The 113,855-nt window shown below is 71.8% G+C and carries 105 protein-coding genes, 1 tRNA gene and 1 pseudogene (1 of these 107 running past the window's edge); 56 read left to right on the top strand and 51 right to left on the bottom strand.

What is annotated here, in order from left to right; translation table 11 throughout:
* A protein-coding gene (locus Vau01_RS04515; protein ID WP_203987494.1) for a hypothetical protein crosses the window boundary here: on the top strand, positions 1–70 show its 3' portion. It extends 797 nt beyond the left edge of the window; 70 of the gene's 867 nt are visible here — the last part of the coding sequence; its start codon lies beyond the left edge, outside the window; it ends in the stop codon at positions 68–70.
* Here Vau01_RS04515 and Vau01_RS04510 read toward each other — a convergent pair.
* The 7 genes from Vau01_RS04510 to Vau01_RS04480 form a co-directional block, all read right to left on the bottom strand.
* Positions 57–2,378, bottom strand: a complete 2,322-nt coding sequence (locus Vau01_RS04510) for an ABC transporter permease family protein (protein ID WP_203987490.1) — start codon at positions 2,376–2,378, stop codon at positions 57–59. The genes Vau01_RS04515 and Vau01_RS04510 overlap by 14 nt on opposite strands.
* A complete protein-coding gene (locus tag Vau01_RS04505; protein ID WP_203987487.1) occupies positions 2,375–3,025 on the bottom strand; it encodes an ABC transporter ATP-binding protein in 651 nt (216 codons plus the stop codon). Before Vau01_RS04505 ends, Vau01_RS04510 begins: the two co-directional genes overlap by 4 nt.
* Positions 3,022–3,555, bottom strand: a complete 534-nt coding sequence (locus tag Vau01_RS04500) for a PadR family transcriptional regulator (RefSeq protein WP_203987485.1) — start codon at positions 3,553–3,555, stop codon at positions 3,022–3,024. The genes Vau01_RS04505 and Vau01_RS04500 overlap by 4 nt, the downstream gene beginning before the upstream one ends.
* A gap of 66 nt (positions 3,556–3,621) precedes the next feature.
* Complete coding sequence (locus Vau01_RS04495) at positions 3,622–4,305, bottom strand: SanA/YdcF family protein (RefSeq protein ID WP_239151297.1); 684 nt, start codon at positions 4,303–4,305, stop codon at positions 3,622–3,624.
* Entirely contained in the window at positions 4,302–5,135 is an 834-nt protein-coding gene (locus Vau01_RS04490; RefSeq protein WP_203987482.1) for an SDR family oxidoreductase, read from the bottom strand. The genes Vau01_RS04495 and Vau01_RS04490 overlap by 4 nt, the downstream gene beginning before the upstream one ends.
* A gap of 17 nt (positions 5,136–5,152) precedes the next feature.
* The gene (locus Vau01_RS04485) at positions 5,153–5,401 is read right to left on the bottom strand and encodes a hypothetical protein (RefSeq protein ID WP_203987480.1); all 249 of its coding nucleotides are present in this window, start codon (positions 5,399–5,401) and stop codon (positions 5,153–5,155) included.
* Positions 5,402–5,500: 99 nt separating this feature from the next.
* On the bottom strand, positions 5,501–5,710 hold the full coding sequence (locus Vau01_RS04480) for a hypothetical protein (RefSeq protein ID WP_203987478.1): 210 nt from the start codon (positions 5,708–5,710) through the stop codon (positions 5,501–5,503).
* A 191-nt stretch (positions 5,711–5,901) separates the two neighbouring features.
* On the opposite strand from Vau01_RS04480, the gene Vau01_RS04475 reads away from it, so the two are divergent.
* The 8 genes from Vau01_RS04475 to Vau01_RS04440 are packed head-to-tail and all read left to right on the top strand — an operon-like array spanning position 5,902 to position 12,684.
* Positions 5,902–6,696 (top strand): CoA transferase subunit A, encoded by a 795-nt coding sequence (locus Vau01_RS04475; RefSeq protein ID WP_203987476.1) that lies wholly within the window; start codon positions 5,902–5,904, stop codon positions 6,694–6,696.
* Positions 6,693–7,436 (top strand): CoA-transferase subunit beta, encoded by a 744-nt coding sequence (locus Vau01_RS04470; protein ID WP_203987474.1) that lies wholly within the window; start codon positions 6,693–6,695, stop codon positions 7,434–7,436. The genes Vau01_RS04475 and Vau01_RS04470 overlap by 4 nt, the downstream gene beginning before the upstream one ends.
* The gene (pcaH, locus tag Vau01_RS04465; RefSeq protein ID WP_203987473.1) at positions 7,436–8,137 is read left to right on the top strand and encodes a protocatechuate 3,4-dioxygenase subunit beta; all 702 of its coding nucleotides are present in this window, start codon (positions 7,436–7,438) and stop codon (positions 8,135–8,137) included. The genes Vau01_RS04470 and pcaH overlap by 1 nt, the downstream gene beginning before the upstream one ends.
* Positions 8,134–8,748 carry a protocatechuate 3,4-dioxygenase subunit alpha gene (pcaG, locus tag Vau01_RS04460; protein WP_203987471.1) on the top strand — a complete coding sequence of 205 codons (615 nt, stop codon included), beginning with the start codon at positions 8,134–8,136 and terminating at the stop codon, positions 8,746–8,748. The genes pcaH and pcaG overlap by 4 nt, the downstream gene beginning before the upstream one ends.
* A gap of 13 nt (positions 8,749–8,761) precedes the next feature.
* The gene (pcaB, locus tag Vau01_RS04455; protein ID WP_203987469.1) at positions 8,762–10,756 is read left to right on the top strand and encodes a 3-carboxy-cis,cis-muconate cycloisomerase; all 1,995 of its coding nucleotides are present in this window, start codon (positions 8,762–8,764) and stop codon (positions 10,754–10,756) included.
* Positions 10,753–11,124 (top strand): 4-carboxymuconolactone decarboxylase, encoded by a 372-nt coding sequence (pcaC, locus tag Vau01_RS04450; protein WP_203987466.1) that lies wholly within the window; start codon positions 10,753–10,755, stop codon positions 11,122–11,124. Before pcaB ends, pcaC begins: the two co-directional genes overlap by 4 nt.
* Positions 11,114–11,884, top strand: coding sequence for an IclR family transcriptional regulator domain-containing protein (locus Vau01_RS04445; protein WP_203987464.1), 771 nt, complete (start codon positions 11,114–11,116; stop codon positions 11,882–11,884). The genes pcaC and Vau01_RS04445 overlap by 11 nt, the downstream gene beginning before the upstream one ends.
* Complete coding sequence (locus tag Vau01_RS04440; protein WP_203987462.1) at positions 11,881–12,684, top strand: sugar phosphate isomerase/epimerase family protein; 804 nt, start codon at positions 11,881–11,883, stop codon at positions 12,682–12,684. Before Vau01_RS04445 ends, Vau01_RS04440 begins: the two co-directional genes overlap by 4 nt.
* Positions 12,685–12,726: 42 nt before the next feature.
* On the opposite strand, the gene Vau01_RS04435 is transcribed toward Vau01_RS04440, so the two are convergent.
* On the bottom strand, positions 12,727–15,291 hold the full coding sequence (locus tag Vau01_RS04435) for a LuxR C-terminal-related transcriptional regulator (protein ID WP_203987459.1): 2,565 nt from the start codon (positions 15,289–15,291) through the stop codon (positions 12,727–12,729).
* A gap of 64 nt (positions 15,292–15,355) precedes the next feature.
* Here Vau01_RS04435 and pcaF point away from each other — a divergent pair, with 64 nt between their 5' ends.
* Positions 15,356–16,555 carry a 3-oxoadipyl-CoA thiolase gene (gene pcaF / locus Vau01_RS04430; protein WP_203987457.1) on the top strand — a complete coding sequence of 400 codons (1,200 nt, stop codon included), beginning with the start codon at positions 15,356–15,358 and terminating at the stop codon, positions 16,553–16,555.
* Between the two features lie 10 nt (positions 16,556–16,565).
* Here the strand turns inward: pcaF and Vau01_RS04425 are convergent, their stop codons facing one another.
* Entirely contained in the window at positions 16,566–17,573 is a 1,008-nt protein-coding gene (locus tag Vau01_RS04425; RefSeq protein WP_203987453.1) for a zinc-dependent alcohol dehydrogenase, read from the bottom strand.
* Between the two features lie 90 nt (positions 17,574–17,663).
* On the opposite strand from Vau01_RS04425, the gene Vau01_RS04420 reads away from it, so the two are divergent.
* Positions 17,664–19,961 carry a serine/threonine-protein kinase gene (locus tag Vau01_RS04420; RefSeq protein WP_203987451.1) on the top strand — a complete coding sequence of 766 codons (2,298 nt, stop codon included), beginning with the start codon at positions 17,664–17,666 and terminating at the stop codon, positions 19,959–19,961.
* On the opposite strand, the gene Vau01_RS04415 is transcribed toward Vau01_RS04420, so the two are convergent.
* From Vau01_RS04415 to Vau01_RS04355, 13 genes are all read right to left on the bottom strand, one after another.
* Complete coding sequence (locus Vau01_RS04415; RefSeq protein WP_203987450.1) at positions 19,962–21,497, bottom strand: ricin-type beta-trefoil lectin domain protein; 1,536 nt, start codon at positions 21,495–21,497, stop codon at positions 19,962–19,964.
* A 67-nt stretch (positions 21,498–21,564) separates the two neighbouring features.
* Positions 21,565–22,176: a PulJ/GspJ family protein gene (locus Vau01_RS04410; protein ID WP_203987448.1), complete on the bottom strand. Its 612-nt coding sequence runs from the start codon at positions 22,174–22,176 to the stop codon at positions 21,565–21,567.
* Positions 22,173–23,582 (bottom strand): putative Ig domain-containing protein, encoded by a 1,410-nt coding sequence (locus tag Vau01_RS04405; RefSeq protein ID WP_239151296.1) that lies wholly within the window; start codon positions 23,580–23,582, stop codon positions 22,173–22,175. Before Vau01_RS04405 ends, Vau01_RS04410 begins: the two co-directional genes overlap by 4 nt.
* A 5-nt stretch (positions 23,583–23,587) precedes the next feature.
* Entirely contained in the window at positions 23,588–24,217 is a 630-nt protein-coding gene (locus Vau01_RS04400; RefSeq protein ID WP_203987443.1) for a GspMb/PilO family protein, read from the bottom strand.
* Positions 24,214–24,948 (bottom strand): PilN domain-containing protein, encoded by a 735-nt coding sequence (locus Vau01_RS04395; protein WP_203987442.1) that lies wholly within the window; start codon positions 24,946–24,948, stop codon positions 24,214–24,216. The genes Vau01_RS04400 and Vau01_RS04395 overlap by 4 nt, the downstream gene beginning before the upstream one ends.
* Positions 24,948–25,964, bottom strand: a complete 1,017-nt coding sequence (gene pilM, locus Vau01_RS04390) for a type IV pilus assembly protein PilM (protein ID WP_203987439.1) — start codon at positions 25,962–25,964, stop codon at positions 24,948–24,950. The genes Vau01_RS04395 and pilM overlap by 1 nt, the downstream gene beginning before the upstream one ends.
* Before the next feature lie 19 nt (positions 25,965–25,983).
* A complete protein-coding gene (locus Vau01_RS04385) occupies positions 25,984–26,769 on the bottom strand; it encodes a prepilin peptidase (protein ID WP_203987436.1) in 786 nt (261 codons plus the stop codon).
* An 87-nt stretch (positions 26,770–26,856) separates the two neighbouring features.
* Positions 26,857–27,342 (bottom strand): type II secretion system protein, encoded by a 486-nt coding sequence (locus Vau01_RS64515; RefSeq protein WP_203987433.1) that lies wholly within the window; start codon positions 27,340–27,342, stop codon positions 26,857–26,859.
* 89 nt (positions 27,343–27,431) lie between these two features.
* Positions 27,432–28,667 carry a type II secretion system F family protein gene (locus Vau01_RS04375; RefSeq protein ID WP_203987431.1) on the bottom strand — a complete coding sequence of 412 codons (1,236 nt, stop codon included), beginning with the start codon at positions 28,665–28,667 and terminating at the stop codon, positions 27,432–27,434.
* Between the two features lie 4 nt (positions 28,668–28,671).
* Complete coding sequence (locus Vau01_RS04370) at positions 28,672–29,784, bottom strand: type IV pilus twitching motility protein PilT (RefSeq protein ID WP_239151295.1); 1,113 nt, start codon at positions 29,782–29,784, stop codon at positions 28,672–28,674.
* A gap of 59 nt (positions 29,785–29,843) precedes the next feature.
* Complete coding sequence (locus Vau01_RS04365; protein WP_203987429.1) at positions 29,844–31,514, bottom strand: GspE/PulE family protein; 1,671 nt, start codon at positions 31,512–31,514, stop codon at positions 29,844–29,846.
* A 26-nt stretch (positions 31,515–31,540) separates the two neighbouring features.
* A complete protein-coding gene (locus Vau01_RS04360; protein ID WP_203987427.1) occupies positions 31,541–32,611 on the bottom strand; it encodes a hypothetical protein in 1,071 nt (356 codons plus the stop codon).
* Positions 32,612–32,723: 112 nt separating this feature from the next.
* A complete protein-coding gene (locus Vau01_RS04355) occupies positions 32,724–33,068 on the bottom strand; it encodes a hypothetical protein (RefSeq protein ID WP_203987425.1) in 345 nt (114 codons plus the stop codon).
* Positions 33,069–33,248: 180 nt separating this feature from the next.
* Here Vau01_RS04355 and Vau01_RS04350 point away from each other — a divergent pair, with 180 nt between their 5' ends.
* The 11 genes from Vau01_RS04350 to Vau01_RS04300 all read left to right on the top strand — a co-directional run bounded on the left by Vau01_RS04350 (position 33,249) and on the right by Vau01_RS04300 (position 44,027).
* A complete protein-coding gene (locus tag Vau01_RS04350) occupies positions 33,249–33,779 on the top strand; it encodes a chemotaxis protein CheW (RefSeq protein ID WP_239151294.1) in 531 nt (176 codons plus the stop codon).
* Positions 33,780–33,786: 7 nt separating this feature from the next.
* Positions 33,787–34,644, top strand: a complete 858-nt coding sequence (locus Vau01_RS04345; RefSeq protein WP_203987423.1) for a CheR family methyltransferase — start codon at positions 33,787–33,789, stop codon at positions 34,642–34,644.
* On the top strand, positions 34,637–35,137 hold the full coding sequence (locus Vau01_RS04340) for a chemotaxis protein CheD (RefSeq protein WP_203987421.1): 501 nt from the start codon (positions 34,637–34,639) through the stop codon (positions 35,135–35,137). Before Vau01_RS04345 ends, Vau01_RS04340 begins: the two co-directional genes overlap by 8 nt.
* Positions 35,134–36,219, top strand: coding sequence for a protein-glutamate methylesterase/protein-glutamine glutaminase (locus tag Vau01_RS04335; RefSeq protein ID WP_203987419.1), 1,086 nt, complete (start codon positions 35,134–35,136; stop codon positions 36,217–36,219). Before Vau01_RS04340 ends, Vau01_RS04335 begins: the two co-directional genes overlap by 4 nt.
* The gene (locus Vau01_RS04330; RefSeq protein WP_203987417.1) at positions 36,212–37,258 is read left to right on the top strand and encodes a methyl-accepting chemotaxis protein; all 1,047 of its coding nucleotides are present in this window, start codon (positions 36,212–36,214) and stop codon (positions 37,256–37,258) included. The genes Vau01_RS04335 and Vau01_RS04330 overlap by 8 nt, the downstream gene beginning before the upstream one ends.
* Before the next feature lie 24 nt (positions 37,259–37,282).
* On the top strand, positions 37,283–37,651 hold the full coding sequence (locus Vau01_RS04325; RefSeq protein ID WP_203987415.1) for a response regulator: 369 nt from the start codon (positions 37,283–37,285) through the stop codon (positions 37,649–37,651).
* Positions 37,648–37,923 carry an STAS domain-containing protein gene (locus Vau01_RS04320; protein WP_203987413.1) on the top strand — a complete coding sequence of 92 codons (276 nt, stop codon included), beginning with the start codon at positions 37,648–37,650 and terminating at the stop codon, positions 37,921–37,923. Before Vau01_RS04325 ends, Vau01_RS04320 begins: the two co-directional genes overlap by 4 nt.
* Complete coding sequence (locus Vau01_RS04315) at positions 37,923–40,100, top strand: chemotaxis protein CheA (RefSeq protein WP_203987411.1); 2,178 nt, start codon at positions 37,923–37,925, stop codon at positions 40,098–40,100. Before Vau01_RS04320 ends, Vau01_RS04315 begins: the two co-directional genes overlap by 1 nt.
* Positions 40,101–40,134: 34 nt before the next feature.
* Positions 40,135–41,868, top strand: coding sequence for a methyl-accepting chemotaxis protein (locus Vau01_RS04310; protein WP_203987409.1), 1,734 nt, complete (start codon positions 40,135–40,137; stop codon positions 41,866–41,868).
* Positions 41,869–42,047: 179 nt separating this feature from the next.
* The gene (locus Vau01_RS04305) at positions 42,048–43,643 is read left to right on the top strand and encodes a mucoidy inhibitor MuiA family protein (protein WP_203987406.1); all 1,596 of its coding nucleotides are present in this window, start codon (positions 42,048–42,050) and stop codon (positions 43,641–43,643) included.
* 156 nt (positions 43,644–43,799) lie between these two features.
* Positions 43,800–44,027 (top strand): hypothetical protein, encoded by a 228-nt coding sequence (locus Vau01_RS04300; protein WP_203987405.1) that lies wholly within the window; start codon positions 43,800–43,802, stop codon positions 44,025–44,027.
* 1 nt (position 44,028) lies between these two features.
* On the opposite strand, the gene Vau01_RS04295 is transcribed toward Vau01_RS04300, so the two are convergent.
* The 4 genes from Vau01_RS04295 to Vau01_RS04280 all read right to left on the bottom strand — a co-directional run bounded on the left by Vau01_RS04295 (position 44,029) and on the right by Vau01_RS04280 (position 49,347).
* A complete protein-coding gene (locus Vau01_RS04295; RefSeq protein ID WP_203987403.1) occupies positions 44,029–44,592 on the bottom strand; it encodes an RNA polymerase sigma factor in 564 nt (187 codons plus the stop codon).
* Positions 44,585–45,583: a maleylpyruvate isomerase family mycothiol-dependent enzyme gene (locus Vau01_RS04290; protein WP_203987401.1), complete on the bottom strand. Its 999-nt coding sequence runs from the start codon at positions 45,581–45,583 to the stop codon at positions 44,585–44,587. Before Vau01_RS04290 ends, Vau01_RS04295 begins: the two co-directional genes overlap by 8 nt.
* Before the next feature lie 102 nt (positions 45,584–45,685).
* Positions 45,686–48,841, bottom strand: a complete 3,156-nt coding sequence (locus Vau01_RS04285; protein ID WP_203987399.1) for an AfsR/SARP family transcriptional regulator — start codon at positions 48,839–48,841, stop codon at positions 45,686–45,688.
* A 122-nt stretch (positions 48,842–48,963) separates the two neighbouring features.
* Positions 48,964–49,347 (bottom strand): DUF3291 domain-containing protein, encoded by a 384-nt coding sequence (locus Vau01_RS04280; RefSeq protein ID WP_203987398.1) that lies wholly within the window; start codon positions 49,345–49,347, stop codon positions 48,964–48,966.
* 82 nt (positions 49,348–49,429) lie between these two features.
* On the opposite strand from Vau01_RS04280, the gene Vau01_RS04275 reads away from it, so the two are divergent.
* The 5 genes and pseudogenes from Vau01_RS04275 to Vau01_RS04255 all read left to right on the top strand — a co-directional run bounded on the left by Vau01_RS04275 (position 49,430) and on the right by Vau01_RS04255 (position 55,454).
* A complete protein-coding gene (locus tag Vau01_RS04275) occupies positions 49,430–49,972 on the top strand; it encodes a TetR/AcrR family transcriptional regulator (protein ID WP_373320166.1) in 543 nt (180 codons plus the stop codon).
* 3 nt (positions 49,973–49,975) lie between these two features.
* Positions 49,976–51,199 carry an MFS transporter gene (locus tag Vau01_RS04270; RefSeq protein ID WP_203987396.1) on the top strand — a complete coding sequence of 408 codons (1,224 nt, stop codon included), beginning with the start codon at positions 49,976–49,978 and terminating at the stop codon, positions 51,197–51,199.
* Between the two features lie 27 nt (positions 51,200–51,226).
* Positions 51,227–52,096, top strand: a pseudogene (locus Vau01_RS04265) (phosphatase PAP2 family protein); the annotation flags it as partial.
* Between the two features lie 270 nt (positions 52,097–52,366).
* Positions 52,367–54,964 (top strand): discoidin domain-containing protein, encoded by a 2,598-nt coding sequence (locus Vau01_RS04260; RefSeq protein WP_373320164.1) that lies wholly within the window; start codon positions 52,367–52,369, stop codon positions 54,962–54,964.
* 10 nt (positions 54,965–54,974) lie between these two features.
* Positions 54,975–55,454, top strand: coding sequence for a GyrI-like domain-containing protein (locus tag Vau01_RS04255; protein WP_203987392.1), 480 nt, complete (start codon positions 54,975–54,977; stop codon positions 55,452–55,454).
* Here Vau01_RS04255 and Vau01_RS04250 read toward each other — a convergent pair.
* Positions 55,438–56,007 carry a TetR/AcrR family transcriptional regulator gene (locus tag Vau01_RS04250; protein ID WP_203987390.1) on the bottom strand — a complete coding sequence of 190 codons (570 nt, stop codon included), beginning with the start codon at positions 56,005–56,007 and terminating at the stop codon, positions 55,438–55,440. The two genes, Vau01_RS04255 and Vau01_RS04250, sit on opposite strands and share 17 nt — an antisense overlap.
* A 45-nt stretch (positions 56,008–56,052) precedes the next feature.
* Here Vau01_RS04250 and Vau01_RS04245 point away from each other — a divergent pair, with 45 nt between their 5' ends.
* Positions 56,053–57,507, top strand: a complete 1,455-nt coding sequence (locus Vau01_RS04245; RefSeq protein ID WP_239151293.1) for a flavin-containing monooxygenase — start codon at positions 56,053–56,055, stop codon at positions 57,505–57,507.
* Positions 57,504–58,367 (top strand): SDR family oxidoreductase, encoded by an 864-nt coding sequence (locus Vau01_RS04240; RefSeq protein ID WP_203987388.1) that lies wholly within the window; start codon positions 57,504–57,506, stop codon positions 58,365–58,367. Before Vau01_RS04245 ends, Vau01_RS04240 begins: the two co-directional genes overlap by 4 nt.
* On the opposite strand, the gene Vau01_RS04235 is transcribed toward Vau01_RS04240, so the two are convergent.
* A complete protein-coding gene (locus Vau01_RS04235; protein WP_203987386.1) occupies positions 58,364–58,762 on the bottom strand; it encodes a type II toxin-antitoxin system VapC family toxin in 399 nt (132 codons plus the stop codon). The two genes, Vau01_RS04240 and Vau01_RS04235, sit on opposite strands and share 4 nt — an antisense overlap.
* 20 nt (positions 58,763–58,782) lie before the next feature.
* Positions 58,783–59,379: a hypothetical protein gene (locus Vau01_RS04230; protein WP_239151292.1), complete on the bottom strand. Its 597-nt coding sequence runs from the start codon at positions 59,377–59,379 to the stop codon at positions 58,783–58,785.
* A 132-nt stretch (positions 59,380–59,511) separates the two neighbouring features.
* Between Vau01_RS04230 and Vau01_RS04225 the strand changes: the two genes are divergently transcribed.
* The 8 genes from Vau01_RS04225 to Vau01_RS04190 all read left to right on the top strand — a co-directional run bounded on the left by Vau01_RS04225 (position 59,512) and on the right by Vau01_RS04190 (position 67,368).
* The gene (locus Vau01_RS04225; RefSeq protein WP_203987383.1) at positions 59,512–60,573 is read left to right on the top strand and encodes an efflux RND transporter periplasmic adaptor subunit; all 1,062 of its coding nucleotides are present in this window, start codon (positions 59,512–59,514) and stop codon (positions 60,571–60,573) included.
* A gap of 13 nt (positions 60,574–60,586) precedes the next feature.
* Positions 60,587–61,300 (top strand): response regulator transcription factor, encoded by a 714-nt coding sequence (locus Vau01_RS04220; RefSeq protein ID WP_203987757.1) that lies wholly within the window; start codon positions 60,587–60,589, stop codon positions 61,298–61,300.
* The gene (locus tag Vau01_RS04215; RefSeq protein WP_203987380.1) at positions 61,297–62,784 is read left to right on the top strand and encodes a sensor histidine kinase; all 1,488 of its coding nucleotides are present in this window, start codon (positions 61,297–61,299) and stop codon (positions 62,782–62,784) included. The genes Vau01_RS04220 and Vau01_RS04215 overlap by 4 nt, the downstream gene beginning before the upstream one ends.
* 71 nt (positions 62,785–62,855) lie before the next feature.
* The gene (locus Vau01_RS04210; protein WP_203987377.1) at positions 62,856–64,052 is read left to right on the top strand and encodes an efflux RND transporter periplasmic adaptor subunit; all 1,197 of its coding nucleotides are present in this window, start codon (positions 62,856–62,858) and stop codon (positions 64,050–64,052) included.
* Positions 64,052–64,765 (top strand): ABC transporter ATP-binding protein, encoded by a 714-nt coding sequence (locus Vau01_RS04205; protein ID WP_203987374.1) that lies wholly within the window; start codon positions 64,052–64,054, stop codon positions 64,763–64,765. Before Vau01_RS04210 ends, Vau01_RS04205 begins: the two co-directional genes overlap by 1 nt.
* Positions 64,762–65,970, top strand: a complete 1,209-nt coding sequence (locus Vau01_RS04200; protein WP_203987372.1) for an ABC transporter permease — start codon at positions 64,762–64,764, stop codon at positions 65,968–65,970. The genes Vau01_RS04205 and Vau01_RS04200 overlap by 4 nt, the downstream gene beginning before the upstream one ends.
* Complete coding sequence (locus Vau01_RS04195) at positions 65,963–66,556, top strand: hypothetical protein (RefSeq protein ID WP_239151291.1); 594 nt, start codon at positions 65,963–65,965, stop codon at positions 66,554–66,556. The genes Vau01_RS04200 and Vau01_RS04195 overlap by 8 nt, the downstream gene beginning before the upstream one ends.
* A 209-nt stretch (positions 66,557–66,765) precedes the next feature.
* Complete coding sequence (locus Vau01_RS04190) at positions 66,766–67,368, top strand: TetR/AcrR family transcriptional regulator (RefSeq protein WP_203987369.1); 603 nt, start codon at positions 66,766–66,768, stop codon at positions 67,366–67,368.
* Here Vau01_RS04190 and Vau01_RS04185 read toward each other — a convergent pair.
* Entirely contained in the window at positions 67,361–68,167 is an 807-nt protein-coding gene (locus Vau01_RS04185; RefSeq protein WP_203987366.1) for an enoyl-CoA hydratase-related protein, read from the bottom strand. The genes Vau01_RS04190 and Vau01_RS04185 overlap by 8 nt on opposite strands.
* 26 nt (positions 68,168–68,193) lie before the next feature.
* Positions 68,194–68,817 (bottom strand): PilZ domain-containing protein, encoded by a 624-nt coding sequence (locus Vau01_RS04180; RefSeq protein ID WP_203987363.1) that lies wholly within the window; start codon positions 68,815–68,817, stop codon positions 68,194–68,196.
* Between the two features lie 103 nt (positions 68,818–68,920).
* Between Vau01_RS04180 and Vau01_RS04175 the strand changes: the two genes are divergently transcribed.
* On the top strand, positions 68,921–69,721 hold the full coding sequence (locus Vau01_RS04175; protein WP_203987360.1) for a helix-turn-helix domain-containing protein: 801 nt from the start codon (positions 68,921–68,923) through the stop codon (positions 69,719–69,721).
* 146 nt (positions 69,722–69,867) lie between these two features.
* Here the strand turns inward: Vau01_RS04175 and Vau01_RS04170 are convergent, their stop codons facing one another.
* Entirely contained in the window at positions 69,868–70,602 is a 735-nt protein-coding gene (locus Vau01_RS04170; RefSeq protein ID WP_203987358.1) for a metallophosphoesterase, read from the bottom strand.
* A gap of 73 nt (positions 70,603–70,675) precedes the next feature.
* Between Vau01_RS04170 and Vau01_RS04165 the strand changes: the two genes are divergently transcribed.
* Together Vau01_RS04165 and fxsT (Vau01_RS04160) are read left to right on the top strand one after the other, a co-directional pair.
* Entirely contained in the window at positions 70,676–71,275 is a 600-nt protein-coding gene (locus Vau01_RS04165; RefSeq protein WP_203987356.1) for a CGNR zinc finger domain-containing protein, read from the top strand.
* Between the two features lie 85 nt (positions 71,276–71,360).
* Complete coding sequence (gene fxsT / locus Vau01_RS04160; RefSeq protein ID WP_203987354.1) at positions 71,361–74,558, top strand: FxSxx-COOH system tetratricopeptide repeat protein; 3,198 nt, start codon at positions 71,361–71,363, stop codon at positions 74,556–74,558.
* A gap of 7 nt (positions 74,559–74,565) precedes the next feature.
* On the opposite strand, the gene Vau01_RS04155 is transcribed toward fxsT (Vau01_RS04160), so the two are convergent.
* The 4 genes from Vau01_RS04155 to fxsT (Vau01_RS04140) form a co-directional block, all read right to left on the bottom strand.
* Positions 74,566–75,858 carry an aKG-HExxH-type peptide beta-hydroxylase gene (locus Vau01_RS04155; RefSeq protein ID WP_203987352.1) on the bottom strand — a complete coding sequence of 431 codons (1,293 nt, stop codon included), beginning with the start codon at positions 75,856–75,858 and terminating at the stop codon, positions 74,566–74,568.
* Positions 75,855–77,099 carry an FxsB family cyclophane-forming radical SAM/SPASM peptide maturase gene (locus Vau01_RS04150; protein WP_239151290.1) on the bottom strand — a complete coding sequence of 415 codons (1,245 nt, stop codon included), beginning with the start codon at positions 77,097–77,099 and terminating at the stop codon, positions 75,855–75,857. Before Vau01_RS04150 ends, Vau01_RS04155 begins: the two co-directional genes overlap by 4 nt.
* Positions 77,096–77,278 carry an FxSxx-COOH cyclophane-containing RiPP peptide gene (gene fxsA, locus Vau01_RS04145; protein ID WP_203987350.1) on the bottom strand — a complete coding sequence of 61 codons (183 nt, stop codon included), beginning with the start codon at positions 77,276–77,278 and terminating at the stop codon, positions 77,096–77,098. The genes Vau01_RS04150 and fxsA overlap by 4 nt, the downstream gene beginning before the upstream one ends.
* Positions 77,279–77,474: 196 nt before the next feature.
* Positions 77,475–80,279 (bottom strand): FxSxx-COOH system tetratricopeptide repeat protein, encoded by a 2,805-nt coding sequence (gene fxsT, locus Vau01_RS04140; protein ID WP_203987349.1) that lies wholly within the window; start codon positions 80,277–80,279, stop codon positions 77,475–77,477.
* Positions 80,280–80,825: 546 nt separating this feature from the next.
* Between fxsT (Vau01_RS04140) and Vau01_RS04135 the strand changes: the two genes are divergently transcribed.
* Together Vau01_RS04135 and Vau01_RS04130 are read left to right on the top strand one after the other, a co-directional pair.
* Complete coding sequence (locus Vau01_RS04135) at positions 80,826–81,416, top strand: dihydrofolate reductase family protein (protein ID WP_203987348.1); 591 nt, start codon at positions 80,826–80,828, stop codon at positions 81,414–81,416.
* Positions 81,413–81,988 (top strand): dihydrofolate reductase family protein, encoded by a 576-nt coding sequence (locus Vau01_RS04130; protein WP_203987347.1) that lies wholly within the window; start codon positions 81,413–81,415, stop codon positions 81,986–81,988. The genes Vau01_RS04135 and Vau01_RS04130 overlap by 4 nt, the downstream gene beginning before the upstream one ends.
* On the opposite strand, the gene Vau01_RS04125 is transcribed toward Vau01_RS04130, so the two are convergent.
* The 3 genes from Vau01_RS04125 to Vau01_RS04115 form a co-directional block, all read right to left on the bottom strand.
* A complete protein-coding gene (locus tag Vau01_RS04125; RefSeq protein WP_203987345.1) occupies positions 81,964–82,839 on the bottom strand; it encodes a helix-turn-helix domain-containing protein in 876 nt (291 codons plus the stop codon). The two genes, Vau01_RS04130 and Vau01_RS04125, sit on opposite strands and share 25 nt — an antisense overlap.
* Positions 82,840–82,900: 61 nt before the next feature.
* Positions 82,901–83,851 (bottom strand): quinone oxidoreductase family protein, encoded by a 951-nt coding sequence (locus Vau01_RS04120; RefSeq protein ID WP_203987344.1) that lies wholly within the window; start codon positions 83,849–83,851, stop codon positions 82,901–82,903.
* Entirely contained in the window at positions 83,851–84,090 is a 240-nt protein-coding gene (locus tag Vau01_RS04115; protein WP_203987343.1) for a hypothetical protein, read from the bottom strand. Before Vau01_RS04115 ends, Vau01_RS04120 begins: the two co-directional genes overlap by 1 nt.
* 71 nt (positions 84,091–84,161) lie before the next feature.
* Here Vau01_RS04115 and Vau01_RS04110 point away from each other — a divergent pair, with 71 nt between their 5' ends.
* The gene (locus tag Vau01_RS04110) at positions 84,162–84,854 is read left to right on the top strand and encodes a TetR/AcrR family transcriptional regulator C-terminal domain-containing protein (protein WP_203987342.1); all 693 of its coding nucleotides are present in this window, start codon (positions 84,162–84,164) and stop codon (positions 84,852–84,854) included.
* 110 nt (positions 84,855–84,964) lie between these two features.
* Here the strand turns inward: Vau01_RS04110 and Vau01_RS04105 are convergent.
* Both Vau01_RS04105 and Vau01_RS04100 read right to left on the bottom strand, forming a co-directional pair.
* Positions 84,965–85,037 (bottom strand) — tRNA-Arg (locus Vau01_RS04105).
* 69 nt (positions 85,038–85,106) lie between these two features.
* Positions 85,107–86,069, bottom strand: coding sequence for an alpha/beta hydrolase (locus Vau01_RS04100; RefSeq protein ID WP_239151289.1), 963 nt, complete (start codon positions 86,067–86,069; stop codon positions 85,107–85,109).
* Positions 86,070–86,288: 219 nt separating this feature from the next.
* Here Vau01_RS04100 and Vau01_RS04095 point away from each other — a divergent pair, with 219 nt between their 5' ends.
* From Vau01_RS04095 to Vau01_RS04080, 4 genes are all read left to right on the top strand, one after another.
* Entirely contained in the window at positions 86,289–87,161 is an 873-nt protein-coding gene (locus Vau01_RS04095; RefSeq protein ID WP_203987341.1) for a single-stranded DNA-binding protein, read from the top strand.
* 99 nt (positions 87,162–87,260) lie between these two features.
* A complete protein-coding gene (locus Vau01_RS04090; protein ID WP_203987340.1) occupies positions 87,261–87,902 on the top strand; it encodes a uridine kinase family protein in 642 nt (213 codons plus the stop codon).
* 50 nt (positions 87,903–87,952) lie between these two features.
* Positions 87,953–89,071, top strand: coding sequence for a M48 family metallopeptidase (locus Vau01_RS04085; protein ID WP_203987338.1), 1,119 nt, complete (start codon positions 87,953–87,955; stop codon positions 89,069–89,071).
* 108 nt (positions 89,072–89,179) lie between these two features.
* Complete coding sequence (locus tag Vau01_RS04080) at positions 89,180–90,532, top strand: dipeptidase (protein ID WP_203987335.1); 1,353 nt, start codon at positions 89,180–89,182, stop codon at positions 90,530–90,532.
* A gap of 21 nt (positions 90,533–90,553) precedes the next feature.
* Here Vau01_RS04080 and Vau01_RS04075 read toward each other — a convergent pair whose 3' ends face one another.
* From Vau01_RS04075 to Vau01_RS04055, 5 genes are all read right to left on the bottom strand, one after another.
* Positions 90,554–91,024: a response regulator gene (locus tag Vau01_RS04075; RefSeq protein ID WP_239151288.1), complete on the bottom strand. Its 471-nt coding sequence runs from the start codon at positions 91,022–91,024 to the stop codon at positions 90,554–90,556.
* Entirely contained in the window at positions 91,021–92,643 is a 1,623-nt protein-coding gene (locus Vau01_RS04070; protein ID WP_239151287.1) for a sensor histidine kinase, read from the bottom strand. The genes Vau01_RS04075 and Vau01_RS04070 overlap by 4 nt, the downstream gene beginning before the upstream one ends.
* Positions 92,640–93,842, bottom strand: a complete 1,203-nt coding sequence (locus Vau01_RS04065) for a PP2C family protein-serine/threonine phosphatase (protein ID WP_239151286.1) — start codon at positions 93,840–93,842, stop codon at positions 92,640–92,642. Before Vau01_RS04065 ends, Vau01_RS04070 begins: the two co-directional genes overlap by 4 nt.
* Positions 93,843–93,984: 142 nt before the next feature.
* The gene (locus Vau01_RS04060; protein ID WP_203987331.1) at positions 93,985–95,010 is read right to left on the bottom strand and encodes a coiled-coil domain-containing protein; all 1,026 of its coding nucleotides are present in this window, start codon (positions 95,008–95,010) and stop codon (positions 93,985–93,987) included.
* A gap of 198 nt (positions 95,011–95,208) precedes the next feature.
* On the bottom strand, positions 95,209–96,537 hold the full coding sequence (locus tag Vau01_RS04055; RefSeq protein WP_203987329.1) for a DUF2252 domain-containing protein: 1,329 nt from the start codon (positions 96,535–96,537) through the stop codon (positions 95,209–95,211).
* Positions 96,538–96,624: 87 nt separating this feature from the next.
* Between Vau01_RS04055 and Vau01_RS04050 the strand changes: the two genes are divergently transcribed.
* Positions 96,625–96,828, top strand: coding sequence for a hypothetical protein (locus Vau01_RS04050; protein ID WP_203987327.1), 204 nt, complete (start codon positions 96,625–96,627; stop codon positions 96,826–96,828).
* Position 96,829: 1 nt separating this feature from the next.
* Here Vau01_RS04050 and Vau01_RS04045 read toward each other — a convergent pair whose 3' ends face one another.
* The 3 genes from Vau01_RS04045 to Vau01_RS04035 form a co-directional block, all read right to left on the bottom strand.
* On the bottom strand, positions 96,830–97,915 hold the full coding sequence (locus tag Vau01_RS04045; protein WP_203987325.1) for a carboxylate-amine ligase: 1,086 nt from the start codon (positions 97,913–97,915) through the stop codon (positions 96,830–96,832).
* Between the two features lie 328 nt (positions 97,916–98,243).
* Complete coding sequence (locus tag Vau01_RS04040; protein ID WP_203987323.1) at positions 98,244–99,077, bottom strand: hypothetical protein; 834 nt, start codon at positions 99,075–99,077, stop codon at positions 98,244–98,246.
* 341 nt (positions 99,078–99,418) lie between these two features.
* Positions 99,419–101,815, bottom strand: a complete 2,397-nt coding sequence (locus Vau01_RS04035) for an ATP-binding SpoIIE family protein phosphatase (RefSeq protein ID WP_203987321.1) — start codon at positions 101,813–101,815, stop codon at positions 99,419–99,421.
* A 163-nt stretch (positions 101,816–101,978) separates the two neighbouring features.
* On the opposite strand from Vau01_RS04035, the gene Vau01_RS04030 reads away from it, so the two are divergent.
* From Vau01_RS04030 to Vau01_RS04010, 5 genes are all read left to right on the top strand, one after another.
* Positions 101,979–102,365: an ATP-binding protein gene (locus tag Vau01_RS04030; protein WP_239151285.1), complete on the top strand. Its 387-nt coding sequence runs from the start codon at positions 101,979–101,981 to the stop codon at positions 102,363–102,365.
* A 47-nt stretch (positions 102,366–102,412) separates the two neighbouring features.
* Positions 102,413–102,700, top strand: coding sequence for a YiaA/YiaB family inner membrane protein (locus Vau01_RS04025; RefSeq protein ID WP_203987317.1), 288 nt, complete (start codon positions 102,413–102,415; stop codon positions 102,698–102,700).
* Positions 102,701–102,821: 121 nt separating this feature from the next.
* Positions 102,822–103,847, top strand: a complete 1,026-nt coding sequence (locus Vau01_RS04020; RefSeq protein ID WP_203987315.1) for a LacI family DNA-binding transcriptional regulator — start codon at positions 102,822–102,824, stop codon at positions 103,845–103,847.
* 77 nt (positions 103,848–103,924) lie between these two features.
* Positions 103,925–104,752 (top strand): ricin-type beta-trefoil lectin domain protein, encoded by an 828-nt coding sequence (locus Vau01_RS04015; RefSeq protein WP_203987312.1) that lies wholly within the window; start codon positions 103,925–103,927, stop codon positions 104,750–104,752.
* Between the two features lie 31 nt (positions 104,753–104,783).
* Entirely contained in the window at positions 104,784–106,232 is a 1,449-nt protein-coding gene (locus tag Vau01_RS04010) for a S10 family peptidase (RefSeq protein ID WP_239151284.1), read from the top strand.
* Between the two features lie 11 nt (positions 106,233–106,243).
* On the opposite strand, the gene Vau01_RS04005 is transcribed toward Vau01_RS04010, so the two are convergent.
* Both Vau01_RS04005 and Vau01_RS04000 read right to left on the bottom strand, forming a co-directional pair.
* The gene (locus tag Vau01_RS04005) at positions 106,244–106,702 is read right to left on the bottom strand and encodes a hypothetical protein (RefSeq protein WP_203987310.1); all 459 of its coding nucleotides are present in this window, start codon (positions 106,700–106,702) and stop codon (positions 106,244–106,246) included.
* A gap of 76 nt (positions 106,703–106,778) precedes the next feature.
* The gene (locus Vau01_RS04000) at positions 106,779–109,772 is read right to left on the bottom strand and encodes a S8 family serine peptidase (protein ID WP_239151283.1); all 2,994 of its coding nucleotides are present in this window, start codon (positions 109,770–109,772) and stop codon (positions 106,779–106,781) included.
* Between the two features lie 234 nt (positions 109,773–110,006).
* Between Vau01_RS04000 and Vau01_RS03995 the strand changes: the two genes are divergently transcribed.
* The 3 genes from Vau01_RS03995 to Vau01_RS03985 all read left to right on the top strand — a co-directional run.
* The gene (locus Vau01_RS03995) at positions 110,007–110,741 is read left to right on the top strand and encodes a response regulator transcription factor (protein WP_275423911.1); all 735 of its coding nucleotides are present in this window, start codon (positions 110,007–110,009) and stop codon (positions 110,739–110,741) included.
* Positions 110,719–112,266: a sensor histidine kinase gene (locus tag Vau01_RS03990; RefSeq protein WP_203987308.1), complete on the top strand. Its 1,548-nt coding sequence runs from the start codon at positions 110,719–110,721 to the stop codon at positions 112,264–112,266. Before Vau01_RS03995 ends, Vau01_RS03990 begins: the two co-directional genes overlap by 23 nt.
* A partial coding sequence (locus Vau01_RS03985; RefSeq protein ID WP_203987305.1) for a glycosyltransferase family 39 protein occupies positions 112,263–113,855 on the top strand: 1,593 nt, incomplete at its 3' end. The genes Vau01_RS03990 and Vau01_RS03985, both read left to right, overlap by 4 nt.

Raw genomic sequence — 113,855 nt, 5'->3', positions numbered from 1 at the left:
GGCCGGTGCGGTGACCCGTGCCCCGGAGGGCGGGCGGCTGTCCGGCGACGTGGTCATCACGGCCGTCTGAGGCTCTCGGCGGTGATTCGCTGGGTGACGTACGCGGGCACGGCGATCAGCACGAGACCGGTCAGCAGGGCGGCGCCGGCGAGCCAGAGCACGGGCGCGAGCCGGTCGAAGACGAACCCGATCCGGACGTTCAGGATCCCGGCGAGGCTGGCCGCGATCACCATCGTCGCCGCCGACGCCGTCACCAGCCCGAGCGCCAGCGGCAGCGCGCCGGATCCGGCCTCGCCGGCGGCCACGAGGGCCGGCCGGGTGCCCACCACGATCAGCGTCGCGTTGTCGCGCCGGCGTTCCATGGTGCGGTCGATCGCCGCGGCGGCGAACGAGCCGACGCCGAGCACGAACGTCACCGTCAGCCCGCACACCAGGATCAGGACCAGCAGGTTCGAGTCGATGCCGCGATAGCCGCCGAGGTCGCCCTGCAGGTACGTGGCCGGCGCCGTGGCGGAGACGACCCGCGCCGCCCGCTCGACGGCCCGCGCGTCGGCGGCCACCAGGTCGAAGCTCTTCCACTCCGGCTCGAACCCGGCCAGCACCGGCGCCTGCCGGGTGATCAGCACCGGCGCGGTCTGCGCGACGTTGAACCGCGGCGACGCGGTGAGCGTCACGGTGGGTGTCGGCACGACCGTGCCGTCGGTCAGCTTGATCTCGCCGGAGAACGACGGCTTCTCCGGTGCGCCCGGCCCGTAGACCGTCACGTCGAGCCAGTAGACCTGGCCGTCGACGCAGGACTGGCCCGCTCCGAGCCGGTACATGGCCACCACCTCGGCGCAGTCACCCATGAGGGCGTTCTTCTCGACGCCGCCGATCGTCACCGGAACCGGCGGCAGCGCGGCGACGGTGAGGCCGGGCGTCGCCCGCAGGTCGGCGGCGAGCCCCGGCGGCGGCGAGCTGATCTGCAACAGCGTGGCCGAGGACGGCGTCGCCTCGCGGACCAGGTCGCGGTCGGTCGCGACCAGCGCGATGCTGAGCGAGCCGAGACCGGCGACGTAGATCGCGACGGTGAGCGACGCGACCAGCCGCGGCGCGACGCCCGGGCTGTGCCGCACCCGGGCGGCGGCCAGTTCCAGCCACACCGGCGCGGCCGGCAGCCGCCGGACCAGCCCGGCGGCCGCGTAGCTGAACACCGGCAACGCGATCGACATGCCGAGGCCGGTGAACAGCACCGCGCCCAGCAGCCACAGGGCCCGCTGGTCGACCGGTATGCGCTCGTACAGGCCGGCCACGGCCGCGGCGGCGAGCCCGAGGACCAGCGGCACCAGCCGCCACGGCGTCGGCCGCGCCGCGGGTGCCCCGCGCCGCACCCCCAGCGGGTCGAGCCGGGCCGGCCGGCCGGCGAGGACGCCCACCGCGATCGCGAACGCGACGGTGCCGGCGACCACGACGATCAGCCATCCGACCCCGACGGACACGTCGGACGCGTACCACTGCAGCCGGCCGACCGGCCAGCCCGTGCTCAGCGGGGCCAGGACGCCGTACAGCACGGCGCCCAGCACCGCACCACCGCCGGCGACCACCCCGGTCTCCGCCGCGTTGACCACCGCCGCCTGCCGGGCCGACACGCCGAGCAGCCGCAGGCCGGCGATCCGCCGGTCGCGCGTGGTGGCCGACAGCCGCGCGCACGTCGCCAGGAAGACGCCGAACGGCACCAGCACGAACAGGGCGAACGCGATGGCCGCGTAGCGGGCCGGGCTGAACACGTCGGGATCGGACATCTCGTCGCCCCGGCCGAACCGCAGCGGCCCGCCGAACCCGGCCAGCGCCCGCTGTTCGTCGAGGCCGGGATCGTCGACCGCGACGCCCACGTACGCGCGCAGCTCGTTCGGGGCGATCAGCCCCTTCCTGCCGATGGTGCCGATGATCCGTTGCGGGAACCGCTCCCGCGCGCGGGCGTCGGTGCGGATCAGCTCGGCCAGCGCCGGCGAGACCACGATCTCGCCCGGTGCCGGCAGCCGGGCCAGGCCGGGCGGTACCTCGGTGTCGGCGGTGGCGCCGCCGATCGCGATGCGACGCAGCGGCGTGTGGCCGATCGCGTCGTCGATCTCGATCAGCCGGGTCGCGCCGGCGACGACGGGCCTGTCGGTGTACCGGGACCCGCCGTCGGTGTCGGAGCTGTAGTCGCCCTCGGTGGCGTAGACCGGCGAGCGGCCCCGGGCCCGCTCGTCCTGCGCCTTCGCCACCGCGCCCGACGCCAGCGCGGCGAGCACGATCAGCACGCCGAGCGCGGCGCCCGACGACATGAGGGCGGTGCGCAGCATCCCGCCCCGCCCGGACCCGATGGACATCCGCAGCCCGAGCAGGATCAGCCTCATGCGAGCTTCCCGTCGCGGAGGTACATCGTGCGGTCGGCGTACGCGGCGACGCGGGCCTCGTGGGTCACCAGGAGGACCGTGGTGGCGCGGCGCCGGGCCAGCTCGGTGAACGAATCGAGCACGGTCTCGCCGGACGCGCTGTCGAGGGCGCCGGTGGGCTCGTCGGCGAAGATGACCGACGGCTGGTGCACCAGCGACCGTGCGACGGCGGCCCGCTGGGCCTGACCGCCGGACACCTGGCCGGGTCGCCGGTCGGCGACGTCGTCGATCTCGAGCTCGGTGAGCAGGCCGCGTGCCTTCTCGCGCGCCTCGGCCCGCGACACCTTCAGCAGCCGCAGCGGCAGCTCCACGTTCTCCCGCAGGGACAGCTCCGGCACCAGGTCGCCGAACTGGAGCACGAACCCGAACGCCTTCAGCCGCATCCGGCTGCGCGCCGCGTCGGGCAGGTTGTCGATGCGCTGGTGGCCGACGTGGATCTCGCCCTGGTCGGGCCGCAGGATGCCGGCGAGCACGTGCAGCAGCGTCGACTTGCCCGACCCGGACGGCCCCATGACCGCGACCACCTCGCCGGGCGCGAGGCCGATGCTGGTGCCGGCGAGCGCGAGCGTCTGCCCGAACCGGACGACGAGGTTCCGCGCGATGATCATGGCGCCTCCTTGATGTACGCGGCGAGCCGGTCGAGCCGGGCCTCGGCGCCGTCGATCCACTTCAGGTCTGCGTCGAGGTGGTACATCTCGAAGTCGGCGTCGAGCTGGACCATCAGGTCGCCGCGCTGGCGGGCCTGCCGCATCTCGCGCATCCGGGCGTGGTGCGCCTGGCGCTGCGCGTCGAGCAGTTCCCGGGCCGACCGGCCGGAGTGCAGCGCGAGGACGACCTTGGCGAAGAGGACCCGGCGGGTGGCCGACACCTCGGGCACCTCGGGCTCCTGCAGCCACCGGTTCAGCTCGTAGACGCCCGCCTCGGTGATCGCGTAGAGCCGCCGGTCGGGCCCCTCTCCGGCGGCGACCCCGGCGAGGTCGGCGAGTCCGTCGCGCTGGAGGCGCTGCAGCGTGGAGTAGACCTGCGCCGACTTCAACGGACGGGTGGCGCCGAACCAGAAGTCGTACCGCTGGCGCAGCGTGTAGCCGTGCTGCGCGCCGGGTTCGAGCAACCCGAGCAGCGTTCGGGAAACGGACATGGCGGGGACGCTAGCAACCGAGTTGCTACGGTGGCAACCCGGTTGCTAGTTCGAACCTGCCGGGATCTACGCGCTGATGGCGTCGTCGACGGTTGTCTCGTGCCTGCCGAGGAAGACCGGGTCGCGTCCGCTGACGAGGTCGACCACGGCCTTGACGCACGCGCCGTGCTCGCGCGTCGAGCTGATCAGCCACGGCTTGCGGAACTGCTGGACGGACGCGTCGCCGACGCCGTACGCATCGAGGCCGATGCGGCGGCACAGGGTGACGGCACGGGGAAGGTGGTACGTCTGGGTGACGACGATCGCCCGGCGCACGCCGAACACCTTCACCGCCCGCACGCACGAGTCGTACGTGTCGAACCCGGCGTGGTCCATCGCGATCTTGGTGCGGGGCACGCCGCGGTCGCTGAGCCAGCGCAGCATGGCGCCAGGCTCGTCGTAGCGCCACGCGCGGTGGTCGCCCGAGACCAGGATCGCCCGCACCTTGCCGGTCTCCAGCAGCCGCTGCGCGATCGCGAGCCGGGCCTGGAGGAACGGCGAGGGCTCGCCGGTGCTGTACACCTGCGCGCCGAGCACCAGGGCGACCGGCGCCTCGGGAACGTCGCGCTCACCGAAGATGAAATCGCCGCTGCCGGCCCGCATCCAGGCCACGCTCGCGCCGGTGAGCGCGATGACGGCGAGGGCGCCGGCGATCGACAGGCGCACTCCACGGAGGAGCAGGGCCCGCCAGTTCCGGCGCAGGTACTTCACCCGCTCAGGATGGCAGCGAGCGTCAAGGCGGGCCGGCCGGTGAGCCGGGGCACGGCGTCGCTCACGGTCGCCAGTTCACCGGCGGCGATCGCCGTGTAGGTGCTGACCCACGCGTCGACCTGCCACGGCGGCGCGCCGTAGACCGCCCGGGACGCGTACGCCTCCTCGACCGTCTCCGGCACGTAGCGCGCCGGCCCGGGACCGGCGGCGGTGATGATCTCGGCGACCTCGTGCAGGGTCAGCGCGACCGGGCCGGTGAGGTCGTACGTGGCGCCAACGTGGGCCGCCGGGTCGGTGAGCACCGCCGCCGCCACCGCGGCCACGTCGTCGGTCGCCACCGCCGCGACCCGGCCGTCGCCGGCCGGGCCACGGATGACACCGTGCTCGTCGGCCATCAGCGGGAAGAAGTCGGCGTACAGGTTGTCGCGCAGGAACGTGTACGCGAGGCCGCTGGCCTTGATGTGTTCCTCGGTGGCGAAGTGGTCGCGGGCCAGCGTGAAGGTGGAGGTCGGCGACGCGCCGTAGAACGAGGTGTACACGAGGTGCGAGACGCCGGCGGCGGCCGCGGCGTCGACGAACGTGCGGTGCTGCGTCACCCGGTCGGGATGCTCGGCGCCCGACACCATGAACACGGTGGTGGCACCGGCGAGCGCGGCCCGGACGGCCGGGCCGTCGTCGTAGGTCGCCACCGCGACCGTGCATCCGGGCAGGTCGGGTGCCCGGGTGGCGTCGCGGACGACCAACCGCTGCGGTATTCCGAGCAGCCGGGCGACCCGGCCGCCCAACCGGCCGGTCGACCCGGTAACAGCCAAGGTCGGCGCATGACTCATGCGCCGACCTTAACGACCTAGGGGTTGCGCTGGCGGTACGTCTCGGCGGCCGCGTCGAGCCGCATCCGGGTACGGGTGCCGGGGCCGACGGCCCGCTTGGCCTTCTGGTAGAGGTACGCCCCGCCGGCCGCGACCGCGATGCCGACGAGCAGATAGACAAGGACGCCCATCAGAGCCTGGAACAGCCAGATGGCCAGCGCTCCGAGCGCGACCAGGCCGGCGATCGGCAGCACCAGCCATGCGATGAGCTTTACGGCGTTCCCCATGGGGATCCCCCTTCACTGCGCGGGTGCCCTCCTGGCCACCCGCGAGTTCCAGAGTCGCGCGCCTGCGCAACCTCTGCCATCGGGGGATCCCCCCAGATCTCACTGGGAGGGCTCGGGCACCTCGCAGTCGACCTTCGGGTTGGCGCCGACGTAGTTGAGCGGCCCGGCCACGATCGTGACCAGTACAGTGCCGACCTCGGCGCAACTGGTCGTCTCGTCGTCGGAGAAGTACCCGCGCTGTCCGGCGGCGATGGCGCCGATGATCAGCCAGATCAGAATGATCACTCCGCCTATCGATCCCGCACGCATTGCAACTCCTGTCATCAGGTAGATCCGGGGGTGCTGAGGCGGCAGGTTGATACCCCCGGGGCGGCGGAAGTTAAACGGTGCCATCACGAGGGCCCATCACGTTGACAGCCGCGACGCAGTCGCCGTAGGTTCGCCTTGCGTACTACCGTTCGGATTACGCACAACCGGCACGCGGAGGCAGACGGACCGCGATGGGTGAGGTCACCACGCTCGAACACGCCGTCGCGGCGCTCGTCACCGACGGGGCGACCGTCGCGCTGGAGGGGTTCACCCACCTGATCCCGGTGGCGGCCGGTCACGAGATCATCCGGCAGGGCCGGCGCGACCTCACGCTGGTCCGGATGACCCCCGACATCGTCTACGACCAGCTGATCGGCGCGGGCTGCGCGCGCAAACTCGTGTTCTCCTGGGCCGGCAACCCGGGCGTCGGCTCGCTCCACCGGTTCCGCGACGCCGTGCAGCGCGGCTGGCCGGTGCCGCTGGAGACCGAGGAGCACAGCCACGCCGGCATGGCCAACCGGTTCGCCGCCGGTGCGGCCGGCCTGCCGTTCGCGGTGCTGCGCGGCTACAAGGGCACCGACCTGGCGAAGTACACCGCCACCATCAAGCCGCTCACCTGCCCGTTCACCGGTGAGGAGCTCACCGCCGTGCCGGCGATCAACCCCGACGTCGGGATCATCCACGCCCAGCGCGCCGACCGGTCTGGCAATGTGCAGATGTGGGGCATCACGGGCGTCCAGAAGGAAGTCGTTCTCGCGTCGCGGGCCTCCCTGGTGACGGTCGAGGAGATCGTGGACGAACTGACGCCGCTGCCCGGCGCGGTGGTGCTGCCGTCGTGGATCACCACGTACGTGGCCGCGGTACCGGGCGGCGCGCGCCCGAGCTACGCGCTCGGCTACTACGAGCGCGACAACACCTATTACCAGGAGTGGGACGCGATCAGCCGCGACCGCGACACGTTCACGAAGTGGCTCGAAGCGCTATGAGCTGGACCGACGCCGAGATGATGACCGTGGAGGCCGCGCGGGCACTGCGGAACGGCACCCGGTGCTTCGTCGGCATCGGACGCCCGAGCGCCGCCGCCAACCTGGCCCGGCGCACCTCCGCACCCGACCTGGTGCTGATCTACGAGTCGGGCACGATCGGCGCCAAGCCCGACCGGCTGCCGCTCTCGATCGGCGACGGCATCCTCGCCGAGACCGCCGACTCGGTGGTGTCGGTGCCGGAGATCTTCAACTACTGGCTGCAGCCCGGGCGCATCGACGTCGGGTTCCTCGGCGCGGCGCAGATCGACCGCTTCGGCAACATCAACACCACCGTGATCGGCGACTACGCCGACCCGGCGGTGCGCCTACCCGGGGCCGGCGGCGCCCCGGAGATCGCGGCCTCGTGCCGCGAGGTGATCGTGGTGGTGCAGCAGTCGTTGCGGACGTTCGTGGAGCGGCTCGACTTCATCACCTCCGTGGGGTACGGCGACGGACCGGGCAGCCGGGAACGGCTGGGCCTGAAGGGACGCGGACCGGTGCGGGTGATCACCGATCTCGGTGTGCTGGAACCGGACCCATCCTCGTGCGAGCTGACGCTCACGCGCATCCACCCAGGGGTGGATCTCGATGTCGCTCTCAAGAGGTCTGGTTGGGAGCTTCGCGTCGCCACAGACCTGGGCACCACCGAACCGCCCACCGACACCGAACTCGCCGTTCTCCGGGAACTGGAGGAGAGCTAATGCAGGGATACCGGCGCGACGACGGAACAGTGCACCCGCCGCTGCTGTGGCCGGGGTACAAGTCCACGGTGCTGCGCGCGCCGGCCCAGCCGCTGGTGCTGCTGCCGCACTCGCTCACCGAGATCACCGGCCCGGTGCTGGGGGAGGGCCGCGTCACGGAGGCCGACGCCGACCTCACCCGGGGCGTCGGGGGCGAGGCACAGGGCCAGCGGATCATCGTCCACGGTCGGGTCGTCGACGAGGACGGGCGCGCGGTGCCGCACACGCTCGTCGAGGTGTGGCAGGCGAACGCGGCCGGCCGGTACCTGCACAAGGCCGACCAGCACGACGCGCCGCTCGATCCGTTCTTCACCGGTGCCGGGCGGGTGCTCACCGATGCCGAGGGCCGGTACCGCTTCCTCACGATCCGGCCGGGCGCGTACCCGTGGGGCAACCACACCAACGCCTGGCGGCCGGCGCACATCCACTTCTCGCTGTTCGGGCGGGCGTTCACGCAACGCCTGGTCACCCAGATGTACTTCCCGGACGACCCGTTGTTCCCGCATGATCCGATCATGCACTCGGTCCGGGACGCCAAGGCGCGCACGCGGATGACGGCCCGCTTCGACCTCGACGCGACCGAGGAGTCGTACGCGCTCGGTTTCGAGTGGGACATCGTGCTCCGCGGTCGCGACGCAACCCCGATGGAGAACCGGCCATGAGTCACGGGTTGACGCCGTCGCAGACCGTCGGGCCGTTCCTGTCGATCGGGCTGCCCTGGCCCGACGGGCCGTACGTGGTCGACGAGAACGACGCCGACGCCATCGTCATCGAGGGCGTGGTCACCGACGGGAACGGCGCACCCGTGCCCGACGCGCTCGTCGAGACGTGGCAGGCCGACCCCGACGGCTACTTCAACCACCCCGACGACCCGCGCGAGAAGGCGACCGTGCTGCCAAGGCCGTTTGACCGCGGGCTCCGCTCCGCTGCACCCGCTGACGGCCCCCCATTCCGCGGCTTCGGCCGCTGCCCCACCGAACCCGACGGCTCGTACCGCATCGTCACCCGCAAGCCCGGCCCGGTGCCGGCCGCCGACGGAACGCCGCAGGCGCCGCACATCGACGTGTCGGTGTTCGCCCGTGGCCTGCTCAACCGGGTGGTCACCCGCATCTACTTCGGCGACGAGGAGGCGGCGAACGCGCTGGACCCGGTGCTGTCGTCGGTGCCGGCCGGGCGCCGGGGAACGCTGGTGGCCGGGCCGGTGGGCGACCGCCGGTACCGGTTCGACGTACGGCTGCAGGGCGCTGATGAAACCGTCTTCTTCGCCATCTGACCCGTTCGCGGCGGTGCTCGCTGCGGGCCCCGTCGCCGACGCCGTCGCCGGGCCGGCGTGGCTGCGGGCGATGCTCACCGTCGAGGCCGCACTGTCCACAGTGGAGGCACGGCTCGGGCTGATTCCCGCGCCGGCCGCCGAGGCGATCCGCGCCGCGTGCGCGGCCGGCGTCGACCCCGAGGCCGTCGCCGCGGGCGCCGCCGCGACCGGCAACCCGGCCGAGCCGTTGGTGCGCGCGCTGCGGGCGGCGCTGCCCGACGACATCGCGCCGTACGTCCACAAGGGAGCGACGAGCCAGGACATCGTCGACACGGCCGCGATGCTCGTGGTGCGCGAGGCCACGGGGCTGTTGCGGGCCGACCTCGCGGCCACCGCCGGGCGCGCGGCGGACCTCGCGGCCGCGCACCGTCATTCGATTCTGAGTGGACGCACGCTGCTGCAGCCGGCGTTGCCCACCACCTTCGGTCTGGTGGCGGCGGGGTGGGCGACGGCGTTGCACGAGGCGTCCGCCGTTCTCTCGCGGGTAGCCGCGGAGCGCCTCGCCGTGCAGTTCGGTGGTGCCGCGGGCACGCTGGCCGCGTTCGACGACTTCGGCGTCGGCGTGATGGAGGCGCTCGCCGAGGAGCTTGGTCTGGCCGTGCCGGTGGCGCCGTGGCACACCGACCGCGTGCGGATCGCCGAGATCGCCGGCGCGCTGGGCACGGTGGCGGGCGCGGTCGGGAAGATCGCGCGCGACGTCACCCTGTACGCCTCGTTCGGCGAGCTGAGCGACGGCCTCGACCGGGGCGGGTCGTCGACGATGCCGCACAAGCGCAACCCCGTCGCGGCCGTGGCGGCGGCGGCCGGTGCGGCGCAGGCACCCGGGCTCGTCGCCACGCTGCTGGCCGCGATGCCGCACGAGTTCCAGCGGGCGGCGGGGTCGTGGCACGCGGAGTGGCGTCCGTTGCGGTCGCTGCTGGAGACCGTCGGGTCCGCCGTCTCGTGGCTGCGCGACTGCCTCGACAACCTGGTGGTCGACGCCGACCGGATGAGGTCCACCGTCGACGATCAGGTCGACGCGCTGATGGCGGAGTGGGCCGGGCACGTGCTCGCCTCGCGGGTCGGGGGCGACGAGGCGCGGCGGCTGATCCGCGCCAACACCGGGCCGCTCGGCGACCTGGTCGAGCGGCACGCACCCGGTGTCCACCTGGATCCCCGCGCCTACCTCGGCAGCACCCAGGAACTGATCACCCGGCAGTTGCGAGCGCTGCTGCCGGCTCCGGTTCCGTTGAATCACGACGTGGTCGGCGCCGGGCCGCCGCTGCTGCTGCTCAACTCGCTCGGCAGCGATATGTCCATGTGGGATGGTCTGCTCCCAGCGCTGGCGGCGCGGTTCACGGTGATCCGGTGCGACACGCGGGGGCACGGCGGGTCGCCGGTGCCGCCCGGCCCGTACAGCCTGGCCGGCCTGGGCGCCGACGTGCTGGCGCTGCTCGACGCGCTGGAGATCGAGTCGGCGCACGTGGCCGGCGTGTCGCTGGGCGGGGTGCAGGCGATGTGGCTCGCGGCGTACGCGCCGGAGCGGGTGCGGCGGCTCGCGCTGGTCTGCACGGCGGCGCGGTTCGCACCGCCGTCGACCTGGGTGGAGCGGGCCGCCCTGGTGCGCGCGTCCGGCACCGCGGCCGTCGCCGACGCGGTGGTGGCGCGCTGGTTCACGGCCGACGCCCCGCCGTACACGGTGGCCGCGGCGCGCGCGATGGTCGCGGCGACGCCCGCCGAGGGGTACGCCGGGTGCTGCGGGGTGCTGGAGCACGCTGATGTGCGTCCACTATTGGGTTCTGTCACGGCGCCCACGCTCGTCCTCTCGGGGGCCGCCGACCCGGCGAGCCCGCCGGAGCGCGGCCGCGAGATCGCGGCGGCGATCTCCGGAGCGCGGTTCTCGGTGCTGCCCGACGCGGCACACCTGGCCTGTCTCGAACGACCCGACGCGGTGACGGCGCTGCTCGTGCCGTTCCTGGAGGAGACATGAGCGAGACTTATGATCGCGGCATGGCCGTGCGGCGGGAGGTGCTCGGTGACGAGCACGTCGACGCGGCGCTGGCCGGCACGACGCCGTTCACCGCGCCGTTCCAGGAGTTCATCACGAAGATGGCGTGGGGCGAGGTGTGGGCCCGCGACGGCCTCGACCGGCGGTCGCGCAGCATGATCACGCTCGCGCTGCTGGCCGGGCTGGGCCGGCACGAGGAGTTGGCGATGCACGTGCGGGCGGCCCGGCGCAACGGGCTGACCGAGGCCGAGATCGGCGAGGTGCTGCTCCACACGGCCGTGTACGCGGGGGTACCGGCGGCGAACTCGGCATTCGCGATCGCGCGCCGGGTGCTCGCTGATGGTGAATGAGCGCGAGGCGCACTTCGTCCAGTCGCTGGAGCGCGGGCTGGCGGTGATCCGCGCGTTCGACGCCCAACGCCCCGAGTTGACGCTGAGCGAGGTCGCCCGGCACTGCGACCTGACGCGGGCCGCCGCCCGCCGGTTCCTGCTGACCCTGGCCGACCTCGGGTACGTCCGCACCGACGGGCGGCTGTTCCGGCTGACGCCGCGGGTGCTCGAACTCGGGTACGCGTACCTGAGCAGCCTGTCGCTGCCCGAGGTGGCGGCGCCCCACCTGGAGCGGCTGGTCGCCGAGGTGCACGAGTCGTCGTCGATGTCGGTGCTCGACGGCGACGACATCATCTACGTCGCGCGGGTGCCGACCGCCCGGATCATGACGGTGGCGATCAACGTGGGAACGCGCTTCCCCGCGTACGCGACCTCCATGGGCCGGGTGCTGCTGGCGGCCCTGCCCGGGCCCGAGCTGGCGGCCTACCTGGCCCGCGTGCGGCTGGAACGGCTGGCGCCGCGCACGATCATCTCGGCGGAGGCGCTCCGCTCGGAGTTGGAGCGGGTGGCGGCCCAGGGCTGGGCGATCGTCGACCAGGAGCTCGAGGCCGGGCTCCGCTCGGTGGCCGCGCCCGTGCGGGACCGCGCCGGCAGCACGGTGGCGGCGATCAACGTGTCCGTACACGCCAGCCGCACCACGCTCGACGGCATCCGCCGCAAACTCGTTCCCCCGCTGCGCGCCGCCGCCGCGGCCATCGAGCGCGACCTCGCCGTCGCATGAAGATCTCCTGCCAGGAGCAACTGCTGCCGGGGGCGACCCTGCCCGAGAAGTGGGAGTTCGCCGCGGGCGCCGGGTACGACGCGATCGAGCTGCGCGGCAGGGGCGGCTTCGCGTTCCGCGAGCGCCTGCCGGAGCTGCGTGCGGCGGCCGCCGCCGGGGTGCCGATGCCGACCGTGTGCGTCGAGATGCCGCACTTCATCGGCGCGTTCGACCCCGACCTGCGGCGCGACGCGGTCGCTCAACTGCGGTCGCAGCTGAGCGTGATCGCCGAGATCGGCGGCCGGGGCGCGATGACGCCGGCGTCGTGGGGGATGTTCTCCCGCCGCCTGCCGCCGTTCGAGCCGCCCCGCAGCGCGGCCGACGACCGCGAGGTGCTGCTGGAAGCGCTCTCCGAGCTGGGGGCGCATGCTCTTGCCGAGGGCGTCGAGCTGTACCTCGAACCGCTGAACCGGTACGAGGACCACATGGTGAACCGCCTCGACCAGGCGGTCGAGTTGGTGCGGGCGGTGGGCAACGGGCATGTGAAGGTCGTCGCCGACACGTTCCACATGAACATCGAGGAGGACGATCCGGCCGCGGCGCTGCGGGCGGCCGCCCCGTACCTGGGACACGTGCAGGTCAGCGACTCGAACCGGCTGCAGCCGGGTGCCGGTCACCTGAACTGGGCCGCGGTGCTGGCGGCGCTGGAGGACTACGACGGCTACCTCGCGGTCGAGTGCCGCCTCCGCGGCGAGGACGCGGTCCGCTCGATTCCCGCGTTCCTCCGAACCCACACGCCTGGTCAGCGCGGTAGTCCATAAACCCGGCCGATCATCGGAACGATCCGGGTGAGCGTGGCCGGCTCACGAGACGAGCCTGACCAACTCCACCCGCGATCGCACGCCCAGCCGGAGATAGATGTTCCGCAGGTGATATTCGACGGTGCGGCGGCTCAGGAACAGGCGGGCCGCCACCTCCTGGTTCGTCGCGCCGTCGGCCACCATGCGGGCGATCTGCAACTGTTGCGCGGTCAGGTCGCCGGAGGCCGCCGGCAGCGCCGAGGCGTCGATGCTCCGCAGCGCGGCCGCGGCCCGGTCGCGCCACGGCCCGGCGTCGTAGGCCTCGAACAGTTCCAGGGCCGACCGCAGGTGCTGCCGCGCGTCGACGCCCGCGCCGCGCAGCCGCTCGCCGAACAGCAACTCGGTGCGGGCCCGCTCGAAGCCGGCCGCGTGAAAGCCGAGGGCGGCCTCGAAGTGTTCGTTCGCCTCGCCCAGGTCGGGGGCGGCCAGGGCCCGGCTCCGGGCGGCCAGCGCCAGCCACCCGCCGCTGCCCGTGCTGGCGGCCCACGGGTCGAACTCCTCGACCGCCCGCCGCGCCGCCGCCCGGTCACCGGTACGGACGGCCGCCTCCACGTAGTGCGGCGCCGCCGCCACGCGGAGCACCAGGTCGCCGCCGGGGCGCACCACCGACCGTAGCCGGCGCAGCGCCGGCGCCGTCGGTCCGTCGAACAGGTCGATGGCCGCGAGCGCCCACTCGACCAGCGCGGTGGGCCGCACACCGACGAACGGCTGGGACCGGACCTCGCGCACCCGCAACAGGCAGGTGGGCCGGTCGCCGGTGATCGCGGCGAGCACCGCGAGCGTGCCGAGGTTCGTGCTGATCAGGCGCTCCTGCCCGGTCTCCCGGGCGACCCGCAGCCCTTCGAGCAGCATCGCGGTCGCGGCCGGGTAGCGGCCCAGCGCGAACTCGGCCACCGCCGCGTACTCCAGCGCCTGCGGCAGCACCGCCCGGTCGCCGGTGGCGCGGGCCACCTCGGCGGCGCGGGTCGCCAACCGGCCGGCGCGCACGTCGTCGCCGAGCAGGATCGCCGCGCCGCTCGCCGACGTGAGCGCGCGGGCGTCGTCGAGGCTGGTCGCGAGCGAGAACACCCGCTTCAGCGGGCCGACGGCCGCCGCGAGCCGGCCCTGGAACAGCGCGGCCTGCCCGGCGAACTGCTCGAACACCAGCTCCAGCGCGGGCGGTTCGTTCGGCTGGCGCAGCGCACCGGCCCGCCCCGCGATCGCGGGGTAGCGCGCGTAGTCGCCGGCCAGGCACGCCGCCTCGCCGGCCCGGAGCAGCGCGGCCAGGGCCCGGTGCCGGTCCCGCTCGGTCAACCGGGCGGCGGCCCGCAGCAGCGTCCTCTCCGCGGGCCGGGCCGCGCCGGCCGTCAGCTCGATCTCGCCGATCAGCTGATCGGCCGCGCCGGTCCGCAGGTCCTCCGGCACGCGACCCAGCAGCAGCTTCGTGCGGTGCGGTTCGCCGCCGAGCCAGGCCCGCTCGGCCGCGGCGACCAGCCGTCGCGCCGCCGCGCCGGGCTCGACGGTCAGCTCGGCCGCCCGCTCCAGCGCGATCGACGCCGGGCCGTGCGCGGCCGTCGCCGCCGCGTCCTCCAACGCCTTCGCGAGGCCGGCGTCCACGCCGGTCGAGGCCGCGGCCAGGTGCAGGTTTCGGCGCAAGATCATATTTGACGCCGTGAGCGTGGCCGCCAGTGAACTGTGCACCGCGCGGCGGGCTGCCGCGTCGGCCTCGTGGTACACGACGGTGCGCACGAGCGGCTGGGAGAACTCGATGCGGCCGGCCGCGGTGATCAGCCCGGCGCGCTCCGCCGGTTCCAGCCCGGTGACGTCGAGCCCGCTCTCCGTGGCGGCGCGGGTGAGTTCGGTGGCGTCGAGGTCCGGGTCGGCCGCGGCGAGCAGCAGCAGCCGCCGGGTGGGCTCGGGCAGGGTCGCCAGCCTGGCCCGGTAAAGGCGGCGGAGCCGGCTGGTCGGCGGCAGCGTCGCCGGCACGGTGCCGGTCAGCCGCACGTGCTGGACGAGTTCGGCGAGCGCCAGCGGGTTGCCCTCGGCGATGGCCGCCAGTTGCGGGCCGAGGTCGTCATCTCTGCTGGCCATCAGGTCCTCGACGACCTGGCGGCTGGCGTCGCGGTCGAGCGGTTCGAGGCGGTGGTGCGGGATCCCGGCCAGCACCGGCTCGCCACCCTCGCACGTGATGATCACGGCCACCCGTTCGCCGTCGAGCCGGCGGGCCAGGAAGCCGAGGACGCCGCGGGTCTCCCGGTCGAGGTCGTGGGCATCGTCGACGCAGATGAGCAGGGGCTGCCGCCGGGCGACGGCGCGGACCGCGTCGAGCGCGGCGACCGCCCGGGCGAACGGGTCCCCGACCGGCTCGGACGGGCTCGACAGGGCGGCGCTCACGGCGTCACCGGAAAAAAGCTCGACCACGGCGAAGTCGACGGCCTCCGACGCGGCGAAGCGCAACAGCGCGCTGCGGCCGATGCCCGGGTCACCATGGAACAGGCGGGCGCCACCGCGGCCGGCGGCGGCACCGGCCAGGAGCGCGGAAATCTCGTCCTTGGCGGTGGCCCGGCCGCGGAGCATGATTTTCTGCACTGACGATGCATTAATCATGGTTGACAGTGTTACGTGGAAGTAACGAGATCGGAAGGGGACCGGCATGACCGAGGCGTTCCTTGTGCACGGCGTGCGGACACCGATCGGCCGGTACGGCGGCGCGCTCGCGCCCGTGCGTCCCGACGACCTCGCCGCGCACGTGATCCGATCGCTGGTGGCGGCGCTGCCGGCGGTCGACTGGGCCGCGGTCGACGACGTGATCCTGGGCTGCGCGAACCAGGCCGGCGAGGACAACCGCAACGTGGCCCGGATGGCGGCGCTGCTCGGCGGGCTGCCCGAGCACGTGTCCGGAAGCACGGTGAACCGGCTGTGCGGCTCCGGCCTCGACGCGGTCGCGACGGCCGCCCGCATGATCCGCGCCGGCGAGGCCGACCTGGTGGTCGCCGGCGGCGTGGAGAGCATGAGCCGGGCCCCGTACGTGCTGCCGAAGCCCACCGCCGCCTTCGCGCGCGCACCGGAGGTCTTCGACACGACCCTGGGCTGGCGGCTGGTCAACCCGCTGATGCGGGCCGGCTGGGGCACCGACTCGATGGGCGAGACGGCCGAGAACGTCGCTGGTGAGTTCGGGGTGTCCCGCCCCGATCAGGACGAGTTCGCCCTCCGGTCGCAGCAACGCGCCGCCAAGGCCCAGGCCGACGGCCGCTTCGACGCCGAGATCGCCCCGGTCTCCGTTCCGGTGAAACGCGGCGAACCGGTGGTCGTGTCGCGGGACGAGCATCCCCGCGAAACCACGCTGGCGAAACTCGCGGCGCTGCCGACCCCGTTCCGCGACGGCGGTTCGGTGACGGCCGGCAACTCCTCCGGCGTGAACGACGGCGCCGCCGCGATCCTGGTGGCGAGCTCGTCGGCGGTCGAGCGCTACGGCCTGTCGCCGCTGGCCCGTATCGCGGGTGCCGCCACCGCCGGGGTGGCCCCGCGCATCATGGGCATGGGCCCCGCCCCGGCGACCAACAAGCTGCTCGACCGCGCGGGGCTGCCGATCGCCGCCGTCGACGTGGTCGAGCTGAACGAGGCGTTCGCCGCCCAGGCCCTGGCCGTCCTGCGCGCCCTCGGCCTCCCCGACGACGCCGACCACGTCAACCCGAACGGCGGCGCGATCGCCCTGGGCCACCCGTTGGGAATGAGCGGCGCGCGGCTGGCCCTGACCGCCGCGGTCGAGCTGTCCAAGCGCGAAGCGGAAACGGCGGTGTGCACGATGTGCATCGGCGTGGGCCAGGGCATCAGCCTCCTCCTCCGCCGCTGAGATCGCGGCGTCAGGTGGTGAAGTCCAGGATTACCTGGAGGGCTTCTTCGGGACGCTCGTCGAGCAGTTCGTAGGCCGACGCCGCCTCCGTGGCGGGGACGAGGTGGCTGACCAGGCCGCGGGCGTCGACCGCGCCGGCGGCGACCTGGGCCAGGAACGCCTCCTGCAGGCGGGCCGGGCTCCAGCGCGGCGCCAGCTCCGGCGGCACCCCGCCGATCTGCGAGCACACCAGCTGCACCCGGTTGTGGTGGAACTCCTCGCCGAGCCGCAGGCCCACGCCGTCACCCTGATAGAAGCCCGACGCGACGACGCGGGCGCCGGGCGCGACGGCCCGGACCGCCTCGTGCAGTGCCGCATAGGCGCCGCTGATCTCGATCGCGACGTCGGCGCCGCGCCCGGCCGTGCGGCGGCGGATCTCCGCGGCGGCATTGTGGGGGACGAGCGCAGCGGCGGCGCCGTACCGCAGCGCGGCCTCCCGTCGCTTCGCGATGGTGTCGACGGCGACCACCGAGCCGCCGCTGAGCGTCGCCAAGCGGGTGACCAGCAGCCCGAGCACGCCCTGCCCGAACACCGCGACGGTCTCGCCGAGCCGGATGCCGGCCGACAGGATCGCGTTGAACGCGATCGCGCCGACCCGGGCGAAGGAGGCGCTGAGCGGGTCGACGGTCGCCGGTAACCGCGTGACCGCGTCCGGCACGACCGCCTCGCTGCGATGGCCCCAGATGCCGCAGACCAGGTCGCCCGTTCCCGGACCCTCGATGATCTCGCCGACCTCCGAGTAGCCCCAGCCGGCGATGGGGTACGTGATCCCGCCCTCGCCGTCGTGGAACAGCCTCGCGTCGGGGTCCCACACGCGGGTCAGATAGGGGTTTGTTCCGCGGTAGGCGGTCAACTCGGTGCCGGCGGAGATTCCCGAGTAGTGCGTCCGGACCCGCACGTACCCGGCGGGCAGCGGTTCGCGCTCGTACGTGATCACCCGGACCTGCTTCGGCCCGGCGAACTCGACCATGATCGGCATCGTTCCATGGTGCCCCCGCCACGGGGGACACTACTGATCACTCACGTGATGGATACGATCTGCTGTGATGGACGCTCTGTGGGGTGGCCGGTGAGGCCGCTGAGCGACTCCGATCCCACGACGATCGGGTCGTACCGGCTGCTCGGGGTTCTGGGCAATGGCGGCATGGGCCGGGTCTACATGGGCCAGTCGCGGTCCGGCCGGCCGGTGGCGATCAAGGTGATCCGGCCCGACCTGGTCGACGATCCGGTGTTCCGGCGCCGGTTCGCCCGCGAGGTGGCGGCCGTGCGCGAGGTCAACCCGCTGTTCACGGCGGCGGTGGTCGACTCCGATCTGACCGCCGAAGCGCCGTGGCTGGCCACCACCTACATCGAGGGTCCGAGCCTGGAACGCTGGGTCGAGGGGCACGGCGCGCTGTCGCCCGGCGCGGTGCTGACGCTCGCCGCCGGGCTGGCCGAGGCGCTCGCGTCGATCCACGCGGCCGGCCTGGTGCACCGCGACCTCAAGCCCAGCAACGTGCTGCTCGGCGACGTGGGCCCGTACATCATCGACTTCGGCGTGGTGCTCTCGCCGAAGGCCACCCGGATGACCAGCAGCCTCGTGGTGGGCACCCCGTCGTACATGGCGCCGGAGCGCATCCACGGCGGCGAGGCGACACCGGCGACCGACATCTTCTCGCTGGGCGCCACGATGTACTACGCCGCCACCGGGCGCACCCTCGTCGACGACAGCGACACCGTCTACGCCCAGATGATGCACATCATCAAGGGTCGCTTCGACCTCGACCGGGTGCCGAGCGAGCTGCGTCCCATGATCATGCGTTGCCTGAGCGCCGACCAGCGTGACCGCCCGACGGCGGCCGAACTGTCGCAGATGCTCACGGCCGCCGGGGTGTCGGCGCCCGAGCCGGGCTGGCACCAGGCGATCTCCGACGTGCCGTTCTCCGCGGTGCTGACCCCGCGCCGGGTGCCCCGGGCGTCGCGGCGGCGCGCCCTGCTGGCCGGCGGCCTGGTGGGGCTGGCCACGGTCGGCGGCGTCGCGGCCGGGCTGATCGGGCGGTCGATGGTCCGGGACGACGGCGATTCCGCGGACGATTCGACCGGCGCTTCCGCCGGCGGCAGGGTGCTCTGGCAGGGGCGGTCGGGGGCGGAGCCGGTGCCGGTCGGCTACGGGGCACCCCCGTCGACGCCCGCCACACCGGGGGGCTCCGGCGGCGGACGGGCGAACAGCGGACGGCCCGAGCCGGTCGCGGTCTGGCTGGTTCCGCTCGGCGGCCGGGCGATGGCGGCGGGCACGCGCACCGAGGTGCGGGCGGGCGGCCCCGGCGCGAGCCGCTGGAACCGTCCGGTGTCGAACGGGCTGACGGCGCTGCACCGCTGGGGCGATTCCGTGCTGGTCGCCGACGGTGCCACCGTGGCACGGCTGAACCCGGCCACCGGCGCGCAGGAGTTCCGGATCGAGACGGGTCCGGTCCGGCGGGTCGTGGTCACCGCGTCGGCGGCGTACGTCGGTGCCGGCGGCGCGGCCCGGCTCGACCCGCCGGGCACGGCCGACAGCACGGCCGGCACCGGCAGCACGGCCGCTCCGGCGAGCGGCGCCTATCTGGCGGCGGTGCGTCCCGACGGCGGCACGGTGTGGCGGCGGTCCGGCGGCGGCACCCCGCTCCACGCCGACGACACGTGGGTCCTCACCCACGACAAGGTCGGCGACCGGGTGCGGGTCGCCCTGCACGACGCCGCGACCGGAAACCCGCGGTGGAACGTCGAGTTCCCGGCGCCCGCGGTGGTCGACGAGAGTTCGGTGCCGGCGGGTCCGCCGCCGGACGGGCAGAAGCCGGAGGGACCGGGTAACGCGCCCGGCGGCCCGGAAGGCTCGAACCGGCAGCCGCCGGACGGCCGGCCCCGACCCGTGTACGCCCATTCGTGGAACTACACGCAGGCCGTGATCGTCGGCGACCACGTGGTGCTCCGGGACTCCTCCGAGATCCGTGCCCTGCGCCTGGCCACCGGCGAGGTGGCGTGGACCGACACGGCTCCGACCCCGGTCACCGACCTGAGCCGGTCCGGCGACCTGGTGCTCGTGGCCTCCGACCGGGTGAACGCCCGCCGCGCCGACACCGGCGACCGCGTGTGGGCCAGCGAGCCCCCGGGCGCGCGGGTGGCGGTGGCCGAGGGCCGGGCCGTGGTGATCGCCGGCCCCGACGGCCGCGTCCGCGGCCTGAGCCCGGCCGGCGAACGCCGGTGGCAGACCGACCTGCCGCCGGAGGCGAAGTCGGGCGTCCCCGACCGTCTCCTGATCGACGGCGACCAGGTCATCGTCACGATGGCCCCGCAGGCAGGAAGCGCGCCGCAGCCCAACGCGGTCGACGTGGTCGCGCTGGCGCTGTAACTACTTCTCGTGGATGTCCTTCAGCGGGAACTGCAGTTCGACGTTGGGCGGCGCGTTCCACTTCTGTGACGCGGAGCCGTCGCACGGCTGCACGACGATCTTGCTGACGTTCTCGCCGCTGGGGTACTTGTCGACCTTCGGGTCGGTCGGCGCCATGCAGTTGCCCTGGTAGTCGACCAGGATGTAGCTGGTCGAGTACGAGGTGTTGTGGCCGTAGAACGTCCACTTGACCTCGGCGGCGTCGTTCGCCGGACAAACGACGACGGTGACGTAGCGGCCCGGTGCGGTCGAGCCCGGGCTCTTCAGGCAGTACGTCACCTTGGGCGTGGCGGCCGGGTTGAACGTGGTGACCCGGCCCTCGCCCACGTCGGTGAGCGGATCGATCGACGGCATCGTGAACTTCTGGTTCCACAGCACCTTGTTGGGGTCCGGCGCCTGCTTGCACGGCCACACGATGAGGAACCCCTTGTTGACGTTGACCTCGGTGATGTCCATGCAGCGGCCGAACTGGCTGAAGTTCACGATCTGGTTGGTGATGCTGCCCGCGGCACCGGCACCGACGGTCGCCTCCAACGACCAGGTGTGGACGTTGTTGTACGGGCCGCCGCAGCCACCCGCGACGACCGGGCTGCCGTCCTTGTTCGCGGTCTTCACGGTGAGGCAGGTCCCGTTGAGGTTGACGCCGTCGGTGGTGCCCTGGAGGTTGGCGCTGTCGTTGATGCTCCACTGCTGCTGCGGCTTGGTCACGTCGGAGCAGTAGTCGATCGTGGCGGCGTTGCCCGCGGTCTGCGGGGCCGCCATGTCGACGCACATACCGAGCTGCTTCGCCTGGGTGCGCGTCGCCGACAGGGTGATCGTCAGGAACTGGTTGTAGATCCAGATCTGGGCCGGATCGGTCTTGTCGCAGTACTTGACCTTCAGGGCGGACTTCGGTGTCGGCGTTCCGGACTCGGCCGCCAGGCACAGGTCGTCGGTCGTCGCGTCCTTGTAGACGTGGATCAGGCCACCGGGGATGTTGGCGTTGGTGATGTTGAAGATGTAGGTGGCCGAGATCGTCCGGTACGTCGGTGTTCCGCCGGCGCCGGCGCCGGGCTCGGTGCCGCGCGACGTGATCACCGCGTATTTCGGGGTCGCGTCCGGATAGCCGCTGGTGCAGGCGATCCGGCCGCCTGTGACCTTGGCGGGGTCCTTGTCGTAGTAGTCGATCGCCGTCACCTCGTACCGGGCCGTGCCCCCGCCGACCCGTCCGGCGAAGATCGGCGGCGGATCGGTGTCGGCCGGGTCGTTGCACGAGGGCAGCTTGTTCAGGATGCCTTCGTGCGCGGCGTCCTGAGCGGCGCGGATGTGCGCCATCGCCACGTCGATGCCGGCCTGCGCCGCGTGCAGCGCGTGCACGCGGCGGACGTCGGCCCGGGTCGCGCTCAACTGCGTGAGCAGCAGCGGCGTCATCAGCGCGCTGAGCGACACCGACACCATGATCAGCAGCATGGCCAGGGGCATGGAGCCCCGGTCGTCGCTCAGGTGGCGGCCGCTCATGCTGTGCCGCCTTTGAGTGCAAAGGAAAAGGCCCCCCGGCATGAACGCCTCCACTTCGCTGCGGCGCTCATGCCGGGTTCCAAAAGTAGGTGCACACGGTCGGGGTATCGCTCGTGAGCGACGTGTTCAGCGCGGTGAACTCCACTTGGGTGGAGGCCCTCGTCCGACTGCGCTTGTCCATACCGACCGTTGCGTCGAGGTTCAGTTTGAGGCGGTCGAAGTTGTAGTCGTGGTCGGCCTCGACGAACTCGAACGGATCGCCGCTGGTGGGCGGGACGACGTCGTTGGCGATCGTGGTCCACGGTGCCTCGGCCGGTCGCGCGTTCTCGTACCAGTCGGCGATCTGGAGCCGCTTGACGGGTTCGCCGGTCAACTGGAGCGCGTAGCACCGTTGCTTGTTACCGGGTTCGGCGACGAGCATGCCGATGTAGAACCGGTTGCCGTGCTTCTGCATGTTGCTGATCCCGGCGGCGTAGCGCACGATCCGGTCGAGCCGCAGGAAGACGTTGTTCAGCTCGGCCTGCGCGTTCGACATCGACTCGGTCTTGTTGGCTGCCTGGTACATCTGCACCACGGCGGTCGTGAACACCGACATCATCACCGCCATGATCGTCATCGAGACGACCAGCTCGATCAGCGTGACGCCGGACTCGTCGTCGCGTACCGCCGCGGGCCTCATGTGATGTTCCACTTGAACGTGGTCGACCGGGTCTGGCCGCGGGCGTCCTTGGCGGTGACGGTGACGTTGTTGTTGTTGGACTTCACCGTCGGGATACCGGTGATGCGGCCGGTGTCGGCGGCGATCGTCAGGCCGGTCGGCAGACCGGTGGCCGACCAGGTGAGCGGGGCCAGCCCGCCGGTGGCGGGAACCGTCGTGTCGACCGCCACGTTCTGCTTCGTCGCCTTGGTGGTGATCGTCGGCACCAGCCAGTCGTTGACCGTCCAGTTGAAGGTCACCGAGTGGGTCTGCTTGACCCGGTCGGTGATCGTGACGGTGACCGGGACGGTCGACGCCGGGCTCTGCGTCGTCGGCGTCGGCGTCACCGGCGAGCCGGAGAACAGGCCGGTGGCCGGGTCGAGCGTGATTCCGGCGGGCGTGCCGGTGGCCGTGAAGGTGAACGGTGCCTCGCCGCCGCCACCGTTGACGAGCTGGAGGCTCACGGCCGCGCCGGAGCGGGTCGTCTGGGCGCTGACGGCGTTCAGCTTCGGCGCGGTGTAGATGGTCCAGTTGAACGACGCGGAGCCGACCAGCCCGCGGATGTCGGTGACCCGCATGGTGACGGCGTACGTGCCGGGCAGTGTCGGCTTGCCGGTGATCTGTCCGGCGGAACTCACCACGATGCCCTTCGGGGGATTCTCGGCGCTGACCGTCAGCGGCTTCGCGTCGCCGGAGACGACGAACCCGGTGACCACCGTGACGCCGTCGACCTTGCGGGTCTCCCCGGTGCTCGTGTTCCCCTGGAGATCGCCGTGGTTCTCGATGACCGGGGGCGGTGCGACCTCGTTCTCGTTGAAGACGGGCTCCTCGGCCGCGCTGCTCACGAGCGTCGAACTGAGGAACAGGCAGCTGTTCTGGTTGCAGTTCCGGTCCGGCCACCGGACGGCCACGACCACGCGGAACAACGTCACCTTGCCGGTTGTCGACGGCGCGCAGTTGTCGACGGCCGCGTCGACCGGCGCATCGTCGGGCAGGGCGCACGCACCGACGTACCAGTAGAGCTGGTAGGTGGTTCCCGCCACCTCGGGGGTTTCCGGAACCACCGGCAGCGTCGGCGTTCCGGTGGCCTGCTTGGCGTTCTTCGGGGTGGCGTTGGCGAGCAACTTGTCGACGGCGTCCAGCTTCGGCATGTCGCCGTCGCCGTCGTCCCGTCCGTCGTCGATCGCCGATCCCTTCAGCGCGCGGACCTTTTCCATGGCCGAGTCGGCCAGGTGGCTTGCGACCTGCTTGCCGCGCTGCTGGCCGGTTGCGCTGATCGAACGCACGAAGAACGACGCCACCGCGGTCATCACGATGGTCACGATGGTGATGGCGACGAGCGTCTCGAGCAGCGACACCCCGTCGTCGTCACGGAGGCGGAAGCGCATCATTGTCAGTCGGCGCCCGCGGCGGTGCTGGCGGAGGCGGACGCGGACGCGCTGGGCGTCGCCGCCTGCTGCATCGCGACGAAAACCTGGGCGCTCAGCGTCAACTGGGCGCTGGCGCCGGTGATCGCGTCGCCGCTCTCGTTCGGACTGAAACTGACGTTGAACACCAGCATCGCCCGGGGCTGGATCCGCTGCACCTGGTCGAGGAACGCCTGCAGCTTCTCGAGTTTGCCGGCCGCCACCACCGTGATCATCACCGAGGCCACACCGGCCGCGCCCTTGAGTTCGGTCGGGCTGCCGGCCGACAGGCTGGAGACGGCGACGCCGGCACCGTCGCCGGCGCTCTGCAGTTCGCGCAGCAGGTCGCCGGTGGCGGCCACCGTCGGCAGTGCCTTCCGGTTCGCGGCCAGTTCGGCGGCGTACTTGTCGCGTTCGGCGTACTCGGCGGTGAGCTTGGCCAGCTTGCGCTGCTCGACGATCACCTGCCCGTCGGCCTGCGCGGTCTGGTCCTCGACGTCGGTGGTTTCGGTGCGCTGCGGGCCGATCAGCAGGAACCATGCCAGTGCCGACAGGGCGACGGCGCCGGCCAGCGCGCCGAACATCCACAGCCGATCCGGCCGCAGCAGCCAACTCACTGGCCCGCTCCCGCGCTCGCGCTCGCCGATGCCTTGTAGCGGTTGTCGAGCGCGGCCGAGGTGATGTCGACGCGCACCGCGAACTCGAAGCCCTTGTCACCCTGCGTCGCGCTGGTGAGGAACGCGTTCGCCAGCCCGGGGACGGTGTCGAGCGCGTCGACGTAGAGGGCGATGACCTCCTTGTCGTCCCCGATGCCGTTGACCGTCAAGGAGCCGATGATCTTCACGGTCGGCGGGCCGATGAGGGTCTTCGTCACCGCAGTGTCGACGCCCGCCGCCGGCACCGCCGCGGAGATGGCGCCGATCTCGACGTCGTCGGGAACCACCGACACCATCGAGCGGGTCAGCTTCGCCCACAGCATGTCGTTTGACATGAGCGCGACGAGTTGCGCGTTGATGGCCTTCGCTGTGGCCTGCGTCTTGACCAGTTCGTCGTACCGGGTCTGCTGCCGCTTGAGGCCCTGCACGGTGTCGAGCGTCTCGTCGCGGTCGGTCTCGGCGGCGGTGGTGCGCAGGATCTCCATTCCGTACCACAGCGCCAGCAGCACGGTGACCATGACGAGCGCGAAGCCCGCGTAGCGGCCGATCCGGCGGGTGCGCCGGGAGACGAACACCTCCGTCGGCAGCAGGTCCGCGGAGATGGTCGGCGTGCGCAGGGGATTGAGCAGCGTCGCGGTGTGCTGGCTGGCCTGGTCCGGTTTCTGATCGGGTTGGGACATCACCGCGGTCATCAGGAAGCTCCCATCGTGAGACCGATACAGACGGCAGCGGCGACCCGGCTCGGCGTCAACGCCTCCGGCACGGAGCGCCGGCCGATGTTGAAGCGGATGAGCGGATCGGCGAACGTGACGTCGAGGTTCAGGTGCGCCGCCAGCTTCGCGGGGAGCCCGGCGAGCAACGCGCCGCCGCCGGCGAGCAGCACGCGGGCGACCCGCATGTGCCGTTCACCGGTGTTGAGGTAGGCGAACGAACTGCGGATCTCGTTGATGAGCGGCCGCACGGCCTCGTCGACCACCGCGGTCACCGCGGTGTCCGGCCCGATCAGGCCGTTCTGGCGCTTGCGGTTCTCGGCCTCGGCCAGGTCGATGTTCATCCGGGACGCGATGCTCTCGGTGATCTCGGCACCGCCGCGCGGGACGGTGCGCACGATCAGCGGTACGCCGTCGACGTGCGCGATGACCGTGGTCATCTGGGCGCCGATCTCGACGATCGCCTCGACGTTGGCGTCGAGGAACGCCGCGGCGCGCAGCAGCGCGAACGACCCGAGGTCGACCTTCGCCACCGTGAGGCCAGCCTTCTGGATGGCCCGGATCGACGTCATCACCGCCTCTTTCGGCGACGCGATGAGCATGCCCTCCACGGTCTCGCCGTCGCTGTGGGCGAGCGGGTAGAAGTCCAGCAGCGACCGCTCGACCGGTAACGGCAACGAGTCGCGCACCTGGAACGGCAGCGACCGGCGCAGTTCCGCGCGGGGCAGGTTCGCGAGGTCCATTTTCCGGACCACGATCTGCGGGTTGGAGACGCCGAGCGCCACCTTGCGGCTGCGCAACCGGGCCGTCGACCACAGGTGTTTCAGCGCGGCGGTCACCGCCGCCTCGTCCTGCACCACACCGGCCTGCACGGCACCGTGCGGCAGGGGCACGGCACCGAACGCGGTGACGACCAGCCCGTCACGCCGTCTGCCGGTCTCGGCGGCCCGGATCGACGCCGAGCCGATGTCGAGGCCGACGAGCGGTTGGCCGGGCATAGGCGCTCCTTCGTGAAGGTCAGGCCGCGGACAGGAAGGTGGTCGTGTACCAGGAGGCGATGGGGTCGGCGAGGAAGACGGCGAGCAGCGCCCCGGCGAGCATGAACGGACCGAACGGCACCGGTGTGCGCCGCGACGCCCGGCGGGCCACCATGAGCGCGATGCCGACCAGCCCGCCGAGGAGGAACCCGCCGAACGCGCCGACGACGACGGAACTCCAGCCGAGCCACCCGAGGTAGAGCCCGAGCACGCCGGCGAGTTTGACGTCACCGAGGCCCATGCCGCCGCGGTAGAGGTAGGCGATCGCGAAGAACACGAGGAACAGCACCGCCATCGCGAGCAGCGCGCGGCCGGCGGCATTCCAATCGGGGCCGACCGCGGCCGGCAGCGCGAGCAGCGCCGCACCGACCACATAGGACGGTAGGACGATCGAGTTCGGCAGCCGCCGCACGTCGAGGTCGATGAGGGCCAGCGCGAGCGACACGGCGCCGAGGTACAGATACGCCGGAAGCTCCGGGCTCAGACCGAACCGGAGCGTGATGGCGACGAACAGGGCGGCGGTGGCCGCCTCGACGAGGGGGTAGCGGACGCTGATGCGTCCCGCGCAGCCGGCGCACTTCCCACGGAGGGCCAGCCAGCTCAGCACCGGCACGTTCTCCCACGGCCGCACCGCGCGTTGGCAGCGCGGGCAGTGCGAGGCCGGCCGCAGCAACGATTCTCCCCGCGGAACGCGGTGGATCACCACGTTCAGGAACGAACCGACCGCGAGCCCGAGCACGCCGGCCAGTACGAGGAGGGGAGCCATGTCTTCCTTCCAGCTTCCAGGGAAAGAGGTTGACCGGCGGTGGCGACGCTTTGTTCAGCAGTCGCCACCGCCGGCGCGTTACCGGGATCAGGCCGCGAGGCAGGCTTCCACGTCATCGGCGTTGGACTTCTGAACCGAGCCGCCCGTCGCGCTGTTGTAGACGTACACCTGTCCGCCGTCCTTGTTCTGGGCGCAGATCCGGTAGGCGGCCGCGCTGCCGTCGGTGAGCGCCTTGTACCCCAGCACGTTGCCGGGCGAGACGGTGATGATCTGATCGGTGGTGCCCGTGGTGGTGTCAACCGCCGTGAGGGTGAGGTTCTCGCCCTCGTCCGAGGTTTCACCGGTCGGGTACTTGTTGCCGTTCTCGGTGTAGTACTGCTCGATGGCGGTGATCGCGCCGCGGACGTCGGAGGCGGCCGATTTGTTGGCCGCGCCCTTGCGGTAGTTCAGGTACACCGGTACCGCGATCGCGACGAGGATGCCGATGATGACAACCACCACGAGCAGTTCGATCATGGTGAAACCGCGGTCTTCGCTGCCGCGCTTGCGCATCCCGTTGAGGGTCTGACGCATGTGAGCCTCCTGCGACTCTGAGGGGGTGGAACGTTTCGGTGGGCGGTTTGTCGGCCGGCTGGCTGCCGGTCGGGTGGGTACGCGGAGACTCACTCCACGCCTTGGATGTTCTGGTAGACCGAGAACATCGGCAGGTAAAGGCAGACGACCATGCCACCGATCAGGGCGCCCATGAAAAGCACCATGATGGGTTCAAGTGCCGCGGTCAGTGCTTCGGCCGCGTCATCTACCTCCCGGTCGTAGAAGTCGGCAATCTTGCCGAGCATCTGACTGATTTGGCCGCTCTCTTCGCCAACTTCCATCATCTGGGCGACCATGCGCGGGAAGACCGGGTGCTTCGACAGCGGCGCCGACATCGTGCGTCCCTCGCGCACCGAGAGCTGCATGTCTTCGGCCACACCGGCCACGACCGCGTTTCCGGTGGTCGCACCCACCACGCTCAACGCCTGCATCACCGGGATACCGACGCTCAACAGCGTGCCGAGGTTGCGCGAGAACCGGCTGATCGCGATCTTCGTGAACAGCGGGCCGAAGACCGGTAGCTTGAGCTTCACCTTGTCGACGAACAGCCGGAACTTCGGCCGCCTGCGCAGCTGGCTCTTGAAGATCGTGACGAGCACGATCACGACCGCCGCCGTGAGCGGGCCGGACCACGCGATGGTGCTGCTGGCCGACACGATGATCTGGGTGGGGAGCGGAAGCTTGCCGCCGAGGTCGCGGAACATCTTCTCGAAGATGGGCACGATGAAGATGAGCACCGCGGCGATCATCACCACGCTGAACGCCAGCACCATCACCGGATACGTCAGCGCGCTCTTGATTTTGCCGCGCAGCGCCGCGTCCTTCTCGAAGCTGCCCGCGATGCGTTCCAGCGCGTCGTCGAGGAAACCACCGGTCTCGCCCGACTTCACCATCGCCACCATGAGCGTCGGGAAGACCCGGTCGTGGCGGGCCATCGCGGCCGACAGCGGCATGCCGCCCTCGACGTCGAGCCGCACATCGCCGATCGCCTTCTTGAGCGACGCCTTCTCGGTCTGGTCCTCCATGACGGCGAGCGTGCGCAGCAGCGACATGCCGGCGGCACTCATCGTCGCGAACTGCCGGGAGAACACCGACAGGTCCTTCAGGGTGGTGCGACCCGAGAACCCCGGGATCTTCAGTTCCTTCTGCAGAACCGAGGTGTTCGCGGAGATGGACAGCGGCACCAGACCCTGCGCCCGCAACTGCACGGCGGCGGCCGTCTCGTTCGTCGCCTCGATCTTGCCCTTTTCCCGCTTGCCGCCGGCGCCGACGGTTTCGTAGGTGAACTCCTTGGTCAACGGCACCCGGTCACATCCTTCCGGTGAGGCGCTGGTAGTCCTCCTGGGAATGGCACAGGCTGAGCCCCTGCTCGAACGTGATCAGCCGCTGCTGCACGCGTTCGGCGAGGTGCTGGTCGAACGAGAGCATCCCCTCGCGCCCGCCGGACTGCATGAACGACGGGATCTGGTGGTTCTTGCCCTCGCGGATGAGGTTCCGGATCGCCGACGTGGCAACCATGATCTCGGTGATGATGGTGCGGCCCTGCCCGTCGGCGCGCGGCGCGAGCGCCTGCGTCACCACGCCCTGCAGCGCCGCGGCGAGCTGGGCCCGGATCTGGTGCTGCTGGTGCGGCGGGAAGATGTCGATGACCCGGTCGACGGTCTGCGCCGCGCTCTGCGTGTGCAGCGTGGCGAGCACGAGGTGCCCGGTCTCCGCGGCGGTCAACGCCGTCGACGTGGTCTCCAGGTCGCGCAGCTCGCCGACGAGGATGATGTCCGGGTCCTGCCGCAGCGCGTGCTTGAGCGCGGTGGCGAACGAGTCGGTGTCCGCACCCACCTCGCGCTGGTTCACCAGGCACTGCTTGTGGTGGTGGAGGAACTCGATGGGGTCCTCGATGGTGATGATGTGCGCGGAACGGGTGCGGTTGGCGAGGTCGAGCAGCGCCGCGAGCGTCGTCGTCTTTCCGGACCCGGTCGGACCGGTGACGAGCACCAGCCCGCGGTGCAGGTTCGCGAAGCGCGCCACCGACGTCGGCACACCGAGCTCTTCGAGCGGCTTGATGGTGTGCGGGATGCCCCGGAACGCCGCGCCGCACGAGCCGCGCTGGATGTAGAGGTTGACGCGGAACCGCGACAGGCCGTCGACGCTGTACGCGAAGTCGAGCTCGTGATTCTCCTCGAAGAAGGCCCACTGCTCGTCGGTGAGCGCGGCCCGCACGAGCATCGCGGTGTCGTGCGGCTCCAGCTTCGGGTAGTCCGGCAGGTACGTCATCTGGCCGTTGACCCGGACGGTCGGCGGCGCCCCGACGGTGAGGTGCAGGTCGGAGCCGCCCGCGTTGATCATCGCGAACAGCATCGTGTCGAGCGCCGCCCGTTCGTCGCCCCGGGGTGGCGGCGGCGAGAGCGTCTGAAGTCCGTCCACGCTCTCCTGTCGGCCGGTTCGCTCCGTGGTTTAGCCTGCGCTGCACCCGTTCGGGAAACTCAGATGGCGACGCGCAGAACTTCCGTGACCGAGGTCTGTCCCTCCATCGCCTTGAAGAGCCCGTCGACGCGCAGGTCGTGCATGCCCTCGGCGATCGCGATGGCGTGGATCTCCTTGGCCGACGCGCGTTTCACGGCCAGCCGCTCGATCTCCTCGGTCACCGGCATCACCTCGTGCAACGCCAGGCGCCCCCGGTAGCCGGTGTTGGAGCAGCTCTTGCAGCCGACCGCCTTGAACAGCGTCCGCGGCACGCCGAGCGCGTCCTCCGGCCACCGCGCCGCGACCAGTTCGTCCTCGGTGGGCTGGTACGTCTCCTTGCACCACTCGCAGAGGCGGCGGGCGAGTCGTTGCGCCAGCACGGCGTCGAGCGAGGAACCGACGAGGAACGGTTCGATGCCCATCTCGATGAGCCGGGTGACGGCGCTGGGCGCGTCGTTGGTGTGCAACGTGGACAGCACGAGGTGACCGGTGAGCGACGCCTCCACGGCGAGCTGCGCGGTGACGCGGTCGCGGATCTCACCGATGAGCACCACGTCGGGGTCCGACCGCAGGATCGCCGGGAGCACGGCCGCGAACGTCATGCCCGCCTTGGCGTCCACCTGAACCTGGTTGATGCCCGGCAGCCGGTACTCGACCGGGTCCTCGACGGTGATGATGTTGATGGTGGGTTTGCTGATCTCGGTGAGCGTCGCGTACAGCGTGGTGCTTTTGCCGGAACCGGTGGGTCCGGTCACCAGCACCATTCCGTGCGGCTTGTTGAACGACTTCGAGAACCGCTCGTGGTTCCGTTCGGTGAAGCCGAGCTTGCGCAGTTGCAGGTCGATGCCGCCGGTGTCGAGCACCCGGAGGACGACCTTCTCGCCCCACACCGTCGGCAGCGTCGCCAACCGGAGGTCGACCTTGCGCTGGCGCAGTTCCACCGTGATGCGGCCGTTCTGCGGCACGCGGCGCTCGGTGATGTCCACATTGGACATGATCTTGAGACGCGACACGAGAGCGGCCTGCACGTCGCGCGGCACGCGGTCGATCTCGTGCAGCACGCCGTCGATGCGGTAGCGCACGCGCAGGTCGTGCTCGGTCGGTTCGAGGTGCAGGTCCGACGCGCGGTTCTGGATCGCCTGCTCCAGCAGGGAGTTGATGTACCGCACGATCGGCGCGTCGTCGTCGTCGGAGAGCAGGTTGGAGACGGCGGACGTCTCCTCGGAGCGCAGGCTCGACGCGAGGTCGCCGAGGTCGTTCTCCTCGCGGCGCAGCCGCTCGATGACCTTCCGCATCTCGGTCCGGGCCACCACGACCGGGCGCACCAGGAGACCGGTGGCCGCGCGCACGTCGTCGAGCGCGACGATGTCGTCGGGGTCGGTGATGCCGACGACGATCTCGTGGTCGTCGATGGTCAGGCCGACCACCCGGTGCCGGAGCACCATCGGCAACGGGATCGCGTTCGTCGCGGCCGGGTCGATGCGGAACCCGGCCAGGTCGACGAACGTGAACCCGTTGGCCTCGGCCGACGCGGCGGTGAGCTCGTCCTCGGTGACGATGTTGTCGTTGATGAGTACGGCTCGGATCGACCGTCCGGTGGCTTCCGCCTCACCGGCGGCGCGTTCGAGCGCTACCGGGTCGGCGCCGCGCTGCTTGAGCGCGTCGAGCAACGGATGGACGGTCTCGTACATGGGCCTACCATCGGCAGACCCGTGCGCTACCTGAGCGACAAGACCGGCGTTGTGACGCGGATGTGGCGGGAGGCACTGGCCGGCTCCGGACCCGGCGCCACGTTCAGGGCGGCGGCCGCCGCCTCCCGGTCGAGACTGCGCTTGGCGGCCTGGGCCTGCTCGGCCGCGCGCCAGGCGGCACGCTCCCGCTCGCCCGCGTCCTTGAACGCCTGCAGCATCCGGTCGCGCCCGAGCCGGCGCAGCAGCGCGTCCTGCTCGAACGGGTGCAGCCGCGGGTCGAAGCCGTTCCGGTGCGACAGCGCGTCGATGAGCTGGTCGGTGGAGAGTTCCCCGCGGGCCTGCGCCGCCTGGGCGGCCCGGTGCAGGTAACGCTCGCGGTCGGCGAACTCGGCCGGTGTGAGCGGCGTCCCGGGCACCGGGAAGGCCGCCGCGCGGATCGCCCGCGTGGCCACCGCCTCCGCCTCCTCGTAGGCCTGCCACGCCGCGTCGACCGCCCGCTGCGCCGACTCCCACTCGGCCTGCCGCTTGTCGGCGGTGACACCGGCCCGCGTGGCCGCGGTGGCCAGCTCCTCGGCGAACCGCTGCTCGTCGGACGCGGACATCCCGGCCGCCTCGACGGCCGGCTTGGTTTCCGTGGTGGTGGCCCTCGCGGCCGCGAGGGCACGCCGCATCGCCGCGCTGCGGAAGGCGATCCCGGCGGCCACGGGATCGGCGCCCGGCCCGGTGGCCGGTTCGGTGGACGGCCCGGCGGCCGGGTGGGTGGCCGGCCCGATGGGCAGCCCGGCGGCCGGGCGGATGGCTGAGCCGGCGCCCGGCCCAGCGGCAGCGTGGAATGCCGGTTCGGCGGCCGGTTCAGCGGCCGGGCCGGTGGCCGGCCCGATGGACAGCCCGAGGGCCGGGCGGATGGCCGGCCCAGTTGCGAGCCCGGCCGCCGGCGCGGTGGACGACCTGGCGACGGCGGGCTCCGGGCGGCGGCGGCCGCGGCCGGCGATGGCGGCGAGCAACGCGAACGCCAGCACGCTCACACCGATCAGTCCCAGCCAGATCCCGACCGCGGCGGGGATTCCGGACATCATGCTCGAGTACGTGGTGTTCATGGTCGTGTCTCCCTGATAAGCAGGGTTTCGATCGGGGCCGGCGCGGCCGAGGGGTCCGCCGGTGCGGTCGTGCGTCGGAGTGCGAAGGGTGTAGCCGACGTTCGCGCGGGCGTCAGGCGCGGGGCGGCGCGCGCGGGCCGGTGGCCGCGAGCGGGGCCGCCGGCGCGAGGGCGACCGGTGTGGCGGCGACGGAGCCCGCGGCCGGGGCGGAACCGGAGCTGATCGCCGGGGTCTCGGCTTCCACCGGGGCCGCGGGGGCGGGCTCGTCGGCGATCGCGTTCTCCGCCGCGGCGACCCGGGCCTCGGCCACCTGGAGCCGGGGCGCCGGTACCGGCTTCACAGCCGGCCCGGCGAGCCACAGACCGGCGGCCATCACCAGCAGTGTCAGCGTGGTGAACAGGTGCACCCGACGACGCGCAGGCCGGCGGACCGGCCGGGGACGCGAATCGAATGCCACGCATGCCAACCTACCCGAACCGGACTCACACCTCATCCGCTGGTGACCCAACGCACCCTCGGCGCGGTGGCGCTGGTGGCACCCGGTTTGTCGTCCGAAAGGCTTCATCTCGCGACCGACAGGCCGATGCGACCAGTGGACGGTTGTGGCGGAAGGCAGGGACCAGTGAGCGGTGTCGGCGTGGACCGGAGTGCGGCGCCCGTGGCGGAGGCGGCCCTCTACCTGACCTTCACGTTGCAGGGCGACGCCTACGCCCTGGACATATTCCACGTCACCGAGATCCTCGAACAACGCCCGCTCACCATTGTTCCGATGACGCCCGATTTCATCCGCGGCGTCATCAACCTGCGCGGTCGCGCGGTTCCGGTCATCGACCTGTCGCTGCGGTTCGGCCACGCGGAAACGGTGATCGGCAAGCGCACCAGCATCGTCATCGTCACCATCAACGAGGCCGTCGGCGCCGACGAGCCGGTCAGCCAGCAGATCGGTGTGCTGGTGGACGCCGTCAACAAGGTCGTGACGTTCGCGCCCGACGACATCGAGCCCGCGCCCGCGTTCGGGGCCGGCATCCGGGCCGACTACATCAGCGGCATGGCCAAGCGCGACCACGGTTTCGTCGTCGTGCTCGACATCGGCAAAGTGCTGTCGATCCGCGACATCGCCGCCATCAACGCCGCGATGGCCGAGGCGACCGGCCCGGGCGAGGCATGACGGCGTCATGAACCGGTCCCGAGCCCGGAAGGTAACCATCGACCCGGTCGTCCCCCGCCAGATCACCCGCGACGAGTTCGCCCGCATCAGCGACCTGCTGCACCGGCGCACCGGAATCCTGCTCGCGCCGGGCAAGGAGACGCTCGTGATGGGCCGGCTGGACAAGCGGCTGCGCCAGCTCGGGGTCGGCACGTACGGCGAGTACCTGCGGCTGCTGCACACCACCGGTGACGAGCTGGGCGTCGCGATCGACGCGCTCACCACGAACGAGACCTACTTCTTCCGCGAGCCGCAGCACTTCGACTTCCTCCGCGCCGTGGTCGCGCCGGAGGCCCGGGGGAGCCGGCCGTTGCGCGTCTGGAGCGCCGCCGGCTCGACCGGCGAGGAGGCGTACACGGTCGCGATGGTGCTCGCCGACGCGATGCCGGGCCGGCCGTGGGAGGTCGTCGCCACCGACATCTCGACGGGGGTGCTGCGCACCGCGAAGCAGGGCGTCTACCCGCTCACGGCGGCCGCGCGCATCCCGGACGCGTTGCTGCGCAAGTACTGCCGGCGGGGACGCGACGAGTACGACGGCCTCATGGCCGTCTCCCGCGACCTGCGCAACCGGGTGCGGTTCATGCGCGCGAACCTGCTCGACGACCTGACCGGCCTGGGCCGCTTCGACGTCATCATGCTGCGCAACGTGATGATCTACTTCGACACCGACACGAAGATCACGCTCGTGCGGCGGCTGGCCGACATGCTGGTGCCCGGCGGTCACCTCGTCGTCAGCCACTCCGAGAGCCTGCACGGCATCGCGCCGCAGACCGTGCGGATGACGCAGCCGTCGATCTACCAACGCGTCCGGACCGACGATGAGTGACGTCGTGCTGCAGCCGGGCGACCTGTACTTCGCCGGGATCGGCACCGCGGCGCATCATCGCGCCGTGCGGACCCTGCTCGGGTCGTGCGTGGCGATCACGTTGTGGCACCCGAACGTGCGGCTGGGCGGGATGTGCCACTACGTGGTGCCGAGCCGCGGGCGCACCGACCCGTCGACCCACCTTGACGGTTGGTACGCCGACGAGGCCGTGCACCTGTTCGTCGACGCGGTCGACCGGAACGGCACGCGTCCGGGGGAGTACGAGGTCGGCATGTTCGGCGGCGGGTCGCAGTTCCCGTCGCAGCGGCGCGGCGCGTTCGACGTGCCGCGGCAGAACATCCGGGCCGGGCGGGAACTGCTGGAGCGGGCGGGGTTCCGGGTCGGCGCGGAGCACGTCGGCGGCACCGGCCCGCGGGTGGTGGAGCTCGACCTCGACACCGGCACCATCCGGCTGCGGCACAGCGACCTGTGCGCGGGGACGGGCCCGTCGTGACCCGGCGGCCGATCAGCGTTCTCATCGTCGACGACTCCGCGGTCGTCCGGCAGTTGCTGTCGGCCCGGCTCGGCGGCTGCGCCGACATCGACGAGGTGCGCACGGCCGCCGATCCCATCTTCGCGATGAGCGCGATGAACCGGTCCTGGCCCGACGTGGTGGTGCTGGACATCGAGATGCCGCGGATGGACGGGCTGACGTTCCTCAAGCGCATCATGGAGGTCCGCCCCACCCCGGTCGTCATCTGCTCGACGCTGACCCAGCAGGGCGTCAAGACCACGATGGACGCGCTCGCCGCCGGAGCGGTGAGCATCGTGCCGAAACCGTCGATCGGGTTGAAGAAGTTCATCGAGGACGACAGCGGCGACATCGTCGCGGCCGTCAAGGCCGCCGCGGCCGCCGCCGCCGGCAAGGTGCGCCAGCCGGTACCCGCGGCGCGGGTCGCACCGGTCCCGGTCGGTGCCCGACCGGCAGTGGCGGACCTGGGTACGGATCGCGTGGTCGCGATCGGCACCTCCACGGGCGGCACCAACGCGTTGGAGACGGTGCTCACGGGGTTGCCGACCAACTGCACCGGGATCGTCGTCGTGCAGCACATGCCGGAGAAGTTCACCGCGGCCTTCGCCGACCGGCTGAACGCCATGTGCGCGATCGAGGTGCGGGAGGCGGTCGACGGTGACCGCGTGCTGCCCGGGCGGGCGCTGATCGCGCCGGGCGGGCGGCACCTGGAGGTGAACCGGAACGGTGCCCCGTCGCCTCTCTCGGCGACAAGCCAGCAGCAGTACCGGGTCCGGGTACTGGACGGGCCACCGGTCAACCGGCACCGGCCGTCGGTCGACGTGCTGTTCCGGTCGGTGGCGAAGGCGGCCGGCCCGAACGCGCTCGGCGTCATCATGACCGGGATGGGCGACGACGGCGCCCGCGGTCTCCTGGAGATGCGTCGCGCGGGTGCGGCCACGGTGGCCCAGGACGAGGCGACCTGTGTCGTCTACGGAATGCCCAAGGAAGCGGTGCAGCTCGGCGCGGTCGAGCGGCAGGCACCACTGGGCTCGATCGCCGAGGTGATTCGCCGCAATGGTTGAGACGGTTCTGATCCTGATCGCGCTGGCGGTCGGCGGTGCGGGCGGTTTCGCGTTCGGCCGGCGCCGGGCCGTACCGTCCATAGTGGATACACCGGCGTCACCGGTGCGCACCTACGCCCGCAGCGTCGCCGACTTCGCCGCCGGGGTCGCTCCCGTGTGGACGGCGCAGCTCGAGTCGTGCCGCAGCCAGATGGAGACGGCGGTCGGCGACGTCACCAACCAGTTCGGCGGGATCGTCGACGACCTCGACTCGGTGCTGGCCTCGTCGACCGCCGCGGTCGGCGGAGATCAGGGGCACGCGTTCGACCGGGGCCGCGACCGGCTCACCGGCGTGGTGTCCACATTGGACACCACCATCGCGCTGCGGCACGAGGCGCTCAACGAGCTGCGGTCGCTGATGCAGCTCAACGACGAGCTCAAGCAGATGGCCACCGAGGTCGGCGAGATCGCCGGGCAGACCAACCTGCTCGCCCTGAACGCGTCGATCGAGGCGGCCCGGGTCGGCGCGGCCGGCGCCGCGTTCGGCGTGGTCGCGATGGAGGTGCGCCAGCTGGCCGACCGGTCGCGCGAGGCCAGCGAGCGGATGGCCACCAAGGTGGCGAACGTCGGCGGCGCGATCACGTCGGTGCTCAGCAACGCCGAGTCCAGCGCCGAGAACGAGCGGACGGCGGTCGCGTCCGCGAACGACGACGTGCAGGCCGTCCTCGACGATCTGCAGTCGGTCATGGAACAGGCGCGCGAATCGTCGAGCCGGCTGGAGACCGCCGCGATCGGCATCCGGTCGGAGATCGCGAACTCCTTGACGAGCCTGCAGTTCCAGGACCGCGTGAGCCAGGTGCTGGAGCACCTGCGCGACAACATCGACCGGTTCCCCGTGCTGGTGCACGACACGGCGGCGGCCGGTGAGCCGAAGCCGCTCGACGCCCGCGCCCTCCTCGACGAACTGTCGCGCGACTACACGATGGAGGAGGAGCGCCGGGCGCACGGAACCGGTGCCGCCGCGGCGAAGGTGGCCGACTCGGAGATCACGTTCTTCTAGACCGTCCGGAGCAGAGGAGGGGACATGGCGAAGACCATCCTGATCGTCGACGACTCGGCATCGGTGCGTCAGGTCGTGAGCATCGCGTTGAAGGGCGCCGGATACGACGTGATACAGGGCGTCGACGGCAAGGACGCCCTGACGAAGCTCACCGGCCAGCGGGTGCACCTCATCATCTCCGACGTGAACATGCCCAACATGGACGGCATCACGTTCGTCTCCGAGGTGAAGAAGCTGCCGGCGTACAAGTTCACTCCGATCATCATGCTCACCACGGAGTCGCAGGAGGACAAGAAGAAGCAGGCGCAGGCGGCCGGCGCGAAGGCCTGGGTGACCAAGCCGTTCCAGCCGCCGCAGATGCTCGCCGCCGTCGAGAAGCTGATCCTGCCGTGAAGACATTGCAGTCCACAGTGGACGGTGAGCTGACGATCATCTCCGCGGTCGAGCAGAACCAGCGGCTGCAGGCGCTGCTGACCGGCGACACCGCCGTGGAGGTGGACCTCTCCGGCGTCACCGAGGTCGACACCTCGGGGCTGCAGGTGCTCCTGCTCGCCAAGCGCGAGGCCGAGCGGCTCGGCGTGCCCCTGGTCTTCCAGTCCCCGGGCGAACAGTTGCGGTCGATGCTCGAGCTCACCGGACTCATGGAAGAGGTGTGCGCCGCCTGATGTTCAGCGACGACGACGTGCAGGGCGCCTTCGACATCTTCATCACCGAGGCGCGGGAACTGCTCCAGCAGATCGAGGACGGCCTGCTCGACCTGGAGAACGACCCGACCAACGCGGAGACGATCAACGCGATCTTCCGCGGCGCCCACACGTTGAAGGGATCCTCGGGCCTGTTCGCGCTCGACCACCTGGTGCGCTTCACCCACGTCGTGGAGACGGTGCTCGACTCGGTGCGGGCCGGCCAGTTGGACGTCACCCCGGGCCTGGTGAGCGCGCTGCTGCCGTGCGCCGACCACCTCGCCGGGCAGGTGGAGGCGATCGCCGCGGGCCGCCTGGAACCCGATCCGGGCGAGGAGGCGCAGGCCACCGGGCTGCTCACCGCGCTCGAGCCGTTCCTCGGCGGCGCTCACGCGCGTCCCGAAGAACCGGCCGCGCCCGATGGCGCGGAAGCCGCGGAACCACACGGGGAGGTCGCCACCTGGCGGCTCAGCCTGCGTTTCGGACCCGACTGCCTGCGCAACGGCATGGACCCGCTGTCGTTCGTGCGGTACCTCGGCAACCTCGGCACGGTCGAGCGCGTCACCACGCTCTCCGACGCGCTGCCCGACGCCGCGGCGATGGACCCGGAGACGTGCTACCTCGCGTTCGAGGTCGACCTGTCGACCACCGCGGGCAAGGCCGAGATCGAGGCGGTGTTCGAGTTCGTCCGCGACGACAGCGAGATCGCGATCACCCCGGCCGACGCGGACGTCGACCGGTTCATCGCCCGCATCCGGGCCATGCCGCCGTCCGACCGCCTCGGCGACATCCTGATGCGCAGCGGTGCGGTCACCCAGCAGGAACTCGACCGGGCGTTGCAGATCCAGCGCGGCCGGCCGGGCGGCGCCAACGCCTCGCTCAGCCTCGTCGGCGACATCCTCGTCGACGAGGGCATCGTCCCCCGGCCGGTGGTCGACGCCGCGGTACGCAAGCAGACCAAGGGCAGCGAGACGCGGTCGCCGGACGCGCAGACCATCCGGGTCGACGCCGGGCGGCTGGACAAGCTCATCGACATGGTCGGGGAACTGGTGATCGCGCAGGCGGCCGCGTCGGCGTCGGCGGCCGCGGCGACGGCCGCCGGCTTCGTCGGGCTGACCGATACCAGCAGCGAGGTCATGCGTCTCGTCGAGCAGGTCCGGCACAGCGCGCTGTCGCTGCGGATGGTGCCGATCGGCTCGACGCTGCGCCGGTTCGAGCGGGTGGTCCGCGACATCAGCGGCAGCCTCGGCAAGGAGGTCAAGCTCGTCATCACCGGCGGCGACGCCGAGATGGACAAGGCCCTCGTCGAGCGGATCAGCGACCCGCTGATGCACCTGGTGCGCAACAGCCTCGACCACGGCGTCGAGCTGCCGGCCGAGCGCCTGCGGCGGGGCAAGCCCGCGCACGGCACCCTGCACCTCAACGCGTTCCACGACGCGGGTTCCATCGTGCTGGAGGTCTCCGACGACGGCGGCGGCCTCGACCGCGAACGCATCCTGGCGAAGGCCGTCGAGCGCGGCCTGGTCGAGCCCGGAACGGTGCTGACCGACCACGAGGTGTTCGACCTCATCTTCGAGCCGGGCTTCTCCACCGCGGCCACGGTGTCGGACCTGTCCGGCCGCGGCGTGGGAATGGACGTCGTGAAGCGCAACGTGCAGGCGCTGCGCGGCAGCGTGGAGGTGGAGTCGGCGGTCGGTACCGGCACCACGTTGCGGATCCGGCTACCCCTCACGCTCGCCATCATCGACGGGTTCCTGGTCGGCGTCGGCGCCTCGTCGTTCGTGGTGCCGTTGGACCGGGTGACCGAGTGCGTCGAGCTGGAGTACGAGGCCTCCCACCGGGACTGCATCAACCTGCGGGGCGAGGTGCTGCCCCTGATCCGCCTGCGGCCCCTGTTCGGCATCGACGACGACCCCCCGCGCCGGCAGAGCGTGGTGGTGGTCGAGGAGTCCGGCCAGCGGGCCGGCCTCGTGGTCGACGCGCTGCTGGGCCAGTTCCAGACCGTCATCAAGCCGCTCGGCCCGCTCTTCACGGGGCTCAGCTGGATCAGCGGCGCCACCATGCTCGGCGATGGCGGCATCGCGCTCATCCTCGACGTCGGCCCGCTGGTGGCCGGGCACGTCGAACGCACACCGGTGGCGGCACGCGCCGGCGTCTGATCCGATTCTTTGTCGCTCACAAGGGAGTCTTCGAATGGCCGAGACGATGGAAGCACCGCGCGGCGGGATCGGCGCGACGTTCCGCAACCTGCCGATCGCCTGGAAGCTTCGCGGGCTGGCCGCCGTGGTGTCCGTCCTGCTCCTCGGGGTGGGGCTGTACGGCATCTTCCTGGTCGGCCAGACACAGGACCGGTTGGAGGCGCTGTACCACGAGAACCTGCGCTCGATCCAGGTTCTCGACAGCGTGGCGCTCAACTACAAGACGGTCCGGTTCGAGATGCGGGGTCTGGCGATCGCGACGACACCGGAGGAGACCAGCGCCGCCACCAAGAAGCTCCAGGACGCCATCACGAACCTGGACAAGACCTGGACGGGCTTCCAGGAGACCGGGATCGACGCCGAACTCGCCGCCGAGCGTGACTCGTTCAACGAGGCCTGGGACGGATACAAGGCGCTCGCCACCGAACAGTTGATCCCGCTCATCACGGCCCGGAACCTCGAAGAGTTCAACAAGGTGGTCGCCGCGCGGGTGACGCCGCTGTCCACCGCCATCGACACGGCGCTCGACGGACTCGTCGCCCACGAGGAGTCGTCCGCGGTCAAGTCCCTCGACACGTCCGCGTCGGCGTACAAGACGAGCCGGATCGTGCTGTTCACCGTGATCGGCGCGGCGCTGCTGCTGATGCTGCTCGTGGTGCAGATGATCACGCAGTCGGTGAGCCGCCCGCTGGGGCAGACGGTCTCCGTGCTCACCGGTCTCGCCGAGGGCCGCCTGAACCAGCGCCTGCGGGTGACCAGCCGCGACGAGGTCGGTCAGATGGGCACCGCGTTGAACAGTGCGCTCGACCGCCTCTCCGACACCGTCAGCACCGTCATCGAGTCGGCCGCCCAGCTCTCGAACGCCTCCGACCAGATCAGCGGCGCCTCGCAGGGCCTGTCGCAGGCCGCCACCGAGCAGGCCGCGAGCGTCGAGGAGACCTCGGCCAGCATCGAGGAGATGACCGCCGGTATCACGCAGAACAGCGAGAACGCCACGGCCACCGAGGGCATCGCCACCAACGCCGCGAACGAGGCGACCGAGGGCGGCGCCGCCGTGCAGGAGACGGTCGAGGCGATGAAGGAGATCACCAGCAAGATCGGGATCATCGACGACATCGCGTTCCAGACGAACATGCTCGCGCTGAACGCCACCATCGAGGCGGCCCGCGCCGGCGAGCACGGCAAGGGCTTCGCCGTGGTCGCGACCGAGGTCGGCAAGCTGGCCGAGCGCAGCCAGATCGCCGCGCAGGAGATCAGCGAACTGGCCGCCGGCAGCGTCCGGACCGCCGAGCGGGCGGGCGAACTGCTGAAGAAGATCATCCCCGGCATCACCCGGACCTCGGACCTGGTGCAGGAGATCGCCGCGGCGAGCGGCGAGCAGTCGTCGGGCGTGCGGCAGATCAACACCGCGATGAACCAGATCGCCAAGGTGACCCAGCAGACCGCCTCGTCCAGCGAGGAGCTGGCGGCGACGGCCGAGGAGATGTCGGCGCAGACCAGCCAGTTGCAGTCGGTGATGAGCTACTTCACGGTCGACGACGGCGTCCGGCGTCCGGCGCCGGTGCGGCCGGCGTCCACCGCGACGGCCGGCGCGGCCCGCCCGTCGGGTCGGGGCCGGAGCACCGACGGCCGCTCCGGTGGCACCGGGCAGGTCGCGGTGATGTCCCGCCCGTTCGTCGAGGTCGACGATCAGAACGCGTTCGACGAGACCAAGTTCGAGCGCTTCTGAACCAGCGCCTGTTCGGAGAGGGCTGGCCGGCCTGCGGCGGGCCCAGACGACGACCGGCGGCGTTGCGGCTCCGCCCCGATACAACACCGGTATCGGGACGAACCCGCGCCTTGCCGGATCGTCGCCTGGGCCTCGCCTCGGCTCGGCCCCCCTCTCCGAACAGGCGCTAGTGTCGGCGGGTGCATCCTTCGCAGACGGACACCGTGGTCGACGCTCCGATCGTCTCCGTGACGGTCTATCCCGACCAGGCACGGATCACCCGGCGCGGCTCGGTCGACCTGGAACCGGGGCGGCAGAAGGTCTTCATCGAGCCGCTGCCGCTGCAGATCTCCGCCGACTCGGTGCGGGTCGGTGGGCAGGGGCACGCCACCGTGCTCGGCGTCGACGTGGTGCGGCGCAGCCACAGCCGGCCCACCGACCCGGCCGTGGCGGACCTCACCGAGCGCCGCCGCGCGCTCGCGGCCGACATCGCGGAGCTTGCCGACGCCGACGCGGTGCACCAGGAACAGCTCGCGTTCCTGTCGGCGCTGGGCACGCGGGCGAGCGTCTCGTTCGCGCGGGCGCTCGCCGGCGGCGAGACCGACGCGGCGCGGGTCGCGGAGACGGCGGCGGCGCTGGCCGATCGGTCGATCGCGCTGCGCGCGGAACGGCGCGGGATCGCGCGCCGCCGGGAGGAGATCGCAGACGAACTGTCCGCCCTCGAACGGCGGATCAGCGCACCGGCGCATCCCGCGCTGCCCGACCGCATGGCGGCGGCCGTCGACGTCGAGGTGGCCGAGGCCGGCACCGTCCACCTGGAACTGTCCTATCTGGTCGGTGGGGCCGGCTGGACCTCCGTGTACGACGTCCGGGTCGACGGGCAGCAGCTGGCGCTGACCTGGTTCGGCCTGGTGACCCAGCGCACCGGCGAAGACTGGCCGGAGGGCGAGCTGCTGCTGTCGACGGCGCGCCCGTCCGGCACCGCGAGCGTCCCCGAACTGAAGCCCTGGTACCTCGACCGGTACCAGCCGGCGCCGCCGCCGATGCCCTACCCGGTGGCGGCGGCGCCGATGGCGCCCGGCGGTGCCCCGCCCGCCTCCGGCGCGGCCCCGCGGGCCCGGTCCGTCGCGGCGCCGCCACCACCGGTGCAGGAGGCCGTGGCGACGGTGGAGCACGGCGTGTCGGCGTCCACCTACCGCACCACCCGCCCGGTGGCCGTGCCCGCCGACGGCACCGCCCACCGCGCGACGGTGGCCGTCGTCGACCTCGACGCCGCCCTCGACTACGTCACGGCGCCGGTGCGCGCCGCCGAGGCGCACCTGCGCGCGACGGTCGTCAACCGGTCGCCGCACACGCTGCTGCCCGGCCCGGCGTCGGTGTTCTCCGGCGGCGTTTTCGTGGGCAAGGCCGCGCTGGAGATGTGGGCACCCGGCGAGGAGATCGAGTTGGCGCTCGGGGTCGACGACCGGATCCGCGTCGAGCGGACCCTGGTCGGCCGGCGGGCCACCAAGGCGACGCTGGGGTCGTCTCGGCGGCGGGAGGTGGAGTACCGGGTGCTCGTCACGAACCACACGCCGGCGCCGGCCCGCGTCACCGTGCTCGACCAGCTTCCGGTCTCGCGCGACGAGAACATCGCGGTCCGCGAATTGCACCTGCACCCGGCGCCGAGCGACCGCACCGAGATGGGTGTGCTCACGTGGCGGTTCGAGGTGCCGCCCGGAGGTGCCGCCGAGGTGCTGCTCGGGTTGCGGATCGACCTCACGCGCGGGGTCGAGATGGTCGGTTGGCGCGAGTAACCAGCCGATCGCCCGACAGCACGGTTGCCGCTCGGGTTGCAGAGTGTTTCCAGCAACGGGATTGCGTTGATCCGCCGGGCGACAGCTGGTCGCCCTTGGCCCGGCGGGGAGCGAGTGGCGAAACCGAGCCCGGTCCGCCGACGCTTGGAGAACGCTGTGACGACCCGACCCCCGCTGGGCAAGATCAAGGGCATCCGCACGCAGGCCGACATGGAAGCGGCCGCGCGTCACCTCCGCTCCGCCAACCCCGACGCGAACCTGTCGCCGGCGCTGATCCGCGCGATCCGCGCCACCCGCGCCGTCCGCGCCGCCGACGCCTCCCGGGCCGCATCCGCCTGGGAGGCATCCGCCCGGGACGCGTCCGCAACGGGGGACGAGACCTGAGCTACTCGGCGCGCACCGAGCTCATCGAGTCGCCGATCCGGCGCAGCCCGGTGCGTAGGCGGTACTTGGCCGTGCCCTCCGGGATGCCCAGTTGCACCGCCACCTCGCGGTACGTCAGCCCGTAGAAATACGCCAGCGCGATCGCCTCGCGGTACAGCGGCGGCAGGTCGTGCACGGCCGCCCGCACCAGTTTCGCCATCGTGCTGGCCTCGACGTCCTCCTCCACGTTGGGCGCCGGCAGGGCCTGCCCGGCCAGCAGCAACGTGTAGCGGTCGCGGGTCACCTGGCGGCGCCGCCAGTCGATGGCCCGGCGCCGCGCGATCATGCACAACCAGCCGCGCAGCGGGGCCTGCCCGGGGTCGTACCGCTCCGGGCGCTGCCACAGCTCGACGAACACCTCCTGGGTGACGTCCTCGGCCGCGCCGTGGTCGTTCGTGATCCGCACGGCGATCCCGTACACGGCGGCCGCGTACAGGTCGTAGGCGTCGGCGAGCGCGCCCGACTGCCCGGCGGTCAATGCTTCCCGCATCGTGGCGTCGTCGCGGACGGAAACCACCTCAGTCACACCCCAGGGTCGCGGCAACAGTGATGAGATCGGCGGCGATCCGTTCGTCGCCGCAGACGCGCACACCGAGTTCGGCCGGGGAGGCCCGGCCGGCCATCAATCGGCAGAACCCCGCGGCGGAGAGGTCGATCCCGGCCGCGGGCAGGTCGGTGGTCGCTGTTGTTACAGAGCTCAGGGAGACGGCGTGAGCGCCGCCGCCCGCGCCGGTGAGCTGGAGCCGTACCCAACCGGGTTGGCCGCGCCCGGCGGCGTCCATCGCACCGGGCAGCAGCGCCAGCCCGAACCGCACGATGCGGTCGATGTGCGCCGGCGGCGGCGTCTCGGCGGGCAGCCGCAGCGTGCCGCGGAGGTCCTCGGCGTGGATCCACGTCTCGAACGCCCGCTGCGTGATCGCCTGCATCAGCGGCCGCCGCACACCGGGCGCGCCGGCCAGCGGCACCGGCTGTTCCAGCAGTCGCGGACCGGCGCCGGCGATCGTGCGGATCATCCGGTCGGTCTGGTGCTGCCAGCGCCGGGTGGCGATCTGGGTGGGCCGCACCCGCCGTCCGGTGGCGGCCACCGGCGCGACGCCGATGTCGGCGGCCACCAGTTCGTCGCTGTCGGCCAGGTGCGACACCAGGTCGTGCACGGTGCGGTACGGGCCGCTGGGCAGGTACCACTCCTCGTCGGTGAGCGTCGACAGCAGCCCGCCGAACGCCGCGACCTGGATCGTGAACGCGTCGAGCAGGGCACCGGTGGCGGTCGGCGCCGCCGGCCGGGCGGCCTCGGCCGCGGCGAGCACCCGGCCGCGCAGCGCGGCCGGCGGCGGGGCGGCATGGAGGACGCCGATGCCGTGCAGCACCGTGGCGAACCGATCGAGCTCCGAGGTGCACGACGGGCAGCCGACGGTGTGTGCGGCCACCGTCGCCGACTCCGCCGGTGAACACGCGTCGAGCGCGAACGCCCCGAGTAGCTCCTCGGGATGCGGACGACGGACAGCTGTGCTGCGCATAGGCTGGATCACTTTCTCCAGGGGGTTCGCCGAACCTATCCACCCCTGGTGAGCGGGCGTGTGAGCCCGCCGTGAGCGCCGCAGGTAGCGACCGGTGCGCGATCAGGGTGCGAGGATCGCGGCCGTCAACGCCGCCGCCTTCCCCTGGTGTTCGGCGCGTTCAGCCGGAGTCGGTGCGGTCTGCGCTGCCAGCTCGTGGGCCCGCGCCTCGCCCGACCGGTGGCCGGTCTCGGCGTGCACCGCGAGCGCCTCGCCGGCGAGGGCGAACGCCGCTTCCGCGTTCTGTTCGGCGGCGGCGAGCGCGTTCAACGCGTTCCCGGCGAGCATCCGGTAGCCGCGGTCGCGGGCGAGCGTCAACGCTTCCCGCGCGTGCGCGCCGCGCTCCGGGACGGGCGCCGCCTCGGCCAGCCCGATCAGGCCGACGGTCTCCATGTACCGGTTGCCGATCTCGCGGGCGAGCGCCACCCCCTCCCGGTACCCGGCGTACGCGGCACCGGTCTCGCCGAGTGCCTTCTGCACGCCGGCCAGCGCCAGTACCGCCTCCGCCCGGTCGTACGGGCGCCAGCCGGCCGCCCCGGTGCGGGCCATCGCACCGCGCGCCGCGTCGAGGGCCTCGGTGAGCCGGCCGGCGTCGCGGTGCACGGCGGCGAGGACGCACATCGTGCTGCTCTCCGTGCGGCGGTCGCCGAGTTCGCGGTGCACCGCGAGCGCCTCGGTGACCGCCGCGGTCGCTTCGGACAGCCGGCCCAGCCGGAGGTAGGCGTCGCCGAGGTTGGCCAGGTTGCGGCCCTCGCTGACCCGCGACCCGAGCCTGCGGTGCAGGTCGAGCGCGGCGACCAGGTTCTCCGCCGAGGCGCGGAGTTCGCCCCGGACGCCCTGCACCAGCGCGAGGTTCGCGAGCTGCCCGGCCTCGCCGGCGATCACACCGGTGCGGCGGTGCATCTCCAGCGATTCCGCGTACGTCTCGGCGGCCTCGTCGAGCCGGTCGAGTTCGAGGTGGACGTTGCCGAGGTTGCCCAGCGCGGCCGCCTCGCCGGACGGCCATCCGGCGTCGCGGCAGGCCGCCCGGGCGGCGGTGTAACCGGCGACCGCGTCGTCGTAGCGGCCGGTCATGACGTACAGCAGGCCGAGGCTCAGGCGGGCGGCGGCCTGCCCGGCGAGCGCACCCTCGGCCTCGGCGGCCCGCAACGCGGCGCAGCCGACCACTTCCCAGTCGGCGACGTGCATCCGCAGGTACAGGAAGCCGCGCAGCGAGTCGGCGAGCCGCCACGCCGCCCGCCGGGGACCGTGGTCGGCGGCGTGCCGCACGGCGGCCACGAGGTTCCCGCGCTCGGCGTCGAGCCAGGCCGACGCCTCCAGATCCGTCGCGAACGGCGCCGGTTCCGCGTCGGCCGGGTCCGGGGGCAGCCGCAGGATCATCGGGTACAGCAGGTCGGCCGCCGCGTCGGCGCCGCGCACGTAGTGCTCCATCAGCCGGTCGAGCGCGCCGTCCTCGGTGTCGGTCGCGAGTTGAGCGGCGAACCGGCGCATCAGGTCGTGTGCCCCGTAGCGTCCGCCGGGTGCCGCGTCGAGGAGCCCGGCCGCCGCGAGCCGGGCCAGCGACCGTGCGGCGTCGGCCACCGGCACCCGCGCCATGGCGGCCATCGCCGGCGCGCTCACGTCGGGCCCGGGCACCAGCCCGAACAGCCGGAACGCGGCCTGCGGTGCCGGCGGCAGCAACGCGTACGAGTGCTCGAACGCGGCCCGCACGCCCGCCTCCGGATCACCGTCGGGTTCCAGTGCCGACAGCGGGTCGCCGGCCGCCAACTGGGCGACGTAGGCGCCGATCGAACCGGCCCGCTCCATGTTCGCCGCCGCGATCCGCAACGCGAGGGGCAGGTGGCCGCACACCTCGGCCAGCCGCGCCGCCGCGGCCGGTTCGGCGCCGATCCGGTCGCGGCCGAGCAGCGCTTCGAGCAGGTCCCGCGCCTCGCCGGGGGTGAGCACGTCGAGGGCGAGCCGGGTGGCGCCGTCGCGGGCGACCAGGCTTCCCATCGAGTCGCGGCTGGTGATCAGCACGAAGCAGCCGGCGCCGCCGGGCAGCAGCGGCCGCACCTGGTCGGGGTGCCGTGCGTTGTCGAGCACCACCAGCATCCGGCGGTCGGCGAGCAGGGTCCGGTAGAGCGCCGAGGCCGCCTCCAGCGTCGGCGGCACGGCGTCGGGCGCCACGCCGAGCGCGGGCAGGAACGACGACAGAACATCAATGGGACGCAGCGGAGCACCCGATTCGTACCCGTGCAGGTTGACGTACAGCTGCCCGTCCGGGAACCGGTCGCGGACCTGATGGGCCCAGTGCACCGCCAACGCGGTCTTGCCGATGCCCGCCGTGCCGGTGATCGTCGAGAGGACCAGCACCGGCGTCTTGTCCGATCCGTCGGGCAGGAGCGCGTTGAGCTGCTTGAGGGGCAGGTCGCGGCCGGTGAAGCCGGCCACGGCGGCCGGCAGTTGCGCCGGTACGACCTTCCGCGCCACCGGCGGCGTGACCGGCCCGGTGGCCGGCCCGGTCGTCTGTTCGGCGAGGATCCGCCGCTGCAGGTCGCGCAATGCGGCGCCGGGCTCCAGCCCCAGCTCGTCGACGAGCGCACGCCGGGCCTGCTGGTACGCGGCGAGCGCGTCGGCCCGCCGGCCACCGGCCCGCAGGGCCAGCATGAGCAGCTCCCACAGGCGCTCGCGGAGCGGGTGTTCGAGCACGAGGCGACCCAGTTCGTCGGCCACCTCACCGGGGCGGTCGAGCGCGAGCAGGGCGGCCGCCCGCTCCTCGATCGCGGAGATCCGGCTCTGCGTGAGGCGCGACGCCCACAGCGTCACCGTGGGGCTTGCCGGCACGTCGGCGAGCGCCGCGCCGCGCCAGAGCGCCAGCCCCGCGTCCAGATGATCGAGCGCGACCGACGGTGAGCCCTCCGCCAGCGCGCGGTGCCCGGCCACGACGGACCGTTCGAACACCACGGCGTCGAGATCGTCGTCGGCGACCACCAGTTCGTAGCCCTGGCCGCGGGTGATCAGCCGGCTGGCGTTGGTGCCGCCGAGCGCCCGGCGCAGCCGCATGATGTAGCCGCGCAGCGTGCTCTGCGCCTCCTTCGGCGCGGCGTCGCCCCAGAGCTCGGTGCCGAGCCGCTCGGTGCTGACCACGGCACCGGCCTCGGCGAGCAGCACGGCCAGCACCAACCGCTGCTGGGCGGCGGAGATCGACACCCACGTGGTGCCCTCACGGATCCGCATGGGGCCGAGCAACCGGAATCGCACGGGACCTTTCCCCGACATAGACAGACGGAACGATCCTCAACACGGTACGGCGTTCACGTTCCCGGTTGCCGCCCCGACCGCGCCGGTCAAAAATCCGACTATTCGGGTCCGGCCAGCCGCCGCTTGGCCTCCGACCAGGTCGGCGGCTCGGCGGCCGGCGCGGTCCAGAAGCGGAACGTCGCCTCCCTGGTCGCCGCGCGGTATTTGCGCATCACCGACCGGTGCGGCTCGGCCCGCACCAGGGCCTTCACCGCCGCGTCGTCGCGCCAGGAGCTGAGCGTGAGGAACTCGCGCTTCAACGGATGGGCCTCCAGCGAGACGCCGTACGCGCCGTCGGCGCGGCGCACCTGACGGTGGATCCGCATCGCGTCGAGGAAGAACGGCAGCACGTGCCGCCAGGTGCTCAGCGTGAAACGGGACGCCATGACCACGGCGTCGGAGTCTCCGGGCGGGTCGACTTTCGTCCAGGGCAGCGTCGGCATCGGTCTCCTCCATCTTGACAGTGACAACATTGCCTCGCGACGGCCTATCTTGTCAATGTCTAGATTCGGTAGGCTGATCGTCGTGACCCGCCCGTACCATCACGGCGACCTTCGCCGCGCCCTGCTCGACGCGGCGTTGGCGCAGGTCGCCGAGCACGGGCCGGCCGCGCTCAGCCTGCGCGGGGTGGCCCGCCAGGCGGGCGTCTCGCACGCCGCGCCGGCCCACCACTTCGGCAACAAGGCGGGGCTGCTCACCGCGATCGCCACCGAGGGCTACCGGATCCTGGCGTCCGCGCTGGCCGAGGCGGGCGACTTCCAGGAGCAGGGGGTGGCCTACGTCGTGTTCGCCACCGAGCGTCCGGCGCACTTCGCCGTGATGCGGGCCCCCGACCTGCTGCACGTCGACGACCCTGACCTGACCGCCGCCCGCGACGACGCCGGCCGGCAGCTGAGCGGCAGCGTCGCCGCCCGGATGAGTCCCGTCGACGAGGCCGCCCCGATCGCCGCCTGGTCTCTCGTACACGGCCTGGCCAGCCTGCTGCTGGAGGGCAACGTCCGGCCCGGTCCGGGCGAGGACGTCGCGTCGCTGGCCCGCGCCGTCACCGGTCACCTGCGGGCGGAGTAGCTCTTGCCCGGGTCACTGTGGCGCAACCGCGACTTCATGCTGCTCTGGAGCGGGCAGGTCATCTCCACCCTGGGTACGCGCATCAGCAGCCTCGCCTATCCGCTGCTCGTGCTCACCCTCACCGGGTCGCCGGCACAGGCCGGCCTGGTCGGGTTCGCCCAGGCGCTGCCGTACATCGTCTGGTTCCTGCCGGCGGGCGCGCTGGTCGACCGGTGGCCGCGGAAGCGGATCATGCTGACGGCCGACCTCGGCCGGGCGATCGCGCTGGGAACGGTGGCGGCGGCGTTGCTCCTCGACCGGATCACCGTCGCGCACCTGCTGGTGGTCGCGTTCGTCGAGGGGACGCTGTACGTCTTCTTCCTGCTCGCCGAGGGCGCCGCGCTGCCGCACGTGGTGCCGCGGGCCCAGTTGCCGACGGCCGTGGCCCAGAACCAGGCCCGGGACCAGGGCGCCGACCTCGCCGGGCAGCCGCTCGGCGGGTTCCTGTTCGGGCTCGGGCACGTGGTGCCGTTCCTCGTCGACGCGGTGTCGTACCTGGTCGCGTTCGTCGCGATGCTGCCGGTCCGGTCGTCGCTGGAGGAGCCGCGCCAGGTGGAGCGGCGGCACCTGGTGGCCGAGATCGGCGAGGGCGTGCGCTGGCTGTGGGGGCAGCACCTGATCCGGACGCTCGTCGCGTTCGTCGCCGTCGGCAACCTGATCTACAACGCGCTGATCCTGATCATCATCGTGCGGGCGCGCAACCTCGGCGCGTCGCCGGCCGCGATCGGGCTGCTGCTCGCCATGTTCGGCGTCGGCGCGCTGGTCGGAGCGCTGGCCGCGCCGGTGATCCAGCGCCGGATCCGGCCGAACGCGGTCATGCTCGCCTGGCTGTGGATCACGGCCGTGCAGCTGACCCTGTTCGCGATGGCGCCGAACCTCGTGGCGCTCGGCGCGGTGGCGCTGGTGGGTACCGCGATCGGGCCAGTGTTCAACGTGGTCCTGGCCGCCTACCGGTACGCGCTCACGCCGGACCGGTTGCAGGGCCGGGCCACGAGCGTCATCCGGCTGATCGCCTGGGGCACGATCCCGATCGGTGCGCTCGTCGGCGGCTTCTCGGTCGAGCGGTTCGGTGCGGTGCCGACGTTCGTCGGGCTCGCCGCCGTCGGGGTGGCGATGGCGTTGGCCGGCACGACGACGACGCACGTCCGCCGGGCGCCCCGGGTGGAGACGCTCGAGCGGGTCTCCTGACGAGCGGTCGTCGCCTACCTTCGTTACATGCGTGACAAAGGAACGGTGCTGGTCGTGGGCGCGTTGCTGGCGCTCGGCGCGGCCTGCGTGGCGGCGTTCCTGACGCTGGTGCGGTTCTTCGTGCGTACCGAGCACGGCCAGAAGATCGACACGATCGCGCTCACCGGCACCTCGATCGGGCAGGCGCGGATCGACGAGCTGGTCAACACCGTCCTCGACGCGATGTCGGTGGTCTCGCTCGCGTTCGCGGCGGCGGCGATCGCGTTCATCGCGCTGGCCCGCCGGCGGCGCGGGCTGGCGCTCGCGGTGCTGCTCCTGATCGCCGGTGCGAACGTCACCACGCAGGTGGCCAAGCACGCGATCACCCGCCCGTACCTCGGTGTCGACATCGAGCGGGCGGCCGCCGGAAACAGCCTGCCCAGCGGCCACACGACGGTGGCGGCGTCGGTGGCGATCGCGCTGATCCTGGTGCTGCCGCCCCGGGTACGGGGGGTCGGCGCGGTCATCGCGGCCGCTTACGCGGCGCTGGCCGGGGTGGCCACGATGTCGGCCGGCTGGCACCGCCCGAGCGACGCGATGGCCGCACTGCTGGTGGTGGGCGGCTGGGCGGCCGCGGTGTGCGTCCTGCTGCTGCTGGTCCAGCGCCGCGACGACCGGGCCGACCGCCGCGAGGCCCACCCGACCGCGGCGCTCCTGCTCATCATGGTCGGCACGATGCTGCTGCTCGTCGCGGCGGTGGCCATGGAGCTGACCGAGCAGGTCCGCGACATCGACCCGGAGGAGCTGGGCCAGCGCCGGCTGTTCGCCGCCTACGCGGGTGGCGCGGCCGGCATCAGCGGAACGGCCGGCCTGGTCATCGGGTTGGTGCTGCTGACCGTCCACCGCGTCGTCCCCCAACGCATCGCCGCGGGGCTGCGCTGGCGGGGCACCGCACCCCCGCTGGAGCCCGAGCCGGAAGAGCCGCCGACCGTCCCCCTCCGCGACCCCGCCGCCGAGGCCCCGACCGTCCGCATCGGCCACGCCGACGACCCGACGATCCGCAACCCGCGGCCCCCGGGTAGGCCTCCAGGCCGGGATCGTATTGACGGGTGACGAAATACGGCACACACTCAGGTCTTCGGAGAGCGCTCTCACACCCCCCGCCCGGCTCCTCCGACAGGTAGGACCATGACAGCTGAATACCTTGCCCCGCAACGGATGCGACCCGCATTCCTCGTTGTGCTGCTCACGCTCGTCCCGCTTCTCTTCGCCGCCCCCGCCCGGGCGGCCGATCCGCTGATCTCACAGGGCCGGCCGGCCACCGCGTCGAGCGCGGAGAGCGCCGCCATGGGCGCGGCGGCCGCCGCCGTCGACGGGAACACCGGCACCCGGTGGTCCAGCGCGTTCAGCGATCCGCAGTGGATCCAGGTGGACCTCGGTGCCACCGCGACGATCACCCAGGTGACCCTGCAGTGGGAGGCCGCGTACGCGCAGTCCTTCCAGCTCCAGGTCTCGGCCGACGCGAGCGCCTGGACCACCGTCTACTCGACGACCACCGGCACCGGCGGCACCCAGACGCTCGCCGTCACCGGGTCCGGCCGCTACGTACGACTCACCGGCACCGTCCGGGCGACCGCCTACGGCTACTCGCTGTTCGAGTTCCAGGTGTTCGGCACCGTCGGCGGCGGCACGACGTGCGGCACCACCAACGCCGCGCTCAACCGCACGGCCACGGCGTCGAGCGCCGAGAATGCCGCGACGGGCGCAAGCGCCGCGGTCGACGGCAACGCCGGCACGCGGTGGTCGAGCGCGTTCAGCGATCCGCAGTGGATCCAGGTCGACCTCGGCAGTTCGCAGACCGTGTGCCGCGTGATCCTGCAGTGGGAGGCGGCGTACGCGACGGCGTTCCAGGTCCAGCTGTCCGGCAACGGAACCACCTGGACCACCGTCCACTCGACCACCACCGGCACCGGCGGCACGCAGACGCTCACCGTCACCGGCACCGGCCGGTACGTCAGGGTCAACGGCACCGCCCGGGCCACCGCGTACGGCTACTCGCTGTGGGAGTTCGGCGTGAACACCACCGGCGGCGGCACCGACCCGGGTCCCGTGGAACCGACGGACCCGTTCAACCCGAACTTCGGGCCGAACGTCAACGTCTTCGACCCGTCGACGTCCACCGCGACCATCCAGAACCGGCTCAACACGCTCTTCACCCAGCAGGAGACCAACCAGTTCGGCCCGCAGCGGTACGCCGTGCTGTTCAAGCCCGGCACCTACACCGCCGACGTCAACCTCGGGTTCTTCACGCAGGTCGCCGGCCTCGGCATGTCGCCCGACGACGTGAACCTCAACGGGCACGTGCGGGCCGAGGCGTTCTGGATGGGCGGCAACGCCACCCAGAACTTCTGGCGGTCGGCCGAGAACCTGTCGGTGACGCTGCCGGCGGGCGTGCAGGTGGAGCGGTGGGCGGTGTCGCAGGCGGCGCCGTACCGGCGGATGCACCTGCGCGGCGGCGGCAACCAGATCCAGTTGTGGAACGGCGGCGACGGCTGGTCGAGCGGCGGCTTCATGGCCGACACGAAGATCGACGGCCAGGTCGTCTCCGGGTCGCAGCAGCAGTGGTACTCCCGCAACAGCGAGTTCGGCAGCTGGGCCGGATCGGTGTGGAACATGGTGTTCCAGGGCGTGGCCGGTGCCCCGCCGAATCACTTCCCGAACCCGTCCCACACGGTCATCGCGACCACGCCGACGGTCCGCGAGAAGCCGTTCCTGTACGTCACGGGCAGCGGTGAGTACCGGGTGTTCGTGCCGGCGCTGAGAGCCAACTCGACCGGGACCACCTGGTTCGGGAAGACCCCGGCCGGGTCCTCGATCTCGTTGAGCGACTTCTTCGTCGTGCGGCCGGGCGCCACCGCCGCGCAGATCAACACGGCGCTCGCCGCCGGGAAGAACCTTCTGGTGACGCCCGGAACGCACCGCATCAACGAGACGATCCGGGTCACGCGTCCGGACACCGTGGTGCTCGGCCTGGGCCTCGCGACCTTCCTTCCGGAGAACGGGATCGTCGCGATGACCGTCGCCGACGTGGCCGGCGTGAAGGTGGCCGGCATCATGTTCGACGCCGGGCCGGTGAACTCGCCGGTGCTCATGGAGGTCGGCCCGGCCGGGTCGAGCGCGAACAACGCGGCCAACCCGATCTCGCTGCACGACGTCTTCTTCCGCATCGGTGGGGCGGGCGTCGCGAAGGCCACGAACACGCTGACGGTCAACAGCGACTACGTGATCGGCGACCACATGTGGTTGTGGCGGGCCGACCACGGCGACGGCGTCGGGTGGACCGTGAACACCGCTGACACCGGCCTGACCGTCAACGGCGACAACGTCACCATGTACGGCCTCTTCGTCGAGCACTACCAGAAGTACCAGACGGTCTGGAACGGCAACGGCGGCCGGACGTACTTCTACCAGAACGAGATGCCGTACGACCCGCCCAACCAGGGCGCCTGGATGAACGGGTCGACGCGTGGCTACGCCGCCTACAAGGTCGCCGATTCGGTGACCACGCACGAGGCCTACGGGTTGGGCAGTTACTGCGTGTTCTTCGGTGACCCGAGCGTGGTGGGTGAGCGGGCGTTCGAGGTGCCCAACCGGGCCGGGGTGCGGTTCACCAACATGGTGATCGTGTCGCTGGGCGGGGTGGGGACCATCAACCGCGTCATCAACAACGTCGGCGGACCCGCGAACTCCACCACGCAGATCGTCTACCTGACCGGTTACCCCTAGGCTCCGAAACATGAGGATCGTCGAACGGGCTGCGCAGCCGTACCGAGGAATCACCCGGCACATCACCATGACCACGTTCCACGAGATCGCCGACCGGTTTCCGGACATCTTCGGCTGGCTCGCGGAGCGCGGCGTGGAGTGGGTCGACGCGCCGTTCTTCCGCTACCACGTCGTCGACATGGACGGGCAGCTGGAGGTCGAAGCGGGTGTTCCGGTACCGCCCAACTCGGCGATCCCGGCCTCCGACGAAGACGTGACGGCCGGCGTGCTCCCCGCCGGCCGCTACGTCGTCACCACGCACGTCGGCCATCCGCAGGAGCTCGTCGCCGTCACCCAACGGCTTCTCGACTGGGCCGAGGAACACGGCGAATCGTTCGACCAGGACGGCGACCACTGGGCGGCGCGGCTGGAGTTCTACCGCACCGACCCGGCCGTCGAGCCCGACATGAACAAGTGGGAGGTCGAACTCGCGTTCAAGCTGGCGGACTGATCGACACCACGGCCACCACCAGGTCGGTCACCGGGTCGAGCAGTTCGGTGAACGGCCGGGCCTCGGCCGCGTGCAGCGTCAATTCGTTGATGCCGCCGACGATCGCGAGCGCCAGCACCGGCGAGAGCGACCGTCCGCTCGCGGCGACCAGTTCGCACAGCAGGCTGGCGAAGCGCTGCTGGGTGCCGGCCCGCAACCGGTACGCCTCGGCGCCCGCCGCCTGCACCTCGATCAGCAACGACCGGTTGACCGCCGGCAGCTCCTCCAGCGCGCCCAGGTACGCCGCCGTGACGTGCCGGACCTGTTCCTGCCATGGCCGGTCGGACGGGACCGAAACTTCCCGCAGCACGTCCATCAGCCGACCGGAGATGTGCTCGTAGCCGGCGAGGAGGCAGGCCTCCTTGTCGGCGAAGTGCTCGTAGAACGTCCGCTTCGACACGCGGGCGTGGCGGACGATGTCGGCGATCGTCGTCGCGGCGTATCCCTTCTCGGCCGCCGCCGAGGCCAGCGCGCCGACGAGCCGTAGCCGCGGCGGCTGGATCACCTGCGTCATTTCCGCCCCTCCCGAAGTGGTGGTACCCGATGGTACCGTCATCTGGTGGCCGAGCATCTGCGCGTCGCGATTATCGGTGCCGGATTCGGCGGACTGGGCGCCGCCATCCGGCTCAAGAGAGATGGTGTCACCGATGTCGCGGTGCTCGAACGCGCCGACGACCTGGGCGGAACCTGGCGCGACAACTCGTACCCGGGCTGCGCGTGCGACGTCCCCTCGCATCTGTACTCGTACTCGTTCGCGCTCAACCCGAACTGGTCGCGCAGCTACTCGCCGCAGGCCGAGATCTGGGCGTACCTGCGCCGGGTCGCCGAGGCCGAAGGCGTCGCAGACCGGATCCGGTACGGCGTCGACGTCACCGCCGCCGCCTGGAACGAAAGCACCAGACGGTGGGACATCGCCACGAGCACCGGCCCGCTCCACGCCGACGTGCTCGTGTCGGCCACCGGTCCGCTGTGCGAGCCGGCGATACCGAAGCTGCCCGGCCTGGAGTCTTTCGCCGGCACCGCATTCCACTCCGCCCGCTGGCGGCACGACCACGACCTCACCGGCCGGCGGGTCGCCGTGATCGGCACCGGCGCGTCGGCGGCGCAGTTCGTCCCCGAGATCGTGAAGCGCGTCGAGAGCCTCGACCTGTACCAGCGGACGCCGCCGTGGATCCTGCCGCGCGGTGACCGCGCGCTCGGCGAGCGGGCCCGCCGCCTGTACGGTTCGGTGCCCGGCCTCCAACGGGCCGCCCGCACCGGCATCTACGCGATGCGCGAGGCGTTCTTCTACAACTTCCGCGCCGCGAAGCGCGGCCGCCTCGCCGAGAAGGTGGCGCTGCGCTTCCTCCGCAGCCAGGTGCGCGATCCGGAGTTGCGGGCCAAGCTCACCCCCGACTACGCGGTGGGCTGCAAGCGCATCATCGTCAGCGACGACTACCTGCGGTCGTTGACCAACCCGGCCGTTTCCGTTGTGACGCAAGGAATCCAGGAGATCCGGCCGGATTCGGTGGTCGCGGCCGACGGCACGGTCCGTGCCGTCGACACGATCATTCTGGGGACGGGCTTCCGCGTCACCGACATGCCGATCGCCGAAAAGCTGGTGGGACGCGACGGGCGCAGCCTGGCCGAGGTGTGGCAGGGCAGTCCACAGGCCCACCTGGGCACCACGGTCAGCGGGTTCCCCAACCTGTTCCTCATCCTGGGCCCGAACACCGGGCTCGGCCACAACTCCGTCGTCATCATGATCGAGGCGCAGCTCGGGTACCTGTCGCGGGCGCTCGCGCACATGCGGCGCACGGGAGCGTCGGCGATCGAGCCGCTGCCGTCGGCACAGCGGGCCTGGCTCGACGAGGTCGACCGCAAGATGGCCGGCAGCGTCTGGACGGCCGGCGGCTGCCAGAGCTGGTACCTCGACCCGACCGGCCGCAACTCCACGTTGTGGCCCGGCACCACGCTGGCGTTCCGCCGGCGCCTGTCCCGGTTCCGTCCGAGCGAGTACGAGGCGCTGATATGAGTCCTCTCAAGAACCGAACGGTGCTGATCACCGGTGCGGCGCGCGGGATCGGTGCGGCGTTGGCCCGCCGGGTGGCGGCGACCGGTGCGCGGTTGTCGCTGGTCGGCCTGGAACCGGACCTGTTGAAGACCCTGGTGGACGAGCTCGGCGCCGACCGGCACGCCTGGTTCGAGTGCGACGTCACCGATCAGGCCGCGGTCGACGCCGCGGTCGCCGGCACCGTCGACCGGTTCGGACGCATCGACGCGGTGGTGGCCAACGCCGGGGTGGCGAACCGCGGCACGGTCGCGACCAACCCGCCCGACGACGTCGCCCGCACCATCGAGGTGAACCTGGTCGGCGCCGTTCGTACGGTCGGCGCCGCGCTGCCGCACCTGGTGGAGACCCGCGGCTACTGCCTGCTGGTGGCGTCGGCGGCGGCGTTCGCGTCGATGCCCGGGATGGCCGCGTACGGCGCGTCGAAGGCCGGGCTCGAACGGTTCGGCGACACGCTGCGGCTCGAGGTGGCGCACAAGGGCGTCGCGGTGGGCGTCGCGTACATGACCTGGATCGACACCGACCTGGTCCGCGACACCCGGGAAGACCTGGCATCGTTCGAGACCAACCTCAAGCGGATGCGCGGCCCGCTGGGCACGGTGGTACCGGTCGAGGACTGCGCGGAGGCGTTCCTGCACGGCCTCGAACACCGCAGCCGCGAGATCTACGTGCCCGGTTCGGTCCGCTGGCTCCGGCGCGCCCGCGGCCTGATGACCGGCCCGATGGGCTTCCGCCTGATGCGCGGCGACGCCGCCCGCAGCGTGCCCGCGCTGGAGGAGAACGTGCGGCGGCTGGGCCGCAGCTTCGGCCGCAACAGCGTCTAGCCGAGCAGTTCCTCGACGGACGCGACCGTCACGAACCCCTTCGCGGCGGCGGCCAGCCGCTCGTCGAGCGTGACCAGCGCGTCGGCCTGAAGCTCGGTGACCGCGATGTACTCGGCGTCGTAGGTGTCGTCCCACCCGAGCTTGTCGGCGATCCGCCACGCGGTGCTCAGCGAGACCCGGTCGCCGAGCAGCCTGATCTTGAGTGCGCGCAGGTAGTTCAGCCGGCGGTCGGCGTCTTTGCGGGTCAACTCCCCGCGTCGCACGGCCCGGTAGAGCAGCGCCAGCACGTGCGACTTCAACAGCGTGGGCGCCACCAGCTTGTGCTCGGCGGGAATCTCGGCGTTGTCGGCGGCGAGCCGCAACGCCACATCGGGGCCGATCACGTACCGCGTCATGCCCCGAGCATGCCATCCTCCTACGACGAGGGCGTCGGGGTGGCCGACGGCCCGCCCGACGGGCGGAGCGGGGCGCACGTGGCCACCGCCGCGGCGACCTTGGGATCGGACGTGTCCAGGTTGTTGACGCCGCCCGTCACCGTGACGCCGTGCTCGGTCAGGCAGTTGCGGTACGCCGCCTGCGCGCCGTTGTCACCGCCGCGGTTGCCGCCGCCGGGGACACCGCTGCCCGGGGCGCCGCTGCCCCTAAGGCCCTCGCACGCCTTCTGGGCCTTCTCCCACGTGGCCTGGTCCACGCCGTTCGGCGCCTGGGTGCCGAAACCGCCGCCGCCGGGGCCACCGAACCCGCCGCCGGGCCGGCCGGATGGGCCGCCACTCGGCCGGCCCGACGGGGGCGCGCCGTCCGATCCGCCGTTCTGGCCGGACGGACGGCCGCTCGGGAAGCCACCCGCGCGTCCGGACGGGAGGGTCACCCCGTTGGCCCGCAGGCACGAGGCGTAGTCGGTGGCCGCGGGGGTGGCGCCGTCCGGGCCGTCGTCACCCCCGCCGCAGGCCGCGAGGGCGGCCGCAGTGGCAAGACCGACGAACCCGACCATGACGCGCATCGACAATCGCACCCGCTCATGCAAGCGGCGCGACCTCGACGCCAAGTCGGACGGACCTCGTAGTTCCCTCAAAGCGCACGCTTTGAGGTGGCTCCCAGGTTGGCCCGAGCGAATAAGGAGGCTGGGCCGCGAGACTCTGCCCTCATGCGGAGGAGGCTGTGGTGGGTCGGCGGCGCGGTGGTCGTTGTGGTCGCGTCGGTCGCGGTCTTCGCGCTGACCCGACCGGACGGACGCGCAACCGCCGGCACCGGAACCGCGAAAGTGCAACGGGGGACCGTGACCAGCACGGTCTCGGCGGCCGGCACGGTTGCCGCCCTGCAGTCCCGCAGCCTGGGTTTCGCGACGTCCGGGACGCTCACCGAGGTCAACGTGCGGGTGGGTGACACGGTGCAGGCCGGCGCGGTGCTGGCGAAGATCGACCCCGCCTCGGCGCAGAGCGCGGTGGACTCCGCGCAGGAGAGCGTCGACTCGGCCGAGGACGACGTCGACAACGCCGAGACCGAAGCGGCCGCCGCGACGAAGGCAGCTACCCCGAGCGCCTCCGCCAGCCGTGCCGGCGGAGCTGGCGGAACGACCGGTGGCACGAGCACCACCCAGCGCACCCAGGGCACCGACGCCCTCATGTCGGCCCAGCAACGCCTGAACAACGCGAAACTCGCGCTCCGCCAGGCCCAGGCGAAGCTCGCCGGAACCGTCATCACGGCGCCGGTCGCCGGGCGGGTGCTGTCGATCAGCGGCGCCGTCGGCAGCCAGGCCCAGTCGGGGGTGGTGACGCTCGCGGGGACGGCCGACGTGGCCGTCAAGGCGCAGTTCACCGAGGCGGAGGTGGCCGCCCTCGCGGCCGGCCAGACCGCGACGATCACCCTGCCCGACCGCGACGATGCAGAGTTGGCCGGCAAGGTCACCCAGATCGACCCGGCCGGCACGGTGTCGAACCGGCTGGTGCGGTACGCGGCGGTGATCACCTTTGACCAGGCTCCGGACGCGTTGCTCTACGGGCAGAGCGCCAACGTCGTGGTCACCACGGAATCGGCCGACGGCGTGCTGTACGTGCCGTCGATCGCGGTTGTGGACGGCACGGTGACCGTGAAGGTCAACGGGCGGACCGAGAAGCGGACGGTCGAGGTGGGCCTGCGTGGCGACGTCTCGACCGAGATCCGTTCCGGTCTCAACGAGGGTGACGAGGTTCTGGTCAGCGGCGGGTGATTCCATGGAGAGTATGCAGGTGAGCGACAATCCGGCACGGGTGCTCGTCGTCGACGACGAGGCGAGCATCCGGGCGCTGTTGTCGGCGACGTTGCGGCTGACCGGCTTCGAGGTGCGGGTGGCCAGTGGTGGGCAGGAGGCGCTGTCGGCGGCGGCCGAGTTCGCGCCCGACCTCGTGGTGCTCGACGTGATGATGCCCGACCTCGACGGGTTCGCGGTCGCGCAGGGGCTGCGCGCGTCGGGGCAGCCGGTGCCGGTGTTGTTCCTGACCGCGCGCGACTCGGTGGAGGACCGCATCTCCGGCCTCACCGTGGGCGCCGACGACTACGTGGCCAAGCCGTTCAGCCTCGAAGAGGTGGTGCTGCGCATCCGCGCGATCCTGCGGCGCAGCCGGGGCGAGACCCAGCCGGCCGACAGCGCGGTGCTGCGCTACGCCGACCTGGAGATGGACGAGGACGCGCACGAGGTGCGCCGCGGCGGCCGCCGGATCGACCTGTCGCCCACCGAGTTCAACCTGCTCCGGTACCTGCTCACCAACGCGGGCAAGGTGGTCAGCAAGGCGCAGATCCTCGACCGCGTGTGGAACTACGACTTCGGCGGCGACGGTCGCATCGTCGAGTCGTACGTGTACTACCTGCGTCGCAAGATTGACACCGTGGAACCGCCGCTGATCCACACGATCCGCGGGGTCGGGTACGCGCTGCGGGCGCCCCGCGAAGCCGGATGAGGGTCCGGCCGTGGCGCCAGTGGACGGTCCGCTCGCGGATCGCCGTGTCGGTGGCGCTGCTGGCGGCCGTCGCGCTGATCGCGGTCGACGTGGGTGGTGTGCTGCTGCTGCGGTCGTACTCGGTGCAGCGGATCGACGAGCTGCTCGAACGGCCGTCCCGGGGCCCGGGCCCGGGGCCGTCGCGGTACGAGGAGTCCAGCAAGCCGCCGGTCTTCGTGCCCGACTTCCGGGTGTACCGGTACGACGAGGCGGGCGTCCTGCAGAGCCCCACCGGCGAGACGCCCGACCCCGACCCGGGCGGGCTCGCCGAACTGGAGCGCCGGGCCGACAGCGGCAAGCCGTACTACCTGGAGAGTTCCACCGGCACGTGGCGGGTCCGCGTCGACCGGATCCCCAACGGGCGCGGGTTCGCGGTCAACGCGGTGTCGCTGTCCGAGCTGGAGAAGACGCAGGACACGCTGGTCATCATCAACATCGTCGTGGCGATGCTGGCCCTGCTGTTCCTCGCGGTCGCGTCGGCCACCGTGGTCCGCGTCGGGCTGCGCCCCTTGACGCGCATGGAAGAGACGGCGGCCCGCATCGCCGGTGGCGACCTGTCCCAACGCGTCGCCGACGCCGATCCGCACACCGAGTCGGGCCGGTTGGGGTTGGCGCTCAACGCGATGCTGCATCGTATCGAGGAGGCCGCCGGCGCCCGGGCCGACTCCGAACGGCGGCTGCGCCAGTTCCTCGCCGACGCGGCACACGAGTTGCGGACGCCGCTCACGTCGATCCAGGGCTTCGCCGAGTTGTACCGGCGCGGCGGCGCGCCACCGGGTCCGGCCCTGGACGAGGCGATGGAGACCATCGAGAACGAGGTCGGCCGGATGCGGCTGCTCGTCAACGACCTCTTCACGCTGGCCCGCCTCGACGAGGAGCGGCCGCTGGCCGACGGCCGCGTCGACCTGCTCGCCGTCGCGGCGGAGGCGGTGCGGGACGCGCACGTGCGGGTGCCCGAGCGGTTCGTGCGGCTGGCCGCGCTCGACGACGGGCAGGACACGTTCGAGCCGGTGACGGTGCCGGGTGACGAGGCACGCATCCGCCAGGTGGTGGCGAACCTGCTGAGCAACGCGCTCCAGCACACGTCGGACGACGTGCGGGTGGTGGTGCGCGTCGGGCGTCCCCCCGCGCTGGAGAAGGGGCGACCACCGACCACCGTGATCGGCGACGCGTTGCCCTTCAACAGCCCCATCGCCGCGGTCGAGGTGTGCGACGCCGGCCCGGGGATGGCCGAGGCGGACGCGGCGCGCGTGTTCGAGCGGCTGTACCGGGCCGATGCCAGCCGGTCGCGGCGGCACGGCGGTGCCGGGTTGGGGCTGGCGATCGTGGCCGCGATCGTGCAGGCGCACCACGGGCGGATCGAGCTGTGGACGTCGCCGGGAAAGGGCGCGCGGTTCCGCGTCCAATTGCCCGCGGAACCCCCGGAACCCCCGGACGGGCAGTAACCCGCGTATTCCGAGGTTTCTCCGAGGAAGCGCCGGGGTTGTTTCGAGGCCCGGCCGCGACGATCCTCACCATGCGTGTGTGGCTGGATAGCCTGCGGCGGCCGACCGTGCTCGTCAACGTGGTGCTGGCCCTGGTGGCGGTGGGTGGGGCCCTCTGGGCCGTGCAGACCGTGCGGGGGCCGGCGACGGCCGAGGCCGGCACCGGGAGTGCGCAGCAGCGGGTGATTCCGGTGACGCAGGGCGACGTGACCGCGTCGGTGTCGGCGAGCGGGAACGTGCAGAGCGCGTCGACCGCAACGGCCAACTTCGTCACCAGCGGCACGGTCACCGAGATCGCGGTGAAGGTCGGCGACGTCGTGACGAAGGGCCAGGTGCTGGCGAAGGTCGACACGACGCTCGTGCAGGCGCAGCTCGACACCGCCCGGGCCAACCGCACGGCGGCCGGCGCGAACTACACGCGGGTCAAGAACGCCGGTGGCGACGCTGCCTCGCTGGCGTCGGCGTCGGCGTCGGTGAGCAGCGCCGACGCGGCGGTGGTGAGCGCGCAGGCGGCGGTCGACGGGACCGTGCTGACGGCACCGATCGCGGGGACGGTGACCGCGGTCAACGGCGCGATCGGCTCTTCTTCCGGAGGCTCTTCTTCCGGTTCCGGCTCGGGTTCCGGATCCGGCACCGGCGCCACCGGTAGTACCACCAGTTCCGGCTTCATCACGTTGGCCGACCTCAACAGCCTGCAGGTGTCGGCGAACTTCGCCGAGGCCGACGCCACCCGGCTGAAGGTCGGCCAGGCGGCCACGATCACGTGGAGCGCGCTGAGCGGCACCCGGGCCACCGGCACCGTGGCGACCGTCGCGCCGACCGCCACGACGCAGAACAACGTCAACTCGTACGCGGTGGTGGTGTCGATCGCCACGCCGCCGGCGGGGGTGCGGCTGGGCCAGAGCACCAGCGTGCAGGTGACGGTCGCGTCGGCGTCGAACGCGATCCGGGTGTCGACGCTCGCCCTGCGCGGAACCGGAACCCAGCGCACGGTCGACGTGATGGTCAACGGTGCCGTCGAGACCCGCACGGTGGAGATCGGCGTGGAGGGCAACCAGTTCGCCGAGGTGAAGTCCGGGCTCGCCGTCGGTGATCAGGTCGTGGTGACGATGCAGTCGGGCAGCACCACCACGAACCAGCAGAACGGCCTCTTCGGTGGCGGCGGCGGCCTTCCGGCCGGCGGCGGGGCCGGTCCGGCCGGCGGCGGCGGCGGACGGGGCGGCAACTGATGATCGTGCTCGACAAGCCGGTGACGCACCGGGCGGTGCTCGACGTCGGCGACGTCCGGAAGACGTACGGCGCCGGCGAGACGGCGGTGCACGCGCTGCGCGGCGTCTCGTTGACCGTCGGCCGCGGCGACTACGTCGCCATCATGGGTTCGTCGGGATCCGGCAAGTCGACGCTGATGAACATCCTCGGCTGCCTCGACGTCCCGTCGTCCGGCACGTACCGGCTCGACGGCGTCGACGTGAGCCGGCTCAGCGACCGTCAGCTGGCCCTGGTCCGCAACCGGCGGATCGGGTTCGTGTTCCAGTCGTTCAACCTGATACCGCGGATGACCGCACTGTCCAATGTGGAGCTTCCGCTCGCCTACGCCGGTGTTCGCCCGGCCGAACGGCGCCGGCGGGCCCGGGCGGCGCTGGCGATGGTGGGCCTCGACGACCGGGGCGGCCACGAGCCGAACCAGCTCTCCGGCGGCCAGCAGCAACGGGTCGCGGTGGCCCGGGCGCTGGTGACGGCGCCGGCGCTGGTGCTGGCCGACGAGCCCACCGGCAACCTCGACACGCAGTCCACCTCGGACGTTCTCGGCGTGCTCGACCGGCTCAACCGGTCGGGCCGCACCATCGTGCTGATCACCCATGAGATCGACGTCGCCCAGCACGCCCGCCGGCTGATCCGGTTGGTCGACGGCCAGATCGTCGAGGACGTGAGGACCCGGTGACGCTCGTCGAAACGGTCCGCTTCGCATTGCGCGGCATCACCGCGAACAAGCTGCGCTCCGGGCTGACCGTGCTCGGCATCCTCATCGGCGTGGCGGCGGTCATCTTGCTGGTGGCGGTCGGAAACGGCTCGGCGAAACAGATCCAGGACTCGATCGAGCGGTTGGGCACGAACACGCTCACGGTCACCGGCGGCGCCGGCGGCGGCCTGCGCGGCGGCGGCGCGTCCACCACGAGCACCGCCCTGACGATGGACCTGGTGCCCGCCCTCCAGGACAGGACGCTGGCGCCACACGTGAAGACCGTCTCCCCGGTGGTGACCGGCTCGCAGAGCGCCACCTACGACGGCACCGACCACACCGTGCCCCAGTTCATCGGCACGTACCCGACGTACGTGTCGGCGTCGAACTACACGGTGGCGCGCGGCGCGGTGTTCGCTGCCGGTGACACCCGCAAGGTGGTGCTCATCGGGACCACCGTCGCCACGGAGCTGTTCGGGCGGGTCGACCCGCTGGGCAAGCAGATCACGGTGAGCGGCAAGCTGTTCACGGTGATCGGCGTGCTCGCCGAGAAGGGCGGGTCCGGCTTCAACGACCCGAACGACATCGCGATCGCGCCGGTGAACGCGGTGCAGGAGTCGCTGACCGGCTACGGCACGATCAACCAGTTGCTGGTGCAGGCCACCGGCCCCGACGACGTCAACGCGGCGCAGGCCGAGATCACCACGATCCTCAACCAGCAGTTGAAGGTGACCGGAACGTCGTCGACGGCCTACCGCATCCTGAACCAGGCCCAGTTGCTGTCGACCCGCACCGACACCGCGAACACGTTCACGATGCTGCTCGGTGCCGTGGCCGGCATCAGCCTGCTGGTCGGTGGCATCGGAATCACGAACATCATGATGGTGACGGTCACCGAACGGACGCGGGAAATCGGTATCCGCAAGGCGTTGGGCGCGCCGAAGCGCACGGTGCTGACCCAGTTCCTCGTGGAGGCAACGGTTCTCAGCCTCATCGGCGGGCTGCTGGGCGTGCTGGTCGCGGTGATCGGCGCGCAGTTCACGATCGTCAGCATCAAACCGGTGATCGTTCCGAGTTCGGTGGCGCTGGCGCTGGGTGTGTCCGTCGCCATCGGGCTGTTCTTCGGCAGCTACCCGGCCAGCCGGGCGGCGTCCCTTCGACCGATCGAGGCATTGCGATATGAGTGACCCGAAAGCCGACGACACGATCGCGTTCGCGGAGCCGGTCGCCGCGTTGTCCGCGGAGCCGGGCGCCGAACCGTTCGACGAACCCATCGACGACGACCTCGACGAGCGCCTGGCCGCCGCCGCCCCCCGCCGCCTGGCGAACCGCGCGACCTACGCGCTGCTCGCGCTGGTGATCGCGGTCGCCGGCTTCGTCGGCGGCGCGCAGGTACAAAAGCAATACGGGACGCCCGCAGCGGCGTCGACCGGCTCGCCCGCCGGAGCCAACGCCGCCGGCGGCCAGTATCCCGGCGCCGGTCAGTTCCCCGGCGGCGGCGCCGCCCGCGCCAGCGGCGCCCCGGGCGGAGGCACCGGCCAGCAGGGCGGCGGCCGGGCTGGAGCGATCACCGGCACGGTAAAACTCGTCGACGGCAACACGGTGTACATCGAAACCCCCGACGGCCAGACAATCACCGTCAAGACCAGCGACCAGACCACGGTGCTCGCCCCCGGCAAACTCTCCGACCTCACGGCCGGCGCCACCGTGTCGGTCCAGGGCCAGACCACCGACGGCACAGTAACCGCCACCACCGTCACCCGCACCAAGTAACCCGTCGATCTTGCAGTTGTGCTCGCCCATTCGCGGTGCTTTGCCCCGTTCTGGGCCGTGCACAACTGCAAGATCAACTCGTGGGGTGGGCGTAGTGGGAGTGGACGGCGGGTTGGCCGGTGTCCGGCGGCCTGCACCTACCGGTGTCAGCGGTTCATCGGGCAGCAACCGCACTCGATCACCTGAGGACTGGATTACGATCGGCAACCATGCCCCGGGAGAAACAACGGACACCCGAGTTGCGCGACCGGGTGCTGCACGCCGCCGTCGCCATGCTTGCTGACGAGGGCTTTGCGGGCTTCACCACGCGCAAGGTGGCGCACGGCGCGTCCACCTCGATTCCCGCCGTCTACGAGTTGTTCGGTGACAAGGCCGGCCTGGTCCGCGAGATCCTGTTCGAGGGGTTCCGGCGGCTGCACGCGCAGCTCAGCGGCCTCGCCGAGACCGACGACCCGCGGGCCGACCTGGGCCGCCTCATCGACGGGTTCCGGGCGTTCGTGCGGGCCAACCCGGTGCTCGCCCACGTGATGTTCGGGCGACCCTTCGCCGACTTCGACCCCGACGAGCGCGACGCCGCCGCGCAGGCGTCGCTGAACTCGCAGTTTGTCCGCAGCGTGCGCCGGTGCGTCGACGCGGGCGTGATCGCCGGCGACCCGATCGACATCGCCCACATTCTGCTCGCGTTCGCGCAGGGCCTGCTGGCCCAGGAGACGGCCGGCTGGCTGGGCAGCACCGAGGAGTCGAAGGACCGCCGGTGGACGCTCGCGTTCGACGCCGTCCTCGCCGGGTTGCAACCGGTGCGGGTCAGCTGAACTTCGGCAGGCGCTTCTCGGCGAACGCCGCCGCGGCCTCGTGGTGGTCGGCCGTGTCGCGGCAGCGGATCTGGCCGATCGCCTCGATGTCGAGGTAGTCGGGCAGGCTGTGGGTGAGCGCGCGGTTGAGATTGGCCTTCATGTATCCGAACGCGGCGCTCGGCCCGCCGGCCAGTTCGGCCGCGATCTTCATCGCGGCCGGTTCGAGCTCGGACGCGGGGAAGACGCCGGTCAGCAGGCCCAACTCCAACGCCTGCGCCGCCTCGACGCGGGGGGAGAGGTAGAACAGCTCGCGGGCCCGGGCGGTGCCGACGATCTGGGTGAGCAGCCACGACCCGCCGAAGTCGCCGGACAGGCCGACCCGCGCGAACGCCGTGGTGAGCACCGCCGTGTCGACGGCGTACCGCAGATCGCAGGCCAGCGCGAACGACAACCCGGCACCGGCCGCCGGCCCGGGCAGCACGGCCACGGTCGGCTTGGCCATCTCGTACAGCGCCAACGCGACGTGCCGGTGCATGTACTGCTGCTCGCGGACGCGGTCGTCGAACGTCCCCTCGAGCCCCGCACCGGACGCGAACGCCTTCACGTCGCCGCCGGCGCAGAACGCCCCACCGGCACCGGTGAGCACCACGCACCGCACGCCGGGGTCGGCCGCGGCGGCCGGGATCACCCGGCTCATCGCGGTGAGCATCTCGACGCTGAGCGCGTTCCGGCGCTCCGGCCTGGACATCGTGAGGATCGCGATCCGGTCGTCGATACGGGCGGTGAAGTCGGCGGTGCCGGTGTCGAGTTCGCGCATGCCTCACGTTAGCGCCGCGCCATGATTCACCGCAGCCGGCGACGCTGCTCCACCATGCGGCGGTAGATGTAGCTGCGGATCGTCCGGCGGTCGGCCTCGGTGGGTTCGTACGTGACGATCACGTCGAAATGTTCCGTTTCAAACACATACCGCACGTCGAGCACCTGTCCGGGCATGCACACAACGTGCTCGCTGAGCGTGATCGTCATCATGACCTGCTGGCTGCGACGGTAGTCGCACTCCAGCAATCGGACCCGGACACTCACCTCGCCGATGTCCATTACGTAGCCGTTCACCGGCGGCCCGGGCTCGTCGGTGCGCTGGAGGCAGATCCGCTCGCCGCCGCCGCCGCGCACGAACCCGCGCCGGGTGTTCCGCTGCACGTCACCGACGATCTTCACGCCCCAGTAGCGCGGCCGGTCGGGGGTGCGCTCGGTGAGCCGGGCCGGTGCGGCGACCCGCGCGTCGTCGTGGAGCCACGCGAGCTCCAGCGCGTCACCCTCGCTCGCGGCGAGCGTCCCGCGGCGTCCCATCGGCGCCACGACCAGCAGGAGGTCACCTTCGACGTCTTCAACACGCGACGGATAGGTCACGCCGTTGAGCAGCACGTCGACCCGGGTGTTGATGGCCGGCAGGCTGGAGCGGTCCACGCCATGCATTCGGCGAAGCCGTCGCCGACCTGAGGGATCTACCGGATCGACAATTCCCGGGAGGGAATCGCCGGGATGCCGCGTCAACGGTTAGACAGAAGCGGTGACGGACTTCGCCGGTGAGCTCCGGGAGTGGCGGCAGCGCCGCCGGGTCAGCCAACTCGAACTGGCCGTGCGCGCCGGTACCACCCAGCGGCACGTCAGCTTCATCGAGAGCGGCCGGTCGGCGCCGGGTCGCTCGATGATCATTCGGCTGGCCGAGTCGTTGGGCGTGCCGATCCGGGAGCGGAACACCCTGCTGCTGGCGGCCGGGTTCGCGCCGGCGTACCCGGAGAGCCGGCTCGACGATCCGCAGCTCGAACCGGTCCGCACGGCCCTGCAACGCATCCTGGACGGCCACCACCCGTACCCCGCGGTGGTGGTCGACCGCCACGGCGTCCTCGTGTCGGCCAACGCCGGCTTCCACGCCGTCACCGAGGGCGTCGCGCCGAGGCTTCTGCGGCCGCCGGTGAGCGTCCCCCGGCTGTTGCTCGACCCCGACGGCCTGGCGCCCCGCATCGTGAACCTCGACGAGTGGGCCTGGCACATCATCGACAACATCCGGGCCGAGAACGCCCGCAACCCGAGTGCCGAACTCCGTGCGCTCGCGGCCGAACTCGTCGACCTGGTGCCGCCCCGGCCCACCGCCAACCACCTCGGTTTCGCCGTGCCGCTGCGGCTCCGGATGGGCGCCGACGAACTCCGCCTCATCACGACGCTCACCCACTTCGGCACCGCTGTCGACGTGACGATCGCGGAGCTGAGACTCGAAGCGTTCCTCCCGGCCGACGAGGCCACCGCCACCGCGCTGGCCGGGATCGTGCCCAGGCAGTTGCGGCCCGGAGACCCAGAAGCACGAGCGTGACGGCGGAGACCCGCCGCAGCACGCGTGCGTACCGGCGGATCCGGCCGATCGCGAGGCTCCACCCGCCCAGCCACACCGCGACGAGCGCCGACTGCGCGGTAGCGGCAGCACGGCCAGAGTGAACCCGGCCACCAGGTGCGGTGCCATCAGGTGACGGCGCGGAAGTGCGTCACCAGCGTGCGATCGGTGACGACGTGGAACGCGATCCCGGGCGGCTGCTGGCGATCCGCGACCTCGGAACCCTCCCACGGCATCCGCAGCGTCCACGTCACCGCCGGTCCGACGATCACCGGGCGCCCGGCGAAGACCGTGGCCGCGGCGGTGTGTGCGTGCCCGGTGATCAGCGCGACCACCTGCGGATGCCGCCCGAGCAGTGCGGCCAGGTCGGACGCGCCACCGAGACGCGACGCGTCGGGCAGCGGGTGGTGCAGCACGGTCGGCGGGTGGTGGAAAGCGAGCAGCGCGGGGCGGTCGCGCCGGTCGGCCAGCGTCGTGTCGATCCAGGACAGCGTGACGGCGTCGAGGCGGCCGTCGTCACGGCCGGGAATGGTCGAGTCGCACATCAGGACGGAGACGTCGCCGACGTCGTGCACCCGGTTGATGGGTTCGTCGGAGGGTGGTTCGCCGAGCAGTGCCGCGCGGTAGGCGGGCCGCCGGTCGTGGTTGCCGGGCGCGGGCAGCACCGGTACCGGCAGGTCGAGCAGGCGGGCGGCCTCCGTGTACTCGGATCGGGCGGCGGTGTCGGCGATGTCTCCGGTGACGAGCACCGCGTCGGGCAGTTGCCGCAGGCCGCGCAGGTACCCGACGGTGCGGGCGGCGCGGTCGCTGGCGCGCGCGGTGCCGTCAAGGTGCAGGTCGCTGATCTGGGCCAGCAACACCATGATGATCTCCCTCGGTCGTCTAACGGAAAAATACAGTTTTGCCGTTAGGAAGTCGAGTCGTATTCTCGGGCCTGTGACCGAGGACCTGGCACTGGAGTTGGCGGGCACCATCCGCCACGACGGGCACGGCGGCGTCGCCGACGACCTGACCGTCGCCGACGGGCTCACCGGGTGGGTGCGCGACCGCGCCGACCGCCTCGGGTCGTGGGCCGCCGATTTCACCGCCGACGAGGAGACGCACACCCGCGTGCTCGCCCTGCGCGCCGCGGTTCGGGCGCTCTTCGCCCGGGCGGTGCTCCCCGGTCCGCCCAGTCCCGCCGACGCACACCGCCTCCTGCCGTTCGACGAGGCGCTGCGACGCGTGAACGCCGCCGCTGCGAGCGTCACGGTGACCCTCGAACTGGAGTGGCGGCCGGACGGCGCCGGGCCGACGGCCCGGACCACGCCGGCGCCGGTGCCGGCGCACGACGGACTGCCGGCCGCGCTGGCGCGTGCCACCGTCGACTTCCTCGCCGGGCCGCACCGGGCGAACCTGCGGGCGTGCACGGCGCCGCGGTGCGTGCGGTACTTCGTGCAGGGGCACGGGCGGCAGCAGTTCTGCAAGACCTCGTGCGGCAACCGGGCCCGCGCCGCCCGCCACTACGAGCGTCACCAGAACGAGCGTCCGCGGTAGGCCCGGACATTCGGGCGTTCTCGCTCAGTGGTCGATCCGATACGCTGACTCTTCGGGATTGCACCTACGTGGGAGACGAGCGCCCGTGTCGGAGTCACCTGTCGGTCGTGGTCGTCTCGAAAGCCTGGCCGAGGCGTTGGCGCGTGCGCCCGGCATTGCCGATCAGGGCTCGCGCGACGCGTTGGTCGTGGAGGTGCGTACCGCGCTGCGGCGCCCGTTCGACCCGGCCCGGTCGCCCGACGTGCGCATCGATCTGGTGAACATCGTCGATGCGAGCGCGCGGGCCTCGGGTGGACTGCGCACGCTCGCCCGCATCCTCCGGCAGCGTCACCCCGGCTCGGCCAGTGCGCGGTTCTCCGAGTACGCCGTCGACGTCGTCGGGCCGGCGCACCTGTCGCCGCCCGACCGGGAGGCCCTGCGGGCGGCGATCGCCACCCTGCCGATCGAGTTGCTTTTCGAAGCGGCCACCGGCCTGCCCGGCGCGCGGGAACTCGACTCCGTGTCGGTGTGGCTCGACCGGGCCGCCGCCATCCGGCAGATGGAACGGCTGGCACTGCCCGAAGACGGCGTGCCGCAGGTGGTGTCGTTCGCGAACCGGCTCGCCGCGCGGGTCGACGACGACACGGCCGAGCGGCTGCGCGGGTGGATCTCGACGGTGGCCGGCGGCCTGGGGGTCGACCCGGCCACGCTCGCGACCGTCCGGACGGCGGCCGCGCCGGCGGAACCGCCACCCGGTGCGGCGCCGGCTGTGGAGGCGCCGGATCTCATCTGGAGCGGCGTGCCGATCCGCAACCGCAACTTCACCGGCCGGGAGGAACTGCTCGATCGGCTGGCCGTCGCGCTGCGCAGCGACGAGCCGGCCGCGGTGCTCCCGCAGGCGCTGCACGGGCTGGGCGGCGTCGGCAAGACCCAGCTCGTCACCGAGTACGTCTACCAGAACGTCGACAAGTACGACGTGGTGTGGTGGATCGCCGCCGAGGAGACGTCGGCGGTTCTCACGTCGCTCAACGAGCTCGCCGGGCGGCTGCACCTCCCGGTCTCCGACAACCGGCAGAAGACGGCCGGGCTCGTCTTCGCGGAGCTTGCCCGCACCGACCTGGCGTGGCTGCTGGTCTACGACAACGCGGTCGCACCCGAGGAGCTGCGCGGCCTGCTTCCGCCGCAGCGGGGCCACGTCGTCATCACCACCCGCGACCGGCGGTGGGAGACGGTCGGCAAGCCGATCGAGGTCGACGTGTTCAAGCGCGACGAGAGCGTGCGCCTGTTGCGCAACCGCGCCCGCGACGGAAACCTGCGGATCGAACCCGGCGAGGCGGAGGAGCTCGCGGAGAAGCTCGGCGACCTGCCGCTCGCCCTGGAACAGGCGGCGGCCTGGTGCCTGGCCACCGCGATGCCGATCCGCGAATACATCGACCTCCTCGACGAGCACGTCGAGGACCTGATGAACGAGGGAAAGCCCAGCGAGTACCCGCGCACGGTGGTGGCGTTCGTGTCGTTCGCGCTCGAACGGTTGCGCACCTCGCCCGACGACAACGACAAGGCGGCGGCCCAGCTGCTCGGATTGTTCGCGTTCCTCGGCGGTGAGCCGGTCCAGCAGTCCCTGCTGCGCAAGGGCCGCAACGCCGACCTCCCCGATCCGTTGCGCCGCAAGCTCGGTCAGTCGATCGCGATCGACCAGATCGTCGGCAAGCTCAGCGACCTGGGCCTGGCGAAGGTCGACCCGAGCCGGCGGGTCCAGGTGCACCGGCTCGTGCAGCTGGTGATCCGCGACGCGTACCCGGAGGCCGAGCGCGCGGAGATCCAGCGGCAGGTGCAGGACCTCCTGGCGACGGCGAACCCGGGCGACCCCGACGAGGTCTCCGAGCACGACCTGCAGCGCGAACTCGGCGCCCATCTCAAGCCGGCCGACATGATCAATGCCGGCGACGTCGACGCCCGGGGGGTCGTGCTCGACCACGCCCGGTACCTGTGGATCGCCGGCGACTACGAGGGCAGCCGCAAGCTGGCCGTGCGGGCCGCGTCGGCGTGGACGGGTGACACGTCCGATCCGCGCTTCGGGCCCGACGGCGAGATGACGCTGCTGGCCCGCGCGCAGGTGGCCAACGCGCTACGCACGCTGGGCCGCAGCCGGGAGGCCAGCGCCGAGACCCGCGACATCTACGACCGCTTCCAGAACAGCCCACTGCTCGGCCCGCGGAACCCGTTGACGCTGGTCACCGGCAACCAGATCGGCGCCGACCTCCGGATCGCCGGCCGCTACCGCGACGCCTACGACTTCGACCTGCGCTCCGTCGACCTGCACCGCAGCATCTTCCGGCCCGGGAACACGTACACGCTGCGGGCCGAGGCGAACCTCGCGGTCGACCACCGCATGCTGGGCCAGTTCGCCAGCGCGCTGGAACTCGACGAGTCGATCGCGCACACCTGGGAGGACGCGGGCGGCGGCGACGACGAGCGCAAGCTCTCGGCGTACATGAACATGGCCCGCGACTACTACGGCATGGGCTCCTACCAGGCCGGCCTGGGGCTGATCACGCGGTGGCGCACCCGGCTGCAGCAACTGGTCGGGCCGGACCATCCCCGGGTGCTGCTGGCCGGGCGCACGTACGCGATCACGCTGCGGAAGGCCGGCCACCTGGTCGAGGCGGCCGACGTGATGCGCGAGAACCACCAGCGGGTGCACCTGAAGTTCGGGCCCGTGCACGAGTTCTCGGTCGCGGCGACGATGAGCTACGCCAACGTGCTCCGGGAGGCGGGCGAACTCGACGAGGCGCTGGCCCGCATCGAGGACGCCGTCCGCATCTACCGGGAGTACTTCGACGCCGACGGCCCCCATCCGTTGACGCTGGTCGCGCAGGTCAACGAGGCCATCATCCGGCGGGCGCGCGGCGAGTTCGAGGTGGCACACGACCTCGGCCGGCGCAACCACCGCGGGCTCGTCGACGTGCTGGGCGAGAACCACCCCTACACCATCTGCGCCGGTACGTCGCTCGCCAGCGACCTGGCGTTGGCGGGAGATCCGGCCGCGGCGCTGGACCTGTCACGGCAGATGTACGAGCTGAGCCAGGACGCGTACGGCAGCGGCGACCACCCGTACGTGCTGATGCGGGCGGCCAACCTGTCGTACGACCTGGCGGCGATGGGATTCGACGAGGAGGCGACGCCGTACTACGAGCGGTCGGTGGAGGGTTTGCGACGCGCTCTCGGCGTCGACCATCCGGAGTTCGAGGCGGTGCTGGCGAAGCGGCGGATGGAAGGCGACATCGAGCCGCCACCCACCTGAGCCCCTCCTACGACGGCGTGCCGTTGCGGGCGATCCACGCGGTGCGGAGGTCGTCGAGCGCCTTCCGGGCGGCGCGGTCGATCGGCTCCGGCACGGGTTCGGCCAGCAGGCGGTCGGCGGTCTGCCGCAGGTGGTCGAGGAACGCGCGGCCGGTGGGGGTCACGGCGCCCGGCCGTTCGACACCCGACCGTTCGATCGCGGCGAGTCCGTGGTCGGCCTGCAGGCGCGCCTCGGCGAACCGGGCCGTCGCGGTGGGGTCGTCCGGGATCAGCGCGCGCCAGGTGTCGGCGACGCCGATGAACGCGTAGACCCCTTGCAGCAGACCGGCCAGCGGGCGGGCGTCGGTTCGCCACGGCGCGAAGTAGCGGCCGTCGTCGTCGGGGTCGGTCAGCGGCACGACGTCCAGCAGGGCGCTGAGCTTCGAGTGCTGGAACTCGTGCACCAGCGTCACCGCGAAGTCCGGCGCCGACGTCGGCCGGGTCAGGCCGAACGCGCCGAACACGTGCCGGATCGTCGCGCTGCGGGCCGCCCGCGAGTCGGTGTGCAGCGGAATGAGGACCCGCAGCCCGGCCGCCAGTTCCTCGGCCCGCTCCGGGATCCGGCGGGTCAGCAGCGTCCACGTCGCGGCGAAGACGCGCTGCCATTCGGCCACCTCGGCCGGCGCGAGGCGGGGGGCCGGCGGCGCGTGATGGCCGTGGCGGTAGGGGTCGAGGTCGTCGAGCGCGAGGCGGATGCCGGGGCCGTTTTCGGAGCCAGTCAGGTACCGGACGGCCTGCCAGCCAGGACCATCCACAGTGGACGCTTCGATGGTGGACGCGGTGCCGCGCACGGTCAGCCGGTGACCCGCGGCGGCGACGGTGGCCGTCGGGCCGTCGACGGTGGCGGTGCCGACGCCGGGCAGCGAGACGGCGCCGTCCCGGGTGGCCACCTCCGCCGACGCGTCCACCCCGCACCGGGCGCACGCGACCATCGCGAGCGTCGCGAACTGCTCGAAGTCGGCCGGATCCGCGCGGTCGCGATCCACCGCCCGGCCGAGGATGGCGGCCCACGCGGCGACGGCCGGAGCGCCGACCACCTGCCGGAACCGGTCCGGGTCGGCGGCGCGGGCGCGGTCCAGCGCCGTGACGAGGTCGACCCGCCGTCGCGCGTCGCCCGGCCACCGGTCCAGCAGGTGCCGGATCAGCAGCAGGTTCCGGCTGACCTGGATCTGTTGCAACAGTTGGACCGCGGTGGCGCCACCGCCCCCGGCGGCGAGCCGCTCGAGGACGGGGGGTGGCAGGTGCAGGGTCGGTGTGGTCACGCCCGGCTCATCCGGCGGAGTTCGCCTTCCACGCGGTCCCGGGCGGCCTCGATCAGCACCTGGAGGTCGGCGCAGTAGACCGAGCGGTTCCGGAAGCCGCTGCCCGGGCTGAAGCGGTGCGCGTAGTGCCCGCCACCGCAGATGCGGTGCAGTTCGCAGTCCAGGCACTCCCGCGCCAGCGCGTCGAGGCCGATCTGGCGGGCCACCACACCCGGGTCGCGCAACGCGTCGTCGAGGTCGTGCGTCCGGACGTCCAGACCCGTGGCACAGGCACCCTCGTAGGCGGACTTCAGGGCGTCGACCTGTTCGATCGCGCCGTCGGACTCGACGACCAGCACCGCCGACGGGCTCAGGCCCAGTTGCTCCGACCGGCTGCGGCCGCCGAGCAGCAGGCTGAGCAGGTCTTCGAAGAGGCGGATCCGCATCGGGTCGGCGTCGGTGTACCAGCGGTCGAAGACGGCGCAGAGCCAGTCGCCGTAGGGCGTCTTCGAGCCGGTGAAGTGCCCCCGGTCCGGGTGTCGCGGCGGCGACTGCCAGTTGGCGTGCGGCAGCAGCAGGTCCACCGCGGGTGGCGCGAGCGCCCGTAGCTGGTCGTAGGTGGCGTCCGGATCGGCGCCCGGATCGGCGACGCACAGCACGCCCGCGTAGCTGTGCCGGTTCTCCGGCAACCGCAGCAGCTCGAGTGCCCGGGCGGCGGCGGCGAAACTGCCCCGCCCGCGCTTCGTGGGCCGGTGCAGGTCGTGGTCGGCCGCGCTGCCGTCGACGCTCACGCCGACGGCGATCCCGCTGTCCGCGAGGACCGCGAGAGCGCGGGCGTCGAGCAGGACGCCGTTCGTCTGCACGCCGATCTCGACCGCGCACGACGCCGGCAGCGCGGCCCGCACCTCGTCGGCCAGCGCCGCCAGCCGCTCCGCGCGGTACAGCAACGGCTCGCCGCCGTGCAGCACGATCCGCACCGCGGTGAGGCCGTGCCGGCGGACGTGCCGGGCCAGCGCCGCCACCGCGGCCGCCCGGACGTCCGGTGGCATGGCGGCCGGACGCCGGCGCCAGCTCTGATCGGGCGAGGTGTAGACGTAGCAGTAGTCGCAGGCGAGATTGCACCGCTGGTGGACCTTGAGGACGACGTCGCGCACCGGCGTCGGCCGCCAGCCGGCGGCGATCCGGGCCGGAACGTCGAGTTCGCGGTAGGGCCACGGCGCGGCCCGGTCGTGAACGGCGCGGGCCCGCGCGACGGAGGTCACGTCTCGACGAACGACTCGAACGCGGAGATGACGCCGTTCGGATCGTCCAGGCTGCGCAGCACCTGTTGAACGGCCCGCGCGATGACGTCGTCGCCGCGGTTGGTCAGCTCGGTGAGCGACACTCCCGAGACGTCGATCAGCGGGCGCCACACGGCTTCCGGATCGGAAACGGCACTCATCATCGACCTCCGGCCAAGTTCCCCCACGGGGGAGCCTAGTCAGATCGCACCCGACGGCGGTCAGACGACAAGCCGGAATGCGTCAAACCTTGCCAAGGGCGCGGGCGCTGTCAAAATCCGTCAAGGTCATTTGTCGGGGTTTGGCGCCGTCAAGGCCTGTCTGTTGCTGTCTGTCGTTGTCTGAATCCGGTTTGTGTCAGGTCGACGGCGGCTCGATGTCGCAGACGACGCGCTCGCCCTGCGCCACCCGGCGCACCATCGGGTGCTTGGGTCCCAGCGCCCAGCGCAGCCCGACGAGCGTCTGGTCGCGGAGGTCCGACACCTCGCGCTGTCCGGCGGCGGCCCGGTCGAGCGCGAGGTTCGCCGCGGCCGCGAGCGCGTCGGGGTGCCGGGGTCCGCACACCTCCAGGGCGACGGCGTACGCCTGCTCCGACATCGCGTGCGCCCCGGCCGTGTCGCCGTTCAGCGCCAGGTCGGTGGCCAGGTTGATCATGGCGACCACCGTGAACGGGTGGCGCTCGCCCACGGCGTCCCGCAGCCTCTGCAGCGCGACGTCGTTGGCGTGCCACGCCGCCTGGAGCTTGCCCTGGCCGCGCAGGATGGCCGCGAAGTTCACCTCCGCCGCGAGCGTCAACGGATTCCGCGCGCCGAGCACCTTCTGGTACAGCGGGACGGTCTCCAGCGCCTGCGGATAGGCCTGCCCGGTCTGGCCGCGCTCGCGCAGCGCGTTGGCGAGGCTCATGGCGGTGGCCATCGGGTGCTCGTGCTTGGCGCCGAACACGGTCACGCAGGCCTCGTACGCGGGCAGCAGGAGCTCGACGGCCGCCCGCGCGTTGCCGAGCCGGCGCTGGAGCACCGCGACCATCCGGGTGGCGGCGAGCACCACGCCGTCGGTCTCGTCGAGCGTGCGCCGGGCGAGGTCCAGCGCCGGACGCTGCAACGCGAGCGCCTGCTCGTACTGGCCGAGCCCGTACAGGTCCGCGGCGAGGGCGTGGACGGACTGCAGCGTCACCCGGTGGGCGTCGCCCCGGGTGCGGTGCACGGCCAGTTCCGCCTCGTCGATCGCGGCCGCCTCGTCGAACCGGCCGAGCAGCCGCAGGTCGATGGCGACGTTCTGGTGGTACCGGGCGGTCCGTTCGGCGTTGGCGCCGTGGAACTGCGTCAGCCGGGCGTGGGTGTCCTCGTCGCGGCTCAGCGCCTCCGGGTAGGCGCCGGCGATGCGCAGGTCGGCCGCGTAGCTCGCGGCCATCGCCAGCGTGTCGACGTGGCCGGGGCCGTACCGCGGATCGGACCGGAGCTGGGTGTAGGTCGTCTCGGCGAGGTTTCTCGACTGCTCGTAGCGGCCCAGCGCCCGCAACGCGTTGGCCAGTTCCCGCGTCGCCAGCATGACGAGGTGGTGGTCGGGCCCGAGCAGGTCCGGCTGCTGCCACGCCGCGACGGCCGCCTCGCCCAGGTCGCGGGCGTGGGCGAACCGGTTGTCGAGGTAGTGGTACCGGATCTGGTCGTAGACGGCCTGCTGTGCCCTGGGAAGGTCGGACCCGACCAGCCCGGCCGGCAGCAGGTGCGGCGCCATCGCCCGGTGCATCTCGAGGATCGCGAGCGTGTCGGGCGGGCCGGGGTTGGCGTCGGCGAGGATCGCGTGGACGCCGCGCATCGCCCGGTCGCTGGCCTGCGGGCTGAGCGTGGCCCGCAACGCCAGCCGCACCAGCGGCTGCATCTCCATCCGCTCGCCCTCGGTGAACAGCCGAACCAGGCCGGTGGCGACGATCGTCGCGACCGTGCGGCGGAGGTGGATCGGGTTGCCCAGGATGGCCGCCAGGCCCGATGGCAGGTCGTCGCTGCGGCCCTGCCGCAGCAGCGGTACCGGCACCGGCGCCGGTCCGAACCAGGCGAACAGTTCGAGCACCGTGGCGGCGTCCGGATGGGTGGTGGCGAGTCTGTCCATCGTGGACCTGACCAACGCCTCCACCGTCTGCGGGTAGTGCATCGGCGTCGTGGCCGGCCAGGGGTCGGGCCCGTCGAACCGGGCGAGCAGATCGTCCTCTGTATCTTCTTCCAGCCGCACCGCGACGGCCTGTTCCACCGCGAGCGGCAGCGGACCCACGGCCCGGGCGAGGTCGGTGGCGGCGGCGGGGGTCAGCCGCGCGTCGCGGTCGCGCAGGTACCGGACGGCCTCGGTCAGGTCGAAGTCGGGCACCCCGATGTGGTGGTACGACCCGTCGTTCGCCCAGGCCGGGTCCCGCGTGGTGACGATGACGTGGCCACCGATGCGGGGCAGCAGCTGGCGGATCGCGGTGCCCTCGACGCCGTCGAAGATCACCAGGTAACTGTCGAGCCGGCTCAGCGCCGCGTCGATCGTCTGCTCGTCGTCGGGCCGCGCCGGCCCGAGCCGCTCGGCCAGGGCGACCATCGACGCCCGCGCCGCCTGGTAGTCGCCGCCGGCCACCCACCACGACTCCAGGTAGGCGTCGCCGAACCGGCGGGCGTACTCGCGGGCGAGCTGGGTCTTTCCGGCACCGCTCGGCCCGAACAGCACCAGCGGCGTGCCCGGGTGCTCCAGGTGGTGCTGGTGCACCGCTTCGAGCAGGGCCTCGCGGCCGGTGAACAGCGGGTTCGAGGGTGGCGCGGTCCCGATGAGCCGGTCGACGACCGGCTCGTCCGGCGTCGGCGTCTTGACCGGCTCCGGCGTCGATTTGACAACCGTGGTCTCCGCGACCGGCGCGGTGCCGGCCTCGATCGCCGCGGCCCACAGCGCATTGAACCGGGTGATGACGGCTTCGGGATCGCCGCGCGGCGTCGAAAGGTCGTTGAGGACGACGACCACCGCTTTGAGACGCCCGAAGCCCGCCGGCACGCTACGCCCCCGGAGAAAGCCGATGGCGGTCTCGTGCGAAACGCGCTCGACTCCCGGCGTCTTGAACGCCGTCCGACTGATGATGCGCCCCGACGGCCGGCCGGCGGCGACGTACAGCTGATGCAGGGCAACGATAAGGTCGCGCACCGCGCCTGGTGGAAGCCGATCCTCGCCAGGAAGCGAAATCGCCACTCGACGCTCCGGAATCTCCTGCGTTCTGTCAAGTTGTGTCGGGCATCCAGCGTCGCATGCCCGGGGTCGGCCGAACAATTACCTGTCTGGCCGGGAATCCGTACGGAGTCTTGTCAAGAGTCTTCACATCGAGTCAGGCCAGTGGATATTCACGTTTTCGCAGGTAACGCTCGATTTACCGATTCCGAGACGTGAATTCCGAGACGTGAATGAGGCCCCGATGCTGGAACCGCTGATCGCATTCGCCCTACTCGCCCCCCGCATCGCCGAAGCCGTGATCCTCATCGTAGCCGCGTCGGTGAGTATCTGGTCGCGGAGAGCCGCCCGGAGAGCCAACGGCCGCCGCCTCGTGCGCCTGCTCCGCCGCGGAGACCCGGGCCCCTCATAGCGAGTCTGCACCAGGTCTCGCCCGGGATCGGGGGATGACGGATTCGTTCAAGTCCGCGAGGTACCCGGGTGCCTAGCCTCGAACGGTGATCAAGACGAACACCTGGAGGAGTCGTGGCACGCGTCATCCTGTACATGGCAATGTCCCTGGACGGTTTCATCACCGGGCCCGGTGACGACAAGGACAACCCGGCCGGCGTCGGCGGCATGCGGCTGATGGAATGGCTCGGCCCCGGGCCGACGCTCGCCGACTTCCGGCCGGCCAGCAGCGAGAGCCGGCTCGTGTTCGACGAGTCGATGGCGACCGGCGCCATCATCACCGGGCGGCGAACCGGCGACTTCGCCGGCTACTGGGGCGGCGACCATCACGACGGCGTGCCGATCTTCGTGCCGACCCACAAGGCTCCGGCCGACAACCCGTACCCGCGCGTGCATTACGTCACCGAGGGCATCGCGGCGTGCGTCGAGCAGGCGAAGGCGGCGGCGGGCGGTCGGGACGTCATGATGCACGGCGCCTACACGGCACAGGAGTGCCTGAAGGCCGGGCTGCTCGACGTGATCGAGATTCAGCTCATGCCGGTCCTCCTCGGGCAGGGCCGGCTCCTGTTCGAGAATCTGCCACCCGAACACGTCGAACTGGACCTGGTTCGAACGTTGCAGGCGCCGAAGACGCTCCACCTGCGTTTCGAGGTGAACCGGGGATGACCGGTCCGATCCGGCTCTACATGTCCATGTCCCTCGACGGCTTCATCACCGGGCCGGACGACCGCAAGGGCCAGGGCCTCGGCCACAACGGCGGCCGGCTGTTCAACTGGCTCGACGACCGCATGTCCACCGGACCCAGTGGACGCATCTACCGCGAGGCCCTGGCGACCGGGGCGGTGATCGCGGGACGGCGTACGTTCGAGCTCGCCGACCGCTGGCACGGTGACCACCACGACGGCGTCCCGATCCTGATCCTCACCCATCACGGCGACGACGGCGAGGCGCTGTCGAGCAACACGAAGTTCTTCTCCGACGTCGCCGCCTGCGCCGCGGAGGCCCGCGCCGCGGCCGGTGACCGTGCTGTGCTGGTGCACGGTGCGGGCGCGGCACAGGCTCTGCTCCGGGCCGGCGAACTCGACGAGTTGGAGATCCACCTCGTTCCGGTTCTCCTGGGCGCCGGCCGCCGGCTGTTCGGCGGCGCCGAGGACGGACACATCGAACTGGACCTCGTCCGACGGTTGGCGGACCGCGATGTGACGCACCTGCGCTACAAGGTGCTGAGGTCCGCGTAACCGTTGAGGGCCCGCGCCCGCAGCAGCGGCTGGTAGGTAGGGGCGTGGATGTGGTTCTCGCCGCAGTTGCGCTCGATGCCCGCCAGCAGTTCGCTCGGGGCCACACCGGTGATGGCGACCGACTCGCGGGCCAGATGGGCCTGGTCGGCGTACCCGGCGCTGCCGGCCAGCGCGGCCAGTGACCGGCGGCGCCGCGGCCCCGACTGGGCGAGCGCGAGGAATCCCCAGAACCGCAGGGTGCGGTGCAGCACCTTGGGCGGGCAACCCACCGCGGTCATGAAACGGCGGCGCAACTGACTGTCGGAGATGTGCAGCTCGGTGGTGAGGGTGCGCACGGCGTTGGCCGGGTCGAGCACCAGCATCCCGACCGCCGAGCGCACCACCGGATCCAGCTCGGTGGCGGCGCGGACCCGGCGGAGCACCTCGGCCTCCAGCAGGCTGGCCGCCTCCTGCGGCGACCCAGCGGCCGCGAGCAGTTCGCCCACCGGCAGGGCCGAGCCGCGCCACAGGTCGTCGCACGCAACGGTGAGGTCGACCAGCTCGCCCGCCGACGTCCGCAGGACCGGGGCCGCGGCGCCGGGCCGGAACCGGACACCGACCATCACCGTGCCGGGCGCCAGCAGCTCCCGCGTCAATCCGGACTGGATACCGACGACGTGGGGCAGCCCCCCCAGTACGCAGACGACCTCGACGCAGCCGTTCGGCACGGACTGGAACGCGAACGGTGGGGAGTCCGGCGCCACCTCCTGGACCCACACACAACTCACGTACGGCGCCAGTTCGGGCCGGGGCAACCGTTCCCGGTAGCTCTGCGGCCACCGGAACCATGTACTCCTGTCGGCCTCCGGCACGCCGGCAGTATCGCAGACGGACCGGGGCCCGATGGTCAAGAGCGATGGCGCTGGCGGCCCGTCACGGCATCACGACCAGCCGGCTGCCCCGGAGATCGGTGCGTTGCCAGGCGGTCTCGATGTCGCTCAGCGGGACCTTCACCACGTCGAACGTCAGCTCGCCGGACTGTGCCCACGTCACGACCTGGCTGTACGCCTCCTGCATGGTCTGCGGGCCGAGCCCCTTGGCCGCGCCGCAGATCTCGACCCCGGAGGTGCGCAGGCTCTCCGCGGCGAGGACGAGCCCGGCGCCGGCGGACTCGCCGATCTGGACCAGCCGGGTCGGCTTCGGGAACGCGAACGTCTCCGGGACCAGCGAACGCAGCAGGATCTCGGTGGGCCGACCCCAGAGGTAGTCCAGCACGACGTCGTAGCCGTCGCCCTTGGCGTCGAGGTACGCCTGCGTCAGGGCCTCGTCCGGCACGGCGGTGTTGATGACCGTGTCGGCGCCGAGCGTCCGCAGTTGGTCGTCGTCGCGGCCGGTCGCGACGATCCGACCGGCGCCGAGCAGCCGGACCACCTTCACCGCGAGCCGTCCCGCGACCCCGGTGGCGCCCTGCACGAGCACGGTCTCACCGGGCCCGAGGCCGGCGGCGGTCCTGCTGGACATGGCGGTGATCGCCGTGCCCAGCACGGTCGCGATCGCCGGATCGATGCCCTCCGGAATCGGCACGTACGAGCCCTTGGGCACCACGGTCTTCTCGGCGAGCGCGCCGTAGGGCCGGCGGGGGTTGCCGAATCCGACGAGGGTGCCGTCCGGCAGCGCGCCGATGCCGTCGAAGGCGGGAATCGCCGGCAACTGTGCGGTGTACTGCCGGCTCGCGTAGTGCGTGCCGGCCGCGATGCGCTTGTCGACGGTCTCGACCGCGACGGCCGTCACGTCGATGACCACCTCGTCGTCGCCGGCCACGGGATCCGGGAAGTCCTCGTAGCGCGGGATGCCACCGATCTCGTGCAACACCGCCGCCTTCATCACGTCTCCCGGCCGAAGAACGCCGCGATCCGACGCTGCCAGGCCGGCAGGAACCGGGGCGGCCGGGCGGGTGAGTGGTTCGGCGACCGGTGGGCCGTGACGCCGCCGGGGTGACGGCTTTCGCCGCGGCCGTGGGCCGCCGCGCCCTGGTGTCCGGACGGCAGCGGCTCGGCATGCGCGGGGACCCCGGGAATGCGATGGGTCGCCCGGTGCAGCAGGCCGCGGAACGAGTGCGTCATCGTCGTCTCCGTCTCTCTATCACTGATAGAGAGACTCTAGCACTGATAGAGTGCCGCCGGGAGGTACCGAATTGGCGTTGGACCGTCAGCGGATCGTCGCCGAAGCCGTCGCCCTGCTGGACGCCGAGGGTCTCGACGGCGTGACGACACGCAAGCTCGCCGCGCGGCTCGGTGTGCAATCGCCGACCCTCTACTGGCACCTGCCCAACAAGGCGGCCCTGGTCACCGCGATCGCCGACGCGATCCTCGACCAGGAGTTCGGCGACCTGTCACCGCCCGAGCCGGATCAGCAGTGGCAGGACTGGTTGACCGGCCTGGCCGAGCGGCTGCGCCGAGCGCTGCTCGCCCATCCGGACGGCGCCCGGGTGGTCTCCGCGTCCCAGCTCTCCCGCACCATGGCGGCGATCTCCGAGCTGGCGATGAGTGCCCTGGTGGCGCGCGGCATCCCGCTGCGGCAGGCCCGCGTGATCGTCCTGACCGTCGAGCGCTTCACGGTCGGCCACGTCCTCGAGGAACAGGCCCCCCGCCCGGACGCCGACGCGCTGAAAGACTTCGACATGGCCACGTTCGCCGAGCAGCACCCGACCGTGGTCGCCGCCATCGCCGAATACTTCCAACCCGGCCGCACCGTCGACGACCTCTTCCACGACTGCCTGGAGGTCGTCATCACAGGCGCCGCAACGACCGCCGCAACGGCCGCCTCCTCGCCGGGACGCGACGGTTTTCGCGGGGGGTTCGGGGGGCTCGGCCCCCCGGCGGAATGACGAGATGGCGGCGCCGTGCGTTCGTGGGGGGTTCGGGGGGCTCGGCCCCCCGGCGGAATGACGAGATGGCCAGGCCTGCGCACCCCGCAGGCAGACTCCACCCCATCTCGTGCGCCCGGCAGGATTCGAACCTGCGACCTACCGGTTAGAAGCCGGTGGCTCTATCCGCTGAGCTACGGGCGCGCTGCGTAGATAGCGCCGATAGAGGTTACCTCCCCTCGGGCCCGAGCGCCTCGCCATAACCCCCGGCGTCTAGGCGGGCGGAAAGTACGCCGACATCCAGCGCAGCACGCCCGCGAAGAGCTGCTCGCGGACCGGTTCGGGGGACAGGGTCAGGTCGTGCATGCCGCCCTCGATGCGGATCAGGGTGGTGGTGCGGCCGAGCGCGGGCGTCCAGCGGGCGATCTGGTCGACGTCGAGCACGGAGTCGGCCGCGCGGGCGGCCTCGCCCCAGCGGGCCCGCTTGTAGGACGCCATCGAGCAGGCGACGAGCACCGGGACGTCGATGTCGAGTCCATTGTGGACACGGGCGTGCCCGGCGCGGATCGCCCGGAACCAGCCGGCCCGCACCGGGAACGGCTGCAGCGGCTTCCAGCCGAGGTCGTACTCCCACTCGCCGTCGTGGTCGCGGTGGATCGAGCGGCCGTACACCTGGTTGAGGCCCAGCCGCAGGTCGGCGCGGGGCCGGCGGCGGCCGAGCCGGACGGCGGCAGGCGCCACCACCTTGCGCACCATGGCCGGCGCGTTCAGGTCGAGGAACGGGCTGTTGAGGAACATCGCGTCGACCTTGCCTTCGCCGCGGCGGTCGTGTGCCCACAGCGACGCGACGAGCCCGCCGGTCGAGTGGCCGTTGATCAGCAGCCGGTCGTGGCCGTCCTCCTCCCGGATGATCCGGATCGCCTCGTCGATCTCCTCGTAGTACTCGGCCAGGTCGACGCAGAAGTTCGGCGTCTGGTGCGGCTGGATGCTGCGGCCGTACTTGCGCAGGTCGAGGGCGTAGAAGTTCAGGCCCGCGCCGAGGAAGAACTCGGCCAGGTGGGTCTGGAAGAAATAGTCGACGAAGCCGTGCACGTACAGCACGGCGGCGTTGGTGGGCCGGTCCGACCGGCACGCGACGAGCGAGGCCGTGACCACGCCCTCGTCGTCGTCGCGGAGCGGAATGGTGCGGCACGTGTACGGCTCGCCGAGGACATCGGTGACCACATCGACACTCACGCCGAGACGGTACGTCACGGTACCGCTGTGGTCCAGAGAAAGGTCCATAGCAGGGGACGCGCGTGAGCGCGACCCCGTCCACAACCGCCCTCGCCGTCCACAGGCAGCGGCTTGCCGGCGCGCGTGCCGAGGCGCGACCGGCCACCGTGTAGCGCGGGTCGACTCCCCAACCGGCCCGCGGCACCGGGCCGCGGCCAGGAGAGCAGAGAAGAGTGATTCATGTTCGACACGAACGTCACCATCGTCGGCAACGCGCTCACCCGCCCGGAGTGGCGGCGGTTCGAGCGCACCAACGCGCTGGTCGCGAACTTCAAGGTCGCGTCGACGGCGCGCCGGTTCGACAAGCAGAACCAGCGCTGGATCGACGGCGACAACCTGCGGGTGCGGGTCAACTGCTGGCGGCGGCTCGCGGAGGGGGTGGTGGCCTCGGTCCGGGTCGGTGACCCGGTCATCGTCACCGGCCGGATGTACACCCGTGACTGGACCACCGAGTCGGGCGAGCGCCGCAGCGCCTACGAGTTGGAGGCGAACGCCGTCGGGCACGACCTTTCGCGGGGCATCGCCGCGTTCAAGCGCGGGCGCATCAACGTCAGCACGTCCGTGGTGGAGGACGCCGAGTCCGACAAGCACGTGAAGGGCGAGCCCACCGAGGCGGCGCCGGAGGAGGACGCCCGCTCGGAGGCGATCGCCCTCGGCCTCACCGACGAATTCCGCACCGCCGACAGCACCGCCGACAGCACCGCGAACGGCTCCGCCAACGGCCCCACCAACGGCACGGTCACCGACCCGGCCAACGGCACTGAGTTCCCGGGCCTCGGCTACGACGGGCCGATCAACACCGAGCGGATCCCGCTCGACGACCTCAACAACGCGGTGTCCCCGGAGCTGGAGGCCGAGGTCGATCTCGTGATCGCCCGCGCCGAGGAGACGCTCGGCTCGGGTCCGCGGATCGAGGAGCCGGAGGTCGCGGAGGCGGCGCCCGGCGGCGAACCGGGCGACGGCACCGTCGATGAGGCGGCGGGCCTCACGGTGAGCGTCCCCGAGCCGCCGCGGAACCGCCGGGGCCGCTCACGCGTCGGCGCGAACGCCTGAGGCGCGAACGCCTGACGGGGGACACCCGGGGCGGGCGGGGGTCCATGGCCCGCCCCGGGCAGTCCAGACGACGCCGGCCCCGGGCCGGATGATGTTCGGGTGGACGTGGAGGTGCTCCGGTACGCCGACCTTGCCGCGGCGGTGCTCGGCCGGCCGGCGCGGCTCGGGCCGGTGCGGCTGGTGGCGGTCGACGGGCCGTCCGGCGGCGGCAAGACCACGTTCGCCGGCAGGCTCGCGGGGGCGGTGCGGTCGGCGGGGGCGTCGGCGGTGGTGGTCAACACCGACGACCTGCTCGACGGGTGGAACGACATGCTCACGTTCTGGCCGCGCCTGGAGCGGTGGGTGCTCGGGCCGTTACGGGCCGGCGTGCCCGGGGCGTACCGGCGCTACGACTGGTACGCCGAGGAATTTCGGAGCGGCTGGGAGCCGGTGCCCGTATCCGATGTCCTTGTGCTGGAAGGGGTGACGTCCGCGCGGAGGGTGATCCGCGCGGACCTCACGTTTCTCGTGTGGGTAACAGCGCCGCGTGCGGAGCGGTTCGCGCGGAGTCTCGCGCGCGATGGTGCACACACGCGCGACGCGCTGCTCGCCTGGACGCGGGCCGAGGACGCTCATTTTGCCGGCGACGGAACCGAATCGGCCGCCGAAGTCGTCATAAACGGCGTAGTCAGCGAGCTGCTTTCCGACCCTGAGGCGGAGGTTCTCGGGGTCATCTCAGGGTCGACTGACTTGACACGCTAGGGGAGTATCCGAAGGGACAACCCGCCCGGGGGGAAGGGGAGGCTTTTGCCATGACCGACGAAGAACGGTCCACGCCGCCGGTGCGGCGACCGGTGGTGCTCACCGGAATCAGTTCCCGCGCATGGGAACACCCAGCCGACCGGGGGGCCCTCACGGCGCTACGTGAGTTGCGGGGGTTCGACGACGTCCTGAAGGCGTTGAACGGCCTGTGGAACGAGCGGGCCTGGCGCCTCGAGTTCCTCGGCGGCGCGATCAAGGTCTCCGAGCGGCAGTACCCGACGCTGTACCGCGCGTTCGCGTCAGCGGCTGCCACGCTCGACATCAGCGAGTTGCCCGAGCTGTACGTGTCGCCCGACCGTGAGCTCAACGGTATGTGCATCGGCATGTCGAAGCCGTTCATCGTGGTCAACCGGGGGGCCATCGAACTGCTCGACGAAGACGAGCTGCGGGTGCTGCTCGGTCACGAGCTGGGCCACATGGTCAGCGGGCACGCCGTCTACCGCACGATGATCATCATCCTCACCGGCTGGATCGTCTCGCTGTCGTGGCTGCCGATCGGGTCGATGGTGCTGCGGGCGATCGTCGCGGCGCTGCGCGAGTGGTGGCGCAAGGCGGAACTGTCGGCCGACCGGGCCGGCCTGCTCGCCACGCAGGACCCGAACGGGTCGCTCCGGCTGCTCATGAAACTGGCCGGCGGCGGCGACCTGTCCCAGATCGACACCACCGCGTTCCTGGAGCAGGCCGCCGAGTACGACCGGTCCGGCGACCTGCGCGACAGCCTCATCAAGCTGCGCATGGTGATGGGCCGCAGCCACCCGCTGCCGGTGGCACGGGCCGCGCAGTTGCGGCGCTGGATCGACTCGGGCGAATACGGGCGCATCGTGGCCGGCGAGTACCCGCGCCGCGAAGACGACCGCAACGCCAGGGTCACCGACGACGTGAAGGCCGCGGCGGCCTCGTACCGCGAGTCGTTCAACGAGTCGCAGGACCCGCTGGTCAACCTGCTGAAGCGGGTCGGCGACGGGTCGTCCGACGTCGGCGAGTGGGTCGGTGCGGGCGCCGGGCGGGTCCGTGACTGGATGCGCGGCGGCGGTCGGGGCGGTGCGGGCTCGGAGTCGGGGGGTTCCGGGACCACGAATGGCACGCCGCCACCGGCGGACGCCAACTGACGAAAGTTTGTGCGAACGGCGCCACCGCGGTAGAGCGGTGGCGCCGTTTCGTTTCGGGCGCCGCTGCGGTAAGTGGCGGAGCCGCCCGCGGGCATTAGCATCGGCGGCATGAGTGCTGATCTGCGTGCCGCCGTCGAGCGGGAGATGCCCGGGGTCCGAGCCGACCTGGAACGACTGGTCCGGATACCGGGCATCGCGTTCACCGGCTACGACTTCAGCCACCTCGACCGGTCCGCCGAGGCGGTCGCCGAACTGCTGCGCGGCGCCGGCCTGCCCGACGTCCGCATCGTGCGGGCCGGCGACGGCCACCCCGCCGTGATCGGACGCCGGCCCGCGCCGCCCGGTGCGCCGACGGTCCTCCTGTACGCGCACCACGACGTCCAGCCGCCGGGCGACCTCGCCAAGTGGGAGAGCGAGCCGTTCGAGCCCGTCGAGCGCAACGGTCGCCTCTACGGGCGCGGCGCCGCCGACGACAAGGCCGGCGTGATGGCGCACGTCGCGGCGCTCCGGGCGTTCGGCGACGACCTGCCGGTGGGCGTCGTCGTGTTCGTCGAGGGCGAGGAGGAGTTCGGCTCCGAGTCGCTCGACGACCTGCTCAAGACGTACCGCGACGACCTCGTCTCCGACGTCATCGTGATCGCCGACTCGGGCAACTGGGACGTCGGGCAGCCGGCCCTCACCGTCGGCCTTCGCGGGCTGGTGAGCGCGTTCGTCGACGTGCGGGTGCTCGACCACGCCGTGCACAGCGGCATGTTCGGCGGGCCGGTGCCCGACGCGCTCACCGTCCTCAGCCGGCTCATCGCCACCCTGCACGACGACGCCGGCGACGTCGCGGTCGACGGCCTGGTGCGCGCGCCGGCCAGCGACATCGACTACCCGGCCGACCGGTTCCGGCACGAGGCCGGCATCCTCGACGGCGTGCGGACCATCGGCACCGGCGGGCTCGCCGAGATGGCGTGGACCCGACCGGCGATCTCGGTGCTCGGCATCGACGCCCCGCCGACCACCGGCGCACCCAACGCCCTCGTCCCGGCGGCCCGGGCCAAGATCAGCCTACGGATCGCGCCCGGCGACACGGCCGAGAGCGCGTACCGGGCGCTGAAAACCCACCTGGAGACGCACGTGCCGTGGGGCGCCGAGGTCGAGGTGACGCTGGAGGCGCTCGGCGACCCGTTCCGCATCGACGCCACCGGCCCGGCCTACGACGCCGCCCGGGCCGCGTTCGCCGAGGCGTGGGACGGCACGGCACCGGTCGACATGGGCGTCGGCGGGTCGATCCCGTTCATCGCCACGTTCCAGGAGATGTTCCCGAAGGCGTCGGTGCTGGTGACCGGCGTCGAAGACCCGGACGCGCGGGCGCACGGCCCGAACGAGAGCCTGCACCTGGGCGAGTTCACCAAGGTCTGCCTGGCCGAGGCGTTGCTGCTCCGCAACGTGGCGCAGCAGGTTCAGCCCGGCTGAGAACCGGCGGTGGCCCCCGCGTTACGCGCGCGGGGGAAGCCGCACCACGCTGACGAAGAACTCGTCGATCTGGCGCACCACCGCGATGAACCGGTCGAAGTCGACCGGCTTGGTGACGTAGGCGTTCGCGTGGAGGTTGTAGCTGCGCACGATGTCCTCGTCGGCGGCCGACGTCGTCAGCACCACCACCGGGATCCGCCGCAGATCCTCGTCGCCCTTGATCTCCTCCAGCACCTCGCGGCCGTCGCGGCGGGGCAGGTTCAGGTCGAGCAGGATGAGGTCGGGCCGCACCGCGTCGGGGTACACCGACGGGTCACGGCGCAGGTAGGCGAGCGCGTCGACGCCGTCGCTGACCACCGTGAGCCGGTTGCGGACCTTGTGCTCCTCGAACGCCTCCTTGGTCAACTGCACGTCGCCGGGGTCGTCCTCCACCAGCAGCACCTCGATGGGCTGGGCCTCGACCTCGGGATAGGCGGCGGCGTCGTCGATCACTGTGCGGGCTCCTCGGCGCGGGAAAGGGCGGGAACTGGGTGGTCGTCAGCGGACAGCTCGGGCCCGACCGGCACGCTGACGGCCGGCTCGCGGACCGGGAGCGTGAATCGGATCAGGGTACCGTCCTCGTACGCGGTGTCGACCCAGATGCGTCCGCCGTGGTACTCGATGATCTTCTTGCTGATCGCGAGCCCGATTCCGGTGCCGGGGTAGGCCTCCTTGCTGTGGAGACGCTGGAAGATCACGAACACCTTGTCGACGAACTCGGCACCGATGCCGATGCCGTTGTCGCGCACCGACAGCTCCCACTCGTCGTCGCGGCGCTCGGCGTCAACGTGGATCTTGATCGGCACGTCCGGCTTCCGGAACTTGACCGAGTTGCCGATCAGGTTGGTGAGCAGCGCCGACAGCAGCGGCTCCTCGCCGTTCACCACCGGCAGATCGCCGCGGGTGATCTTGCCGCTGGTGGGTTCGCGCTGGCCGATGATGTCGTCGACCACCCGGTTCAGGTCGACGTCGACGAAACCGGTGGTCATCCGGCCGATGCGGGAGAACGCCAGCAGGTCGTTGATCAGCCGCTGCATGCGCTGCGCGCCGTCGACCGCGAAGTAGATGTACTGGTCGGCCCGCTCGTCGAGCTGGCCGGCGTACCGGCGCTGGAGCAGCTGGCAGAAGCTCGCCACCTTGCGCAGCGGCTCCTGGAGGTCGTGCGAGGCGACGTACGCGAACTGCTCCAGGTCGCGGTTCGACCGGGTCAGCTCCTCGGTCTGCTGCTCCAGCAGCCGGTTGGCTTCCTCGATCTTGCTGCGGGCCAGCCGCACCTCGGTGAGATCGGCCGCGATCTTCTGGCGCATCGCGTTGACGTCGCGCGCCAGGTTCTCCAGTTCGGGCGGACCACCACCGCTGATCTCGTGCTCGTAGTCGCCCTCGGCGACCTGCCGCACCTCGGCGGCGAGCTCGATCACCGGGCGGGTGACCAGCCGGCTGAGCAGCATGGCCAGCAGGATGCCGGTGGCGATCACGACCACGGCCGCCGAGAACAGCAGCCACACCAGCAGGTTGCTGGAGTTCTGCACCTGGTCGCGTAGCTCGTCGCGCACGGTCGTCACATTGCTCTTGAACCGCGCGATGGCCTGGAGGATCCCCGAGAACCTGGTCTGTACGGCCTGCGGAAGCGCGCCGCGCTCCGGGTCGGGCCCGTCGACGGCCACCGCGTTGATGAGCGGCTCGGCGATCTCCGACCGCCACGAGTCCAGATCGCGCCGGATCGCCTGGAACTGGCCCAGCAGCGCGCGCTCGTTCTCGAGCCACTTCTCGACGTCCCTGGCGAGCGCGATCTCCTGCTCGTGCGCGCGGGTGTAGAGCGTGTTCTTGTAGTAGTCCAGCCCGCTGGCCGTGTACTGGGTGGCGCCGGTCTGCTGGGCCAGCGCCAGCGCGAGCAGCCGGTCGGCCGCCGCGTACGCGGGGCTGATCCGCTCGGTGAGGTGCACCGTGTCGGCCCGCGTCGAGGTCGCGGTGAGGGCGGCCGTCACCGCGATCATGCTCAGCAGCACGGCCGCTCCGGCCGTGAGCGCGGTGATCCGGGACCCGAGCGAGAGCCGCTGCAGCCGCGTGGTCACCGGGAAACTCCGGCCGGAGAGATCAGGACCACCGCGACGTCGTCGGCGAGCGCGCCGCCGTTGCGCTCCTCGACCTCGCTCACCAGCCACGCCGGCAGTTCGGGTGCGACCTGCGCCCAGGCCTCGCTGTGGCCGGACAGAATCTCGCACACGCCCTCGACGCCGAGCCGGTCGCCGCCCGCCGGGGTGGCCCAGCCCTCGATCAGGCCGTCGGTGTACATCAGCAGTGCCCACTCCTCGTCGAGCTGTACCTGGGTGGCGGGCCGGTCGATGCCGGGTAGCACGCCGAGTACCAGGCCCGGTTTGACCTCGCACTGGCGCACGGCCGAACCGGTGATCACCAGCGGTGGGGGATGGCCGGCCAGCCGCATGCTCGCGGTGCGGGCGGCCAGGTCGATGGTCACGGTGGCGACCGTGGCGAACAGTTCCTCGGACCGGCGCTCGACGACGAGCACCTCCTCCAGCGACGGCAGCACCGCGCTGTCGGGCACCCCGGCGAGGATGAGGGCGCGCCAGGCGACCCGCAGGGCCACGCCGAGCGGCGCCTCGTCGACGCCGTGGCCGCACACGTCGCCGATCAGCACGTGCACGATGTCGGGCGAGGTCTGCACGACGTCGAAGAAGTCGCCGCCGAGCAGGGCACGGTGCCGGCCGGGCCGGTACAGCGGGCGCACCGACGGGCCGCCCTCGCGCAGCACCGGCTTGGGCAGCAGGCCACGCTCCAGCCGGGACGACTCGGCCTGCTGCAGTTCCACCTCGCGCAGCCGCCGGGCGTTGTCGTCGGCCCGCTTGCGCTCGACCGCGTACCGCAGCGCCCGGCTCAGCAGGACGCCGTCGACCTGACCCTTGACCAGGTAGTCCTGGGCGCCCTGGGCGACCGCCTCCATGCCGAGGTGCTCGTCGTGCAGACCGGTGAGGACGCACACCGCCACGTTCTGGTTGACCTGCAGCACCTGCTGCAGGCCGCCCAGCCCGGTGGTGTCGGGCAGGCCGAGGTCGAGCAGCACGCAGTGCACCGAGTCGATGCGGACGCGCGCCGACGCCATGTCGGTGGCCACCTCGAGGTCGACCTGCGCGCCGGCCTCGGTGAGCAGTTCCTGCACCAGGAACGCGTCACCGGGGTCGTCTTCGACCAGCAGCACCCGCAGCCGCTCGTTCGGCGCCGGCGCCGGCCGGCGAAGGTCACCGCGCGTGGTCACCTCGAGCCGGGTGGCAACCCGTCCACCGTTCACTCGGCGACGGCGGCACGGTCCACAACGAACACGGCGCCTCCTCGTCTATGTCGCACACGAGGATAGCGGGGATCAGGTTCCACGCATGGTCAGGCGGGGCTCCCGGGGCTCAAATGACCGAGAGGTGCACGTGGTTCGTGTGATCCGAGGACGGGTCACCGCCGGCGCTGCTGTACCGGTGCCACTTCGCGGCCGGGGTCCAGACCAGCCGGTACCAGATCACGTACAGCACACCCAGCCGATCGGCGTTGGCGACGAAGTAGCCGGCCAACCGGTCTCCGTAGTTGCGGTCATCACCGGTCGCGTCGCCGCCGAATCCCTTCGTCTGGGCGGAGAAGTCGCAGGCCCGACCCTTCGGGTGCTCGAACCGGTCGCCCGGGCGGAAACAGCCGACGAACCGGTTGTACCCGGCCTTCTGCGCCTGTTCGAGCGCGTGCAGGGTGCGCGGGGTGATCCGTCCGCCGGTGGTGGGGTCGTCGATCGTGGCGCTCTCCGGCGACCAGCCGCCGTTGGAGTTGCGCGGCGCCGGCTCGGCCGAGGGGCTCGGCACCGGCACGCCGTTGACCACGCCGCCGTTGCCCGCCTTGTCGAGGGCCAGCTTGGCCTCGGCAGCCCGCTTCTCCATCTGGCGGGTCTGCTCCTCCTGAAGCTTGACCTCGGCCTCCATGGCCTTGAGCTGCTTCTCGTACTCCTTGCGGGCGGCGCCGAGCTCGCGTAGCTGCTTGTCGTCGCGCAGCGCCAGGTAGTTGACGGTGGTGACGCCCTCGAGCAGTTCGTCGGCCGTGCGGTCGGTGCTGATCAGCGCCGCCGTCATGTTGAACTTGCTGCCCCGGTAGGCCGCGTTCGCGGTGGACCCCACCTCCTCGGCCAGTTGGGCGAGGCGCTGTTTGGCCTTCTCCAGGTCGACCTGGATCTGTGCCTGGCGGGCTTTCGACGCGTCGGAGAGGGCCTTCGCCTCGAGGTAGGCGCGGTTCGTGACCTCCAACTGCTCGAGCAGGGTCGGCGCGACGCCGGCCTCTTCGGAGGGTTGCGTGGAGGGCTCCGCGTACGCGGGGGTGCCGGCTAGCAGTGTGATGACCGCCACCAGCACCGCCACGACGGGTGTGACGCGCCACCGAACGGGTGCGGGGATCATGCGTGCGGGGGAACCTTTCGCGTACTCCGGCCGCCCGGACGCACAACATCAACGCGCCCGGACACGGCTCACCTGTGAGGTGTTCCGGCTCGTCCGGGCGGGTTGCTGGCGTCGGCCACACTCAGCACCCGCATGACGGCCGCGGGCCACTTTACCTGAGCGTGACCGGATCGCCAGTCTTCACTGTCCGCCGTGACTTTACGTAGCCACACTCGCACGAAACGCCGAGTGATCCGCCTCGGTCTGGCGTGCGTACGCCACCGCGAACTCCCCGAACGCGCGGTCGAACCCCTCGCCGTCGGCGTCGCAGTAGCCGTGGAGCAGCCGCGGGTCGATCGACTGGGCGTGCGCCCGGGCCAGCACCACGCCCACCAGCCGGGCGTAGTCGTCGAGTTGGCGGGCCTTGAGCAGGCTCGGGTCGATGCTGCCCTTCATGTCGCGGAACTGGCGCACCAGGTAGGGCCGGCCGTCGACGGTGGCCCAGCCCAGCAGCGGGTCGCTGGCCGTCTGCATCCAGCGCTGGCCCTCGATCACCCGCTGGCCCTCGTGGCGGTCCACGTGGTCGACGAACGGCCGCAGCGCCGACTGCCGGGCCTGCTTCACCTGGAGGATGAGAGCCTCGTCACCGTTGCCCTTCAGGAGGACGACGTACGAGCGGAGCCCCACGCTGCCCAGCCCGACGACGCGGTGTGCCACGTCGCTCACCGAGTACCGCGACAGCAGCCGGCGCAGCTCGTCGCCGATGGTCTCGCCGTACGCGTCGAGCCCGGCCAGCACGTGCGCCCGCTCCTCGTCCGATATGTGGGTGAGGACCGGCGGGTCGGCGACGAAGTGCCAGCAGTCCACGTCGGGCCGGGCGGTGTACCGCTCCGCCACGCGCCGGCTCGTGTTCTTGCGGGCCTTCTTGCAGACCCGCTCGAACATGTCGGCGATGTCGCCCATGTCGATGTGGGCGAGCGTCTTGTGCGAGGTGGTCATGTGGTGACCCTCGAAGAGCGGCATCGTCGCCAGTTCGGCCAGGGCGGCCCGGTAGCCGGCGGCGCAGTCGTGGGCCGCCTGCCGGCCGGCCTCGTCGCTGAGTTCACTCGACCGGGCGGCCACCGTGAGGCTGGCGACGAGCCGCTTCAGGTCCCACTCCCAGGGGCCGACGACCGTCTCGTCGAAGTCGTTCACGTCCATGATCAGCCGGCGCTCCGGCGAGGCGTAAAAACCGAAATTGGACGCGTGCGCGTCGCCGCAGATGTGCCCGACCCACCCGGTGTTCGGGGCGTGCGCGATGTCGGCCGCCATCACGGTGGCCGCCCCGCGCAGGAACGTGAACGGCGTCTCGGACATCCGCTGGTAGCGGAGCGGGATCAGGTCGACCAACCGGTCGGCGTTGGTCGCCTCGACCAACTTGACCGGGTCGGCCCGACCGGGCGTGGGCTCGTACCGCGCGATCTCCTCGACCGGCACCGCCGACCGCCGCGCCGCCCCCTCGGCGACGACCTCGGCCGCGTCCCGCCAGGACGTGAACAGGTTGCTCATGGAGCACACGGTAACGCCGGCCGTGTAGCCGAAAGCCAATTCGGGTATTGCGGTGGCAGGAAGCCCTTTATCCCCCCGGAGGACATAATGCTCGCGATCGTCGCAGCTGTCGTTCTCGGCCTCGCGTTGATCCTCGATCTGGCGAACGTCGGGCTCGGAAGCACCATCGACCTGTTCACCTTCGTCATCGTCGCGCTGCTGCTGATGGCTCTGCACCTGGGCGGCGTCGGGTCGCACCTGAGCGGCCGCACCGGTGGCTGGTACCGCAACCGCCGCCGGTCGCGCGTCTGATTCAGCCGGTGGTCTCGGCGATCACCGACGCGACCACCGCAGTGAAATCTCCGCCCGCCGTCAGCGCCGCGCGCTGGCGGCGGGCCGACGTTCCCCGGGCGAGCAACGCGGTGGTCAGGCCCCGCGCGGCCGCCCACTCGCCGCGCTCTTCAAGAGCCGGACGGACGTGGGTGAGCAGCGCCTCCACGGCCTCTCCCGCCGGCACCTCGTGCCAGTCGACCGGGTGCACCAGCCCGTCGTCGAGCCCCGACCGGGCCGCCCGCCAGGTGGCCGCCCGGTTCAGCGGATAGGTCGGCAGCGGCCCGTCCGGCCCGCTGCCGGCGGCCGTGGTGACCAGTGCCCGGGCCAGCGCCGCGATGAGCACGACGTCGTCGAGCAGCGGGCAGGCGTCGGCCACCCGGATCTCCAACGTCGGGTAGCGCGCCGACGGGCGCACGTCGAAGTAGATCATTCCCGGGTCGCTGATGACGCCGGTGCCGACCAGCGCTCTGACGGCCTCGTCGTACTCGGCGGCGGTGTCGACGAGCGGCGGCGGGCCGGTGGTCGGCCAGCGCGAGATGGCGACGGTCCGGTACGAGTCGTAGCCGGTGTCTCCGTGCTGGAACAGCGGCGAGCTTCCGCTCATCGCGAGCAGCACCGGCAACCATGGACGCAGGTGCGCCATCAGCCGCACCGCGAGATCCCGGTCCGGCACGCCGACCTGCACCTGCATGGCGCACACCTGGTGCTCGTCGACCAGCCGCCGGTACTGCCCGGCCATCCACTCGTACCGCGCGTCCGGAAAGACCGCCCCGCGGCCGGTGCCCGAGCCCGGCACGCTCCCGCAACCGGCGATCGCCAACCCGGCCTCCTGCGCGGCCGCCGCCAGTTCGGCCCGCCGCATGGCGAGGTCCCGCCGCAGTTCGTCGAGCCCGTGGCAGACCGCCGACGCCGTCTCGATCATCGACAGCCGCAGCTCCGCCTCGGCACCGTGCGCCGCCTCGGGATCGACGGCGAGCAACCGGCGCGCGCCCGACCTCAGCTCCCCACTTTTCGGGTCGACCAGATGGAACTCCTCTTCGACCCCGACGGTCGCCCCAACAGACACGCGACGCACCCTACTGTGTGGTGCGCCCCCACCGCCGTGGTCAGCGGCGGCCAAGATCGCTGATCGAGGAAGAAAACTGAAGTCTGACTACGGGTTTCTTCCTCGCGCCGCGATCATGGTGGCCCGGCAAGGCTGGGCCGGTACGCGCCCGACTTGCGGATCTTGGAATCTCGCGGTCGCCGGCTCGTCCTTCGTTGACGATCTTGGACTGCGCGAGGTGCCACAGGCCCGTCCGGCGTCCAAGATCCGCAAACCCGGGCCCACGCAGGCTGGATAAAGCGCTCAATTCACCCGGGTCATCGGGTCGTCGACGGGGCCGCGGGCGAGCTCAGCAGGCGGTGCTGGTGGCCTTGCCGATCAGGATCTTGTAGGCGCCGGCCGGCTGGCTGAGGGCGTAGGTGACGTCCCACGCGGTGCAGGTTTCGCCGGGCCGTTCCCGGGGGCCGTAGCCGGGTTGCTGGTTGCTGCGGAACGTCACGCGCGCGTCGAGTATGCCGCGGCCACTCGCGGGCGGGCCCACCGAGCGGAGCACGATCTGGCTGTCGGTGGTGGTGGAGATCGCCTGCTTGAAGTCGGCGGCCTGTTTGGCGTTGCCTGGGTTGATGACGCCCGCGGGGTCGTAGGCCGCCAGGGCCTGGTCGTAGTCGCGGTTGTTGATCGCGGTGAAGTAGTCCTCGAAGAGGGCGGCCACGTCGACGGCGCGGCTGTCGGTGACCGACGGGTCGGTGGTCACCAGCCCGGCGGGCGGGGGTGACGAAGAGGTCGCCGTGGCGCTCGGCGAAGGTCTCGAGGGGGCCGAGGTGGCGGCCGTGGGCGTCGAGGTCGGGCCTGGGTTCGCGGTGCCGTCGCCGTTCTGGTCGACCAGCACGACTGTCGCGATCGCGCCGATGGCCAGCAGCACCACCACGGCGACGAGCACCGGCACCCACCAGCGGCGCCGGGGCGCGGCCTGGGGCGGGGAGAGCGGCGGGCCGTAGGCCTCGGCCGGCACGAACGCCGGCGCCGACTGGTAGGCCGGATTGTTCGGGTCGTACGCCGGCTGGGGCTGGTAGCTCGCGTAGCCGGGTTCGAAGGCGGGCGGCGGCTGGTTCTCGAAGCCCGGCGGAACCACCTGGTACTGCATGCCCGGCGGCGGCCCGGTCGCGAACGGCGGCGCGGTCACCGGCTCGACCCCGGAAACCGGCGCCCCGGCGGCGAACGGCGCCCCGGCAGCCGGCGGCGCCCCTGCCGCGAATGGCGGCCCGGCGGCGGGCGGCGGCCCAGTGGCGAATGGCGGCCCAGTGGCGACCGGCGGCCACGCAGGCGGCGGTCCGGCGGCGAATTGCGGCGCGGCGGCCGGCGGCGGGCCGGCCATGAATGGCGGGGCGGTCACAGGCGCGGGGCCCGGCATCGGGGGTCCGGCGACCGGCGGTGGCGCTGCGGCCGGCCTCGGTGACCCGCAGTGCGGGCAGGTGTCACCCGGCGAACCGGTCGGGGTGCCGCACGCCGTGCAGAACCAGATCGTCATGAGGCCCGGTCCAGCTCGAACCACACGACCTTGCCGCCCGCCGGGATGGGTTCGTAGCCCCAGTCTCTGGCCAGCACCTGGACGATGTGCAGGCCGCGGCCGCTCTCGCTCTCGTCGGTCACCGAGCGCCGGTCGGGTTGGCGGTCGCTGCGGTCGCGGACCTCGACGCGCAACCGCTGCGGACCCAGCGCCAGCCGCACCTCGACGTCGCCAACGGTGTGCTGCACCGCGTTCGTGATGACCTCGCCGAGCAGCAGGCGGGCGTTGTCGATCAGGGCCGCCTCGTTCCACGCGGTGAGGATGTCGGCCGCGAACCGGCGGGCCGCCGGCGCCGACGCCGCGTCACCGCCGAACCGGCGTTGGGCGTGCCGGCGGCCGCCGGCCGGAATGTCGTGGTCGAGTGTCAGCGCGAGGATCGCCACGTCGTCGCTGCGCGGGATCGGCCCGACGTCGGCGGCGAGGATGTGGTCGAGCAGCACCTCCGGGTCGAGGGTCGGCGCGGCGCCGACCGCCGCGCAGAGGTCGGCGACACCGCGGTCGATGTCGTAGCGCCTGTCCTCGACGAGGCCGTCGGTGTAGAGGACGAGCGCGCTGGCGCCGGGCAGCAGGAAGCTGGTGTCGATGTACCCGGCCTCGGTCTCGACGCCCAGCGGCGGGCCGCACCGCAGCGTCAGCGGACGGGTGACCCCGTCGGCCGTCAGCACCGGCACCGGGTGTCCGGCGATGACCGCGGTGGCGGTGCCCTCGGCGAGGTGCACCTCGAGGTAGCAGCACGACGCCACCGTGTCGGGCTCCACCCGCAGCAGCAGCTTGTTGACCCGGTCCATCACGCCGGTCGGCGAGTGCCCCTCGACGGCGTACGCCCGCAGCGCGTTCCGGATCTGCCCCATGCTGGCCGCGGCGGTGGGACTGTGCCCGGCGACGTCGCCGATCACGACGGCCACCGCGTCGGGCCCGAGCGGGATGACGTCGTACCAGTCGCCGCCGACGTCGGCGCCGTGGGTCCAGGGCAGGTAGCGGACGGCGTGCCGGGCGCCGCGCAGGTGGGGCAGGTCGGCCGGCAGCAGCGCCCGCTGCAGGTCGGCCGCGATCGACCGCTGCGCCTCGAACAGCAGCGCGCGCTGCAGCGCCTGCGCGCTCAGCCCGCTGAACGCCATCAGGGTGTCGCGCTCGGCCTCATCGAACTCGCGCGGGTCGCGGTAGCCGATGACGAGGACGCCGAGCACCTCCCCGGCGGCGGCCAGCGGCAGGAACGCCCAGGCCTTCCGGTCGCCGGCCGGCACCGGCGCCGCCTCGCCCGCCTGGGCCGCCTCGAACCCGGCCAGGTCGGACAGGTACCGCGGCCGACCGGTGCGCATCACCTCGGTGGCCGGGTAGCTGTGGGTCAGCGGCAGGCCGTCGAGCCGCTCGATCACGTCGCGCTCGTAGCCGGTGTCGTGGTGGACGGTCAGGCGTGCCTGGTCCCGCAGCAGGACGACGAGCCCGGCGCCGCCGGCCGAGGGCCGGACCAGCGACCCGATCACGGCGTAGACGTCGGCCGGGGTGATCGCGGCCGCGAGGGCGGCGGTGAGCGCCTGGAGCGCGGCCATCCGCTCGGCGGCGTACAGGGCCTGCGCCTCTTTCAGCGAGATGCGCTGCTGCTGGTGGACCCGATCGGTGATGTCGCGGTACGACACCGCGATGCGCTCCGGGTCGGCCCGGGAGATCTTGATGTCCCACACCCGGGCGTGGTCGGCGCTCGACACCTCGCGGTGCCACGTCTCGCCGGTGCGCAGCACGTCGAGGCCGTGGTCGAGCAGCCCGACCTCGACGCTCGCCGGCGCGAACTCGCGCACCCGGCGACCGACGAGGTCCTCCGGCGTGCCGCCGCTGAGCTTGGCACCGGTCTGGTTGACGAACTCGCAGACGAAGTCGGTCTTCCCGTCGGCGGCCCGCAGCAGCATGAACCCGTCGAAGGCGGCGTCGAGGACGTCGAACAGCCGGGCGCCCGCGTCGGACCCCGTCTGCACCGTGACCTTCGCGAGGTCGACGAACCGGGCGGCGAAGCCGTCGCCCCAGGGCGCGACGCGGATCTCGAAGTGACCGGCGATGGTGGACCGCTCGTAGGACACCGTTCGGCAGGCCGGCTGCCGGGTGCGCACGACGTCGACGTAGAGCGGCAGCGTCCCGTCGTGGACGGTCTCCGGCCACAGGTCGCGGTAGCGCCGGCCGATCAGCTCGGTGCGGGGACGCCCGAGAATTGCCGCGCCGGCCTCGTTCAGGTACACGAGGACGAAGTCGACGATCGCCCCGTCGGCCCACACGGCCTGCCCGATGGCCCAGCCCTGGCTCTCCGCGTCGAGAACCGCGAGCATGTCGGCCACCGGCAGCGTGCTGGCGCCATCGACCGTCACCTCAGGCTCGCCCTTTCGTCCGACACCTACTGCGGATGAGACTACTGCGTGCGGACGCTCCCCGCGTGCGGCGCGTACGCTCGGGGAATGCCGTCGGCGGGCCCTCTGACCAGGCGGGAGCACCCTACCCGGGTGAACCCCGTCGAGGGTGGCGGTGCGTCCGGTGGATGAGGCGATACTCCTGCGATTCGAGTTCGACCGCGACGCGATCACCGCCGTCCGGCATGACATCGCCGGGCTCGCGACGGCCGCCGGCCTCGCCGGGCTCCGGCTCGAGGGGTTCGTGCTCGCGGTCAACGAGATCATGACGAACGCGGTCCGCCACGGCGGCGGCCGCGGCCTGCTGCTGCTGATGCGCACCGCCGCCGGCCTGCGCTGCGTGATCAGTGACAAGGGGTCGGGCGAGCCGGCCCGGTTCGACGGCCGCGCGCTGCCGCCCACCGATGCCACCGGTGGCCGCGGTCTGTGGCTGGCCCGGCACCTGTGCGACTCGTTCGACGTGGAGACCGGCGGCGACGGCACCCGGGTCCAACTGACGATGGCGATTTAGGCTCGCGTACTCAGGCTCTCCGGCGGCGCCACCGCCAGTCTCGTTCCATGACTGTCGCGTCTCAGGCCAAGCCCAGTGCGGCCTTCCTCATCCAGTCCATCCTCTCGTTCGCCGTCTCCATCTCCGCGCTGGTGATCGGCGTGGTCAGCCTCGAGGTCGACGTGTGGGTCCGCGGCTTCCTCGCCGTCGGCGTGCTCTACGTGGTGACCTCCACCTTCACCCTGGCCAAGGTCGTCCGGGACCAGCAGGAGGCGACCAGCGCCCTCGGTCGCATCGACCAGGCCCGGGTCGAGAAGATGCTCGCCGAGCACGACCCGTACCGGGTCGTCAGCTGAACGTTGCCGCAGACAACTTAACCGGGTAAGGAGGAGAGGACTTCTAACAAACCCCATCGCCTACGACACGAACTGAACGGTAAGGTGAACCGGTTGATTGACCCACTGTCCTGGAGCGCGTGTGAAACGGCCGACGATCGCCGATATCGCCCGGCAAGCCGGCGTGTCCAAGGGCGCCGTGTCGTACGCGTTGAACGGTCAGGCCGGTGTCTCGGAGGCGACCCGGGTCCGCATCCGGGCGATCGCGGAGGAACTCGGCTGGAGTCCCAACACGGCCGCCCGGGCGCTGTCCGGTGCCGCCGCCTACGCGGTCGGCCTCATCCTCTGCCGCCCGGCCCGGGTGCTCGGCATCGAACCATTCTTCATGGAGCTCATCAGCGGCCTGGAAGCGGAACTGTCGGCCCGGTCGTACGCGCTTACCCTGCAGGTGGTGGCCGACCCGGTGGCCGAGGTCGAGGTGTACCGCCGCTGGTGGGCCGAGCGCCGGGTCGACGGCGTCATCCTGGTCGACCTGCGGCGTGACGATCCGCGCGTCCCCGAGTTGGAGAAGCTCGGCCTGCCGGCGGTCGTCATCGGCGACCCGCAGGGCGCCGGCAACCTCTCCGGCATCTGGGCCGACGACGCCGCCGCCCTCACCGACGTGGTCGAGTACCTGGTGGCGCTCGGCCATCGCCAGATCGCCCGGGTCACCGGCCTGCCCGAACTGCTGCACACCCGCATCCGCAACGAGGCGTTCGTGGCGGCGTGCGCCCGGGCCGGCATCGGCGAGCAGCAGATGGTGCAGGCCGACTACACCGGCGCCACGGCCGCCCGCATCACCCGGCGGCTGCTGAGCTCGCGCACCCCGCCCACGGCGATCCTCTTCGACAACGACGTGATGGCGGTGGCCGGGCTGGCCGTCGCGCAGGAGATGAGCCGCTCGGTGCCCGGCGACGTGTCGATCGTCGCGTGGGACGATTCGCCGCTCTGCCAACTCGTCCACCCGCCTCTGACCGCGCTGAACCGCGACATCGCGGCCTACGGTTCCCACGCCGCGCGCCTTCTCCTCTCTCTCATCGAGGGCGTGCCCACCGACGATTTCCAGGACGAGACCCCGCGGCTCGTCCCGCGCGGCAGCACGGCGCCCCCGCGCCCGGAATCTCGCTGAAAACAACCGGATCCCGGGTATCCGAACCAGGTTCACATTGGATAGCGTGCTCCGGTGCTCGCGCGCGGAGATCGACGGTGACCGAATCCCACAACGACCCCCACGACCGCCTCCGGGTCGGCGGTTGGTTGCCGTCCAGGAACGACTCCACCGCCACCCAGCAGATCGCCGCGGTGCCGGCGGAACCGCCCGGATCCGCGCCGGCTTCGACGCCGTCGACGCCGGCGGCGCCGCCGTTGGAGCCGGTCCACGTCGAGCGGCAGCGGCGCGGCCGCTGGTGGTTCATGGTCGTGCCGGTCGCGGTGGTCGTTCTGGTGGTGGCGGTCGCCCTGCAGTTCCGGCCGGATGACGCCGAGATCGGCCCCGACCTGGCCCAGCAGTCGCCGCGCGTGGCCCTGCCCGTGATGTCGGCGTCGGCCCGCACCAACGACGAGACGTCCGCGAGCCCGTCGACGAAACCATCGGCGAGTAGCACGAGGGCGAGCGCGTCGGCGTCGGCGCGCGGAGTTCCGACGCCGACTGCGTCGGCGACACCCGCCGCCCACCGCGGCGCCGTCGTCGGTATCGGCGGCCGGTGCCTGGCGGCCGACCGCGACCGGCCGGAACTCGCGGTCTGTGCCGACCGGGACAGCCAGCGCTGGTCGGCACCGGGCGACGGGACGTTGCGGGTAGCCAACCGGTGCCTCGACGTGTTCGCCAGCGGCGAGGCCAACGGCACGCCGGTGATCCTCTACCAGTGCAACCGCACCGACGCCCAGCAGTGGCAGATCCGCGGCGACGGCACCTGGCGCAACCCGCAGTCGAACAAGTGCCTGGGCACCGTCGGCGGCCGGTCCGACCCGGGCACCCGGCTGGCGGTCTTCGACTGCGCCGGCGCGGCGAGCCAGAAGTGGACCATGAACTAGGAAGCGATTGCTTGACGTATTGTCGTTGCTCATGGCCGAGGAAGAGAAGAAGAAGGACGACGCCGACAAGCCGGTCGACGATCTGGTCACGACGGCGCACAGCGTCGGCGACCTGAGCTACACCGTCACCACCGGGCGCATCGTGCTTCGCGAGGAAAAGATCACCGACGACGCGTTCAACGGCCACGAGCCGACCGCCGAGGTGTTCCTCACCGCGTACGTCAAGCCGGGCGCCGATCCGCTCACCCGGCCGGTCACGTTCGCGTTCAACGGCGGCCCCGGGTCGGCGAGCGTCTGGCTGCACCTCGGGCTCCTCGGCCCGCGCCGCGTCGACATGGGCGACGTCGGCACGCTCAAGCCGCCGCCCTACGGCCTCACCGACAACCACGAGACGCTGCTCGCCGAGTCCGACCTCGTGTTCATCGATCCCATCACCACCGGCTACTCCCGGGCGGTCAAGGGTGGCAAGCCGAAGGACTTCCACGGGTTCACCGGCGACCTGAACTCGGTCGGCGAGGTGATCCGGCTGTGGACGTCACGCAACGGCCGCTGGCTCTCGCCGAAGTACCTGTGCGGCGAGTCCTACGGCACGCTGCGGGCGGCGGCGCTGGCCCGGCACCTGCAGCAGCAGTACGGCATGGCGCTGAACGGGCTGATGCTCATCTCGTCGGTGCTCGACCTCGGCACGCTGGAGTTCGAGGGCCACAACGACGACCCGTACCCGCTGTATCTCCCCACGTACGCGGCGATCGCCCACTACCACGGCCTGCACGGCGACCGTCCCCTCGCCGAGGTTCTCGCGGAGGCCGAGGCCTTCGCCGAGCGCGACTACCCCTGGGCCCTGGCCCGCGGCGCCCGCATGACCGCCGACGAACGCGCCGACGCCGCCACCACGCTCGCCCGCCTCACCGGCCTGTCCGTCGACTACATCGACCGGGTCGACCTCCGCATCGAGCACGTCCGCTTCTTCACCGAACTGCTCCGTGCGCGCCGCCGCACGGTGGGCCGCCTCGACGGCCGCTTCCTCGGCTGGGACGCCGACTACGGCTTCGAACGCTGGAGCGCCGACCCGTCGATGGACGCGATCATCGGTCCGTACACGGGTGTGTTCAACCACTACGTCCGCACCGAACTGACGTACCAGAACGACCTTCCGTACAACATCCTCACCGACAAGGTCCGACCCTGGTCGTTCAAGGAGTTCGAGGGCCAGTTCGTCAACGTCGCCGACCGCCTGGCCGCCACGATGCGCGCCAACCCGCACCTGCGCGTCTACGTGGCCAGCGGCTACCACGACGGCGCGACGCCCTACTTCGCCACCGAACACACCCTCGCGCACCTGGCGATCCCGGCCGAGCTGCGGCCGAACATCCGCGTGGAGTACTTCGAGGCCGGCCACATGATGTACGTCCACGAGCCGAGCCGCCTCGCCCAGTCCGAGCACCTGCGCGAGTTCGTCCAGGCGCCGTCGGGCGGTTGATGCGCGGCGGGTCAGTCGGTCTGCGCGGCTTCGGCCTGCTGGCGCAGGCGGCCGTACGTCGCGATCAGCGCGGCCATCCCGCCGATCATCAGCACCGGGCCGGAGAACACGAACAGCATGCCGCCGGAGCCCAGCGAGGCCGAGTCGGCCAGCCGGGCCAGCTCGGGGATGCGGCTGAACGCGTACCAGCCCGACCAGCCGATGGCCACGATCGCCGGCAGGATCATCCCGGTGGCGTACACGGGGCTGCGCCGGGCGATCGCCGCGCCCGGGAAAGCCGCCGCCACCAGGCCCAGCAGGAACACGCCCCAGCCGGAGCCGCCCAGGTCGGTTTCGATCGACTCGCCCAGCAGGTCGATGTACGCCAGCGGCAGGAACGGGGTGAGCAGCAGCATCACGGCGCCGGCGAAGCCGAACCCGCACGCAACGAAGAGGAACAGGGTGAGCGGACGCTCGTCGGACTCGGCCACGACGCCAGAGCGTACCGGGTGAACGTCAAAGCTCCCGGCCCTCCTCGCGGAGGACCGGGAGCTCAGATCAAAAAGATCAGGCCTGCACCTGGATCAACGTGCGGTCGAGCACCGCACCACCGTTGGTCCACTCGATGCCACCCAGGTACTTGCTGCCCGGCGTGAGGCCGGACCAGGTGGCCGTCACCGACTTGTTCCCACCGACGGTGACCGCCTGGCTGGCGGGCGACACCGTGAGGTTGCCGGACGCCGTGGAGCCCAGCAGGAACGAGTGGAACTTGATGTCCACCGCGTCGACACCGCCCGGCAGGCTGAACACCAGCAGGTAGATGTCGTACGTGCCCGGTTCGGTGACCGTCACCGCCTCGTCGGAGTTGCTGCCGCCGCTGATCGAGTACGGCTCGCCGTCCTTGTAGACGTGCATGTCGAGGTCGGTGTTCGGGGCGTAGTCCGACTGGAACGTCGCGAACCTGCCCGTGACACCGGCCGGCACCGTCACCGTGAACTTGGCGACGCCCGGAACCTCCTGCGGGTCGGCCGGGTCGAACCCGGAGTCGGTGCCCTCCACGTGCTTGGTGTGCACGGTCGACGGCACGAGGCCGACCGGCCGCGCTCCGAGCGTCCCGTTGTAGTTCGCCCGGACCGGGACCTCGACGGACCCGGACGGACCGGACGTGGTGACCTCCGCGACCGCCGAGACCTGCGTGGCACGCACCGCGATCGCGCTGCGCACGCTGTGCCCGCGCAGGTCGGCCAGGGTGAGCGAGCCGAAGGCCCAGGAGCCCAGCGCCGCGGTGGTGCGGGTGATCTCCACCGTGTAGCTCGCCGACTTCCGCGGCAGGACGGTGAGGACCGCCGGGGTGACCTTCACCGTGAACCCGGCCGGTGCCTCCACCTTGGGCACGTAGACGCTGGCCTGGTTGGTGGTGTTGGTGACCGTGCGGGTCACGGTCTGCTTGCCGGCGAGGTCGCCGACCGCGATCGACGCGTAGTTCAGGTCGCTCGGGTCGATCTGGCCCACCAGGTCGCAGACGTCGGAGCCGTCACCGAGGTCCTGGTGCTGGCCGACCCCGCAGGTGTACTGGAACCAGTCGAGCGGGTTCGACTCGTACACCAGGCCCGGGTCGAACGCGCCGGCCGGACGCACGTGGCCGTTGCCGAAGTCGAGCGGCGTGGCCGGGATCTGCTGGCCGGTGTTGTCCTTGGTGGTGGCCGACGTCATGATCGCCGACTTGACCGCCATCGGCGACCAGGTTGGGTTCTTCGACCGCAGCAGCAGCGCGATGCCGGCCACGTGCGGGCTCGACATCGAGGTGCCCTGCAGCGAGTCGTGCAGGTTACCGGCGTGGCCGACCGGCGAGACGGCGGCGATGATGTCGACACCGGGCGCCGTGACGTCGGGCTTGAGCAGGTCGCCGGTGCCGGCGATGGCCGGGCCGCGGGACGAGAACGACGCCATCTGCGGCGCCCGCACCGTCTGCGGCACCGCCGCGGCGAACGACGCCGTCGGGTTCGCGGTCGACGCGATGTACGCCTTCACCGCGAGGCCGCCGGTGTTGTTGATGTGCACCGTCGGCACGAAGTGGTAGTCGGCGTTGATCGACTCGGCGTTGGTGTTGTTGTACTGGACCATTCCGACGCCGCCGGCCTCCTTGACGGCCAGACTCTTGCCGACCCGGGAGGAGCCGCCCCGCCGGCACAGCACGATCTTCCCGGCGACCTTGGCCGGGTCGAGCACCGCCACGCCGCCGTTCTCGTTGGCGGGGAAGCACTGGGCCAACCGCGTCGGGTCGGCGCCGGGCAGGCCGGCGTTCACCGCGTCGATCAGCGGCGCGGGCCCGAACGCCCCGCCGTTGCCGGCACCGGTGTAGGTGGCGCCGTTGCCGAGCGTCACCGACTTCTGGGAGAACCGGTCGTGGGTGCTCGCGGCCACGGTCATGTTCCACGGGCCGTTGTGCGCGACCGTCTCCGGGCCGGGGCCGTTGTTGCCGGCCGACGCGGCCACGAACACGCCCGCCGCGGCGGCGTGGAAGAACGCCGTCTCGGTGAGATCGGTCAGCGAGTTCGTCGATCCGGAGATCGAGAAGTTGATGACGTCGACGCCGTCGGCGACCGCGTCGTCGATCGCGGCCGCGATCTCCAGGCCGCCGCAGCCGTTGCTGTAGCAGACCTTGTAGGCGGCGATGCGGGCCGCCGGCGCCATGCCGCTGACGTTGCCGACCGCGATGCCGTTGATCGTCGCCGGGACGCCGTAGTTGCCGGCCGCGGTGCTCGCCGTGTGGCTGCCGTGCCCGTCGGAATCGCGCGGGGACTTGAAGTCCTCGTCGGTGTACTTCGGCGCGCCGAAGTCGTAGTAGCGGGCGCCGATCACCTTGTTGTTGCAGGCGAAGTCGGGGAAGCCGGCCTTCGACTCACCGGTCTGGCACGGGCCGCTGAACTTCGACGCGATGACGTCGGCGTCGGGACGCGGCTCGGGCAGGGCGGCGAAACTCGGGTTCTCCGGCCAGATGCCGGAGTCGACGACGCCGATGACCGTGCCGAGGCCGGCCTTGGACGGGTCGCCGAACTGCTGGTTCCACACCCCGCCGGAGCCCTCCAGCCCGAGGAACTTCGGGGTGCTGACGGTCGTCATCTTGAAGAGTTCGTTCTTCCAGAGCTTGACCACGCCGGGCGTGCGGCTGAGCCTGGTGACCTCGTCGGCGGTGAGCTTGGCCGCGACGCCGTTGAGGACGGTGTCGTACTCGGCCACCTGCTTGCTCTTGGCTATCTTGGCCCGGTCGAGCACCTCGGCACGCCTGCCCTTGAGGTACTCGCGGTACGCCTGGTAGTTCCACGAGGTGCGGTCGATCTTGGCACCGGGCGCGGCCTTGGTGGCGGCGATGCCGCTGACCCCACCGGTGTAGGCGGCGAGCGGGGCGCCCGCGAGCTGGATCAGGTAGGTGCCGGCCGTGGGGGCGGCGGGTGCCGCCGCGACCTGGGCCGGGGGTGAGAGGGCGAGGACGGTGATCGCCGTCGTGGCGATAGCGAGCGCAGCCGGACGTCGCAGTCCGGCTCGTCGGGAGAGTGACACCGGTGTGAAACCTCCGTGCCTGCGGGGGATACCGCCGCGGGGAACCAACGGCGGCGGGACACGAAGCCTATTTGCATGTGTCACTGGGCGGGAAGCGCTGGACGGCGCCGCCGCACACTTGTAGGGGCAGGCGTAGGGGTGCCGACTCTGGTCGATCAAGCTGCGCCGGCGGCACACAGCAGGTACACAGGTTCCGTAGGGGCGGCCCACAGGTCGCCGCTCCAGGATTGGGTCGTGACCAGTGTGAAGACGGAAAGCCAGCAGCTGCGCCGGGCCGACGGGAGCCCGCTGCGCGTGCTCGTGGTCGACGACGAGGCCCCGCTCGCCGAGTTGCTGTCGATGGCGCTGCGCCTGGAGGGCTGGGAGGTGCGCGCCGCCGGCGACGGGTCGAGCGCCGTGCGCGCCGCCCGTGACTTCCGGCCCGACGCCGTCGTGCTCGACGTCATGCTGCCCGACTTCGACGGCCTGGAGGTCATGCGGCGGATGCGGTCGGAGCAGTCCGACGTGCCGGTGCTGTTCCTTACCGCCCGCGACGCCGTCGAGGACCGCATCGCCGGCCTCACCGCCGGCGGCGACGACTACGTCACCAAGCCGTTCAGCCTGGAGGAGGTGGTGGCCCGGCTGCGCGGCCTGCTGCGCCGGGCCGGCATGGCCACCGCGCACAGCGAGGCCCAGCTGGTGGTCGGCGACCTCACCATGGACGAGGACAGCCGCGAGGTGCGCCGCGCCGGCGAGATCATCACGTTGACGGCCACCGAGTTCGAGCTGCTGCGCTACCTGATGCGCAACCCGAAGCGGGTGTTGAGCAAGGCGCAGATCCTCGACCGGGTGTGGAACTACGACTTCGGCGGCCAGGCGAACGTGGTCGAGCTGTACATCTCCTACCTGCGCAAGAAGATCGACGTCGGGCGCGAGCCCATGATCCATACGATGCGCGGAGCGGGGTATGTCCTCAAGCCGGCTGCGTGAGGTGCGCGGGGGCGCCGGGCCGGCTTCGCCGGCCCGGCGCCCCCGCGCCTGGTCGTTGCGGGCGCGGCTGCTCGTGATGCTGCTGCTCGTGGTCGCCGCCCTGTGCGCCACCATCGGCGTCGCCACCGAGGTGGCCCTGCACCGGTACCTCATCAACAAGACCGACAAGCAGGTGCAGCAGGCGAACGACCGGATCGTCGCCGAACTCGACAAACCGGAGGGGAGGCGCAACCCGCGCTACGGCCGGCCCGATCCGATCGGCGCGGCCGGCCTCGGCTCCGGCACGCTGTCGGCGACCCTGTCCAACGGCGAGGTCCTGTTCGGCTCCTTCTACTCCTCCCGCCCCGGCCCGCCCGACGACCTCGATCCCGAGACCTACGCGGCGATCGAGGCGGTGGCGAGTGACGGCAAGGCCCACAACCGCGACGTGCCCGGGCTCGGCCGGTACCGGCTCCTGGCCATCGAGCGGCCGGACGGCTCGGTGATCGTCACCGGCCTGCCCGTCGACGATGTGTACGACACCCTCGAACGGTTGGCGTTCGTGGAGATCGGGGTTTCGCTGCTCGCGCTGCTCGCCGTCGGGCTGGGTGGCAGCGCGCTCATCCGGGTGACGCTCAAGCCGCTCAACCGCGTCGCCGCCACCGCGGCCCGGGTGGCGGAGCTTCCGCTGCACGCGGGCGACGTCGCGCTCGCCGAGCGGGTGCCCGCGATCTACACCGATCCGCGTACCGAGGTGGGCCAGGTGGGCGCGGCGCTCAACCGGATGCTCGGGCACGTCGCGAGCGCGTTCGCCGCGCGGCAGGCCAGCGAGACCCGGCTGCGCAAGTTCATCGCCGACGCCAGCCACGAACTGCGGACGCCGCTGGCCGCGATCCGCGGGTACGCCGAGCTCGGCCGGCGCGCGGGGGTCGACCCGGAGCCCGTGCTCGACAAGGTGGAGACCCAGGCGAAGCGGATGACCGCCCTGGTGGAGGACCTGCTGCTGCTCGCCCGGCTGGACGCCGGCCGGCCGCTGGAGGTCGGCCCGGTGGACCTGACGGCGCTGGTGGTGGAGAGCGTCGGCGACGCGCACGTGGCCGGGCCGGAGCACCGGTGGCGGCTCGACCTGCCCGAGGAGCCCGTGGTGGTGGTCGGCGACCCGGCCCGCCTGCACCAGGTGCTCGCCAACCTGCTGGCGAACGCCCGCACCCACACGCCACCGGGCACCGAGGTGACGGTGAAGGTCACCCCGGACGGCGAGCTCGTCGTCAGCGACAACGGCCCCGGCATCCCCGCCGACCTGCAGCCGAACATCTTCCAGCGGTTCACCCGCGGCGACACCTCCCGTGCCCGGGCCGCCGGCAGCAGCAGCACCGGCCTCGGCCTGTCGATCGTCGACGCCGTGGTGCAGGCGCACGGCGGTGACGTTCGGGTCGACAGCGAACCCGGGCGCACCACGTTCACGGTGACCCTGCCCCGCTTCACAGGCGGGCCACAGGAACAGCACACGGTCGGGATAGGCGGGTCGATCAACGTTGAATCATGACCACGTTGACCCACCCCGTTCTCGAAACAGGGGTCGCTTCCGGGCCGCGCGCACGGCGTCTCATAAAGCTTTTTGAAGGCCCACGCCCGGCGCTGTTGGCGCTTCTCGCGGCCACCGCGGTCCTTTATATCTGGGGCCTGAGCGCGAACGGGTGGGCCAACGCCTACTACGCGGCGGCCGCGCAGGCCGGGTCGGAAAGCTGGAAGGCGTGGTTCTTCGGGTCGTTCGACGCCTCGAACGCGATCACCGTCGACAAGACGCCCGCCGCGCTGTGGATCATGGGCCTGTCGGCGCGGATCTTCGGGGTGAACTCGTGGAGCCTGCTGGTGCCCGAGGCCCTCATGGGCGTGGCGACCGTGGCCGTGCTGTACGCCGCGGTGAAACGGTGGCACGGGCCGGTGGCCGGGCTGATCGCCGGCGCGGTGCTGGCGACCACGCCGGTGGCGACGCTGATGTTCCGCTTCAACAACCCCGACGCACTACTGGTACTGCTACTGGTGGGCTCCGCGTACGCGACGGTGCGCGCGCTCGAACACGCCTCGGTGAAATGGTTGATGTTCGCCGGCGCGCTGGTGGGATTCGGCTTCCTCACCAAAATGCTGCAGGCGTTCCTGGTGGTGCCGGTGCTGGCCCTGGTGTACCTGGTAGCCGCGCCGACCGGGCTCGGTAAGCGCTGCTGGCACCTGCTGGCCGCCGGCGGGTCGATGATCCTGGCCGGCGGCTGGTGGGTCGCGATCGTCGAACTGTGGCCGGCGTCGAGCCGCCCGTACATCGGCGGGTCGCAGAACAACTCGATCCTCGAACTGACCCTCGGCTACAACGGGCTCGGGCGGCTCACCGGCGAGGAGACCGGCAGCGTCGGCGGTGGGGGCGGTGGCTGGGGCGAGACCGGCCCGGGCCGCCTCTTCAACGCGGAGATCGGCGGGCAGATCGCGTGGCTGGTGCCGGCGGCGCTGATCCTGCTCGTCGCCGGCCTCGTGGTCACCGCGCGCACACCGCGTACCGACCGCGTCCGCGCGTCACTGTTGCTCTGGGGTGGCTGGCTGGTGCTCACCGGCGCGGTGTTCAGCCAGATGCAGGGCATCTTCCACGCCTATTACACCGTGGCCCTGGCGCCGGCGGTCGGCGCGCTGGTGGGCGCCGGGGCGATGCTGGTCGCCGGGCGCTGGCGCAACCTGGTGCTGGCCGCGACGCTACTGGTATCGGTCGGGTGGGCCTACGTGCTGCTCGGCCGCAGCGCCTCCTTCGCTCCGTGGCTGCGCCCGGCGATCATCGTGGTCGGCGTGGTCGCGGCGGTCGCGCTGGTGTTTCTCGACATGCTTCGGGGATACGGGCGCAGTCCCCTCCGGCTACGGTCGGCGCTGCCGTGGGTGGCGAGGGTGGTCGCGGTGGCCGCGATCGCCACGGTGATCGCCGCGCCGCTGGCGTACTCGGTGCAGACGGCCGCGTCCGCCCAGACGGGATCGATCCCGACCGCCGGTCCCGCCGTTGCGGGGAGCGGCCCGGGCGGCGGCCGCGGCCCAGGCGGCGCCGGTGGCGGTGGTGGCGCCGGTGGCGCCGGTGGCCGGCCGAACTTCGGCGGCCCAGCC

Origin of the sequence: Virgisporangium aurantiacum (assembly GCF_016863635.1) — a bacterium.
Lineage (GTDB): Bacteria > Actinomycetota > Actinomycetes > Mycobacteriales > Micromonosporaceae > Virgisporangium > Virgisporangium aurantiacum.
This window is presented reverse-complemented; position numbering and strand designations above follow the sequence as displayed.

Bases quoted from the DNA above. Each gene is read 5' to 3' on its own strand.
- Vau01_RS04310 (WP_203987409.1), top strand. From the start codon at position 40,135: ATGGCCGAGACGATGGAAGCACCGCGCGGCGGGATCGGCGCGACGTTC.
- Vau01_RS04345 (WP_203987423.1), top strand. From the start codon at position 33,787: ATGAACCGGTCCCGAGCCCGGAAGGTAACCATCGACCCGGTCGTCCCC.
- Vau01_RS04025 (WP_203987317.1), top strand. From the start codon at position 102,413: ATGACTGTCGCGTCTCAGGCCAAGCCCAGTGCGGCCTTCCTCATCCAG.
- Vau01_RS04405 (WP_239151296.1), bottom strand. From the start codon at position 23,582: ATGCGCTTCCGCCTCCGTGACGACGACGGGGTGTCGCTGCTCGAGACG.
- Vau01_RS04325 (WP_203987415.1), top strand. From the start codon at position 37,283: ATGGCGAAGACCATCCTGATCGTCGACGACTCGGCATCGGTGCGTCAG.
- Vau01_RS04060 (WP_203987331.1), bottom strand. From the start codon at position 95,010: ATGATCCCCGCACCCGTTCGGTGGCGCGTCACACCCGTCGTGGCGGTG.
- Vau01_RS04505 (WP_203987487.1), bottom strand. From the start codon at position 3,025: ATGATCATCGCGCGGAACCTCGTCGTCCGGTTCGGGCAGACGCTCGCG.
- Vau01_RS04055 (WP_203987329.1), bottom strand. From the start codon at position 96,537: ATGAGCAACCTGTTCACGTCCTGGCGGGACGCGGCCGAGGTCGTCGCC.
- Vau01_RS04215 (WP_203987380.1), top strand. From the start codon at position 61,297: ATGAGGGTCCGGCCGTGGCGCCAGTGGACGGTCCGCTCGCGGATCGCC.
- Vau01_RS04195 (WP_239151291.1), top strand. From the start codon at position 65,963: ATGAGTGACCCGAAAGCCGACGACACGATCGCGTTCGCGGAGCCGGTC.
- Vau01_RS04255 (WP_203987392.1), top strand. From the start codon at position 54,975: ATGAGGATCGTCGAACGGGCTGCGCAGCCGTACCGAGGAATCACCCGG.
- Vau01_RS04010 (WP_239151284.1), top strand. From the start codon at position 104,784: ATGGCCGAGGAAGAGAAGAAGAAGGACGACGCCGACAAGCCGGTCGAC.
- pcaF (WP_203987457.1), top strand. From the start codon at position 15,356: ATGACCGAGGCGTTCCTTGTGCACGGCGTGCGGACACCGATCGGCCGG.
- Vau01_RS04225 (WP_203987383.1), top strand. From the start codon at position 59,512: ATGCGGAGGAGGCTGTGGTGGGTCGGCGGCGCGGTGGTCGTTGTGGTC.
- Vau01_RS04050 (WP_203987327.1), top strand. From the start codon at position 96,625: ATGCTCGCGATCGTCGCAGCTGTCGTTCTCGGCCTCGCGTTGATCCTC.
- Vau01_RS04510 (WP_203987490.1), bottom strand. From the start codon at position 2,378: ATGAGGCTGATCCTGCTCGGGCTGCGGATGTCCATCGGGTCCGGGCGG.
- Vau01_RS04480 (WP_203987478.1), bottom strand. From the start codon at position 5,710: ATGCGTGCGGGATCGATAGGCGGAGTGATCATTCTGATCTGGCTGATC.
- fxsA (WP_203987350.1), bottom strand. From the start codon at position 77,278: ATGAGTGCCGTTTCCGATCCGGAAGCCGTGTGGCGCCCGCTGATCGAC.
- Vau01_RS04290 (WP_203987401.1), bottom strand. From the start codon at position 45,583: ATGCGCAGCACAGCTGTCCGTCGTCCGCATCCCGAGGAGCTACTCGGG.
- Vau01_RS04080 (WP_203987335.1), top strand. From the start codon at position 89,180: ATGAGTGCTGATCTGCGTGCCGCCGTCGAGCGGGAGATGCCCGGGGTC.
- pcaH (WP_203987473.1), top strand. From the start codon at position 7,436: ATGCAGGGATACCGGCGCGACGACGGAACAGTGCACCCGCCGCTGCTG.
- Vau01_RS04260 (WP_373320164.1), top strand. From the start codon at position 52,367: ATGACAGCTGAATACCTTGCCCCGCAACGGATGCGACCCGCATTCCTC.
- Vau01_RS04385 (WP_203987436.1), bottom strand. From the start codon at position 26,769: ATGGCTCCCCTCCTCGTACTGGCCGGCGTGCTCGGGCTCGCGGTCGGT.
- Vau01_RS04490 (WP_203987482.1), bottom strand. From the start codon at position 5,135: ATGAGTCATGCGCCGACCTTGGCTGTTACCGGGTCGACCGGCCGGTTG.
- Vau01_RS03990 (WP_203987308.1), top strand. From the start codon at position 110,719: ATGTCCTCAAGCCGGCTGCGTGAGGTGCGCGGGGGCGCCGGGCCGGCT.
- pcaG (WP_203987471.1), top strand. From the start codon at position 8,134: ATGAGTCACGGGTTGACGCCGTCGCAGACCGTCGGGCCGTTCCTGTCG.
- Vau01_RS04425 (WP_203987453.1), bottom strand. From the start codon at position 17,573: ATGCCGATCATGGTCGAGTTCGCCGGGCCGAAGCAGGTCCGGGTGATC.
- Vau01_RS04500 (WP_203987485.1), bottom strand. From the start codon at position 3,555: ATGTCCGTTTCCCGAACGCTGCTCGGGTTGCTCGAACCCGGCGCGCAG.
- Vau01_RS04315 (WP_203987411.1), top strand. From the start codon at position 37,923: ATGTTCAGCGACGACGACGTGCAGGGCGCCTTCGACATCTTCATCACC.
- Vau01_RS04285 (WP_203987399.1), bottom strand. From the start codon at position 48,841: ATGCGGATCCGTGAGGGCACCACGTGGGTGTCGATCTCCGCCGCCCAG.
- Vau01_RS04340 (WP_203987421.1), top strand. From the start codon at position 34,637: ATGAGTGACGTCGTGCTGCAGCCGGGCGACCTGTACTTCGCCGGGATC.
- Vau01_RS04280 (WP_203987398.1), bottom strand. From the start codon at position 49,347: ATGCCGACGCTGCCCTGGACGAAAGTCGACCCGCCCGGAGACTCCGAC.
- Vau01_RS04085 (WP_203987338.1), top strand. From the start codon at position 87,953: ATGACCGACGAAGAACGGTCCACGCCGCCGGTGCGGCGACCGGTGGTG.
- Vau01_RS04365 (WP_203987429.1), bottom strand. From the start codon at position 31,514: ATGTACGAGACCGTCCATCCGTTGCTCGACGCGCTCAAGCAGCGCGGC.
- Vau01_RS04240 (WP_203987388.1), top strand. From the start codon at position 57,504: ATGAGTCCTCTCAAGAACCGAACGGTGCTGATCACCGGTGCGGCGCGC.
- Vau01_RS04185 (WP_203987366.1), bottom strand. From the start codon at position 68,167: ATGCGCGAACTCGACACCGGCACCGCCGACTTCACCGCCCGTATCGAC.
- Vau01_RS04415 (WP_203987450.1), bottom strand. From the start codon at position 21,497: ATGAGCGGCCGCCACCTGAGCGACGACCGGGGCTCCATGCCCCTGGCC.
- Vau01_RS04235 (WP_203987386.1), bottom strand. From the start codon at position 58,762: ATGACGCGGTACGTGATCGGCCCCGATGTGGCGTTGCGGCTCGCCGCC.
- pcaC (WP_203987466.1), top strand. From the start codon at position 10,753: ATGAGCGAGACTTATGATCGCGGCATGGCCGTGCGGCGGGAGGTGCTC.
- Vau01_RS04470 (WP_203987474.1), top strand. From the start codon at position 6,693: ATGAGCTGGACCGACGCCGAGATGATGACCGTGGAGGCCGCGCGGGCA.
- Vau01_RS04205 (WP_203987374.1), top strand. From the start codon at position 64,052: ATGATCGTGCTCGACAAGCCGGTGACGCACCGGGCGGTGCTCGACGTC.
- Vau01_RS04250 (WP_203987390.1), bottom strand. From the start codon at position 56,007: ATGACGCAGGTGATCCAGCCGCCGCGGCTACGGCTCGTCGGCGCGCTG.
- Vau01_RS04130 (WP_203987347.1), top strand. From the start codon at position 81,413: ATGACCGGTCCGATCCGGCTCTACATGTCCATGTCCCTCGACGGCTTC.
- Vau01_RS04475 (WP_203987476.1), top strand. From the start codon at position 5,902: ATGGGTGAGGTCACCACGCTCGAACACGCCGTCGCGGCGCTCGTCACC.
- Vau01_RS04395 (WP_203987442.1), bottom strand. From the start codon at position 24,948: ATGACCGCGGTGATGTCCCAACCCGATCAGAAACCGGACCAGGCCAGC.
- Vau01_RS04120 (WP_203987344.1), bottom strand. From the start codon at position 83,851: ATGAAGGCGGCGGTGTTGCACGAGATCGGTGGCATCCCGCGCTACGAG.
- pilM (WP_203987439.1), bottom strand. From the start codon at position 25,964: ATGCCCGGCCAACCGCTCGTCGGCCTCGACATCGGCTCGGCGTCGATC.
- Vau01_RS04170 (WP_203987358.1), bottom strand. From the start codon at position 70,602: ATGGTGTTGCTGGCCCAGATCAGCGACCTGCACCTTGACGGCACCGCG.
- Vau01_RS04440 (WP_203987462.1), top strand. From the start codon at position 11,881: ATGAAGATCTCCTGCCAGGAGCAACTGCTGCCGGGGGCGACCCTGCCC.
- Vau01_RS04190 (WP_203987369.1), top strand. From the start codon at position 66,766: ATGCCCCGGGAGAAACAACGGACACCCGAGTTGCGCGACCGGGTGCTG.
- Vau01_RS04485 (WP_203987480.1), bottom strand. From the start codon at position 5,401: ATGGGGAACGCCGTAAAGCTCATCGCATGGCTGGTGCTGCCGATCGCC.
- Vau01_RS04410 (WP_203987448.1), bottom strand. From the start codon at position 22,176: ATGAGGCCCGCGGCGGTACGCGACGACGAGTCCGGCGTCACGCTGATC.
- Vau01_RS64515 (WP_203987433.1), bottom strand. From the start codon at position 27,342: ATGCGTCAGACCCTCAACGGGATGCGCAAGCGCGGCAGCGAAGACCGC.
- Vau01_RS04220 (WP_203987757.1), top strand. From the start codon at position 60,587: ATGCAGGTGAGCGACAATCCGGCACGGGTGCTCGTCGTCGACGACGAG.
- Vau01_RS04330 (WP_203987417.1), top strand. From the start codon at position 36,212: ATGGTTGAGACGGTTCTGATCCTGATCGCGCTGGCGGTCGGCGGTGCG.
- Vau01_RS04445 (WP_203987464.1), top strand. From the start codon at position 11,114: ATGGTGAATGAGCGCGAGGCGCACTTCGTCCAGTCGCTGGAGCGCGGG.
- Vau01_RS04095 (WP_203987341.1), top strand. From the start codon at position 86,289: ATGTTCGACACGAACGTCACCATCGTCGGCAACGCGCTCACCCGCCCG.
- Vau01_RS04210 (WP_203987377.1), top strand. From the start codon at position 62,856: ATGCGTGTGTGGCTGGATAGCCTGCGGCGGCCGACCGTGCTCGTCAAC.
- Vau01_RS04360 (WP_203987427.1), bottom strand. From the start codon at position 32,611: ATGAACACCACGTACTCGAGCATGATGTCCGGAATCCCCGCCGCGGTC.
- Vau01_RS04115 (WP_203987343.1), bottom strand. From the start codon at position 84,090: ATGACGCACTCGTTCCGCGGCCTGCTGCACCGGGCGACCCATCGCATT.